This is a genomic window from Rhodopseudomonas pentothenatexigens, assembly GCF_900218015.1.
Lineage (GTDB): Bacteria > Pseudomonadota > Alphaproteobacteria > Rhizobiales > Xanthobacteraceae > Rhodopseudomonas > Rhodopseudomonas pentothenatexigens.
In genome coordinates this window covers 1-92330 of sequence record NZ_UFQQ01000018.1, presented here as the reverse complement: position 1 = coordinate 92330, position 92330 = coordinate 1, and the positions used below count along the sequence as shown (strand labels likewise).

At 65.9% G+C, this 92330-nt stretch carries 84 protein-coding genes, 1 tRNA gene and 3 pseudogenes; 47 read left to right on the top strand and 41 right to left on the bottom strand.

Going from position 1 to position 92330, the window contains the following annotated elements:
* The 4 genes and pseudogenes from DWA33_RS25490 to DWA33_RS17345 form a co-directional block, all read left to right on the top strand.
* Positions 1-135: pseudogene (locus DWA33_RS25490) on the top strand (chemotaxis protein CheW); the annotation flags it as partial.
* 53 nt (positions 136-188) lie between these two features.
* Complete coding sequence (locus DWA33_RS17355) at positions 189-1067, top strand: CheR family methyltransferase (protein ID WP_114359586.1); 879 nt, start codon at positions 189-191, stop codon at positions 1065-1067.
* 10 nt (positions 1068-1077) lie between these two features.
* Positions 1078-1392, top strand: a complete 315-nt coding sequence (locus DWA33_RS17350; RefSeq protein ID WP_114359584.1) for a PilZ domain-containing protein — start codon at positions 1078-1080, stop codon at positions 1390-1392.
* A 256-nt stretch (positions 1393-1648) separates the two neighbouring features.
* Positions 1649-2902: an EAL domain-containing response regulator gene (locus tag DWA33_RS17345; protein ID WP_114359581.1), complete on the top strand. Its 1254-nt coding sequence runs from the start codon at positions 1649-1651 to the stop codon at positions 2900-2902.
* 17 nt (positions 2903-2919) lie between these two features.
* On the opposite strand, the gene DWA33_RS17340 is transcribed toward DWA33_RS17345, so the two are convergent.
* Positions 2920-5523, bottom strand: a complete 2604-nt coding sequence (locus DWA33_RS17340; RefSeq protein WP_114359579.1) for a hybrid sensor histidine kinase/response regulator — start codon at positions 5521-5523, stop codon at positions 2920-2922.
* Between the two features lie 430 nt (positions 5524-5953).
* On the opposite strand from DWA33_RS17340, the gene DWA33_RS17335 reads away from it, so the two are divergent.
* The gene (locus tag DWA33_RS17335) at positions 5954-6577 is read left to right on the top strand and encodes a response regulator transcription factor (RefSeq protein WP_114359577.1); all 624 of its coding nucleotides are present in this window, start codon (positions 5954-5956) and stop codon (positions 6575-6577) included.
* Between the two features lie 53 nt (positions 6578-6630).
* Here DWA33_RS17335 and DWA33_RS17330 read toward each other — a convergent pair whose 3' ends face one another.
* Positions 6631-7413, bottom strand: a complete 783-nt coding sequence (locus tag DWA33_RS17330) for an SDR family oxidoreductase (protein ID WP_114359575.1) — start codon at positions 7411-7413, stop codon at positions 6631-6633.
* A 108-nt stretch (positions 7414-7521) separates the two neighbouring features.
* Between DWA33_RS17330 and DWA33_RS17325 the strand changes: the two genes are divergently transcribed.
* Entirely contained in the window at positions 7522-8283 is a 762-nt protein-coding gene (locus tag DWA33_RS17325) for an SDR family NAD(P)-dependent oxidoreductase (RefSeq protein WP_114359573.1), read from the top strand.
* Between the two features lie 324 nt (positions 8284-8607).
* On the opposite strand, the gene DWA33_RS17320 is transcribed toward DWA33_RS17325, so the two are convergent.
* A complete protein-coding gene (locus DWA33_RS17320) occupies positions 8608-10218 on the bottom strand; it encodes a GMC family oxidoreductase (RefSeq protein WP_114359571.1) in 1611 nt (536 codons plus the stop codon).
* A 70-nt stretch (positions 10219-10288) separates the two neighbouring features.
* Positions 10289-11722 carry a coniferyl aldehyde dehydrogenase gene (locus DWA33_RS17315; RefSeq protein WP_114359569.1) on the bottom strand — a complete coding sequence of 478 codons (1434 nt, stop codon included), beginning with the start codon at positions 11720-11722 and terminating at the stop codon, positions 10289-10291.
* Positions 11723-12010: 288 nt separating this feature from the next.
* Between DWA33_RS17315 and DWA33_RS17310 the strand changes: the two genes are divergently transcribed.
* From DWA33_RS17310 to DWA33_RS17300, 4 genes are all read left to right on the top strand, one after another.
* Positions 12011-12087: transfer RNA gene (locus DWA33_RS17310), tRNA-Met, on the top strand.
* 290 nt (positions 12088-12377) lie between these two features.
* Positions 12378-12677: a GNAT family N-acetyltransferase gene (locus DWA33_RS17305; RefSeq protein WP_244601330.1), complete on the top strand. Its 300-nt coding sequence runs from the start codon at positions 12378-12380 to the stop codon at positions 12675-12677.
* Positions 12678-12799: 122 nt separating this feature from the next.
* Positions 12800-12934 (top strand): hypothetical protein, encoded by a 135-nt coding sequence (locus tag DWA33_RS25615; protein WP_283808612.1) that lies wholly within the window; start codon positions 12800-12802, stop codon positions 12932-12934.
* 73 nt (positions 12935-13007) lie between these two features.
* A complete protein-coding gene (locus DWA33_RS17300; RefSeq protein WP_114359567.1) occupies positions 13008-14186 on the top strand; it encodes a DUF3095 domain-containing protein in 1179 nt (392 codons plus the stop codon).
* Here DWA33_RS17300 and DWA33_RS17295 read toward each other — a convergent pair.
* The gene (locus DWA33_RS17295; protein ID WP_114359565.1) at positions 14176-14619 is read right to left on the bottom strand and encodes a DUF2147 domain-containing protein; all 444 of its coding nucleotides are present in this window, start codon (positions 14617-14619) and stop codon (positions 14176-14178) included. The two genes, DWA33_RS17300 and DWA33_RS17295, sit on opposite strands and share 11 nt — an antisense overlap.
* Before the next feature lie 132 nt (positions 14620-14751).
* Positions 14752-16125: an MATE family efflux transporter gene (locus DWA33_RS17290; RefSeq protein ID WP_114359563.1), complete on the bottom strand. Its 1374-nt coding sequence runs from the start codon at positions 16123-16125 to the stop codon at positions 14752-14754.
* A 276-nt stretch (positions 16126-16401) separates the two neighbouring features.
* Between DWA33_RS17290 and DWA33_RS17285 the strand changes: the two genes are divergently transcribed.
* From DWA33_RS17285 to crcB, 3 genes are all read left to right on the top strand, one after another.
* On the top strand, positions 16402-17637 hold the full coding sequence (locus DWA33_RS17285) for an MFS transporter (protein WP_114359561.1): 1236 nt from the start codon (positions 16402-16404) through the stop codon (positions 17635-17637).
* A 200-nt stretch (positions 17638-17837) separates the two neighbouring features.
* A complete protein-coding gene (locus tag DWA33_RS17280; protein WP_114359559.1) occupies positions 17838-18434 on the top strand; it encodes a superoxide dismutase in 597 nt (198 codons plus the stop codon).
* A gap of 151 nt (positions 18435-18585) precedes the next feature.
* Complete coding sequence (gene crcB / locus DWA33_RS17275) at positions 18586-18960, top strand: fluoride efflux transporter CrcB (RefSeq protein ID WP_114359557.1); 375 nt, start codon at positions 18586-18588, stop codon at positions 18958-18960.
* Positions 18961-19106: 146 nt separating this feature from the next.
* On the opposite strand, the gene DWA33_RS17270 is transcribed toward crcB, so the two are convergent.
* Positions 19107-19595 (bottom strand): CinA family protein, encoded by a 489-nt coding sequence (locus tag DWA33_RS17270; protein ID WP_114359606.1) that lies wholly within the window; start codon positions 19593-19595, stop codon positions 19107-19109.
* Between the two features lie 299 nt (positions 19596-19894).
* Between DWA33_RS17270 and DWA33_RS17265 the strand changes: the two genes are divergently transcribed.
* Positions 19895-20050, top strand: coding sequence for a DUF1127 domain-containing protein (locus DWA33_RS17265; protein ID WP_244601329.1), 156 nt, complete (start codon positions 19895-19897; stop codon positions 20048-20050).
* A 12-nt stretch (positions 20051-20062) separates the two neighbouring features.
* Here DWA33_RS17265 and DWA33_RS17260 read toward each other — a convergent pair whose 3' ends face one another.
* Positions 20063-20806, bottom strand: coding sequence for a sulfite exporter TauE/SafE family protein (locus DWA33_RS17260; RefSeq protein ID WP_114359555.1), 744 nt, complete (start codon positions 20804-20806; stop codon positions 20063-20065).
* A 143-nt stretch (positions 20807-20949) separates the two neighbouring features.
* Between DWA33_RS17260 and DWA33_RS17255 the strand changes: the two genes are divergently transcribed.
* Positions 20950-22737, top strand: a complete 1788-nt coding sequence (locus tag DWA33_RS17255; protein WP_114359553.1) for an acyl-CoA dehydrogenase family protein — start codon at positions 20950-20952, stop codon at positions 22735-22737.
* 134 nt (positions 22738-22871) lie between these two features.
* On the opposite strand, the gene DWA33_RS17250 is transcribed toward DWA33_RS17255, so the two are convergent.
* The 6 genes from DWA33_RS17250 to DWA33_RS17225 all read right to left on the bottom strand — a co-directional run bounded on the left by DWA33_RS17250 (position 22872) and on the right by DWA33_RS17225 (position 29566).
* Positions 22872-24344, bottom strand: a complete 1473-nt coding sequence (locus DWA33_RS17250) for an amidase (protein WP_114359601.1) — start codon at positions 24342-24344, stop codon at positions 22872-22874.
* A gap of 440 nt (positions 24345-24784) precedes the next feature.
* On the bottom strand, positions 24785-25609 hold the full coding sequence (locus DWA33_RS17245) for a hypothetical protein (protein WP_114359550.1): 825 nt from the start codon (positions 25607-25609) through the stop codon (positions 24785-24787).
* 111 nt (positions 25610-25720) lie between these two features.
* Positions 25721-25894, bottom strand: a complete 174-nt coding sequence (locus DWA33_RS17240) for a DUF1328 domain-containing protein (RefSeq protein ID WP_114359549.1) — start codon at positions 25892-25894, stop codon at positions 25721-25723.
* 108 nt (positions 25895-26002) lie between these two features.
* Complete coding sequence (locus tag DWA33_RS17235; RefSeq protein ID WP_244601328.1) at positions 26003-26539, bottom strand: PRC-barrel domain-containing protein; 537 nt, start codon at positions 26537-26539, stop codon at positions 26003-26005.
* Between the two features lie 122 nt (positions 26540-26661).
* Complete coding sequence (locus tag DWA33_RS17230) at positions 26662-28203, bottom strand: acyl-CoA synthetase (protein ID WP_114359547.1); 1542 nt, start codon at positions 28201-28203, stop codon at positions 26662-26664.
* Positions 28204-28390: 187 nt separating this feature from the next.
* Positions 28391-29566 (bottom strand): acetyl-CoA C-acetyltransferase, encoded by a 1176-nt coding sequence (locus DWA33_RS17225; RefSeq protein ID WP_114359546.1) that lies wholly within the window; start codon positions 29564-29566, stop codon positions 28391-28393.
* 131 nt (positions 29567-29697) lie between these two features.
* On the opposite strand from DWA33_RS17225, the gene DWA33_RS17220 reads away from it, so the two are divergent.
* The 8 genes from DWA33_RS17220 (at position 29698) to DWA33_RS17185 (ending at position 39486) form a co-directional block, all read left to right on the top strand.
* Positions 29698-30375: a TetR family transcriptional regulator gene (locus DWA33_RS17220; RefSeq protein WP_114359545.1), complete on the top strand. Its 678-nt coding sequence runs from the start codon at positions 29698-29700 to the stop codon at positions 30373-30375.
* A 456-nt stretch (positions 30376-30831) separates the two neighbouring features.
* Positions 30832-31590 (top strand): SDR family NAD(P)-dependent oxidoreductase, encoded by a 759-nt coding sequence (locus DWA33_RS17215; protein WP_013503496.1) that lies wholly within the window; start codon positions 30832-30834, stop codon positions 31588-31590.
* A 222-nt stretch (positions 31591-31812) separates the two neighbouring features.
* Positions 31813-32619, top strand: a complete 807-nt coding sequence (locus DWA33_RS17210; protein ID WP_114359544.1) for an enoyl-CoA hydratase/isomerase family protein — start codon at positions 31813-31815, stop codon at positions 32617-32619.
* A gap of 49 nt (positions 32620-32668) precedes the next feature.
* On the top strand, positions 32669-34543 hold the full coding sequence (locus tag DWA33_RS17205) for an AMP-binding protein (RefSeq protein WP_114359597.1): 1875 nt from the start codon (positions 32669-32671) through the stop codon (positions 34541-34543).
* Between the two features lie 171 nt (positions 34544-34714).
* The gene (locus DWA33_RS17200; RefSeq protein WP_114359543.1) at positions 34715-35839 is read left to right on the top strand and encodes an acyl-CoA dehydrogenase family protein; all 1125 of its coding nucleotides are present in this window, start codon (positions 34715-34717) and stop codon (positions 35837-35839) included.
* Between the two features lie 115 nt (positions 35840-35954).
* The gene (locus DWA33_RS17195; RefSeq protein ID WP_114359595.1) at positions 35955-37202 is read left to right on the top strand and encodes an acyl-CoA dehydrogenase; all 1248 of its coding nucleotides are present in this window, start codon (positions 35955-35957) and stop codon (positions 37200-37202) included.
* Positions 37203-37382: 180 nt separating this feature from the next.
* Positions 37383-38627: an acyl-CoA dehydrogenase gene (locus DWA33_RS17190; RefSeq protein ID WP_114359542.1), complete on the top strand. Its 1245-nt coding sequence runs from the start codon at positions 37383-37385 to the stop codon at positions 38625-38627.
* Positions 38628-38790: 163 nt separating this feature from the next.
* A complete protein-coding gene (locus DWA33_RS17185) occupies positions 38791-39486 on the top strand; it encodes a nitroreductase (RefSeq protein ID WP_114359541.1) in 696 nt (231 codons plus the stop codon).
* A 421-nt stretch (positions 39487-39907) separates the two neighbouring features.
* On the opposite strand, the gene DWA33_RS17180 is transcribed toward DWA33_RS17185, so the two are convergent.
* Positions 39908-40690, bottom strand: a complete 783-nt coding sequence (locus DWA33_RS17180; protein ID WP_114359540.1) for an enoyl-CoA hydratase/isomerase family protein — start codon at positions 40688-40690, stop codon at positions 39908-39910.
* A 304-nt stretch (positions 40691-40994) separates the two neighbouring features.
* Between DWA33_RS17180 and DWA33_RS17175 the strand changes: the two genes are divergently transcribed.
* The 4 genes from DWA33_RS17175 to DWA33_RS17155 all read left to right on the top strand — a co-directional run bounded on the left by DWA33_RS17175 (position 40995) and on the right by DWA33_RS17155 (position 45856).
* Complete coding sequence (locus DWA33_RS17175) at positions 40995-41669, top strand: Crp/Fnr family transcriptional regulator (protein ID WP_114359539.1); 675 nt, start codon at positions 40995-40997, stop codon at positions 41667-41669.
* A gap of 10 nt (positions 41670-41679) precedes the next feature.
* The gene (locus DWA33_RS17170; protein WP_114359538.1) at positions 41680-42564 is read left to right on the top strand and encodes a DUF6537 domain-containing protein; all 885 of its coding nucleotides are present in this window, start codon (positions 41680-41682) and stop codon (positions 42562-42564) included.
* Positions 42565-42809: 245 nt separating this feature from the next.
* Positions 42810-43217, top strand: a complete 408-nt coding sequence (locus tag DWA33_RS17160; protein WP_114359536.1) for a DUF3307 domain-containing protein — start codon at positions 42810-42812, stop codon at positions 43215-43217.
* Between the two features lie 422 nt (positions 43218-43639).
* Positions 43640-45856, top strand: coding sequence for a sensor domain-containing diguanylate cyclase (locus DWA33_RS17155; RefSeq protein WP_114359535.1), 2217 nt, complete (start codon positions 43640-43642; stop codon positions 45854-45856).
* 65 nt (positions 45857-45921) lie between these two features.
* On the opposite strand, the gene DWA33_RS17150 is transcribed toward DWA33_RS17155, so the two are convergent.
* Positions 45922-46305: a hypothetical protein gene (locus DWA33_RS17150; RefSeq protein WP_114359593.1), complete on the bottom strand. Its 384-nt coding sequence runs from the start codon at positions 46303-46305 to the stop codon at positions 45922-45924.
* 316 nt (positions 46306-46621) lie between these two features.
* Between DWA33_RS17150 and DWA33_RS17145 the strand changes: the two genes are divergently transcribed.
* On the top strand, positions 46622-47029 hold the full coding sequence (locus DWA33_RS17145; RefSeq protein WP_114359534.1) for a hypothetical protein: 408 nt from the start codon (positions 46622-46624) through the stop codon (positions 47027-47029).
* Here DWA33_RS17145 and DWA33_RS17140 read toward each other — a convergent pair.
* Both DWA33_RS17140 and DWA33_RS17135 read right to left on the bottom strand, forming a co-directional pair.
* Positions 46975-47361, bottom strand: coding sequence for a YkgJ family cysteine cluster protein (locus DWA33_RS17140; protein ID WP_114359533.1), 387 nt, complete (start codon positions 47359-47361; stop codon positions 46975-46977). The genes DWA33_RS17145 and DWA33_RS17140 overlap by 55 nt on opposite strands.
* Positions 47362-47429: 68 nt before the next feature.
* Positions 47430-48050 (bottom strand): pyridoxamine 5'-phosphate oxidase family protein, encoded by a 621-nt coding sequence (locus DWA33_RS17135; RefSeq protein ID WP_114359532.1) that lies wholly within the window; start codon positions 48048-48050, stop codon positions 47430-47432.
* Between the two features lie 101 nt (positions 48051-48151).
* Between DWA33_RS17135 and DWA33_RS17130 the strand changes: the two genes are divergently transcribed.
* Genes DWA33_RS17130 through DWA33_RS17120 form a run of 3 tightly spaced genes read left to right on the top strand, consistent with a single transcriptional unit; the run spans position 48152 to position 50987 of the window.
* On the top strand, positions 48152-49069 hold the full coding sequence (locus DWA33_RS17130) for a LysR family transcriptional regulator (protein ID WP_114359531.1): 918 nt from the start codon (positions 48152-48154) through the stop codon (positions 49067-49069).
* Entirely contained in the window at positions 49069-49719 is a 651-nt protein-coding gene (alkB, locus tag DWA33_RS17125; protein WP_114359530.1) for a DNA oxidative demethylase AlkB, read from the top strand. Before DWA33_RS17130 ends, alkB begins: the two co-directional genes overlap by 1 nt.
* 38 nt (positions 49720-49757) lie before the next feature.
* A complete protein-coding gene (locus DWA33_RS17120; RefSeq protein ID WP_114359529.1) occupies positions 49758-50987 on the top strand; it encodes an MFS transporter in 1230 nt (409 codons plus the stop codon).
* A gap of 143 nt (positions 50988-51130) precedes the next feature.
* On the opposite strand, the gene paaK is transcribed toward DWA33_RS17120, so the two are convergent.
* The 3 genes from paaK to paaG are packed head-to-tail and all read right to left on the bottom strand — an operon-like array spanning position 51131 to position 53720.
* Positions 51131-52462, bottom strand: a complete 1332-nt coding sequence (paaK, locus tag DWA33_RS17115; protein WP_114359528.1) for a phenylacetate--CoA ligase PaaK — start codon at positions 52460-52462, stop codon at positions 51131-51133.
* 14 nt (positions 52463-52476) lie between these two features.
* A complete protein-coding gene (paaI, locus tag DWA33_RS17110; protein ID WP_430707902.1) occupies positions 52477-52881 on the bottom strand; it encodes a hydroxyphenylacetyl-CoA thioesterase PaaI in 405 nt (134 codons plus the stop codon).
* Positions 52882-52934: 53 nt separating this feature from the next.
* Entirely contained in the window at positions 52935-53720 is a 786-nt protein-coding gene (gene paaG, locus DWA33_RS17105; RefSeq protein ID WP_114359526.1) for a 2-(1,2-epoxy-1,2-dihydrophenyl)acetyl-CoA isomerase PaaG, read from the bottom strand.
* Between the two features lie 151 nt (positions 53721-53871).
* On the opposite strand from paaG, the gene paaZ reads away from it, so the two are divergent.
* On the top strand, positions 53872-55911 hold the full coding sequence (paaZ, locus tag DWA33_RS17100; protein ID WP_114359525.1) for a phenylacetic acid degradation bifunctional protein PaaZ: 2040 nt from the start codon (positions 53872-53874) through the stop codon (positions 55909-55911).
* Positions 55912-56019: 108 nt separating this feature from the next.
* On the opposite strand, the gene DWA33_RS17095 is transcribed toward paaZ, so the two are convergent.
* Both DWA33_RS17095 and DWA33_RS17090 read right to left on the bottom strand, forming a co-directional pair.
* Positions 56020-56427, bottom strand: a complete 408-nt coding sequence (locus DWA33_RS17095) for a type II toxin-antitoxin system MqsA family antitoxin (RefSeq protein ID WP_114359523.1) — start codon at positions 56425-56427, stop codon at positions 56020-56022.
* A 4-nt stretch (positions 56428-56431) separates the two neighbouring features.
* Positions 56432-56740, bottom strand: coding sequence for a type II toxin-antitoxin system MqsR family toxin (locus tag DWA33_RS17090; protein ID WP_114359591.1), 309 nt, complete (start codon positions 56738-56740; stop codon positions 56432-56434).
* Positions 56741-57086: 346 nt separating this feature from the next.
* On the opposite strand from DWA33_RS17090, the gene DWA33_RS17085 reads away from it, so the two are divergent.
* The gene (locus tag DWA33_RS17085) at positions 57087-57830 is read left to right on the top strand and encodes a hypothetical protein (RefSeq protein ID WP_244601327.1); all 744 of its coding nucleotides are present in this window, start codon (positions 57087-57089) and stop codon (positions 57828-57830) included.
* Positions 57831-58222: 392 nt separating this feature from the next.
* Positions 58223-59692 carry a metal-dependent hydrolase family protein gene (locus DWA33_RS17080; RefSeq protein WP_114359521.1) on the top strand — a complete coding sequence of 490 codons (1470 nt, stop codon included), beginning with the start codon at positions 58223-58225 and terminating at the stop codon, positions 59690-59692.
* A 545-nt stretch (positions 59693-60237) separates the two neighbouring features.
* On the opposite strand, the gene DWA33_RS17075 is transcribed toward DWA33_RS17080, so the two are convergent.
* The 6 genes from DWA33_RS17075 to DWA33_RS17050 form a co-directional block, all read right to left on the bottom strand.
* Positions 60238-61200: a fatty acid desaturase family protein gene (locus DWA33_RS17075; protein ID WP_114359520.1), complete on the bottom strand. Its 963-nt coding sequence runs from the start codon at positions 61198-61200 to the stop codon at positions 60238-60240.
* A gap of 53 nt (positions 61201-61253) precedes the next feature.
* Positions 61254-62477, bottom strand: coding sequence for a bifunctional alpha/beta hydrolase/OsmC family protein (locus DWA33_RS17070; RefSeq protein WP_114359518.1), 1224 nt, complete (start codon positions 62475-62477; stop codon positions 61254-61256).
* A 188-nt stretch (positions 62478-62665) separates the two neighbouring features.
* On the bottom strand, positions 62666-63331 hold the full coding sequence (locus DWA33_RS17065) for a sulfite oxidase-like oxidoreductase (RefSeq protein WP_114359516.1): 666 nt from the start codon (positions 63329-63331) through the stop codon (positions 62666-62668).
* Positions 63332-63352: 21 nt separating this feature from the next.
* Positions 63353-64552: a cytochrome P450 gene (locus tag DWA33_RS17060; protein WP_114359514.1), complete on the bottom strand. Its 1200-nt coding sequence runs from the start codon at positions 64550-64552 to the stop codon at positions 63353-63355.
* Between the two features lie 69 nt (positions 64553-64621).
* Positions 64622-64849 carry a ferredoxin gene (locus tag DWA33_RS17055; protein ID WP_114359512.1) on the bottom strand — a complete coding sequence of 76 codons (228 nt, stop codon included), beginning with the start codon at positions 64847-64849 and terminating at the stop codon, positions 64622-64624.
* A gap of 99 nt (positions 64850-64948) precedes the next feature.
* Positions 64949-66382, bottom strand: a complete 1434-nt coding sequence (locus tag DWA33_RS17050) for an amidase (protein ID WP_114359510.1) — start codon at positions 66380-66382, stop codon at positions 64949-64951.
* 137 nt (positions 66383-66519) lie between these two features.
* On the opposite strand from DWA33_RS17050, the gene DWA33_RS17045 reads away from it, so the two are divergent.
* Positions 66520-67632 (top strand): SbmA/BacA-like family transporter, encoded by a 1113-nt coding sequence (locus DWA33_RS17045; protein WP_114359508.1) that lies wholly within the window; start codon positions 66520-66522, stop codon positions 67630-67632.
* 13 nt (positions 67633-67645) lie between these two features.
* Here the strand turns inward: DWA33_RS17045 and DWA33_RS17040 are convergent, their stop codons facing one another.
* The 6 genes from DWA33_RS17040 to DWA33_RS17015 all read right to left on the bottom strand — a co-directional run bounded on the left by DWA33_RS17040 (position 67646) and on the right by DWA33_RS17015 (position 74729).
* Positions 67646-69022, bottom strand: a complete 1377-nt coding sequence (locus DWA33_RS17040; RefSeq protein ID WP_114359506.1) for a GH1 family beta-glucosidase — start codon at positions 69020-69022, stop codon at positions 67646-67648.
* Positions 69023-69215: 193 nt separating this feature from the next.
* On the bottom strand, positions 69216-69995 hold the full coding sequence (locus DWA33_RS17035) for an SDR family oxidoreductase (protein ID WP_114359504.1): 780 nt from the start codon (positions 69993-69995) through the stop codon (positions 69216-69218).
* 42 nt (positions 69996-70037) lie between these two features.
* Positions 70038-71522, bottom strand: coding sequence for an ATP-binding cassette domain-containing protein (locus DWA33_RS17030; RefSeq protein ID WP_167443228.1), 1485 nt, complete (start codon positions 71520-71522; stop codon positions 70038-70040).
* Positions 71522-72445 (bottom strand): branched-chain amino acid ABC transporter permease, encoded by a 924-nt coding sequence (locus DWA33_RS17025; RefSeq protein ID WP_114359500.1) that lies wholly within the window; start codon positions 72443-72445, stop codon positions 71522-71524. Before DWA33_RS17025 ends, DWA33_RS17030 begins: the two co-directional genes overlap by 1 nt.
* A 1-nt stretch (position 72446) precedes the next feature.
* On the bottom strand, positions 72447-73322 hold the full coding sequence (locus DWA33_RS17020; protein WP_114359498.1) for a branched-chain amino acid ABC transporter permease: 876 nt from the start codon (positions 73320-73322) through the stop codon (positions 72447-72449).
* A 192-nt stretch (positions 73323-73514) separates the two neighbouring features.
* Entirely contained in the window at positions 73515-74729 is a 1215-nt protein-coding gene (locus DWA33_RS17015; protein WP_244601333.1) for an ABC transporter substrate-binding protein, read from the bottom strand.
* A 306-nt stretch (positions 74730-75035) separates the two neighbouring features.
* On the opposite strand from DWA33_RS17015, the gene DWA33_RS17010 reads away from it, so the two are divergent.
* Positions 75036-76049, top strand: coding sequence for a tartrate dehydrogenase (locus DWA33_RS17010; protein WP_244601332.1), 1014 nt, complete (start codon positions 75036-75038; stop codon positions 76047-76049).
* A gap of 32 nt (positions 76050-76081) precedes the next feature.
* Here the strand turns inward: DWA33_RS17010 and DWA33_RS17005 are convergent, their stop codons facing one another.
* From DWA33_RS17005 to DWA33_RS16990, 4 genes are all read right to left on the bottom strand, one after another.
* The gene (locus DWA33_RS17005; RefSeq protein WP_244601326.1) at positions 76082-77107 is read right to left on the bottom strand and encodes a hypothetical protein; all 1026 of its coding nucleotides are present in this window, start codon (positions 77105-77107) and stop codon (positions 76082-76084) included.
* Positions 77080-77994 (bottom strand): NAD(P)-dependent oxidoreductase, encoded by a 915-nt coding sequence (locus DWA33_RS17000; protein WP_114359490.1) that lies wholly within the window; start codon positions 77992-77994, stop codon positions 77080-77082. Before DWA33_RS17000 ends, DWA33_RS17005 begins: the two co-directional genes overlap by 28 nt.
* A 40-nt stretch (positions 77995-78034) precedes the next feature.
* Entirely contained in the window at positions 78035-79285 is a 1251-nt protein-coding gene (locus tag DWA33_RS16995) for a Zn-dependent hydrolase (protein WP_114359488.1), read from the bottom strand.
* Positions 79286-79355: 70 nt separating this feature from the next.
* Positions 79356-80306 (bottom strand): LysR family transcriptional regulator, encoded by a 951-nt coding sequence (locus tag DWA33_RS16990; protein ID WP_114359485.1) that lies wholly within the window; start codon positions 80304-80306, stop codon positions 79356-79358.
* A 115-nt stretch (positions 80307-80421) separates the two neighbouring features.
* On the opposite strand from DWA33_RS16990, the gene DWA33_RS16985 reads away from it, so the two are divergent.
* The 11 genes from DWA33_RS16985 (at position 80422) to DWA33_RS16935 (ending at position 91927) form a co-directional block, all read left to right on the top strand.
* On the top strand, positions 80422-81240 hold the full coding sequence (locus DWA33_RS16985) for a putative hydro-lyase (protein ID WP_114359483.1): 819 nt from the start codon (positions 80422-80424) through the stop codon (positions 81238-81240).
* A gap of 57 nt (positions 81241-81297) precedes the next feature.
* Positions 81298-82545, top strand: a complete 1248-nt coding sequence (locus DWA33_RS16980) for an ABC transporter substrate-binding protein (protein WP_114359481.1) — start codon at positions 81298-81300, stop codon at positions 82543-82545.
* 170 nt (positions 82546-82715) lie between these two features.
* Positions 82716-83594, top strand: a complete 879-nt coding sequence (locus DWA33_RS16975) for a branched-chain amino acid ABC transporter permease (protein WP_114359479.1) — start codon at positions 82716-82718, stop codon at positions 83592-83594.
* Complete coding sequence (locus DWA33_RS16970; RefSeq protein ID WP_114359476.1) at positions 83594-84580, top strand: branched-chain amino acid ABC transporter permease; 987 nt, start codon at positions 83594-83596, stop codon at positions 84578-84580. The genes DWA33_RS16975 and DWA33_RS16970 overlap by 1 nt, the downstream gene beginning before the upstream one ends.
* Positions 84577-85311 (top strand): ABC transporter ATP-binding protein, encoded by a 735-nt coding sequence (locus DWA33_RS16965; protein WP_114359474.1) that lies wholly within the window; start codon positions 84577-84579, stop codon positions 85309-85311. Before DWA33_RS16970 ends, DWA33_RS16965 begins: the two co-directional genes overlap by 4 nt.
* Positions 85295-85999 carry an ABC transporter ATP-binding protein gene (locus DWA33_RS16960; RefSeq protein ID WP_114359472.1) on the top strand — a complete coding sequence of 235 codons (705 nt, stop codon included), beginning with the start codon at positions 85295-85297 and terminating at the stop codon, positions 85997-85999. Before DWA33_RS16965 ends, DWA33_RS16960 begins: the two co-directional genes overlap by 17 nt.
* A 42-nt stretch (positions 86000-86041) precedes the next feature.
* Complete coding sequence (locus DWA33_RS16955; protein ID WP_114359470.1) at positions 86042-86239, top strand: hypothetical protein; 198 nt, start codon at positions 86042-86044, stop codon at positions 86237-86239.
* Positions 86240-86325: 86 nt separating this feature from the next.
* A complete protein-coding gene (locus DWA33_RS25850; RefSeq protein WP_434006979.1) occupies positions 86326-86490 on the top strand; it encodes a hypothetical protein in 165 nt (54 codons plus the stop codon).
* A gap of 61 nt (positions 86491-86551) precedes the next feature.
* Positions 86552-87331, top strand: coding sequence for a 2-oxo-tetronate isomerase (gene otnI / locus DWA33_RS16945; RefSeq protein ID WP_114359467.1), 780 nt, complete (start codon positions 86552-86554; stop codon positions 87329-87331).
* 209 nt (positions 87332-87540) lie between these two features.
* Positions 87541-90735, top strand: a complete 3195-nt coding sequence (locus tag DWA33_RS16940) for an efflux RND transporter permease subunit (protein ID WP_114359465.1) — start codon at positions 87541-87543, stop codon at positions 90733-90735.
* Positions 90725-91927, top strand: coding sequence for an efflux RND transporter periplasmic adaptor subunit (locus DWA33_RS16935; RefSeq protein WP_114359588.1), 1203 nt, complete (start codon positions 90725-90727; stop codon positions 91925-91927). The genes DWA33_RS16940 and DWA33_RS16935 overlap by 11 nt, the downstream gene beginning before the upstream one ends.
* A 142-nt stretch (positions 91928-92069) precedes the next feature.
* On the opposite strand, the pseudogene DWA33_RS16930 reads toward DWA33_RS16935, so the two are convergent.
* Positions 92070-92249: pseudogene (locus tag DWA33_RS16930) on the bottom strand (integrase core domain-containing protein); the annotation flags it as partial.
* A pseudogene (locus DWA33_RS25745) lies at positions 92228-92330 on the bottom strand (integrase core domain-containing protein); the annotation flags it as partial. The pseudogenes DWA33_RS25745 and DWA33_RS16930, both read right to left, overlap by 22 nt.

Genomic DNA, 92330 nt, shown 5'->3' with positions numbered 1-92330 from the left:
GAGACCAACCCGGTCAACCTCGATCCCCGCATGGCCTCCTTCGCCAACGGCGTCCACCGCCTCGACGGACAGCTCATGGTCGTCCTCGACGTCGATAAAGTCCTCGAAATCGCAACCCAACGTATGGCTGCATGACGTAGCGCGCCGAACCAAGCTCATCGCCCTCGAATTCTCCCGGGAAGGACCGCATGACACCGCTCGATTACGAGTACCTGCAGAAGCTGCTCAAGGACCGTTCCGGCCTGGTGTTGTCGGCTGACAAGAAGTATCTGCTCGAGAGCCGCTTGCTGCCGCTCGCCCGCAAGGCGGGCGTGCCCGGCATCACCGACCTGGTGCAGAAGATGAAGGCGGGATCCGAGGCGTTGATCCACGACGTCGTCGAAGCGATGACCACCAACGAGACGTTCTTCTTCCGCGACAAGACGCCGTTCGATCATTTCAAGGACAGCGTGATCCCGGACCTCATCAAGGCCCGCGCTGGACGCAAGTCGCTGCGGATCTGGTGCGCGGCGTCGTCCACCGGCCAGGAGCCGTATTCGCTGGCGATGCTGCTCAAGGAGAAGTCCGCCGAGCTCGCCGGCTGGCGGATCGAGATCATCGCCACCGACCTGTCGCCGGAAGTGCTGGAGAAGTCCAAGGCCGGCCTCTACACTCAGTTCGAGGTGCAGCGCGGGCTGCCGATCCAGCTTCTGGTGAAGTACTTCAAGCAGGTCGGCACGATGTGGCAGCTCAACGCCGACGTCCGCTCGATGGTGCAGTACCGGCAGTTCAACCTGCTGCAGGACTTCACCGCGCTCGGCAAGTTCGACGTGATCTTCTGCCGCAATGTGCTGATCTATTTCGATCAGGCGACCAAGTCCGACATCTTCAACCGGCTGATGCGGGTCACAGAGCCGGACGGCTATCTGTTCCTGGGCGCGGCCGAGACCGTGGTCGGACTCACCGACGCCTACCGCATCTGTCCGAAACGCCGCGGCGTCTACCTGCCGAACAACCCGGCTGCGTCGACGGCGCCGGGACTGGCCGCTGGCGGCGGATTCAAAGTCAATGCCCTGACCGGGCGATAGGGAGAACACCGTGGCGTCCGAAACCGGCGGACCGGAACGGGTGTCATTCGGACGCGGTTATCACGTCTGGATCATGGGCATCGACGGCACTTGGCGGCGCAACTGCGTGCTCAAGGCGGTGTCCGCCGTCGACGCCGAGCTCGAACTCGAGGGCTCGATCGAAGGGTTGAACCTGAAGGAGTTCTTTCTTCTGCTGTCGTCGACGGGTCTCGCCTATCGCCGCTGCGAGCTGATCCGCGTCAACGGCTCGGAGATCGACGTCCGCTTCCTCAGCACCCGCAACAAGAGCGTCAAGGCTTCCGGCCGCGACGATCGCGTCGCGTGAACTATCCGCACAAATTTCCGCGAAATCGCAGGGGATTGCTAACGACATTCACGCAGGCGGCGCAGGTCCGAGAACTGCGGAAGCTTCTTTCAACAGTCGAGTGCTAGTATCTTTTCGCGCGATGGTTGGTGTTGGTTTGGTGGCTGCTTACCACATGCCCTTGCCGACGCGCCAGAAACCCGATGATGACGGGCGACCGGTCCGAAACCGACGGCGGATCGTTAGCCACCGAGGAGCCTGAACAGCGAGCGCGGCGATGCCAAATCCAATCACCCCCGAAACGGCGGTCGATGTTCTCGTGGTTGACGACGATCCGGTGCAAGGCGCGATCGTCAGCGGGGTCTGCACCAAGCTCGGCTACCGCCCACGTTTCGCCTCGTCCTATCACCAAGCGGCGGAGCATCTCGCGAACGGCCGGTTCGACTACATCACGATCGATCTGTCGCTCGGCGATCACGACGGCATCGAGCTGTTGCGGCTGATCGCGCAGACCGAGGCCAAGCCGCGCCGCATCATCATCATCAGCGGATGTGAAGAACGCATCCTCAATGCCACGGTGAGGATGGCTCACGCGGTCGGCATGCTCGACACCATTTCGCTGCCGAAGCCGATTGATCTCGCTCTGCTCCGCGTTGCACTGTCGCCGTTCCAGGAAGCAGCGGCGTCGCGGCGCGGCGTCGATGCGCGCCTGTCCGAGATCACCGTCGATGACCTTCGTCGCGGTCTCGACAGCGGGGAAGTCTATGCTGCGTTTCAGCCGAAGATTGATCTCGCCACCGGCAAGGTGACCGGCTGCGAGGCGCTCGCGCGCTGGGACAGCGCGAGGTTCGGTCCGGTCGGTCCGGACGTCTTCATTCCGCTCGCCGAGCAGGGCGGCTTGATCAAGGCGATGACGCTGCGGATGCTGCGGGACTCGATGACGTTCGCGGCCTCGTTCCTGCCGACCGAGCCGAAATTCGTCGTCGCGGTCAATCTGTCGGCCTCGCTGCTGTCCGACACCTCGCTGCCGGAAGAGGTCGAACGCCTGCTCGCCGAGATCGGCGTGCCGGCGCGGTCGCTGATGATCGAAGTGACCGAGACCACCGCGATGGCCGACGTCGGCCGCGCCATGGACGTGCTGCTGCGGCTTCGCCTGAAGGGCATCGGCATCTCGATGGACGATTTCGGAACCGGCTATTCGTCGCTCTCGGCGCTGGCGCGGATGCCGTTCAGCGAGCTGAAGATCGATCGGTCCTTCGTCAAGGATTGCCTCACCGACGCCGACATGTGGAAGATCGTGTCGTCGTCGGTCGCGATCGCGCATCAGTACAATATGAAAGTCGTGGCCGAAGGCATCGAAGACGCCGCGACCTGGCACGCCCTCGATGCGCTCGGCTGTGATATCGGCCAGGGCTTCGAGTTTTCGCGCGCGCTGCGCAGCGACGCCTTCGTCGATTGGTACCGGACCTGGACGGCGCGCGGCCCCGCGGTCCGTGGCGACGCGGCGATCCCGCTGCGGCGCGAGGCCTGAGCGGCGCCGCCGCGCGCTCAGCCGGCCAGTTCGACCAATCGATCGTCGTCGGACGGTGCCCGGCCGGCCGCGGCGAAAGCGTCTTTGAGACGGCCGGTCAGCGCCAGATAGTCGCTCTGCGACAGGTGCGGCGCGGTCTGCTCGAGCTGGCGCGCCAGCGCCGACAGCTGTCCGAGACCGAAGGTGGCGGCCGCACTCTTCAGCGAATGCGCCTCGCGCTCGATCCGGCGGTGGTCGGCGGTCACATCCAGCGTTTCGAACAGCGCGATGCGCTGCTCGGTATCGCGGACGAACACCGAGAGCACCGCCAAGGTGGCGTCCTCGCCGATCTCGTCGACGAGGTGGCCGAATGCTTTGCGGCCGACATAGAGCTGCCGCGCCCGCACCGCATCGACAGGTGGTGCTTCCGCAGCAACGGCGGCGACTTGCACTGCGGGGTGCTGGACCGCTTTGGCCACGGTCGAATGCCCGATGGCGACGGGCGCGGTTGACGGCAAGGGCGGCAGCGCACGCAGGATCGCTTCGACGAGCGCCTTCTTCCGCACCGGCTTGGCGACGTGGTCGTTCATGCCGGCGGACCGACAGGCGGCGGCGTCCTCGGCGAAGGCGTTGGCGGTGAAAGCGATGATCGGCACGGTGGCGAGCGGCCCTCCCTGCGCGCGGATCGCGCGGGTTGCGTCGAGCCCGTCCATCTCCGGCATCCGCACATCCATCAGGATGACGTCGTAACCGAACCGCGTCGCCGCGGTGACCGCCTCGGTGCCGTCGCAGGCGGTGTTGGTCTGGACGCGGAATTCGCCGAGCATCTGCGCCGCGATCGCGCGGTTGGTCGGATTGTCGTCGACCACCAGGATTCGGAGCGGCCGTCCAGCGGCCTCGATCCGGGCGCGGAATTGCGCATAGACGTCCTGGTCTTCCTGCTCGGGCGGTGCGACTTCGTCGGCGATCGGCAGCGTCAGCGAGAAGTGGAATTCCGAGCCGCGGCCGGGCGCCGAGGTGACGCCGATCTGGCCGCCCATCTGCTCGATCAGTCGCTTGCTGATCGCCAGGCCCAGACCCGAGCCGCCGAACCGGCGGCTGATCGAACTGTCTGCCTGGACGAAATCCTGGAACAGGGAATCGATCTTGTCGGCGGCGATGCCGATGCCGGTATCGGTCACCGTCCATCGCATTCGCGCGGTGGCCGCATCGCGTTCGACGCATTCGGTGGTCACAACGATCTCGCCGGCCGCCGTGAACTTCACCGCGTTGGACAGCAGGTTGAGCAGCACCTGGCGGATGCGTCCGGCATCGCCGGTCAGCGTCTCCGGAATCTCCCCGCGAGTCTCCTGGCGGATCACCAGCCCCTTGGCGACCGCACGCGGACCGATCACGCTGAGAGTGTTCTCGACGATGCTGCGCGGCGCGAACGGAATCGGCTCGAGGCTGAGCCGGCCGGCTTCGAGCTTGGAGAAGTCGAGGATGTCGTCGAGGATCTGCAGCAGATTGTCGCCTGCGTCGTGGATGCCGGCGACCGCCTGACGCTGGTCTGGATCGAGGCGGGTCTCGAGCAGGTTGGTGGCGAGACCGATCACCGCGTTCATCGGGGTGCGGATCTCGTGGCTCATCATCGCCACGAAGCTGGACTTGGCGGCGCTCGCCGCCTCGGCGGCTTCGGCATAAAGGTTCTGCTTGCCCCACCAGCGGGCGATCGCCACGCTGCCGGTGATGATCACCAGGGCGCTGATCAACGACATCGCGATCATCAGTGCGGCCATGTCCTGCCAGGTCCGCAGTGCGCTTTCCTCGGATTGCGTCGCCTGGACCACGATCGGGTAATTCGGGAGCATGCGCGCGCCGCGCAGCTGCGTCTTCGGACCGGACGTATCGCGCGGCCGGCCTCCCGCCGGCGCGACAAGCCGATCCGCGTCGGGAACCGGCAAGCCGATCCTGTCGGATCTGGGATAGCTGACCAGCGGCATGCCGTCGGACCGCACCAGCGAGATGTGCGTGTCGGCTCCTGGCGACGTCGCTGCGAAGAAGTTCTCGAAGTAGGACAGTGAAATCGCGCCGAGCAGGAGGCCGACGAATGCGCCGTCGGGGTCGTTCAGGCGATGCGCCAGATAGAGGTTCCAAGTGCCCGAACCGCGGTTCCTGACCGGTTCGCTGACGAAGCTGGAGCGGGTCCCGTCGCTGCTGAGTATCTTGAAATAATCGCGGTCGGAGACGTCGACGTCTGGAATCGGCCAGTAGCGGGAGAAGTTGATCAGCTTTCCGGTCTGATCGATCATGGTGACGGCTTCGACCTGCGGCAGGCCGGTGATCTTCTCGCTCAGCAGCACATGGGCGCTCTGCTGCGACATCAGCTTCCGATAGGAGGAGCTGTCGGTCACCCCGGCGCGGGCGACGTAGTCGCGGATGCTGGTCAGAAGCAGATCGACCGATTTGAACGAGCGGTCGGCTTCTTCCGCCAGGGTCAGCGTATAGCGCTCCAGATTGGTTTCGGCGGTCCGCAGCGTGGTTTCGCGCAGGTTGCGGAGAAACAACAGGTTGGTGCCTACGATCGTGACGACCAGTACCACCGTCGTCAGCCGCAACGTCACCAACGAACGCTTCAGGTTGGGGCGGGTCGACGGTAACACCGATGGCGCCCTTCGGTCAGCAGCGAAGGGCGGAAGCGGGGTGGGGTGGCTGGTCGCCGCAACGCCCAGCGATCTCGCCGCGGCGCGAGCGGACGTTGCGCAATGCCGGGTTATCCACCTGGCCGTAGCCGGAAGTGTATGGTTCGCTTGCTCGAATCCGGCTCATAATGATATTCGGGCGATTATGGGTTTCAGCGGCTTCATGAAACATCCGGGACAGTTGATCGTAACTGGCGGCAGTTGCCTGCGACGTTGCAGGAGATTTTTCACTTAGTTCGGGCAGGCAGATAGCACCGGCGGATCGGTCGATTTCTGGGGTCACTATAACGGTTTGGTGCTGTCTTCGAGTTAACTTGGTTCCTCGTAGGACTACGGGTTCAAGCCAAGCGGTGCGTTCCATCAAGGTTTTTATTTACCGGGAGGTCGTGCAATGAACGAACAATCATCGGGAGAGGTCTTCGTCGTCGACGACGATCCGGCGGTTCGCGAAACCCTGTCGATCGTGCTGTCGGCCGCGGGCTATCAGGTGATCTGCTTCGCCGATGGTGAATCGCTGCTTGCGGTGGCGCGCAACCGCAGCCCGGCCTGCATCCTGCTCGACGTTCATATTCCCGGCCGGTCCGGACTCGATATTCTCGCCGAGCTCCACGCCGAAGACTATCCGGCGCCGATTTTCATGATCTCCGGCAAGGGCGACATCGCGATGGCGGTCAACGCCATCAAGAACGGCGCCCTCGACTTCATCGAGAAGCCGTTCCGCGGCAAGGAGATCGTCGCGCGGGTCGAAGAGGCGATCGAGGCGTTCTCGCGGCGGCGCGATTCCGGTCAGGGCAGCAAGGCGCCGAGCTACAATTTCCCCGGCAAGGAGCCGCTGACGCTGCGCGAGCGTGAGGTGCTGGAGCTGTTCTCCTCCGGCAACACCAACAAGGAAGCCGGTCGCCAGCTCGGCATCAGCCCGCGTACCATCGAATATCACCGCGCCAACATCATGAAGAAGCTCGGGGCGCGCAACGCCACCGATCTGGTGCGGATCGTGATGACGGCCCAGAAGTAGGCGAGGGGCAGGCCGGCAGCGTCGACGCTGCCGGCGCGACGTCCGGGCGGATGCTACATCGTGCCGGGGAAGGCGCCGCCGTCGAGCAGCAGGTTCTGGCCGGTGATGTAGCCGGCGTGGACGCTGCACAGGAAGGCGCAGGCCGCGCCGAACTCTTCCGCGGTGCCGAACCGTCCCGCCGGATTTTCGTTCTTCCGTGCTTCCAGGATCTGCTCGGCCGGCTTGCCGGACGCTTTGGCCTGACCGGCCGCGACGCCGCGCAGCCGGTCGGTGTCGAACGGCCCCGGCAGCAGCGCGTTGATGGTCACGTTGTGGCGGACCGTCTTGCGCGACAGGCCGGCGACGAAGCCGGTGAGGCCGGAGCGCGCGCCGTTCGACAGGCCGAGCACGTCGATCGGCGCCTTGACGGCAGCCGAGGTGATGTTGACGATGCGGCCGAACTTGCGCTCGATCATCTTGTCGACGGTCGCCTTGATCAGCTCGATCGGCGTCAGCATGTTGGCGTCGAGCGCCTTGATCCAGTCGTCGCGGCCCCAGTCGCGGAAATCGCCGGGCGGCGGACCGCCGGCGTTGTTGACGAGGATGTCGGGCTCCGGGCACGCCTTCAGCGCGGCGGCGCGGCCTTCCGGCGTGGTGATGTCGCCGGCGACCTCGATGATCTCGACGTCCGGATAGGCCTTGCGCAGCTCCGCTGCAGCCTGCGCCAGCGCCTCGGCGCCGCGTGCGGTCATCGTCACATGCACGCCTTCGGCGGCGAGCGCCGCAGCGCAGCCACGTCCCAATCCTTTGCTCGATGCGCACACCAGCGCGCGGCGGCCTTTGATTCCAAGATCCACGGTTCACTCCAGCATGGATGACGATGTCGGTGAGGGCGGCACTCTAGCCAAGCGGCTTCGGCATGGTAAGGGGAGGGCAACGCATAACGCATCAACGGGAAACGCGGCATGGATCCACTGTTCGACGTCAGCAACGAAGTCATCCTGGTCACCGGCGCCTCGCAGGGGCTGGGCCGGCAATTCGCCCGCGTGCTCGCCGCGCGCGGCGCCGCGATCGTGCTGGCGGCGCGGCAGATCGACAAGCTGAAAGCGCTCGAACAGGAGATCAAGGACGGCAGCGGCCGCGCCGTGGCGGTGCAGATGGATGTCACCGATCTCGGCTCGATGGCGAACGCGCTCGATCAGGCCGAAGCCGCGCTCGGCCCGATCACCGTGCTGATCAACAACGCCGGCGTCGCCACCGAGAAACTCGCGGTCGACACCAGCGAGACCGATTGGGACAAGGTGATCGGCGCCAATCTGAAGGGCGCTTACTTCCTCGCCACCGAGGTCGCGCGCCGGATGATCGCGCGGCAGCAGGGCGGCAACATCGTCAACATCGCCTCGGTGCTCGGCCAGAGTGTGCTGAAATTCGTCTCGCCCTACGCGATCTCCAAGGCCGGCATCATCCAGGCCACCAAGGCGATGGCGCTCGAACTCGCGAGCTCGCGCATCCGCGTGAACGCGCTGGCGCCCGGCTATATCGACACCGACATCAATCGCGAATTGTGGTCGACGCCGGCCGGCGAGAAGCTGGTCAAAAGCATCCCTCAGCGCCGCGTCGGCCACGAGTCCGACCTCGACGGCGCCATCCTGCTGCTCGCCTCGAGCGCCTCGCGCTACATGACGGGGAGCGTTGTGACGGTGGATGGCGGGTTCTTGCTGGGGTAGCAATCGGCTTCACCTTTCGATCTTCGTTCTGGGACGCGGGTGCCGCTCGCGCACCGGACATTCCTACGCGCTGCGGCGCGATACGAAGCATGAGTGTTTCTCACTCATGCTCGACTGCGGGCGCAGCCGGGAATGACTGAGCCGGACGTTCTGTGCGCTCGGCAGGCAGGCACTACCCGTCGTCATTCCGGGGCGCTCACGAAGTGAGCGAACCCGGAATCTCGACGAGTTCATCCGCGGCGGGCGCCGCGAGGACTGAACTTCTGGATTCCGGGTTCGCGCTGCGCGCGCCCCGGAATGACGGAGCCGCGGAGATACGCGACGTCAGTTCGCCCGCATCTCCTCGCGGATCATATCCGCCGCTTTCTCGCCGATCATGATGGTCGGCGCGTTGGTGTTGCCGCCGATCAAAGTCGGCATCACCGAGGCGTCGACGATGCGCAAGGATCCGACGCCCTTCACCCGCAGCCTTGAATCCACCACGGCCTCCGGATCATTGTCCGCGCCCATCTTGCAGGTGCCGACCGGGTGATACACGGTGTCGACGCGCTCCCGCAGGATGGCGCGGATGTCGTCGTCGGTGCGGACGTTGGCGGTGAACAGATCCTTCTGCTGCAGCGCGCGCAGCGCCGGTGTCTGCATCAGCCGCTGCGTGGTCTTGTAGCCCGCCACCATGGTTTCGAGATCGGACGGATCGCTGAGGAAATTCGGATCGATCCGTGGCGGTGCGAAAGGGTCGGCGCTGCTCAGCCCGACGCTGCCGCGGCTGTTCGGCCGCAGCAGGCAGAAGTGGCAGGAGAACCCTGTGCCCCAGTGCCGCTTGCGGCCGTGATCGTCGACCATCGCCATGCCGAAATGCAGCTGGATATCGGGCACATCGAGGTCGGGCCGGGTCTTCAGGAAGCCGCCGCATTCGGCGAAGTTGGTGGTCAGCGGTCCGCGGCCCTCGCGGCGATATTGACCGATGGTCGAGAGGATGCGCGCGATGCCGGTGAAGCTGGTGCCGGTGAAGTACGGCGCGTCGGACTGATAGGCGAAGATGAAGTCGGGATGGTCCTGCAGATTCTGGCCGACGCCCGGCAGATGGTGCACCACGTCGATTCCGTGCGTTTTCAGTGCGGCGGCGTCGCCAATGCCCGACAGCATCAAGAGCTGCGGCGATTGAAACGCTCCGGAGGCGAGGATCACTTCGCGGCGGGCGCGGACCTCGCGGATCTGGTCGTTGTGCCGATACGCGACGCCGACCGCGCGGCCGCCTTCGATCAGAATCCGGGTCGCCTGCGCGTCGGTTTCGACCCGCAAATTCGGCCGCGTGCCAATGTAGGGATGCACATAGGCGCGCGCCGCGCTCCAGCGCTCGCCATTGTGCTGGGTGAGCTGGTACGGGCCGAGGCCTTCCTGCTCCTCGCCGTTGAAGTCGTCGCGGATGCGGAACTGCGCCTCGCGCGCCGCCTGCAGGAAGATCTCGTGCACCGGATTGTCGGTGCGCAGCCGGTCGACATGCAGCGGCCCGCTCTGGCCGTGATACGCGCCGTTGAATTCGGTGTTGTTCTCCGAACGCTTGAAATAGGGCAGCACGTCGGCATAGGACCAGCCGGCATTGCCGAGCTCGGCCCAGTGGTCGTAGTCCCATTTGTGGCCGCGGATGTAGACCATCGCGTTGATCGCCGAGGAGCCGCCGAGGCCCTTGCCGCGCGGCTGATAGCCGATCCGGCCGTTGAGGCCGGGCTGCGGCACGGTCTCGAAATGCCAGTTGTTGAGCTTGCTCGGCACCATCAGCGACAGCGCGTAGGGCGTCTTCACCACCCAATTGTCGGCGGTGCCGCCGGCTTCGAGCAGCACCACCGATGTGCTGGCATCTTCCGACAGCCGTCCAGCGACGGCGCAGCCGCCTGAACCGCCGCCGACCACGACGAAATCCACTGTTTCGCTCATGTGCGTTTCCCTCCGCGATGTTATTTTGTTTGTTGCCGCCGGCTTCTTCGGCCGTGCGGGACGTCTCTTGCTACGACATCAGGCGCAGCATCTTCGACAGCCGCGCGATCTTTCCGCCATAGGGCGGATACAGATCGGCGAACCGGTTGTAGGGCGAGCGATAGAATACCGGCTTCATCTTGGTGAAGGTATTGAAGCCCCATTCGCCGTGATACGCGCCGGTGCCCGAGGCGCCGACGCCGCCCATCGGCTGGTTCACTTGGGCGAAATGCACCAGGCAGTCGTTGACGGTGACGCCGCCCGACACAGTGCGCGCCAGCACCTGATCGCGCGCGGCTTCATCAGTGCCGAACCAATACAGCGCCAGCGGCCGATCGCGGCGGTTGATGAAGTCGATCGGCTCGGTCGGCTCACTGTAGCCGAGGATCGGCAGCAGCGGACCGAAGATCTCCTCCTGCATGATCTTCATCTCGGGCGTGGCGCCGAGCACGAGGGTCGGCGGGAATTTGCGCTTGCCGGCCCACGCCGCGTCGCTCGCGGAGGCCGGCTGCAGCAGCCGCGCGCCGTGCGCGACCGCGTCGTCGACCAGGCCCTTCAGCCGCGCATAGTGATGCTCGGCGATGATCGAGGTGTAGTCCGGATTGGCCGGATCGGTGCCCCACATCTGCTGCATCGCGCCCCAGATCTTGCCGGCTAGGGCTTCGACCCGGTCCTGCGGCGCCAGCACGTAGTCGGGCGCGATGCAGGTCTGTCCGGCGTTCATCAGCTTGGCGTAGGCGATCCGCGGCGCCACCTCGTCGAGATCGGCGGAGCGGTCGACGATGGTCGGCGATTTGCCGCCGAGTTCGAGTGTGACCGGGGTGAGGTTCTTGCCCGCCTCCGCCGCGACGATGCGGCCGACCCGGGTCGAGCCGGTGAACATCAGGTGATCGAATGGCAGCCGGGCGAACGCCTCGGCGACGCCGGGCTCGATTCCCGTCACCATCATCTCGCTGGCATCGAACTTGGCCGCGACGGTCTCCTGCAGGAGCGTTGTGAAGTGAGGCGACAATTCGCTCGGCTTGATCATCACCCGGTTGCCGGCGGCGATCGCGCCGATCGCCGGCGCGATGGTGAGCTGCAGCGGATAATTCCACGGCGCGATCACCCCGACCACGCCGAGCGGCTGCGGCAGCAGCCGGTTCTTGCCCGGCAGGAACTGAAGCTGGGTCGACACCTTGCGCGGCGCCATCCAGCGCTTGAGATGCCGCGAGGTGTGCTTGATGTCGCCGAGCAGGCTGAGCGTTTCGGCGATCAGCGTCTCGGTCGCGCAGCGATGGCCGAAATCGGCGGAGATCGCCTGCTCGAATCGTTTTTCGTTGTCCTTGATCAGCGCGCGCAGCCGGGCGAGCCGGTCCTGGCGCTGCTCCAGCGTCGGCGGTGGTTCAGCCCGTGAGATCTCGAACATGCGATGAAAGCTGTCGTGGAGCGCATTGCCCCCGAAACCGCCGACCGGCTGGTCCATCTTTCGCTCCCTGCGCTGCCCGTTTTGTTGCCGAATGGGCCGATTTTGCCGAAGTGTCGCAGGGGAAAGACGATCCGGCAACCACACCCGGTTCCGTCCGTCATATAATCTTGAAAATCTTCGCCCAAATCCTCCCTTGGGGCTTTGCAAATCCCCCCGGTGTTGGTAGACACCCCTCGCGCCCCGGGCATTCGCCCCGGGCACCTTCTCAGGAAGCCTCCGGGAGGATCGATCAGCGCTTCAAGGCGTTGATGGTCGTCGGTTTTCTGAAAGCCGCGCAAGGTTTAACGCGGGGTGGAGCAGCCCGGTAGCTCGTCAGGCTCATAACCTGAAGGTCATAGGTTCAAATCCTATCCCCGCAACCAAATCTCGATCGTCAGATCAATGATTTAGCCCGCCGCGTGCGGGCTTTTTCATGTCTTGAAGCTAAGGCGATGGGTCGAGACCGATTGGGTGGCGCCTGCGGCACTTGACGATCTTGCAGCCTGCGCGACAGCTAAACTGAAGATCGGCCAAGAGATCGGCCAAAGTCGCTCGAAGATCGAATTTTTATAATTCGTATCAATATATTATCTGAATTCAGGATCGGCCAAAGGGACGGTGTCGCCTGCCGTGGATTACGTAATTCCAACGGATAGGCAGTCTGCTTGGGCTGGTGGCACAGCAGCAGCGCAACCAGCCGGATCCGGTGCCGGTCTTGCTGCTGGGCCAGCTTGCAGTGGACAAGGCTTATCAAGGTCAGGGGCACGCCGCTTCCTTGCTGCAGTTCGCGTTGAAGTCGGCGCTGCGTGCCGCGGAGATCGTGGGATGTGTCGGCGTGGTCACTCATCCGCTCGACGACGGCGTCCGCGGGTTCTACGCGAGCTGGGGATTCAAGGATCTGCCGTTTGATCGTCGACGTGCGATGATCATTCGGATGTCGGAACTGGAGCAACAGTTCGGCGCCGCGATCTGATGGACGCTTGCTTGATCGCCCCCCGGCTTGATCCTTCCGCTCCCGATCTGATCTAACGGACACGACCTCGGCCGCCAGCGGGCGCTGCGCTTGCACCACTGGTGGCGAACCGGACATCGGACGTGAAATCGCTTGGCATCATCTTCCTACTGGCCCTGGCCGTGTTCGCCTACGGGCTGTATTCCGATATCACGCTGACACGATGCGGGCGTGGCACGATCGCCGCCGCACTCGGCCTGTGCTCGGGCAGCGACTGACGCGCGGCCGTTCGCAACCGATCAGGCTTGCGGACGGACCTCATCGCGATCCAATCGAGGAGAGCCGGGCGGTATGAGCGCAGGCGACAGTGGTGATTTCTACGACGGCGTCGCGGTGTTTCGAGGCTTTGGCAGCCTGATGGACCCGTCGCTCTATGTGCCGCTGCCGGACGATTGGATCATCGGCGTCGCCGATATCGTCGACTCCACCCGCGCGATCGCCGAGCAGCGCTACAAATCCGTCAATATGGCCGGGGCGGCGGTGATCGCGGCGGTGACCAACGCACTCGAGGGCCGCGAATTCCCGTTCGTGTTCGGCGGCGACGGCGCCGGCTTCGCGGTGGCGCCGGCTGACGTGGCTGCGGCCCGTGACGCGCTGGCGGCGACGGCGGCCTGGGTGCGCGACGAGCTCGACCTGACGATGCGGATCGCGCTGGTCCCGGTCACGGCGATCCGCGCCAACGAGCTGGAAGTCCGCGTCGCCCGCTTCGCGCCGTCGCCGCACGTCAGCTACGCGATGTTCGCCGGCGGCGGATTGGGCTGGGCCGAAGCGGCGATGAAGCGCGGCGAATTCTCGATCCCGCCGTCGCCGCGCGGCACGATGCCGGACCTCTCCGGCCTGTCGTGCCGGTTCGAGGAAGTGCCGGCGCGGCGCGGCGTCATCCTGTCGGTCCTGATCGTACCGACCGCGCAGGCCGATGACACGGCCTATCGCTCGCTGATCGAAGACATTGTGGCCCTGGTCGAACGCAGCCCGGAGGCGGGACGGCCGGTGCCGAGCGAAGGACCCGGCTTGCGCTGGCCGCCGCGGGGCTTCGACCTCGAGGCGCGCACCGGGCGCGGCGGATCGCTGGCGATGCGCCGCGCCGGCCTGCTGGTCCGGACGCTGTTCAGTTATCTGATCATCCGCCTCGGCATCACGGTCAGCGGCTTCGTGCCGCGACGCTATCTGGCCGAACTGGCGGACAACTCCGACTTCCGCAAATACGACGACGGCCTGCGCATGGTGGTCGACTGCGCGCCGGAGCTCGCCGCCGCGCTCGAACACAAGCTGGCAGCGGCGCAGGCCGCGGGGGTCGCGCGCTACGGCGTGTCGCGGCAGCAATCGGCGATGGTGACGTGCTTCACGCCGTCGGTGGCGCGCAGCGATCACGTGCATTTCATCGACGGCGCCGGCGGAGGCTATGCGTCCGCAGCGCTGGCCCTGAAGGCGTTGCCCGGCGAGCGCCGCGGCGCGCCGCTCAGCGCGTGAGCGTCCAGGTCTCGCCGCCGCACAGCGTGCCGACGCAGCCTTCGACCAGCAGCGTGGTTGGGCCGGTGTGCGAGATGCTGCTCTCGTAGGTCTTGCCGTCGTCGGCGTTGTAGATGTGGCCGCTCCATTTGCCCTGCGACACCGGGCGCATGTCGCCGAAGATCTGCAGGCCGACGATCGGCCGCGAGGCGAGCTGCGGATTGGCGTTCTTGTCGTCGACCTGCGGCTGGCCGGTGTTCGGATCGGTCGGCTGCTTCAGCCAGACGATGGTGCCGCACAGCGCATTGCCGCAGCTCTTGATCCGCACTTTGGCGTCGCCGGCCTGAGTCAGCCAGGTTCCCTGCGGGCCGGCCGATTGGGCGGTCGTCCCTGTGGGCGACAGCGACACCAGGGCAGCCAGGGCAGCAACGACGAAACCAGACCGAACGGCCATTCCATACCTCCAAACGATACGCGCGGGGAGCCGCGACCAGCATTCAGAAGCAGTGCGGCGGGCGGTTGGATAACAGAGCGCCCGATTCGTGCAATCGTGTGACCCCCGCTGCGCGTCGTGGATAAATCCGATTCACTTGACCCAGCGTGTCAGGTGGATCGCGGCGGCGCTGCCGAGGCCATAAACCACCATGGCGACCGCCACCATCGCGAACATCGCCGACGCCGGCGCCCCGAAGGCGACCAGCGCGGCGCCGCCGACGGCCACCAGCACCAACCTCGCGGTCGCGGCCAGCACCGGGCCGCCGACCTTGGCGGCGCCCTGGCTGGCGAAGTACAGCGTCACACCGAGGCCGAAGAATCCGAAGCCGGGGCCGGCGAGGTGGAAGTAGGCATGCGCCGCCGCAGTGACGGCCGGGTCGGTGGTGAACAGCGACACCCATAGCGACGGCCAGATCGCCAGCACGCCACCGACCGCTCCGACGATCAATGCGGAGACCGCGCCGGCGGTCCAGGCCACGCGCCGCGCCCGTACGATGTCGCCGGCGCCGACCGCCATTCCGACCATCGGGATCGAGGCGACGCCGACCGCGAACGCGATCGGGATCAGCAGGAATTCCAGCCGCGAGCCGATGCCGTAGCCGGCCAGCGTCGCGGTGCCGTAGCTCGCCAGCACCTTGGTGAAGATCAGGATCGTCAGCACTGATTGCAGCGGCGCAAGGCAGGCGAGCGCACCGACCTTGAGGATGTCGGTGAGAATCGGGCGCTGCAGACGAAACGACCGCAGGTGCAGCCGCAGCCGGCTGCGGCCGCTGATCAGATAGATCAGCAGAAACACTGCGCCGACCGTAAAGGCGATCGTCTGGCCCGAGGCCACGCCGGGCATGCCGAGCCGCGGCATGCCGAACAGGCCGAGGCCCAACGCGCCGCCGATCACCACCTGCAGAGCCGCGACGCCGAGCAGCACCGCGGACGGCAGGATCATGTCGCCGGTGCCGCGCAGGATCGAGGCGAGCGTGTTCACCAGCCAGATCGAAACCGCGCCGGAGAACAGCACGACCGAATAGCTGCAGGCCTGCTCCAGCACTTCGCCGCGGCCGCCGAGCAGTGCGAACAGCGAGCGGCCGAACGTCAGCATCACCAGCGTGAACAGCAGGCCGCCGCCGATCCCGATCAGGATCGCATGCAGCGCCAAGACGCCGGCGCGGAGCGGATCGCCGGCACCGAGCGCACGGCTGACCGCAGACGACACGCCGCCGCCCATCGCGCCGGCCGACATCATCTGCGTCAGCATCGCGAACGGAAACACCAGCGCGATCGCCGCCAGCGGTTCGGTGCCGAGCCGGCCAATGTACGAAGTCTCGGCCACCGCCACCAAAGCGGTGCCGAGCATCGCGATGGCATTGGGCGTCGCCAGCCGCAGCAGTGTCGGCAGGATCGGCGCGGTCAGCAGCCGGTTCGGCGGCGGTGCGGGCAGCGGCGCGTCGGCGGGTGCTTCGATGGTCATGCGGTCGCTCCCCGGATCCCGCCTCGCGTCGGCGAGGCGGTCTTTTTGTATTATGATCAACATACAATAAACGGGAGCGCCCGCCGTGCACAAGCGCCGGGGCGTTGCGCCGCGCGCGGGCGTGACGGCGTCCGGCGCAGGGCTCGATCCGGCGATGGTTCGGCCCCGTCACCCCTGCATCTTGCGCAGAACCAGGATACCGCCGGCACGGATGGTCAAATCTCCCAAACCAGGGCATGAAGACGAATAAATATTCTCCGGGGAAGGAATTGGCTCATGAAGGCTGCTCAGCTCAGTCCGTTTCAGCGCTGGTCGATCCTGATCGGCGCCTCGGTGCTGCTCAGCCTCGCGATGGGCATGCGCCAGAGCTTCGGGCTGTTTCAGCCCTCGGTGATCCGCGACGTCGGTATCACCAGCGCCGACTTCTCCTTCGCCACAGCGCTGCAGAATATCATCTGGGGCGTCACCCAGCCGATGGTCGGCCTGCTCGCCGATCGCTACGGCACCCGCTGGGTGATGCTGGGCGGCGTCGTGGTCTATGCGGCCGGACTCGTCCTCATGATGGTGGCCGACTCGGCCTTGATGTTCACGCTCGGCTGCGGCGTCTGTGTCGGCATTGCGCTGTCGTGCACCGCCTCCAGCATGACCATGACGGTGACGTCACGTACCGTGTCGCCGGCCAAGCGCAGCGTGGCGATGGGCGCGGTCTCGGCTGCCGGCTCGCTCGGCCTGGTGCTGGCCTCGCCGCTGGCGCAGACGCTGATCTCGACCGCCGGCTGGCAGATGGCGCTGATCGGCTTTCTCGGCCTCGCAGCGGCGATGCTGCCGTCGGCGCTGTTCGCCGGCCGTGCCGACAAGCTGGAGATCGAAAAGGCCGACGACGTCAAGCAGTCGGCCGGCGAGGTGGTGCAGGCCGCGCTCGGCCATTCCGGCTTCGTGGTGATGGCGATCGCGTTCTTCGTCTGCGGCCTGCAGCTGGTGTTCATCACCACGCATTTGCCGAACTATCTGGCGATCTGCGGCCTCGATCCGTCGCTCGGCGCCTCGGCGCTGGCGGTGATCGGCCTGTTCAACGTGTTCGGCTCCTACGCGTTCGGCTGGCTCGGCGGCAAATTCCCCAAACAGTATCTGCTCGGCGGCATCTACATCGTGCGTTCGCTGACGGTCGCGGCGTATTTCTATTTCCCGGCGTCGGCGGGCTCGACCCTTGTGTTCGCCGCCATCATGGGGTCGCTGTGGCTCGGGGTAATCCCGCTGGTCAACGGCCTGGTCGCGCAGCTGTTCGGGCTGCGCTACATGGCGACCCTGACCGGCATCGCCTTCCTCAGCCATCAGGTCGGCTCGTTCCTCGGCGCCTGGGGCGGCGGGGTGATCTACGACCATCTCGGCAATTACGATCGGGCCTGGCAGGCGGCGGTGCTGATCGGGCTGATCGCCGGCTGCGCCCAGATGCTGATGAACGTCCAGCCGCCGCGCAAGCGCGACGAGCTGGTGGTGCCGGCGACGGCCTGATCCGGGCCGCGGGCGCCGGTCGTACCTCGACGGTACGGTCGCCCGCAAGCGGTAAGCCATTCATGCCGCAGCGGTATTGGCTGCGGCGCTGGCGCTGCGTCACGCTGTTGCAAGTTAGAATAGATATTGGGTCCAGGACGGGAACCTTTTATAAGAGTTCCCGTTAAGACGACGTCCCCCACCCATCGTGGAAATGCATCATGACCTTCACGCTTCCCGAATTGCCGTATGCCTACGACGCGCTGCAGCCGTACATGTCGAAGGAGACACTCGAATATCACCACGACAAGCATCATCAGGCGTATGTCACCAACGGCAACAACCTGCTGAAGGGCACCGAATTCGAGGGCAAGTCGCTCGAGGAGGTGGTCAAGGGCTCGTTCAATAAGAACGCCCCGCTGTTCAACAACGCCGCCCAGCACTACAACCACATCCACTTCTGGAAGTGGATGAAGCCGAACGGCGGCGGCACCAAGCTGCCCGGCGCGCTGGCCAAGAAGATCGACGAGGATCTCGGCGGCTTCGAGAAGTTCAAGACCGATTTCGCCGCCGCCGGCGCCGGCCAGTTCGGCTCGGGCTGGGCTTGGCTCGCGGTCAAGAACGGCAAGCTCGAAATCTCCAAGACCCCGAACGGCGAGAATCCGCTGGTGCACGGCGCCGTCCCGATCCTTGGCGTCGACGTCTGGGAGCACTCCTACTACATCGACTATCGCAACCGCCGCCCGGACTACCTGAAGGCGTTCGTCGAGAATCTGATCAACTGGGAGTACGTCGAGGAGATGTACTCGAAGGCCTGATCACGGCGCCGCGAGCGCTGGTCGGAAGCGGCGGTCGCGGTGCGGCCGCCGTTTCTTTTGGCAGCGGCGCCCGGCGATGCGGCTTGCGGTCGCACCCCGGCTGCTGCAAGAACGAATTCACGGCGACGATCGGATACGGAGCAATTCTCGGATGGCCTATCTCGTGGTGTTCGTAGGCGGCGGCCTCGGCGCAATGCTGCGCCACTTCATCAACACCTTCAGCGGCCGGCTGCTCGGCACCGCGTTTCCCTACCACACCTTCTTGATCAACGTGACCGGCTCGATCGTGATGGGGCTGATCGCCGGCTACTTCGCGTTCAAGGGCGGCTCGTCGCAGCACTTCCGGCTGTTCCTGATGACCGGCATCCTCGGCGGCTACACCACGTTCTCGGCATTCTCGCTCGACGCGGCGCTGCTGTACGAACGCGGCGCGATCGGGCTGGCGGCGCTGTACGTGCTCGGCTCGGTGGTGCTGGCGATCGCCGGGCTGTTCGCTGGGCTGGCGCTGGTCCGCGCGATCACCTGATGCTGCGCGTCATTGCGAGCGGAGCGAAGCAATCCAGGAGCTGCGGGCGCTGACCCCTGGATTGCTTGGTCGCTACGCTCCTCGCAATGACGCGGAGAATCTTTGACCTCAGTTGCCGACTTTCGTGCGAGGGTGCCGAGCCGCGCTCAGCTCGACATCGTGTGCAGCAGGAACGTGAGCGCGGTGGCGGCGAACACCTGCATGTTGTCGACGCGGTCGGCGCTCGCCGTCTCCAGCGTCATCACCGCCTGCTGCGGCCCGGCCACGGCGATGCAGGTGTGGCCGGCGGCATCGCCGTAGCGATTGCCTGAGGGGCCTGCGGCGCCGGTCTCCGACAGCGCCCAGTCGGCGCCGAGCCGGGAGCGGATCTGTTTCGCCAAAAGCTCGGCATAAGGCTCCGACGACGACCGCATGCCCTCCACCTTCATGTCGGCATCGGGAATGTCCATCAGCACGCGCCGCGCCTGCCGGGTATAGACCACCGCCGAGCCCAGGAAGTACGCCGAGGCGCCGGGCACGGCGAGCAGCGCCGCGGCGATCAAGCCGCCGGTCGACGACTCGGCCACCGCGATGGTCTGCTTCTGCGCGATCAGCCTGAGCGCGACCTTTTCCGCCAGCGGCAGCAGCTCGTTCATCATTGGATCGCCCCGTGTTGGCGGTCGCCGGCAGTCTGCGCGTGACCGTTCGGATCATCGGCGAATCGGCGCTCGCCTCGCGCTTACGAGACAGAACTGCCGGGGCTCCGGCAAGCTGATCTTGCGCCGTCGGCAGGCCGGCGGAGGCCATGAGATTATCTCAGCGATCCCGGCGGAAATGTCGTTTGTGGCCGGACCCTGCCGGGGCGGATACTTCGCGCCGGTACGACATGTCCGGGAAGGCTGCGATGTCGACGTGCTCAGACTGCGCGACCATCGATCGGCGCCGGAGCAGAGGTGTGTGGGCTCGGCTCGGCGCGACACTCGCGCTGTGGCGCAGGCGGCGGAGCGGGCGCACCGACCTCGCCGGTTTCTCCGCGCGCGAATTGCGCGACCTCGGCCTGTCGCGCGGTGACATGATCCACGAGACCGCCAAGCCGTTCTGGCGCGCCTGATCGCTCGGCAGCTCAATGCAGCGCGGCGAGGCTGCTCCATACCAGGCTGACGCCGGAGAGAAACAGCAGCGCCAGCACCACGTTGCGGAACGAGCGGTCGCTCAGCGCGTGATAGGTCCGGGCGCCGAGCCAGGCGCCGATCAGGATCGCGGGCAGCGCGAACAGCGCCGCCTGCAGCACCTCGCGCGTCACCAGCCCGTGTGCGGTCTGCAGGATCAGCGCGGCGATCAGCACCGTGGAGTTGAACGCCTGAAACACGCCGCGGCGCTGATGCTTGTCCCAGCCACGGATGCTCGCCCACAGGATCGGCGGCGGGCCGGACAGTCCGGCGAAGCCGCCCATCACGCCACCGATCCAGCCGATTACGCCGTCCATCCAGCGACCGCCGAACGTCAGCGCCATCGGCGGGGTGAAATACAGCGCCGGCGGGAAGATCAGCAGGAACAGGCCGACGAACAGCTTGAAGCCCCACGGGTCGGCATAGGCCACCAGGATGCTGCCCGGGATCACCCCGGCGAGACCGCCGACCAGGAACGGCGTCACCAGCTTGAAATCGATGTGCTGCCACACCATCCGCATCGTCGACGCCTGCGAGGCCATCGAGCACAGCAGCACCAGCGGCACCGACAGCGTCGGCGGGAAGACGTACAGCCAGAACCCCAGCGACACCAGCGCCATGCCGAAGCCGGACAGGCCGGAGACGAAGCCGCCGCACAGCGCGCCGGCGATCAGGACAATGAGGGTAGTTAGTTCCATCGGCGTCGATGCGGCTGCGCAATTCCGCCGGGCGGAACCCGTCGCGCGTCCTTGGATGATTGTGGTGGCGGGCAGCTTTGTGCAGGCTGCGGTTCGGGCTTATAGCATCTGACAGGCCCCGAAGAGCAAAATAAGAGTTGCACATGTTGGCAGGAAACAAACAAGCCGCCGCGCCCGCGGCCAAGCCCGGCAACGCCGCGAATCTGATCGCGCCCGATACCACCGGACTGAATTTCTATCGCGCCGATCCGTCGCTCGCCGATCTGCTCCGCATCCATCTGCCGACAGCGCTGGTCGATCACATCGAGCCGCATCTCGATGCGCTCGGTGCGCTGGCCGGCGGCCGGCTCGACGACTGCGCGCGGCTCGCCGATCGTCACACGCCGATTCTGCATCAGCGCGACCGGTTCGGCCGCGACGCGCAATCCGTCGAGTACCACCCGGCGTATCGCGAGCTCGAGAACGCCGCGTTCGGCACCTTCGGGATCCACGCGCTGTCGCACCGCAAGGGCATCATGGGCTGGCCGGAAGTTTATCCGGTGACCGCGAAGCACGCATTCACGCTTTTATTCAACGAGACCGAATTCGGCATGGGCTGCCCGATCAACGTCACCGACGGCTGCGCCAAGCTGCTGTCGAAATTCGGTAGCGCCGAATTGAAGGCGAAATATCTCGACGGCCTGACCCAGACCGACATGACGCTGCTGACGCAAGGCGGTCAGTTCATGACCGAGAAGGAAGGCGGCTCCGACGTCGGCACGCTGACTTCGGTGGCGGTGCCGGAAGGCGATCACTGGCGCCTGTACGGCGAGAAGTGGTTCTGCTCCAACGCCGACGCCAAGGTGGTGATGCTGCTGGCGCGGCCCGAGGGTGCCGGGCCCGGCACCCGCGGGGTCGGCCTGTTCCTGATGCCGCGCTTTCTCGACGACGGTTCGCAAAATCACTACCGGATCGTGCGTCTGAAGGACAAGCTCGGCACCCGCTCGATGGCGTCGGGCGAGATCAAGCTCGAAGGCGCGATCGCCTACGCGGTCGGCAAGCTCGACCGCGGCTTCGTGCAGATGGCCGAGATGGTGAACTCGTCGCGGCTGTCGAACGGCGTCAAGTCGACCGCCTTGATGCGGCGTGCCTGGCACGATGCGATCACCGTGGCGAACAACCGCGTGGTGTTCGGCAGCCGGATCGTCGATTTGCCGCTGGCGCGGCGGCAATTGATGAAGATCCTGCTGCCGACCGAGCAGGGAATGTCGATCAGCTTCCTCACCGCCGACGCGCTCGACCGCGCCGAGGGCGGCAGCCAGGACGCTGCGGCGCTGCTGCGTATTCTCACGCCCACGCTGAAATTCCGTGCCACCCGCGATGCGCGCAAAGTCTGCGGCGACGCGCTCGAGATGCGCGGCGGCATCGGCTATGTCGAGGAATTCGCCACCGCCCGGCTGCTCCGCGACGCGCATCTCGGCTCGATCTGGGAAGGCACCGGCAACATCGTGGCGATCGATGCGCTGAAGCGCGCGATCGGCCGCCACGGCGCAGAGTCGGCGCTCGCCGCCGATCTGCACGCCCGGCTCGACGACGCGGCACGCGTGCCGCAGGCGTGGCGCGACCGGCTGCGCGGGCTGATCGACCGCTCGATCGGCTTCGCCCGCGATGTGGCGCGCAGCAGCGAGAACGAGGCCGACGCCCGCCGCGCAACTAGCGCGCTGTATCATGTCGCCAGCGCGGTGGCGTTCGCCTGGGAAGGCGCGCGGATCGGAGCGATGCGCGGCGACGCCCGCCGCGTGCTGCTGTCACGGCTCGCAATCCAGCATCGGCTGTATCAGCCCGATCCGTTCGCCCATCAGGACGGCAGGCTCGAACTCGCGATCGCCGATCACCTGCTCGGCGACCGCGCCGCCACCATGGAGGAGATCGCGCCGCTGCTGACGGCGTAGTGTACGAGGTCTGAAATCTCTTCCCGTCATTGCGAGGAAGCGAAGCCGACGAAGCAATCTAGCGCTGTGCTCGGGCTCTGGATTGCTTCGCTTCGCTCGCAATGACGACGGATTGTGGTGACCTTCGTCGCGAACTAATCGACAAATGCCTTCGGCGGCGTGAAGCCGCCGAACTCGCGTTCGATCAGTTCGGCCAGCTTCAGCGGCGTGCGGTCTTCCAGCCACGGGCCGACGATCTGCACGCCTACCGGCAGGCCGTCGTCCGACATCCCCACCGGGATCGCGGTCGACGGCAGGCCGGGCAGGGTGGCGATGCCGGGCCACACCAGCTGATCGACATAGGGATAGGCCTTGCCGTCGATGTCGATGCGGCGGTCTTCCTGCGGCTCGGAGTGATCCTGGGTGTAGGCCGGCGTCGGCATTACCGGGCAGATCACCGCGTCGAACGATTTGAACAGCGCGTGCCATTGCGCCCGCAGCCCGGTGCGGCGCGAATCCGCACTCACCCAGTCGCGGTGGCTGAGCACGACGCCACGCAGCCGCTCGGCGGCAAGGCTGTCGTCCTTGGCGTCGAGCTGCGCGGCCATCGCCTGCGCACCGGCGTAGTCCGCCGGCGCCCAGCCGGCGGCGAGGAACGACAGCAGCATCCGCATGTACAGCCGCGAGGTCTCGGCGAGATCCGGCAGCAACGGCGAGGAGCGGGCGACGCTGACGCCGGCCTTGGTCAGGCCGCCCGCCAGCGTCTGCAGGGCGCCGTGCACCGCTGCGCCGGTCGGCAGCAGCGGATGGGTATCCAGCAGCAGAACCCGGAAATCCTTCAGTGCGGTATGCCGGGCGGCCGGCAGGTCGAGCCGGTAGGCGATGCCGTCGAAAATCGGATCGGGGCCGGCGATGACGTCGAGCAGCAGCGCCAGATCTGCGGCCGAACGTGCCATCGGCCCGATCACCGACAGGTCGCGATTGGACGGCAGCGGCGGAAACGGCGGCGGGGTGTGGCCGCGCGCCGGGCACAGCGCGAAGGTCGGCTTATGGGCGTAGACACCGCAATGAAACGCCGGCACCCGCAGCGAGCCGCCGATGTCGGAGCCGAGCGACAGCGCGCCGTAACCGGCCGCGAGCGCGGCCGAGGACCCGCCGGACGAGCCGCCGGGCGTGCGCGACAGATCGAACGGATTGTTGGTGGTGCCGTAGATCTCATTGTAGCTCTGCCAGTCGGCGAGCGCGACCGGCACGTTGGTCTTGCCGAGGATCACGCCCCCGGCGGCCTTGACGCGCTCGATCGCCAGCGCGTCGTGCTCCGCCACGAAGTCTTTCTGCTCGACGAAGCCCCAGGTGGTCGCCAGCCCGGCGACGTTGAAGCTCTCCTTCACCGTCATCGGAATCCCGAGCAGCGGCTCGCGACCGCCGCGCGACAGCGCCAGGTCGGCGGCGCGAGCGCTCTGCAGCGCGCGGTCGAAGTCGCGGACGCACACCGCGTTGATCTTGTCGTCGTGGCGCTCGATTCGCCCGATCGCGTCCTGCGCGAGTTCGACGGCGGAAACTTGCTTCGCCTTCAGGGCGGCGGTGAGGTCGGTGACGGTCGCGAAGCTCCAGGGCGAGGCGGGCAAGGTGGCTTTCTCCGGGTTCGAGGCGAGCAATGAGCGGCGCGGAGCTTAATCGGTTCTCGGTTCACCGGTAGTGGCTTGCGACGCTGCCCCCCGTGCATTGCGGTATCTCTGCGACAATTTCCGCCCAACGAGATATTCTTGACCTGCGTCAAAGATCGTTGCACGAATAGCTTGTTCGATACCCGTAGTGGTAGTGTTGGCCGAGACGAGGCATTCCGCGATTGATGATTTGCGGACGCGATCGGTTGGCCGAGACCAATGCAGTGATCGCTGCCGGTGAGATCGAGCGGTCGCGACAGGATGAATTCCCGCCAGCCGACGAGCGTCGGCGCTGCGGCGGGCCGAGTCTCCCTTGACTAAAAGCTCCGGCGGTACCGGAGCTTTCTTTGTCTCTGGGGATGAGCTTCTGCCAGTCGAATGCAAACCGCCGCGGCACGGCGTCAGCCGCGGAAATCCTGCGGAGTAAAGCCGATATCGAGCACCCGCCATTCGCGGTACTTGTCGGCCGGCAGCATGGTATAGGGCTGGCACGCTTCCAGCGCGGCGATTGCCCCCTTCATCAGCGCCGGGCCTTTGGCCGAGGCGCTGGCCTCGATCAGGAACGGCTCCTGGGCGAGCCGGCCGTCCGGCGTCAGTCCGACCCGGATCACGATCTTGACGTTGTCGGAAGGCGACAGCCCCGCCGGCAGCGCGGCGCAGGCTCTCAGCCGCTTGCGCAAGGCCGCCACCGCTTCGGCGCTGATATTGGCAACGGTCTCGGCCGGCGCGTCGAAGCCGCCGCCCTCTGCGGGCAGGCCGAGCGCTACCGAATATTTCACGGTGATGTCCGGCTCCTGCGGAATCGCCGGCGGGAACGCGGCCGCGGCTTGCGGCGCCGGCTGAGGCTGAGGCGCGGGCTGGGCCTGCTGCGGCGGAGGCGTTTGCGCCTGTGCGCTCTGCGGCGGCTGCTGCGGCGCGGGTGGCGGTGGCTTAGTCTCGGCCGGCTGCTGCTGGGCGGCGGGTGCCTGCTGCTGCGGCTTGGGCTCTTCAGCCGGCGTCTGCGACACCTCGAAATTCGGCGTCGGCTGTTCGACCGGTTTCGGCTCCGGCTGAGCCTCCGGCACCGGCGGGGCCTCGTCCGCGGTCACCACCTCGACCTCGATCCGCTGCTCCGGCACTTCGGCGAACGGGTGCACCTCGGCGAGGAGCAGCACCGCGCCGACCAGCACGACATGGGCCAACACGGAAACGGCGACGTCGGCACGAAGCGGAATACGGAGCGTCATGAGCACCGGACACGGACAATGGAGCCGCCACCATACCGTGCCCGGCGGGTTCGCGGGACTCCTGATGTCGCGGCGGCGTTGCGTCCGGTCGCAGGCCTGCGGACCGGCGCGTCAGAACACCACTTCGCCGGCCAGCAGGGCCATCACCAGAAACAGCACGAAGATCGCGACGGCGATGAAGAACAGCCATTTGGCGATCCTGGCCGAGCCCGCGGCGATCCCGGTGAAACCGAAGAAGCCGGCGACCAGCGACACCACGAAGAAAATCAAAGCCCATTTCAGCATACGAAGGTCTCCACCCGATTGGCTTCTCGAACCACTCGCGGCGGCGCGCTCTCGGAGCGCCGGCCGCTCGGCGGCGCGAGCGACCACCGAGGTCGCTCCACCGCCGCGCTACTTGTTCGCCCGGTAGGTGAATTTCGGCGCGTTCTTGAGATTGTCCTTGGAGGTGTCGACGAACGCCCGCCAGGTGCCGTTGCGGTCGTTGAGCACGATCGTCGACGGATCGACCGCGACGTAGCTCTCGCCGAGGCCGAGGAAGCCGCCGACGCTCACCACCACGGCCGAAATCGTCCGGCCGCCGTCGATCACCAGGTCCTGGATCTCGCCGAGCTGCTCGTTCTGATTGTTGTAGACGTTGATGCCGATCAGCTTGGAGCTGGTCAGATCGGCGGGTTTGACGGTCGCGTATCGGATCGCGAGCGTCGCCGAGTCGGCAACGCGGATGCCCTGGCTCGACGACGTCACCGCGCCGGTCGTGGTCCGCGAGGCGTCGCCGGCCGCGCCGGTGTCGGTCTGCGCCTGCGCGCCCGCGGGCCGCGGTGCGGTGGCGCCGGGCGGATTGTTGGACGCCGCCGGTGGGGTCTGGGCGTAGGACGCACCGGTCATAGTCGCCAGGGCAACGGCGCCGATGCACAGCTTCTTGATCATCTGCTTCTCCTCCACGAATGAGCGGTGCAAATGCCGGCTGCAGTCTCCGGCATTCGTGGAGGCAAACAGGCTGCGCAGTGGACGGTTCCTGTCGGAAGTTCTCCGCGCCGATCGTGCGGCGGCTACGCCGCCGAAGCCTTGGTCCAGTAGCGATCCTTCAGATGTCGTTTGACCAGCTTGCCGGTCGGGGTGCGCGGCAGTTCGGCCTCGAAATCGACCGAGCGCGGGCACTTGATCGGCGACAGCCGTTCGCGGCAGAACGCGATCAGCTCGGCCGCGCGTTCGCTGCTGGCTGCGACACCTTCGCGCAGCTGCACCACCGCTTTCACCTCTTCGCCCATCTCGGCGTTCGGCACGCCGAACACCGCGACGTCGGCGACGTCGGGATGGGTCAACAGAACGTCCTCGGTCTCCTGCGGATAGATGTTCACCCCGCCGGAGATGATCATGTAGCTCTTGCGGTCGGTGAGATACAGGAAGCCCTCGGCATCGAGATAGCCGACGTCGCCGAGCGTCGACCAGCCCTTGTCGTTGTACGCCTTCTTGGTCTTGTCCGGATCGTTGTGATAGCTGAACGCCGGCGCGTCGGCGAAATACACCGTGCCGATGTCGCCGGTCGGCAGCTCGTTGCCGTCGTCGTCGAGGATCTTGATCACGCCGACCACCGCCTTGCCGACCGTGCCGCGATGCGTCAACCATTGCTGCGACGTCGACACCGTGACGCCGTTGCCTTCGGAGCCGGCGTAGTACTCGATCAGGATCGGTCCCCACCACTCGATCATCTTGGCCTTGACGTCGACCGGGCAGGGCGCGGCGGCGTGGATCGCGCCCTTCAGCGACGACACGTCGTAGCGGCTGCGGACCTCCTCGGGCAGCTTCAGCATGCGCACGAACATCGTCGGCACCAGCTGCGACTGCGTCACCTTGTACTTCTCGACCAGCGCCAGGAACTGCTCGGCGTCGAAATGCTCCATGATGATCGAGGTGCCGCCGAGCGTGGTCGCCATCATGTTGAAGCGCAGCGGAGCGGCGTGATACAGCGGCGCCGGCGACAGATAGATGCTGCCGTCGTTCATGCCGCACATCTTCTCGCACAGCAGGCGCAGGAACGGGCTCGGCACGTCGATGGCATTGCCTTCGAATTCGCGCTTGATGCCCTTCGGCCGCCCGGTGGTGCCGGACGAATACAGCATGTCGTAGCCGGCGACCTCGTCGGCGATCGGCGTGGTCGGCTGTGCGGCGATTTCCTGCTCCCAGGAGCGGAAGCCGGTGGTCGGCGGATCGACCATGTAATACAGCGGCGCGCCCGGCGCGTCCGACAGCAGCGACTTCATCGTCTCGCTGCCCTGCGCGGAGGTGATCACCACCTTGGCGCCGCAGTCCTGCACGATGTAGCCGATCTCGTCCTTGGTCAGATAGCGGCTGATCGCGGTGTAGTACAGGCCCGAGCGCTGCGCCGCCCAGCAGATCTCCATGAACTCCAGCCGGTTTTCCATCAGCAGCGCGATGTGATCGCCGGCCTTCAGCCCCAGCGAGCGGAACAGCTGCGCACCCTGGTTGGAGCGCTCGTCGAGCTGCCGATAGGTCATGGCCTGACCGGTCGAGGCCATCCGGTAGGCGACCTTGTCGGGATTGGTCTTGGCGTGAATCGACGGATGGGTCATGGGAATTCCCTCTCGGTGATGCGGCGGATTGTTTCCGCTCTGTCTGGCACTGAACCTCAGGGTGAGGAGCGCGCCGTCAGGCGCGCGTCTCGAACCATGAGGGTATTGGGCTCATCCTTCGAGACGCCCGGCTCAGCCCTTCGGGCCGTGCCGGGCTCCTCAGGATGAGGTCTGCTGCTTGTTGTCTTTACAGCCGTTCGACGATGGTGACGTTGGCCATGCCGCCGCCTTCGCACATCGTCTGCAGGCCGTAGCGCTTGTTGTTCTGCTTCAGCGCGTGGATCAGCGTGGTCATCAGCTTGGTGCCGGAGCCGCCGAGCGGGTGGCCGAGCGCGATCGCGCCGCCGTTGACGTTGAGCCGCGCCGGATCGGCACCGGTCGCCTTCAGCCACGCGGTCGGGATCGACGCGAACGCTTCGTTGACCTCGAACAGGTCGATGTCGTCGATCTTCATCCCGGCCTTCTTCAGCGCGTATTCGGTGGCGGGCAGCGGAGCTTCCAGCATGATCACCGGATCGCCGCCGCGCATCGTCATGTGGTGGATTCGCGCCAGCGGCTGCACGCCGAGCTGCTTCAGGCCCTTCTCGTTGACCACCACGACGCCGGAGGCGCCGTCGCAGATCTGGCTGGCGGTCGCCGCGGTCAGCTTGCCGCCGTTCTCGTTGATCAGCTTGACGCCCTTGATGCCGTCCAGCGTCGCGTCGAAGCGGATGCCTTCGTCGATGTGGTGGATGTCGGTCGAGCCGTCGGCACGGGTGATCTCGAGCGGGATGATCTCGTCCTTGAACTTGCCGGCTTGCGTCGCGGCGATCGCGCGCTGGTGGCTGTTGAACGCGAATTCGTCGAGCTCGTCCTTCGACAGATTGTACTTGTTCGCCACCATCTCGGCGCCGGTGAACTGGCTGAACTGGATGTTCGGGTAGCGCTCTTCCATCTTCGGGCTCTTGTAGTTGCCGAGCCCGGCCTTGGCGGCGAGGATGCTCGGCGAGCCCATCGGCACGCGGGTCATCGACTCGACGCCGGCGGCGATCACGATGTCCATGGTGCCGGCCATCACCGCCTGTGCGGCGAAATGCAGCGCCTGCTGCGACGAGCCGCACTGCCGGTCGACCGAAGTGCCCGGCACGCTTTCCGGCAGCTTCGAGGCCAGCACCGCGTTGCGGCCGACATTGACGGCCTGCTCGCCGCCTTGGCCGACGCAGCCCATGATCACGTCTTCGATCTGATCCGGCGCGGCGCCCGAGCGGTCGACCAGCGCATTGATGACGGAGGCGGCGAGATCGACCGGATGCCAGCCGGCGAGGCGGCCTCCCTTGCGGCCGCCGGCGGTGCGGGCGGCGGCGACGATATAGGCCTCGGCCATGAGTTTTCTCCCTGAAGCTGATTGTTGGGTGCGGGTTTCGGACCGCGGCGATTTAAGTGGCGGGGCCGGATTTAGTCAATCGATCAATTAACGCTTGAGCCATGTCAAACGATGCTGTAAGTCCGACGGCAATGGCAGCGCATCTCCACCATTCTGTAGCTACCAAGGTACCGGCGGTGAAGAATTCCACCGCCGAGAAGCTGTTGGTTGCGGCGGGCGAACTGATGATCGAGCGCAACTCGGTCGAGATCTCGCTGGCCGATATCGCGCAGAAGTCCGGCGTCAACGCCGCGCTGGTGAAGTATCACTTCGGCAACAAGGACGGTCTGCTGCTCGCGTTGCTCGAGCGCGACGCCGCCAACGAGATGACACATCTCGATTTCCTGCTGACGCAGCCGCTGTCGCCGACCACCAAGATGAAGCTGCACATCGCCGGCATCATCAAGGCCTATCACCAGTTTCCGTATCTGAACCGGCTGATCCACTATCTGCTGCACGGTTCGAACCGCGAAGCCGCCGACGAGGTCACCAAGTTCTTCGTCGGTCCGCTGCTCGACTTCCATCGCCGGCTGCTCGCCGAGGGCGTCGCCAGCGGCGATTTCCGCGAGGTCGATCCGGTGCTGTTCTACACCACGCTGATCGGCGCCTGCGATCACCTGTTCTTCGGCCGGCAGACCATGATGCGCGCTGCCGGCGTCGGACCGGTGACCGAAGAAGTCTGCCGTGCCTATGTGGTGCACATCGAAAAGATCGTCCTCGGCGGGTTGCTGACGAACAAAGCGCGTCAGCCCTCCGCCGACGGCTCCTGAGCTAACAACAAGAAGAAACGACCCCACCCAACTTCAGAGACCTTCCAATCCAGACCCGGGACAAGCCAAGGAAATCCGAACAACAACAATAACGCCCAAGGACCAGTTCACGGAACCTGCCCGTCAGAAGGCAGGCGGAATGGAGCTTCAGGCACCCCCGGGACATTGTTCGTGTCTCTATAAGAAGAAAACGCCAGGAAACGCCCAAGCAATCTGTCGGAACGCGAGCTCAACGAAACGCCACCCAGGGAGAGACCTCGAACCGGATCGGGAGCGGCCTACGTCGCGCCTTTTGCCGGCCACAACCATCGGGGAAACGCCCAAGGGGCTGTTGAAGGCCCGGACCAACAGCGCAATAACCACACGGGACGCATCGGCCCGACCGCTCGTAAAAGGCGGCGAGCGGTGTCGTCCGAGACCAGGCTTCAAGAAAGCGCCCAAGGAAAGGGATATCCAATGCAGTTGAAAGACGTCTCCGTTCTCATCACCGGCGGTGGTTCGGGGCTCGGCGCCGCGACCGCGCGGGCGATGGCCGCCAAGGGCGCCAAGGTCGCCGTGCTCGACATGAACAAGGACAACGCCGAGAAGGTCGCGGCCGAGATCGGCGGCGTCGCCTGTGTCGGCGACGTGTCGCAGGAAGCTCCGGTCAAGGAAGCGATCGCCAAGGCCGAAGCCGCGCACGGCATCGTCCGCGTGCTGGTGAACTGCGCCGGCATCGGCGGCGCGGTGAAGACCGTCAGCAAGAACGGCGCCTATCCGCTCGACCACTTCTCGCGCATCATCAACGTCAACCTGATCGGCAGCTTCAACTGCATCCGGCTCGTCGCCGAGCGCATGCAGAGCGCGCCGACCATCGGCGAAGAGCGCGGCGTCTGCATCAACACCGCCTCGGTCGCGGCGTTCGACGGTCAGATCGGCCAGGCCGCTTACTCCGCCTCGAAGGGCGGCATCGTCGGCATGACCCTGCCGGTGGCGCGCGACCTCGCGTCGATGAACATCCGCGTCATGACCATCGCGCCGGGCCTGTTCCTCACCCCGCTGCTGATGGGCCTGTCGGAAGACGCCCGCAAGAGCCTCGGCGCCCAGGTGCCGCATCCGGCCCGCCTCGGCGATCCGTCGGAATACGCCTCGCTCGCGGTGCAGATCGTCGAGAACCCGATGCTGAACGGCGAGACCATCCGTCTCGACGGCGCCATCCGCATGGCGCCGCGCTAAACGCGCACTTCTCACCCTTTCGATTTCGGGAGAGGGTGAGTCTTCGATCTCCGCCGCGTGTAGTTCGTGATAGATTGACGATCTCTCGCGCGGCGGAATTCGAAGCGCGCAGGACTGTTTCTTTCCCTGTATTTGGGAGGGGAGCGACTATCGCCGGAACGGCGATCCGACTAAACGTCGCAGCAGCGGCGTATAAGAACAAGAATTGACGGGAGTGACGGCGTGACCGAGGCCTTGCTGGTCGATCATCGTGACGGGGTCGATTGGGTGACGCTCAATCGGCCGGACAGCCTCAATGCTCTCGATCCCAGCCTGATCGATGCGCTCAACGATTATTTCGGCCGGCTGCAGCGCGACCGCAAGACCCGCGTCGTGGTGCTGAAGGGCGCGGGCGCCAATTTCTGCGCCGGCCTCGATCTCAAACACGCGATGGCGCGTCGCGCCGGCGAGAACGCCACGCCCGGCGTCACCGAGTCGCTGGATTCGCAGCGCCGGATCGCCGACATCGTGATGCTGATGCGGCGCTGCCCGCAGCCGATCATCGCGCTGATCCGCGGCGCCGCGGCCGGCGGCGGCTTCGCGCTGGCGCTGGCTTCCGACGTCCGGATCGCAGGCCGCAGCGCACGAATGAACTGTGCGTTCATCAAGCTCGGCCTCGGCGGCTGCGACATCGGCACCAGCTACTTTTTGCCGCGCCTGGTCGGCGTCTCGGTGGCGTCCGAGCTGATCCTCACCGGCCGCTTCATCGGCGCCGAGCGCGCGCTGATGACCGGGCTCGTGTCCGAACTGGTGGAAGACGATCAGCTCGAAGCCGCGGCGCAGCCGTTCGTCGATGCGATGATGGCGGCGTCGCCGGTCGGTTTGCGGCTGTCGAAGGAGTGCCTCAACATGGCGGTTGATGCCGGCTCGATCGAGCAGGTGATCGCGATGGAAGATCGCAATCAGGTACTGTGTTCGCGCTCGGAGGATTTCAAGGAAGGCGTCGCCGCGTTCCTCGAGAAGCGCAAGCCGGTCTACGGCAATCGCTGACCAATCAACGTTGGCCCGGCAAGAGGCCGAAACGACGGGAGACGAAAACATGACTGCCAGCGCAGCCGCGGTGCTGACCAAGCCGCCCTTCCGCAAGGTGAACTGGCTGCCGCGCGAGATCGAGGTCGATCGCCGCGAGGGCGGCGTCATCGTGATGAAGTCGCGTTTTCCGCTGATGGACCACGATCCCGACCTGCCGATGGCGCTGGCGAAGTGGGCGAAGCAGCGTCCCGATCACGTCTGGCTGGCGCAGCGCAAGGGACAAGACCGGCAGTGGCGCAAGGTAAGTTATGGCGCGGCCAAGCGCATCGTCGACTCGCTGACCCAGGCGCTGCTCGACCTGAAGCTGCCGGAAGGCCGGCCGCTGACGGTGCTGTCCGGCAATTCGATCGAATTCGCGCTGATGATGATGGCGGCGATGCAGGCGCGGATTCCGACCGCGCCGGTGTCGCCTGCGTATTCGCTGATGAGCCACGATCACCTCAAGCTGAAATATCTGTTCGACCTGGTGAAGCCGGCGGCGGTGATGGTGCAGAACGGCGCGCCCTTCACCAAGGCACTGCACGCGCTGGATCTGACCGGCGTCACGGTGATTCACGTCGAGGGGACGGCCGACGGCATCCCCAGCCTGTCGTTCGACGAGATGGCGGCCACCAAGGTGACGCCCGACGTCGAAGCCTCGATCGCGAAGATCACGCCGGACACCGTCGCCAAGTTCCTGTTCACCTCCGGCTCGACCGGGATGCCGAAGGCGGTGATCAACACCCAGCGCATGATGTGCGCCAACGCCGCGATGATGATGCAGGTGCGGCCGCGTGATCCCAACGGTCCGCCGCCGGTGCAGCTCGACTGGATGCCGTGGAATCACACCATGGGCGGCAACGCGGCGTTCAATCCGCTCTTGATCGAGGGCGGCACGCTGTACATCGACGACGGTCGGCCGGTGCCGGGCCAGATCGAAGAGACGCTGCGTAATTTGCGTGAGATCTCCCCGACCTACTACGCCAACGTGCCGGCCGGCTACGCGGCGCTCGCCAGCGCGATGGAGAAAGACGACGCGCTGTGCCGGTCGTTCTTCAAGGACATGCAGCTGATGGCCTATGGCGGCGCGCGATTGCCCGACGATCTTTACGAACGGATGCAGGCGCTGGCGGTGCGTGCGACCGGGCATCGGCTGGTGTTCTACACCGGCTGGGGCTCGACCGAGACCTCGCCGACTTCGACCGGCACCTATTGGGACACCGAGCGTGTCGGCCTGATCGGACTGCCGTTCCCCGGCGTCGAATTGAAGATGCTGCCGGTCGGCGACAAGTACGAATTGCGGCTGCGCGGTGTCAATGTGATGCCGGGCTATCATGGCCAGCCGGACCTCACCGAGAAGGCGTTCGACGAAGAAGGCTTCTACAAGATCGGCGACGCCGGGGTGTTCGTCGATCCGAACGATCCGGTGAAGGGCATCATCTTCGCCGGCCGCGTCGCCGAAGACTTCAAGCTGATGACCGGCACCTTCGTTCACGTCAGCACGGTGCGCACCGACTCGATCGCTGCCGCAAGCCCGGTGATCCAGGACGCGCTGGTGGCCGGACAGGACCGCGCTTACATCGCGCTGCTGGCGTGGCCCAATCTCAACGCCTGCCGGGTGATGATCGGCGATCCGAATGCCAGCTTCGAGGACGTGGTCAAGCATCCGGCGGTGCTCGCCGCGCTGCGCGCCGGCCTCGAGAAGCACAACCGCGAGGTCGAGGGCGCCAGCTCGATGCGGATCGCGCGCGCGATGCTGATGGTCGAGCCGCCGTCGATCGACGGCAACGAACTCACCGACAAGGGCTACATCAACCAGCGCGCCGGCCTCGAACGCCGCGCCGCATTGGTCGAGCGGCTGTATGCCGAACATCCGGACCAGGATGTGATGGTGCTGCAGTGAGACATTTGAACAACCCATCGTTCGTCATTCCGGGATGCGCCGCGCAGCGGCGCAGGCCCGGAATCCATACTCCCTGCGGTGGTTATGGATTCCGGGCTCGCGCTCCGCGCGCCCCGGAATGACGAACTCTGAAGAAATCAGTCAACACCTAACAACCAACGAGACACGCCCATGAATTTCGATTTCTCCGACGATCAGAAGCAACTGCGCGATCAGGCGCGGCGGTTTCTTGCCGAGAAGTGCTCGCCGAAGGCGGTGCGTGCCGTGCTCGAAGGCAAGGCGGACTACGACCGCGACCTGTGGAAGGGCCTCGCCGAGATGGGCTTCCTCGGCGTCGCGATTCCGGAGGAATACGGCGGGACCGGTGCGGGCCACCTCGAGCTCTGCGTGATTGCCGAGGAGCTCGGCCGCGTGCTGGCGCCGGTGCCGTTCTCGTCGACCGTGTATCTGGCCGCCGAAGCGCTGCTGCTCGCCGGTTCGGAAGAGCAGAAGCAGAAGTGGCTGCCGAAGATCTCGTCTGGCGAGGCGATCGGCACGCTGGCGCTGTTCGAAGGCACCGGCAATCCGTCGCCGGCCGCCGTCAAGCTCGCGGTGTCGAACGGCACGCTCACCGGCACCAAGAAGCCGGTCGCCGACGGCGCGATCGCCGACTTCGCGATCGTCGCGGCGCGCACCGGTACCAGCGGCCGCGAGACCGACGTGTCGCTGTTCCTGGTCGACCTGAAGGCCGGCGTCACCGCCAAGGCGTTGCAAAATGTCGATCCGTCGCGGCAGCAGGCCGAACTGACCTTCGCGGGCGCCAAGGCCGAGCCGCTCGGCGCGGCCAATGAAGGCTGGAGCATCCTGTCGCGTGTGATGGACCGCGCCGCGGTGCTGATCGCGTTCGAACAGGTCGGCGGCGCCGACCGTGCGCTGGAGATGGGCCGCGACTACGCGCTCGACCGCATCGCCTTCGGCCGGCAGATCGGCTCGTTCCAGGCGATCAAGCACATCCTCGCCGACATGTACGTCTCGGCGACGCTGGCGCGTTCGAACTCCTATTACGGCGCCTGGGCGCTCTCGACCGATGCGGCCGAGCTGCCCGAGGCCGCGGCCTCGGCGCGGATCAGCGCCACCCAGGCGTTCCAGCACTGCGCCAAGCAGAACATCCAGGTGCACGGCGGCATGGGCTTCACCTGGGAATTCGACTGCCATCTGTACTATCGCCGCGCCAACGCGCTGGCGCTCAGCCTCGGCAGCCAGTCGTATTGGGAAGATCAACTGATCGACCGGATGCGCCAGAAGAACGCGGCGTAACGACGGCTCTGTAGGATGGGTTGAGCGTCAGCGAAACCCATCTTTCGCCTTCACTTCGTCGATGGGTTTCGCTTCGCTCAACCCATCCTACGAGGACGCTTTCGAGGATGACCCGATGAACTTCGACGATACCCCGCAGGAAGCCGAATTCCGCGCTCAGGCGCGTGCCTGGATCGACGCCAACGCGCCGAAGCAATACGAGGACGAGCTGCGCAAGGCGTCGCTCGGCCGCGTCGTGCTGAAGGGCGCCAATATTCTCGAGGTCGCCAAGGCCTGGCAGAAGAAGAAGGCGGATGCCGGCTGGGCCGTGCCGCATTGGCCGAAGGAATATGGCGGCCGCGGCGCCTCGCCGATCGAGCGCGTGATCTGGCAGCAGGAAGAGGGCGTGTTCGGCAAGCTGACGGCGATGTTCATCATCGGCCAGGGCATGTGCGGACCGACCATGATGGCCTACGCGTCGGAAGAGCAGAAGCGGCACTACCTGCCGCCGCTCGGTTCCGGCGAGAAGGTGTGGTGCCAGTTGTTCTCCGAACCCGCCGGCGGCTCCGACGTCGCGGGTCTGCGCACGCGCGCCGAGAAGGACGGCGACGACTGGGTCATCAACGGCCAGAAGATCTGGACCTCCGGCGCGCACTATTCAGACTACGGCATCCTGATCACCCGCACCGACCCGACCGTGCCCAAGCACAAGGGTCTGACGATGTTCTTCCTCGACATGAAGAGCGAAGGCGTCGAGGTGCGGCCGATCAAGCAGGCCAACGGCAATTCCGACTTCAACGAGGTGTACTTCACCAACGTGCGGATTCCGGACAGCCAGCGGCTCGGCGAAGTCGGCGACGGCTGGAACGTGTCGCTGACGACGCTGATGAACGAGCGGATGTCGATCGGCGCCAATGTCGCGACCGGCTTCCCCGAGCTGTTCGACTACTGCTCGTCGCTGACGCTCGACGGCGCGCCCGCGCTCGACGACCGCGCGGTGCGTTCGAAGCTCGCGAACTGGGCGGTGAAGGCCAGCGGCCTGCGCTACACCTCGTTCCGCTCGATCTCGGCGCTGTCGAAGGGCCAGCGTCCGGGCCCGGAAAACTCGATCGGCAAGCTGGTCGCCGGTTCGATGATCCAGGAAGTCGCGATGTACGCGCTCGACCTGCAGGGCGCGGCGGGGGTGCTCAGCGGGCCTGAAGACGCGGAGGTTGCCGGCAAGTTTCAGGCGATGCTGCTGCGTTCGCCGGCGACCCGCGTCGAAGGCGGGACCGACGAGATTCTGCGCAACATCATCGCCGAGCGCGTGCTCGGCCTGCCGGGCGACATCCGGGTCGACAAGGACGTGCCGTTCAACCAGATCCCGACCAAAGGGCGGGCGTAGCAACATTGTAGGATGGGTTGAGCGCAGCGAAACCCATCGACCCGCAGCGCGAGTTTTGGATGGGTTTCGCAACAGCTCAACCCATCCTACCGACGAGACCAGTCTCATGGTTCGCGACGCGCGCGATGCGCGCTCCTCACCGTGAGGGCCTAGACAAGAACAAAGTGACGAGAGGCTGAGATGAATTTCGACGATACCCCGCAGGAAGCCGAGTTCCGCGCTCACGCTCGCGCGTGGATCGATGCCAACGCGCCGAAGCAGTACGAACAGGAACTGACGAAGTCCGGCCTCGGCCGCATCAGCCTGAAGAACGCCGACATCGTCGAGGTCGGCAAGGCGTGGCAGAAGAAGAAGGCCGAAGGGGGCTGGGCCTGTCTGACCTGGCCGAGCGAATACGGCGGCCGCGGCGCGACGCCGATCGAGAAGGTGATCTGGCAGCAGGAAGAGGGCGTTTACGGCAAGCTGACCCAGCCGTTCCAGATCGGCGAGGGCATGTGCGGCCCGACCGTGATGGCTTACGGTGCCGAGGAGCACAAGCGCCGTTACTTGCCGAAGCTCGCCTCTGGCGAAGAGATCTGGTGCCAGCTGTTCTCCGAGCCGGCCGGCGGCTCCGATGTCGCGGGTCTGCGCACCCGCGCCGAGAAGGACGGCGACGACTGGATCATCAACGGCCAGAAGATCTGGACATCGGGCGCGCACTACTCGGATTACGGCCTGCTGATCACCCGCACCGACCCGAATGTGCCCAAGCACAAGGGACTCACCATGTTCTTCCTGGACATGAAGAGCCCCGGCGTCGAGGTGAAGCCGATCAAGCAGGCCAACGGCATGCAGGAATTCAACGAGGTGTTCTTCACCAACGTGCGGATTCCGGACAGCCAGCGGCTCGGCGAAGTCGGCGACGGCTGGAACGTGTCGCTGACCACGCTGATGAACGAGCGCATGTCGATCGGCGCGCGGCTCGCCACCGGCTTCCCGGAAATTTTTGCGTTCTGCAACGATCTGGTCACCGAGAACGGCCCGGCGATCGACGATCCGGCGGTGCGCAGCAAGCTTGCGAACTGGGCGGTCAAGGCCAGCGGCCTGAAATACACCTCGTATCGCTCGATCTCGGCGCTGTCGAAGGGCCAGCGGCCCGGCCCCGAGAACTCGATCGGCAAGTTGGTGGCCGGCCCGATGCTGCAGGACATCGCGGCGTTCGCGATGGATCTGGAAGGCGCGGCGGGCGTGTTCACCGATCCGGCCGAGGCCGAAGCCGGCGGCAGCTTCCAGGCGATGCTGCTCGGCTCGCCGTCGATGCGGATCGCCGGCGGCACCGACGAGATCCTGCGCAACATCATCGCCGAACGCGTTCTCGGCCTTCCCGGCGATATCCGGGTCGACAAGGACGTGCCGTTCAACAAGATCCCGACCAAGGGGCGGTGACGCGATCATCAACCACGGGCCGTCATTCCGGGGCGCGAGCGAAAGCTCGAGAACCCGGAATTCCGAAGTTGTTCGATTGCCGGCGCCACAGTGCGTTTCAAATTCCGGGTTCGCTCACTTCGTGAGCGCCCCGGAATGACGACCATCAAGCAATGAGGCCATCATGACCGACGCCGCTGCAACTGCCGCTCCGATCGACGTCCTCGAACAGCTGATGGCCGCGCGCTATTCGTGCCGCGGGTTCAAGCCCGATCCGGTGCCGCGCGAGGTGATCGAACGCATTCTCGGCGCGGCGCAGAAGACCGCGTCGTGGTGCAACAGCCAGCCGTGGCAGGTGGTGATCACCTCGGGCGAGGCCACGGCGAAGTTTCGCGAGGTGATTTATCCGGCTGCCGCCGGCGGCGCGCCGATGTCGGGCGATTTCGAGTTTCCGCGCGAGTATCGCGGGGTCTATCTCGATCGCCGCCGCGAGAGCGGCTTCCAGCTCTACAACGCGGTCGGCATCGCCCGCGGCGACAAGGCCGCCGCCGCCCAGCAGGCGCTGCAGAACTTCAGCTTCTTCGGCGCCCCCCACGTCGCCATCATCACCACCGACGAGGCGCTCGGCGTTTACGGCGCGGTCGATTGCGGCGGCTACGTCACCTCGTTCATGCTGGCCGCGCAGGCGCTCGGCGTCGCCACCGTGCCGCAGGCCGCGCTGGCGTTCCATGCCGCCGTGGTCCGCAAACATTTCGGCCTGTCCGACGACCGCCGCGTCGTCTGCGGCATCTCGTTCGGCTACGCCGATCCAGACCACAAGGCGAACTCCTATCGCACCAACCGCGCCGCACTCGGCGAGGTCGCGACGTTCGTGGAGTAGTTGCTGAACGGCCGCGTTCGAACCTCTCCCCGCGCGCGGGGAGAGGTCGGATCAGCGCGCAGCGCTGAGCCGGATGAGGGGGCGTTTCCGTTTCGTCGAGAGTACGCGACTCGCGTCGCCCCTCACCCCAACCCTCTCCCCGCAAGAGCGGGGCGAGGGAGCTCGCTGTCGTTGGGGCGCTGCATCTCCTCCTGATTATTGAATGCCGAGCACCGCCTCTCCCCCGTCGTTCCGGGGCGCGCGCAGCGCGAGCCCGGAATCCATAATCACCGACGTTGCTATTTTGCGCGAGCGTTGCCGGCGCTTGGCCTCATCGATACCGCAGGGCGTATGGATTCCGGGTTCGCGAGCTTTCGCTCGCGCCCCGGAATGACACCCGAAAGGTGGCTGCGCTGGTGCGAACTGCAGCTTATCAGTCCGCTCAAAATCGCGGCGCGCGTTTCTCCGTGAACGCCGCGATGCCTTCCTTGATTTCGTCGCTGCGCATCGAAGCGCGGGCGCGGGAGTCGGCGGCCTGTTCGTCGAAGGCGGCGCGGGCGAATTCGTTGATGGCGCGCTTCATGCCGGCGACCGCGTTCGGCGCGTTGCCGGCCAGCGTCGTCGCCAACGCGTCGACCTCGCGGTCGAGCCGGTCCATCGGCACCATCTGGGTCAAGTATCCGATCCGCAGCATCTCGGCGGCGTCGATCCGCTGTGCGGTCAGGAACAGCCGCTTGGCGTTGTCGATGCCGAGACGCGAGACGTAGCGTTTGATGCCGCCCGGATAGTAATGCAGTCCGAGCCGTGCGGCCGGCATGAACATCTCGGCGGTGTCGACGCCGATGCGGAAATCGCAGGCCAGCGCCAGATCGGTCGAGCCGCCATAGACCCCGCCGTTGAGCCGGCAGATCGTCAGCACCCGCAGATCCTCCAGCCGGTTGGCCACGACTTCGAATGCCGAGCCGGGGGATTCGGCCTCGACTTCGGCAGTCGCACGCTCGGCGACCTCGCCGAGATCGAAGCCGGCCGAGAATGCCCGCCCGGTGCCGGTGAGCACCAGCACCCGGATCGCAGGCTCGGCGTCGATCCGGGCGAACTGATCGAGCAGGACGGCGAGGTCGTCCGGCTGCAGCCGGTTGAGGTGCTTCGGGCGGTTCAGCCGGATGGTGGCGCGCGGCCCGTCGACGGTCAGCACCGGCGGGCCGGCGGATTGGCTGTCGGTCATCGGCAAAATCTCCTGAAATCGAAGCGGGCGGCTGCCGGAGCGGGCGCCGGCCCTGCAATGGCCGCGGGAGGGCCGCGGCGGATGGTGAAAGCGGCGGCGCAAACTGCCCGGCGGCCAGGTGGCCGTCAACTCGCCGGCAGCCCGGCCGGGACCGCACCGCTCGCGCAACCCGCTGCGGCTGGTTTATAATTCCGTCCGCACCAGCGTGTAAGGCTTCGCGGCGCCCCGGCGACGGTTCGCCGCGAAGCCTTGATCGTGTCCGCTGGAATCGTCGCGTTCGATCGCAAGCAACGGTGGGTCCCACATGGATATGTCTCTCATCGCCCAGAATGCCGGCATGGCGAGCAGCGTGTTCGCGACCATCTTTGTGCTCGCCACCGCCACGATGCGGACGATGATTCCGCTGCGGGTGTTCGGCATCCTCACCAACGCCCTGCTGATCGCGGTGTCGATCCCGACCCATAATTACGCGACGCTGGCGCTGCACGCGGTGCTGCTGCCGCTGAACGCCTGGCGGCTGCACCAGATGCTGCAGCTGGTGCGCGACGTGAGGAAGTCGGTGAGCAGCGACCTGTCGATGGACTGGCTGAAGCCGTTCATGACCAAGCGCAAATGCGTCGCCGGCGAGGAGTTGTTCTACAAGGACGAGCGGGCCGAGGAGATGTTCTACATCGTCAGCGGACGGTTTCGCCTGGTCGAGTCCGGGATCGAACTGCCGGTCGGCGCGATCGTCGGCGAGCTCGGCATGCTGTCGCCGACCCACACCAGGACGCAGACGCTGGAATGCGTCGAATCAGGGATGGTGCTCAGCGTGAGCTATCGCCAGGTCGAAGAGCTGTACGTGCAGAATCCGGAATTCGGCTTCTACTTCCTGCGGCTCGCCAGTGCCCGGCTGTTCGAGAACATCGAGTCGCTGCAGGCGAGGCTGGCCGAGACGACGCAGCCGCCGCGGGCCGACGCCGTCGGCCGCACCGGCTGAGGACGCCGACTTGGCCGGGTACATCGACGCATTGCGCTTCACGCTCGCCGAAATGCTCGGCGAGAACGATCGCGTGGTGGTGCTGAATGCGCCTGCCGCCGCGTCGCCGGCGGTCGCGAGAGCACTCGAAGACGCGGCGGAGCGGCTGGTGATCTATCAGGGCCGCCGCTACGCACGGCTGTATCTCGATCGGCTGCTGCGCTTCACCGGTCGTCGCGACGTCGACGATGCGATGCTGCTGCGGATCGCCGAGCTGCTCGCGATTCGGATGGCCTATGAAGATCCGATCCGGATCGCACAGCTCACGCTGCAGGAGGCGGCGAGCGCGCCGGCCCGCCGGCCGATGCCGCGGATCGATCACAGATGCCGGTTTCGGATCGACGAGGTGGTGGCGGCGCTGCCGGTGGTGGTGGCCACTCCGACGCTCAGAGTGCTGGACTATCTCGGCTGGCAGCACATGCCGGTGAAGATGCGCTTCAACGCCGCCGGATGGCTCGGCACCCGCAAGCTGCGGATCATCTCCTGGCTGCGGCGCTGGCGGCTGCTGTCGATCCGCTACGCCCACGAGCGCCGATGGGTCGAGCGCTGGCTGCACATGATCGACCGCAGCCTGGCGGTCCGCCCGGAGGCCGCGGTCGCGGTGATCGAAAGCGCCACCATGGTCCGCGGCTATGGTGACGCCTATCGCTACGGCATGGCGAATTGGACGCTGATCATCGACGCCCTGGTGAAGCCGGCGCTCAACGGCGGCCTTCCGTTGCCCGATCTGGCCCAGGCGATCGCCGATGCGCGCGCGGCCGCTCTGCCGGAGCGCAAGCAGACCAGCCTGAAACGCGCGATCGAAGCCATCAGGGCACGGTCCGGCACCGTGTCGATCCAGGCCGCTGCGTCGTGACAGCGCCCTCATGGGCATTCACGTACCGGTCGTGGCGGCTCGGCGCAGCGCGCGATTTTCGCGGGGACGACGACGCGGTTCGTCGGCAGCCGCGTGCATTCGGTCGCCGGAAATGTCATAAATCTGCGCTGGTCGATCCCGACCGGCTGCGATGCGAAGCCTCCGTGCAGGAGGCGGACGATCGGACGGCTGAGCGCCGCCGTGGCCGCCTTCACCGCCTGCCGAGCCCAAGCGAAGGTGCGAGCTTGATCCTTCCCGATTTGTCGTCGTCGATTGCCTTGGGAGCGCTGCTGTATTGGATGCTGCTCCTCACCGTCAAACACGTGTTCGCGGACTTCATCTTCCAGAACAGGTGGATGGCGATGGGCAAGGACGCCAAGACCGGATGGGCGCTGCCGCTGTTGGCGCATTGCAGCGTGCATCTGGCGATGACGACGCTGCTGATGCTGATCCTTGCGCCGAGGTTCTGGTACGTCGGCGTGATCGATTTCCTGATTCACCTGGCGATTGATCGGCTCAAGGGCTTCATCGTCGCCAGCTACGACGTCACCAATCAGGACACCGTGTTCTGGTGGCTGATCGGCACCGACCAGGCGCTGCATCATCTGACCGGCTTCGGCCTCGCGATCCTGCTCGCCGCGAACAACGCTTAGGACGGGCCGTTCCGCGCACGCCGCAACACAGGCGGGGAAGGCTGGGACAAGCGGGCCGTGGGGCGCGCAGACGAGGACGTGGTCCGCTTCGATCAATCGACTGCCGAAGGGCCCGCGAGTTCCGCCTCGGATTCGATCAGAACGGGAAATGTCGCGCGCAGGCACGGACGCGCCAGACGTGCCGAAGCGAGTGTGTCGAACGACGGTGCAACCTGGGATGAAGGTGACGCTCGTTTTGCGCAGCGCCGTGAACCAAAAACTCACGACGACTTGGCTCCGGTGTGCTGTGACCCCAATCCACGTAGTTGTACGGGGCGTGGTATTAACCGCTGCATGACTTGAGATCGATTAGCGTCGCCGCGATCAGCATGAGGTGCTGACCGCGCGCGAGGTCGTGGCGGGCAACATCAAGTTCGAGTGCCATGGCCCGCTATTTGGAAACGCAGCTCGACTTCATCTTCTTCTTCTACGGCCTGTCGTTCCTGCTGCTCGGGGCGCTGTGCCTGGTGCTCGCCCGCCGCCAGCACGACGATAACAGCACGATGATCCGTCTCACCGGGCTGTTCAGTTGCGTTCATGGCATCAGCGAATGGCTGGACATGACCGCGCTGATTGCCGGCGATGCGAGCGAGTTCGTGCTCGCGCGTGCAGCAGTGTCGGTCGCGTCCTTCGTTGTTCTGGCGGAGGCCGGCCGGCAGGGCGCGCTGGCACGCGGAATCCCGATGCCGGGACCGTGGATCTTGGTCGCGATCCTGATCGTGATCGGCCTCGTCGGGGCCGTCGACGGCTTGTCGTCGGCCAAGGCGACATCGCGTTATCTGCTCGCCGCGCCGGGGGCGGTGCTGGTTGGTGTCGCGGTGTATTTGAGCCGCGGCGACTACGCCGGATCGGCGCGGCCGCTGATGGTCGCGATCGCTGCGGCGTTCGTCGGCTACGCGGCGGCGGCGGGGATCGTCGTCGAGCCGGCGCCGTTTTGGCCGGCCGACATCGTCAACCAGACGACCTTCGAGCAGATCGCCGGAGTTCCGATCCAGCTCGTGCGCGGACTGATCGCAGTGACGCTGGCGGCGCTGACCTGGGCGGCCTGGGGCCGCCGGCTGATGGAAACCTTCGACTATCCGGACTATTCGAACCATCTGAAGCGGCAGTTCGTCGGCGTGCTGATCACGTTGTTCGCCATTCTGCTGCTGGGCTGGGCGCTCACCAATTATTTCGGCAAGATCTGCCGCGAGGGGATCGAAGCCGAAGCCCGCGGCGACTCGGCGCTGCTGGTCAACGGTCTGGAGCGCGAGATCGCGGTCGCCGACGCGATGGTGAGAGCCCTCGCCGCGTCGCCGGCGATCGTGCCGCTGCTCGGCGACGGGCAGGGCGCCGGCGCCGGCATCGCTCGGTCGGTGCTCGAGCTGGACGCCGGCGCCGTCGAGGCGATCCGCAGCTTCGTCGTCGACCGCGCCGGCATGATCGTCGGCTCGTCCGACGCCTCCGACCGGAGCTGGCTCGGCCTGCCGAGCCTGCGGGCAGTCGGCTGGTTCGAGCAGGCGATCGCCGGCAGGGTGGTGCGCGAGTTCCGGCTCGATCCGCCGCAGCGTCTCAGAACCTATCTGACGGCATCGCCGATCCGCGGCGCCGGCGGCCAGATCCAGGGCGTTGCCGTGCTGGAGATTTCGCTCGAGAAGCTGGCGGCGGTGATGAGCCGTTTCGATCCGGCGTTCTTCGTGGTCGATGGGCGCGGCGTGGTGATCATCACCAACCGCGGCGACGAATTCCTGCGGACGCTGTGGCCGCGGCCGGATCTGCCGCGGATGCAACTCGACGAGCAGTTCGGCGCGCCCGCGCGGCAGCCGCTGTTCGACCGCGAACTGTTCGGCGCCGGCTGGACCGACTTCGGCGGGCGGCGCAGCTATGTGATCCGCCAACCGATCGAGGACACCGAGGTGTCGCTGGTGCTGGCGATCCCGGTGAAGGGAATCCTCGCCAGCCGGCTGCTCGGCATCGTCATCACCCTGCAGGTCGCGATCGCCGCACTGTTCTATTTCTTCGGGCTCGATCGCGGCGTGCGGGACCGGTTGCAGCGCCAGCTCCGCGAGGAGCTGCAGTCGCGGACCCAGGCCCTCGCGCTGCAGGCCGTGACCGATGCGCTGACCGGCCTGTTCAACCGCATGAAGTTCAACGAGCGGCTTGAAGAGGAGCTGGAGCGCTACAAGCGCAGCCGTGTGCCGTTCTCCCTGATCATTTTCGACATCGATCACTTCAAGGAGGTCAACGACATCTTCGGCCACCCGATGGGCGATCAGGTGCTGATCCGATTGTCGCAGACGGTCGCGGCCAGTGTCCGCCGCGCCGACCTGCTGGCGCGCTGGGGCGGCGAGGAATTCGCGCTGCTGCTCGCCGACACCGACGCTGCCTCGGCCTACGAGACGGCCAAGAAGCTGCGCCTGCTGGTGGCACACACGCTGTTCGAACAGGTCGGCACGGTGACGGCGAGTTTCGGCGTTGCCCAGGTGCTGCCGGGCGATAACGCCGAAATGCTCGTGGCGCGCGCCGACAACGCGCTGTACCGGGCCAAGCTCAACGGCCGTAACCGGGTCGAACTCAGCCTGCCGGTGGTCGACATGGTGGAACTGTCACCAACCGGATGATCTGCGCAAATATGCGAACTCGGCGTCCCGCCGTTTGCGCGGTCAGCAGCGTCGAGCCCGGAGGGCTAAGCGCTCATCCGCGTCTCTGGCGACGGCGCTGCGTCGGTCGGCTCGTCCTGACGCGGCATGTGCGGCGCCAGCTTGGCGTTGGCCTTCATGAATTGCTGCTGCCACGCCATGCCGTCTTCGAGCATGCGGGCCATCGCGCCGCCGAGCCAGTCCTGATATTCGCGAAACGCATCGAGCGGCGTGGTCGCTTCCCCCATCCGCCGTGCGGTTTCCAGCGCGGCGCGGGTTCCAATGCGCCGCCGTTCGAACCAACCGTCGGCGAATTCCTTCATGCTGTCGAGGACGGTCGCCTCGCTCTCCCAGAACTTGATCCCCATCGGGGCGTAGGTCTTGGCTGCAGGTTGCATCAGATTGGGGAACAACGTGACCGGATCAGTCATGGTACGCTCCATCGTGCCAACTGAACGTGCCGAATGGATCTCGCCGAGCCTGGATGTCGTGAATGTGAGTCGCGGCTCGATCGTTCCGGCACCACGCTGCTCGCTGCTCGGAACTCGCCGGGCAAGCGGCACGCGGATAGTTAATCCTTGCCGGCTCGCCGTCACGTGCAAAATTGTCGCTGTATCAAATCGTGATCCGTGTTTAGTTCCATGCACACGGCGCAAGGGCAGGTGCTGGTATTAGGTTGTGTAGTTAAGAGCCCATTAACAGAATGGGTCGCATCCTCACGACCGTCACCTGTTCGGGAGAACGCCGATGTGGTCCAGCCGTGAAGCTTTCGAGAACGACGCTTGCCCGGTCCGCGAGGAACTGCTGGGCCAGATGTATCGCGCCAACGAGCATGGATTGTCACAGTTAGTTGACAGCGTGTCGGGCGACGTTCGCGCGATGTTGGCGCTGTTCTGCTATCGCCGGGCGCATTTGCAGCCGCTGGCGCTCGCCGTGGCGGCGAGCTGCGACGAGCGCGACCTGATCCAGGTCGGTGGCCGTGCCGGTTCCGTGCTGTACGCGCTGGCGCACGAAAGGCGGGCTCCGGCGGTCAGCAGCTACTCACAGCGCAAGGCGATCACGCTGTCGACCGCGCCGCTGGCCAGCTTCGCGCCCCTCGATCAGGACTCCGAGCTGGAATCCGACGACGCACCGGCCCCTGACGTCGCCAACTGATCGGTCTCGGCGAGCGCGCTCGGCAGCGGCGGCAGCCGGAATTTGCGCCGCGCCATGTTGCATTCCGGATCGCCGGGGAGGCAGTCGCGGCACACCTCGGGACGCAGCGGGTAGATCGTGCAGGCCGTGGCTTGCCCGATGGTGCCGCTCAGCGCGGCACAGCGATCGGCGTCGCAGCGCATTCCCGACAGTCGCGCGTTGACCAGCGCCGCCGGAATGGCGTCGAGCGCGGCGTCGTCCTCGATCGTGAAGCGCGGCCAGTTCTCCGAATAGCCGCAGCAGGCGCCGCAGCTTTGGCAGGTGTTGGCGTTGATCGGGGCGAGGGCGGTCATCGGCCCTGTTTATCCCGGCCCGGCCGCGCGCGAAACGGTCGGACGCGGGCAAATCGTCCGGTGCGTCGTTATTCCTTCGCCTGGGTGGCGGCGGCGAGCAGCGCTTCCAGCTCGGCGATCCGGATGTCCCGGGTGGTGATCGCCGCGGCGACATCGGCCGCATCGAACTTCTGCGGGATGTGCTGCGGGCAGTTGCTGTCCCAAGCCGCGACCTCGAACAGGATCGCCTGTTCGGGGCGGGCCTTGTAGCCCTTCGGCATCAGCCGGGCGATCAGCTCCGGATCGTCCTCGATCACACGGGCGCGGCCCCAGATCTTGATGCGCCGGCGGTGCGCGTAATCGATCACGAACAGATAGGCCTTCGGGTTCTCGGCGAGATTGCCCTGGGTGATGAACTGCTGATTGCCCTTGAAGTCGGCGAACCCGATGGTCTGCGGGTCGAGCACATGCAGGAAGCCGGCCGGCCCGCCGCGATGCTGGATGTAGGGCTGCCCGTCGGCGCTCGCGGTGGCGAGCAGCACGCTGGTCTGGGCGCCGAGGAAAGCGGCGAGGTTGTCGTCGATCGTGGTTGCCCAGCCGCCGTTGCGTTCGACCCGGGCATAGGACTCGCGCGAGCCCTTGCGGGTCTGGATTGCCTTGACGGCGGGGGTGAAGGCGATGTCGCTGGAGACGTGCAGCGCTTCGGTCATGAGACCCTCCTGCTCGAATGTGTCGGACAGATCGTCCTTTCTCTTCCGCCAAACAATCAGTTGATTTGACACTTTATTGTTGCGCAGGACGAAATAGTGCCATGGACCGTCTCGACACCATGAGCGCGTTCGTCGCCGTCGCCGAGCTGCAGGGCTTTGCGCCGGCGGCGCGTAAACTCGGGATATCGCCCTCTGCGGTGACGCGGCTGGTTGCGACGCTGGAACAGCGTCTCGGCACCCGGCTGCTGCAGCGGACGACGCGCTCGGTCGCGCTCACCGACACCGGCGCGCGCTATCTGGAGCGGGTGCGGCGGATTCTCGCCGATCTCGAAGAGGCCGACGCCTCGGCCGCGGCCGAGCACGTCACGCCGTCGGGCCGGTTGGTGGTGTCGGCGCCGGTCGGCTTCGGCCGGCGCTATGTCGCACCGCTGCTGTCGGACTATCTGCGGCGCTATCCGCAGGTGACCGGCGAATTGCGGCTGTCGGACCTGATGATCAATCTGGTCGAGGACGGCGTCGATTGCGCGGTCCGGATCGGGCATCTGTCGGATTCCAGTCTGGTGGCCCGGCAGCTCGGCGCGATGCGGCGGATCGTGGTGGCGTCGCCGGACTATCTGGCGGCGCGCGGCGTGCCAGCGACCCCGGCCGAGATCGCGGCTCACGACATCGTGCATTTCGGCCAGACCGGCGCGCCGGTGGAATGGCGCTTCGTGCTCGATGGCCGTGACGTCCGGGTGCCGTGCGTGCCGCGCCTCGTCAGCAACGTCGCCGATGTCGCGATCCTCGATGCCGAGCGGGGCGGCGGGTTCGCACGCGTGCTTGCCTATCAGGCCGCCGACGCGATCGCGGCGGGGCGGCTACAGATCGTGCTCGCCGATTACGAGGTGCCGCCGCTGCCGATCACGATGGTGTATCCGACCGCGCGGCTGCTCTCCGCCAAGGTGCGCGCCTTCATCGATCTTGCGGTGGAGACGGCGGACTGGCAGTTCGGCGGCAATGTGAAGGGGAGCAGCGCGTAATGGCGGATCTGTTCGACAGTCTCGACGCGCCGCTGCCGCGCCGCCAAGACATCGCGCCCGGCGCTGCGCTGCTGCGCGGCTTTGCCCGCGACAACGAGCATGACGTGCTCGCGGCGATCGACGCCGTCGTCGCCCGCGCGTCGTTCCGCCACATGATGACGCCGGGCGGCCACACCATGAGCGTGGCGATGACGAGCTGCGGCACCGCCGGCTGGGTCACCGACCGCCGCGGCTATCGCTATTCTCCGACCGATCCGGACAGCGCGGCGCCGTGGCCGGAGATGCCCGCGGTGCTGCGCGATCTGGCGCAGCGCGCCGCCACCGAGGCCGGCTTTGCCGGCTTCGATCCGGATGCCTGCCTGATCAACCGCTACGTCCCCGGCGCCAGGATGGCGCTGCATCAGGACAAGGACGAAGCCGACTTCTCGGCGCCAATCGTCTCGCTGTCGCTCGGCCTGCCGGCGACCTTCCAGTTCGGCGGAATGAACCGCAGCGACAAGCCGATCAACTACCAATTGCGCCACGGCGACGTGCTGGTGTGGGGCGGGCCGTCGCGGCTGGTGTATCATGGCGTGCTGACGCTGAAGGACGGTGAGCATCCGCTGCTCGGCCGGCAACGGATCAATCTCACCTTCCGCAAGGCGCTGTAGCGGCGCGCGGCACAGAGGCACGACCCAAAAGGGGGCTCATGACCGATCTGGCGAACGACGGGGTCGAGGCGAAGCCGGCGAGCGGCGTCACCCGCGCCGGAGTCTATGTGGCGCTGCTGCAATTGCTGTTCACGCTGCTCTGGACCACCTACGTGATCTATCTGCCGAAGCTCGCCGCCGAGGTCGGGATCGCGCCCGCCGCGGTGATCCTGATCCTGATGCTCGACCAGGCCATCTTCACCCTCACCGACACCGCGATGGGGATCGCCGCCGACCGGGTGTCGGCGCTGGTCGGCCGGCTCGGCATCTTCGTTGCGATCGTCGCGGCGCTGTCCTGCGCCGCCTTCGTCGCCATGCCGCTGGTGGCCGGGCAGGGGCCCGGCGCCCAAACGGCGTTGATCGCGCTGATCGTGCTGTGGGCCGCGAGCTCCTCGGTGCTGCGTGCGCCGCCGCTCACGCTGTTCGGCAAATACGGTGCGCGACCGTCGCTGCCATTCCTGTCGGCGTTGACCATGCTCGGCTACGGCCTCGCCGGCGCGGTGTCGCCGTATCTCGGCGTGGTGCTGAGAGGCGTCGATCCGCTGCTGCCGTTCATGATCTCCAGCGTGGTGTTGGTGCTCACCACGCTGGTGCTGATCAAGGTCGAACGTCACCTCGCCGGGCAGCGCACGCCCGCGCCGCCGCGCGCAGTCGCCAAACCGCTCGGCAAGGTGCCGGCGCTGTTCGTCGCGGCGATGCTGATCCTCGCGCTCGGCTATCAGCTTCATTTCAGCATCAACAGCGCCAACCTGTTTTCGCGTTTCGCCGCGCCGGGCGATCTGCAATGGCTGATGCCGGTGTTCTGGATCGGCTTCAACCTCGCGCTGTTTCCGGCCAGCCTCGTGGTCAAACATCGCGGCGGACTGATCGTGATGGGCGTCGCCGGCTTGATCGGCGCGATAGCTGTCGGCATCGCCGAACTGGCCGGCTCGCTCACCGTGCTGATCGCCGCGCAGTTTGTCGCCGGCGCGGCGTGGGGCTGCATGCTGATGAGCGCGGTGTCGGCCGCGCTCGCGATCGGCCGCACCGGCGCCGAGGGCAAGCTCGCGGGCTTGGTGTTCTCCGCGCTGGCGCTGGCGACCTTCGCGCGAATGGCGGCGGTGGCCGGCGGGATGCAGAAGCTGCCGGACTACGCGCCGCTGCTGCAATGGGCGCCGGTGGCGTGCTGGTCGGTCGCCGGTGCCGGCCTGGTGCTGCTGGCGGCCTCGCGACTGCGCGGCGCGGAGTAGCTTAGAGAGAGGCTGGTCATTCCGGGGCGTGCAGCAAAGCTGCACGAACCCGGAGTCCGCAACGGGCAGAGCGGGGCAACGTCCTATTCCCAAGCGGGCGAGAGTCCGGGTTCGCGCTGCGCGCCCCGGAATGACCGCGTTGGCTAGCCCTTCGGCCGCTTGTCGAACACCCGCCGGGCCTTGCCGAGCGATCGCTCCAGCGTGTCGGGCGGCACCACTTTGATCGTGGTCGAAATCCCGATGGTGTTCTTGATGTAGGCGGCGGCCCGCTCGGCGTGCGGCACCAGGCCGGCGCCGTCCCAGCTCTCGGCGCGCGCTTCGGCCAGCACCGTCATCTCGTCCATCCGGCCTTCGCGGGTGAGTTCGATGATGAAATGGCCGCCGCACCAGTCGGTGCCGAGCAGCACTTCCTCGATCTGGGTCGGAAACACGTTGACGCCGCGCAGGATGATCATGTCGTCGGAGCGGCCGGTGATCTTCTCCATCCGTCGCATCCCCGGGCGCGCGGTGCCCGGCAGCAGCCGCGTCAAATCGCGGGTGCGATAGCGGACGACGGGGAAGGCTTCCTTGGTCAGCGAGGTGAACACCAGTTCGCCCTTCTCGCCGTCCGGCAGCACCTCGCCGGTCTCCGGGTCGATCACTTCGGGATAGAAGTGATCCTCCCAGATGTGCAGGCCGTCCTTGGTCTCGACGCATTCCTGGGCGACGCCGGGGCCGATCACTTCCGACAGGCCGTAGATGTCGGTGGCGTCCATGTCGAACGCCTGCTCGATCTCGGCGCGCATCGCGTTGGTCCACGGCTCGGCGCCGAACACGCCGTATTTCAGCGACGACGCCCGCGGGTCGAGGCCCTGGCGCTTGAACTCGTCGAGGATCGCCAGCATGTAGCTCGGCGTCACGGTGATGACGTCCGGCTTGAAGTCGTTGATTAGCTGCACCTGCCGTTCGGTCATGCCGCCGGAGACCGGAACCACGGTGCAGCCGAGTTTCTCGCCGCCGTAGTGAGCGCCGAGCCCGCCGGTGAACAGGCCGTAGCCGTAGGAGTTATGGATGATCATGCCGCGCCGCGCGCCGGCGGCGCGCAGCGAGCGCGCCATCACCGTCGCCCAGGTGTCGATGTCGTCCGCGGTGTAGCCGACCACGATCGGCTTGCCGGTGGTGCCCGACGAGGCGTGCACCCGCACAAGATGTTCGCGCGGCACCGCGAACATCTTGAACGGATAGTTGTCGCGTAGATCGGTCTTCACCGTGAACGGGAATTTCGCCAGGTCGGAGAGCTGGCGGAAGTCCGACGGATGCACGCCCTTGGCGTCGAACGCGGCCTTGTAATGCGCGACGTTGTCGTAGGCGTGCTTCAGCGACCACGCCAGCCGCTTGGTCTGCAGCGCCGTGATCTCGTCGCGCGAGGCGCGCTCGACATCGTCGAGTTCGGGATTGTAGGTGCCGAGCTTGATCTGATGCACGGTCGCGGCCATCGCCGTCTCCTCCCTCAACATTGGTCTTGTTGTTGTTGTTGCGGCACCAGCGCGCCGCCGATCGCGCGCGAATGGCCGCGGAATTCGGCGATCACCATCGATCCGGACGTGACGCGGACGTCGTAGATGCCGCTGCGGCCGGATCGTGAGACTTCGCGCGCGCTCGCCACCAGCCGGGCGCCGAGCTTGCCGGGGCGGATGAAGCTGATCGCGCCCTGCGCCGCGACGGTCGAGTCGTTGTAGGAATTGCATGCATAGGCGAAGGCGCTGTCGGCCAGGGTGAAGATGAAGCCGCCATGGGCGATGCCGTGGCCATTGACCATCTCGGTGGTGACCGTCATCGCCAGGGTGGCGAAGCCGGCGCCGATCTCGACGATCTCCATGCCGAGCCCCTTGCTGGCGTGATCGTTGGCCCACATCGCATCGGCGCAGGCCCGCGCCAGTTCGTCGGGCGACAGCTCGTCCTGCACGGTCACGACGCCCTCCCGGTGAAGTTCGGCGTGCGCTTGGCGATGAAGGCGTCGACGCCTTCGGCATAGTCCGGCGTCCGCCCGGCCTTCCGTTGCAGGTCGCGTTCGAGATCGAGCTGGGCGTCGAGCGTGTTGGTGGCCGCCGCCGCGAGCGCCTGCTTGATCAGCGCCAGCCCCTGCGTCGGCTGGGTGGCGAGATGCGCGGTGAGCTTTTCGGCTTCGGTGCGGAGCTGATCGTCGTCGACCGCCCGCCAGATCAGGCCCCAGCCTGCCGCGGTCTCGGCGCCGATCGGTTCGGCCAGCATCGCCAGCGCTTTGGCGCGGGCGTCGCCGATCAGCCGCGGCAGCAGCCAGGTGCCGCCGGAATCCGGCACCAGCCCGATTTTGGCGAACGACTGGATGAACTTCGCCGAGCGCGCCGCCAGCACGATGTCGCAGCTAAGCGCGATGTTGGCGCCGGCGCCGGCCGCGGTGCCGTTGACCGCACATACCACGGGCTTGTCCAGCGCACGGATGCGCCGCACCAGCGGATTGTAGAACTCGTCGATGGTGACGCCGAGATCGGGCGCAGCGCCGTCCGTCACCGCGACGTCGGCGAGATCCTGCCCGGCGCAGAAGCCGCGCCCGGCGCCGGTCAGCAGCACCGCGCGGCAGGCCGGATCGCGAGCCGCGTCGAGCGCTGTAGCCAGCGCACGGTGCATCGCCGCGTTGAACGAATTCAGCCGGTCCGGCCGGTTCAGCGTGATCACGCGCCACGCTCCCCGATCGTCGATCAGGACCTCGTCCACGTCTCTCTCCCTCACCGTATCGGGGCTTTTGAAAAGCCTCTTGAATTGAACGATCGGTCAGTCAATTATTAGCCCAAGCCAACATCGTGTCAACGGCCGGCGTGGACGTCAAACCGCGCCGCGAACCGCGGGCCGCTATCGGGAGGACGCCATGACCATCACCCTGCAAAGCCTCGCCTGCGACCGCTGGGTGACCCCGGAGAGCGGCCTGGTCGAGATCGCCAGTGCGATCGACGGCCGCGTCGTGGCGCGCACCTCCAGCGCCGGGCTGGACGTCAAGGCGATGGTCGATCACGCCCGCAACGTCGGCGGGCCGAATCTGCGCAAGCTGTCGTTTCATCAGCGCGCCGACATGTTGAAAGCGCTCGGTGCTTACCTGACCGAGCGCAAGGAACAGCTTTACGCGCTCGCCGCCGACACCGGAGCCAACCGCCGCGACAACGCCATCGACATCGACGGCGGTCTCGTCACGCTGGCGGCGTTCGCCTCGCGTGGCCGCCGCGAGCTACCGGATACGCCGTTCATCACCGAAGGCGAGGTCGAATCCTTATCGAAGCGCGGCAGCTTCGTCGGCCAGCACATCCTCACGCCGCGCCGCGGCGTCGCGGTGCACATCAACGCCTTCAATTTCCCGTGCTGGGGCCTCCTCGAAAAGCTCGCGCCGGCGCTGCTGGCCGGGGTGCCGGTGATCGCCAAGCCGGCGACCGCGACCGCCTACGTCGCCGAGGCGCTGGTGAAGCTGATCGACGAGTCCAAGCTGCTGCCGCAAGGCGCGCTGCAACTGATCTGCGGCGGCACCGGCGATCTGTTCGATCACCTGAGCGGTCAGGACGTGATCGCTTTCACCGGCTCGCTGGAAACTTCCGAGAAGCTGCAGGCGCATCCGAACGTCGCCCGCCACGCTATCCGCTTCATCGCCGAACGCGACTCGCTGAACGCCGCGATCCTCGGGGCGGACGTGACGCCGGACGCGCCGGAGTTCGATCTGTTCGTGCGCGAGATCGTGCGCGAGATGACGTCGAAGGCCGGGCAGAAATGCACCGCGATCCGCCGCGTGCTGGTGCCGCGCGCAATCGAGGCCGCGGTGATCGAGGCGCTGAAGGCCAAGCTCGCCGAGGTCAGGCTCGGCGATCCGCGCCGTGACGACAAGGCGATGGGGCCGCTGGTCAGTCGCGGCCAGCGCGAGGCGGTGCGCGCCGCGATCACGACGCTGCAGGGCGAAGCCGAGATCGTGTTCGGCGATCCGAACGTTTGCGAAGGCGAGGGCATCGATACCCAGGCAGGTGCCTACATGGCGCCGGTGCTGCTCCGCGCGCGCGATCCGATACAGGCCAGGCACGTTCACGCCACCGAGGCGTTCGGACCGGTCGCCACCGTGCTGGCCTATGACGATGTCGACCAGGCGATCGAGCTGGTGGCGCGCGGCGAGGGGAGTCTGGTGGCGTCGCTGTTTACTTATGACGACGCGGTCGCCGAGCAGATGATCCTCGGCCTCGCCCCGTTCCACGGCCGGCTACTGATCGTCGACCGCGACGACGCGGCGGAATCCACTGGCCACGGCTCGCCGCTGCCGGCGCTGCTGCACGGCGGTCCGGGCCGCGCCGGTGGCGGCGAAGAACTCGGCGGCCTGCGCAGCGTGTATCACTACATGCAGCGCACCGCGATCCAGGCGTCGCCGCGGCGGCTGGCGGCGCTCACCGGCACTTGGAGCCGCGGCGCGCCGGCGCCGGCGGCCGAGGTGCATCCGTTCAAGCTGAATTTCAACGAGCTCGCGATCGGCCAGAGCATCGAGACCGCGAGCCGGCCGATCACGCTGGACGACATCGAGCACTTCGCGCACTTCACCGGCGACACCTTCTACGCCCACATGGACGAAGCCGCCGCCAAGGCGAACCCGTTCTTCCCCGGCCGCGTCGCCCACGGCTATCTGATCCTGGCGTTCGCTGCCGGCCTGTTCGTCGATCCGGCGCCGGGCCCGCTGCTCGCCAATTACGGCCTCGACAATCTGCGCTTCCTGAAACCCGTCTCGCCCGACGACACCATCAAGGTGAAGCTGACCGTGAAGCAGAAATCGCCGGCGCGGCGGCCGGAATATGGCGAGGTGCGCTGGGACGTCGAGGTCGTCAACCAGAACGGCGAGCCGGTTGCACGCTACGACCTCTTGACGATGAGCGCGCGGCCCGCTGCATAGCCCGGCGCGGCGGAATCTGGCACAACGCGGCGGCTTCGTCCGCGACCAATTCGCGCGGTTGCCGTGGCACCCGGAATGTCGGCTGGGCCGATCGATGCGAAGTCGCCGTCATCCCTGCTTTCTGAGCCGTTCGATCTCCTCTGGGTGTCTCTCCAGGATGCGCAGCAGGTTGCTCATCGGCTTGCTCACCGTCACCGCGTCCTGCTCGTATTTCTGGAACGCGTTGGGACCGCCGCCTAGCAGCGTTCCGGCTTCTCGCTGCGTGAGGCCGATCTTCACGCGGATGCGTTTGATGTCCTGCGGGGACAGCAGATTTTCCACCTGCAGCCGCAGCTCCTTCAACGCGGCGTCGGAAACTTTCAAATCCTCCGCCGTGTGAAGGCTTTCGCCCGACTCGTCACAGTACCACCCGGGCATGTCGATCGTCGCCGACTGCCCCTTGTAGGAGACTTCCATCGGGCGGGTGCCGCGAAACATCGGCTTCCCGGTCTCAGGGCAAACCGGCGGTTTCGACATCCGTTTACTTCTCCTTGAAGGACAGCAGAGTGAATTGAACCAACGTCCCGTTGTCGGTGAGTTTTACGTACAAGGTCCGCCCCCCTTCGGGAACGTGGTAGACGTCCTGCCAAACGGTGCTGTCGTAGATCGACGTCATCGACTTGTAGAAGTGGCAGGCTTCGATCGTGCGGATGACATTCGTCATGCCGTCTCGGTCGTATCCCAACGCGATTGCATCTCGCGTGGCGGTGCCGGTGAAGAGGCCGCGCCCCTCGGAAAAAGCAGCCTTGATCCGTTCGAGATCATGACGCTGCACTCTTTTGTCGATCATAATCCAATACACCATAATGGTGGATCGTCAAGCCGGTTCCATCCTGCACGATCCGCGGGTGTTGTGCCAGTCATCGACCGGGGGTTGCGGCTTCGCAGGGTGCGATAACTTCCGGTGCTCGTGCCCGCGCCGAGCTCAGGCGCTTAGTCCGCGGGACGGGTATCCTCGCCGGCGCAATTACTAACGGCGGCCCGCTTATTATACCGGTTTCCAAACAGGAACCTTGCACCGGCGGCGGCGGTTGAAGTTCCGCCGGTTGCCCCGATCGATTGACGACCGGCCACCACGGCTGACGGATAGAGCGGTCCGCCGACGAGGCGTGACGTTCGCTCATGACCGGAGAACCATGCCGATGCTGGACAAGGTGAACGGCGCCGATCTCGCGATGCTGAGCACGCAGGCGCTCAAGACCCGGCTGCTGCAGCTGGTCGAGGGCCAGGACGACAAACGGCTGAGCGAAAAGCTCGCACTGCTGGACGGCGCGCTCGCGCCCTATATCGACGAGCTGACGCGGCGCAATCCGCATCCGCGCGCCGAGGATCAGGTCGCGACGGTGATCGGGGTGTGGACGCCGGTGTGGTCGACTATTCCGTTTCACCATGCGCTGCCGGGCCGGATACCCTCGCAGTCCTACCAGATCTTCCGTGAACGGGGCTTCTACGCCAACGTCGCGCACCACGCGCCGGGGCACCAGAACGCGCTGCTGCACAGGCTGACGCCGCTCGGGCTCGCCTGCAATCTGATGCTGGTGCAACGCTTCGAGGTCTCCGGCGGGCGCTGGCTGATCGAGAATATCGGCATCGAGCTGGCGCGCGGCCGCCGCGACAAGGGCCTCGGCATCGACGACGCCGAAGCCTGGTTCGATGCCGTGCTGGCAAAGAAACTCGATTGCACCGACACCGCGAATGCCACCCTGGGCGCTCCCGACCTCAGCGGTCTCGACGCAGCGTCAGCGAAGCGGCTGGCGAAGTCGTTCCAGGCCAAGCCGATGATGGAAAACATCTACCTCGACGACGATCTGCGCCTGATCCGAAGCCAGCGCGAAGCCACGCAGCGGCCGTCCTACACCATCGGCCTCCGCCTGCGCTGAAGCGTCGGCCGGCGGCCCGCGCGCCTCGTTACGCGACCAAGCGATCATCCGTCCGAACCGGCAGCATCGCCACGTCGTCAGTTACGACTTCTCCCCGTGGTAGCTCGGTCTCGGTCGAGAGCCGACATTGGCTCGCCGGTATCACTGCTGAGGCGACCGGAAATGACCCTTGGCGGTCCTTGAGATGGTGAGATCTGAAGCCGGTTCGCTCAGCCGATAACAATAGCGGGCCCGATCCGTTGGAATCGGATGAAAATACTCGAATGTTATATAGTTCTATATTGCCGCCGCGTCGTATGTACCTGTGAGATACGGGCTATCTGCAAATCGCAATCACCATTTCGCGTATTGTGTTTGACTGGTACGGTTCCTCAAAATCGGAGGAGGCCCAAATGGCGATGCGCGTTGGAAGCAAGTATCAGCATTTGATCCAAGGTGAGATCTGTCAGTGCTGTGATCCGAAGCTTCGTGATCTGACGTTGCGAATGAATGCGGACCTGTCCCGGCGAGGCTTCTTTCTCGGCGCCGCGGCGGCGGCCGCGGGCCTCGGGCTGAATAGCCTCGCCTTGCCTGCGCGGGCGCAGGGCGCGCGACCGAAGGCCACGCTTTTCGAGAACGTCAGGATTTTCGACGGCGTGGCCGACAAGCTGTCGGGGCCGATGAACGTCTTGGTCATCGGCAATCTGATCAAGTCGATCTCGGCGGCGCCGATCACGGTCACGCCCGATCTGGAGTTGACCCGCATTCAGGGCAGCGGGAGAACGTTGATGCCGGGCTTGGTCGACGCCCATGCTCACATCATGTTCGCGACCGTGCCACAGGTAGCGGTGCTGACCTCAGACATCGGCTTCGTCAACGTCGCAGCGGTCAAGGCTGCGGGTGACATGCTGCTGCGCGGCTTCACTTCAATTCGCGATCTCGGAGGACCGGCCTTCGGGCTGAAGCGAGGCATCGACAGCGGTCTGGTCCCCGGACCGCGGATCTGGCCATCGGGCGCCTTCATTTCGCAAACCGGTGGGCACGGTGACTTCCGCTTGCCGAACGATTTTCCTGCGCGTCCCGCCGACTACACGTTCAGTGAGCGGGTCGGCGGCGCTGCGATTGCCGACGATCCCGACACCGTTCGCAAACGCGTTCGCGAACAACTGACGTTGGGAGCATCACAGGTCAAGCTGATGGCCGGCGGCGGCGTCTCTTCGGTCTATGATCCGCTCGACGTGACGCAATATACGGTGCCGGAGCTGCGCGCCGCGGTCGAGGCCGCCGAAAACTGGGGAACCTACGTCGCCGTTCATGCATATACCCCGCGCGCGGTACGACAGTCGCTCGAAGCCGGCGTGATATGCATCGATCACGGCCAGTTGCTGGATGAGCCGACCGCAGCACTGATAGCCGAGAAAGGCGCCTGGTGGAGCTTGCAGCCGTTTCTGGACGACGAAGACGTAACACCATTCCCGGAAGGGTCGCCCAATCGCAAGAAGCAGCTGCAGATGACGGCTGGCACGGACAATGCCTACAAGCTGGCCAAGCAGTACAAGATCAAGACCGCGTGGGGCACCGACGTGCTGTTCGACGCCAAGGTCGCCGCTCGACAAGGCGCGCAACTGACCAAGCTGACCCGCTGGTACACGCCCGTTGAAATCCTGAGGCAGGCGACCTCGGTCAATGCCGACCTGCTGGCGCTGTCCGGCCTGCGCAGCCCCTACGAGGGCAAGCTCGGCGTGGTAAAGGAAGGGGCGCTCGCCGACCTGCTGCTAGTCGGCGGCGACCCGATCGCGGACATCAGGCTGGTCGAGGATCCCGCTAAAAACTTCGTGCTGATCATGAAAGACGGCGCGATCCACAAGAACGCCGTCGCGTAGTCGGCAGCGTCTGGCAATGCGATTTGGCAGCAATCGACATTTGAATGACACCGGATGTCCGCAAGTGGCCCATCGCGATATCCGTCACAGCAGGCAGCCCCGGCCGCTTTGGGCACAAGGCGGCCATATCCTGACCCAGCTAGCTGGGGGCTTGGGAAGAGGGCTCGGCTTCGGCGCGCCCCGCCCCTCGCTTGCCGAAGCGACGATCGCACAACTCGGACGCCGCCGGCGCCGCGAGGCCGCGGAGGCATGGCTGTTTGGGATTTGAATCGATGGTCGCTGCAGGGCAGGAGGGCAGCGCAGAGCGGAGCGCTCGTTCCAAGCATAACCGTCATCGTCCGGCTTGTCCGGACGACCCAGTCTCCCAGAGCGCTCGTTGCTCCGTGCGGAATTTGCGCCGCAGGCGCTCTGGAATACTGGATCCCCCGCATGCGCGGGGGACGACGACGGAAAATGGGGATGACGATGGAGGAAGGGGGATGAAGGAGGCGAGGAATGACGACGAAGAGACGTCCGGCGTAGCTCCGGGGAGCAGCCGCGCGCAGCTACTCCGCTGCCACCGTGCGCGGCCGCATCGTCGCCAGTTTCAGCACGTCGCGATAGGACGGCGCCACGGTGACGCGGTCGATCAGGCCCTTCTGCTGTAGCAGCCGGTGCGCTTCCGGCAGATTGTAGCAGGGCAGGTACATGAACAGATGATGTTCGGCGTGGTAGTTGACCCAATATGGCGCGATCAGCGCGCGCTCCAGGGGATTCGCCAGCGTGGTGCGGGCCTGGCTGAACGGATCAGTGCCGGTCGAGGTGCAGGCATGTTCGGCGATGTTGCGCACCCGCGTCACCAGCGGCAGCCAAGTCGCCATCGCCACCAGCCAGACGCCGACGAACCAGATGCCGGCGCCAGCCAGCCAGAACAGCGCCAACAGCACGGCGTTGGCCGCGAGGAAGCGCTGGGTGCGCGCCTTGCCGCTGGCGACGAAGCTATCGTGTTTGGGCGCGCCGGTGTCCGCCGGCGCGAACAGCGCCTTCAGCGCCGGAAGCCGCTGCTTGACGAAGGTCTGCCCGGTGAGATCGCGGATCGCCTTGCGGGCGAAGCTCTCCTTGCTGATCGGGAACGGCGCCGACAGCACCAGATCGGGATCTTCGGGCTGCTGGGTGTATTTGTGATGCTGCAGATGATAGCGCCGATACGCCGGCAGATCGGCGCCGACCGGCACCGCGCACAGCCATTGCCCGATCGCCTCGTTGAGCTTCGGATTGCGGTGCAGCCCGCCATGCGCCGCCTCGTGCATCAGGATGGCGAGGCCGAGCTGCCGCGTGCCGACGATCATCACCGCGATCAGCCAGGTCAGCGGGTTCGGCCAGATCGTCACCAATGCGACGGCGAGGGCGATCGTGCCCCAGGCATGCGCCACCAGCCACAGGCCGCGGGCCGAGCTGCGATGCGTCAGCCGCGCCCATTCGTCGGGCGTGAAGATGGTCTTCGGGTCGATCCGCGCCACGGCCGGCATCGCCGCCTCCCTGATGTTGTTTTTCGGCAGTGTCGGGGAAGCGGCCGAAGCCGTCAATCGGCGCTGCGCGTGATGATGCTGACTTCCGAGGTGAGGGTGCGGTGCACTGGACATTTGTCGGCGATCTCGATCAGCTTGGCACGTTGCTCCGCCGAGAGGTCACCTTCGATGCCGATCACCCGCTCGATGCGGTCGAGCAGGCCGATCTTGGTCTCGCATTCGGCGCAATCCTCGGCGTGGATCTTGGCGTGGCTCAGCGTCACCGTGACGCGATCGAGCGGCAGCGCCTTGCGTTCGGCATAGAGCCGCATCGTCATCGAAGTGCAGGCGCCGAGCGCGGACAGCAAGAGATCGTAGGGACCCGGCCCGCTGTCGCGGCCGCCGACGCTGGCCGGCTCGTCGGCCAGCAGCCGATGCGGGCCGATGCTGATCTGCTGCTGGAACTTGCCGTCGCCGGTTTCCTGCACGGTGACGAGGCGCGGCACCTCGGGGGCGCCGGCTGTCGGAGCCGGCGGGTCGGCATCGATGTAGCGCTGCGCCCAGGCGGCGATCACGCCGGCCGCGTAGTTCGCGTCACGACGATCGCTCAGCAGATGGTCGGCATGATCGAGCGAGACGAAGCTCTTCGGATGCTTCGCAGCGAGAAAGATCTTGGTGGCGTTGTCGATGCCGACGGTGTCGTCGGTCGGCGCGTGCAGGATCAGCAGCGCTTTGTGCAGCCTGGCGATCTCGGCCATCAGATTGTGTTCGGCGATATCGTCGAGAAACGCACGCCGAATCGTGAACGGCCGGCCGGCGAGCGAGACATCGACGCTGCCTTTATCGCGGATGGTGTCGACATGATCGGCGAACAGTCCGGTGACGTGCGACGGATCGGACGGCGCCGCGATGGTGGCGATCGCCTTTGCTTCAGGGATTTGTGCTGCGGCTGCCAGCACGGCCGCGCCGCCGAGGCTGTGGCCGATCAGCAGCGACGGCGCGCGGTGCGACGACCGCAGATGGTCGGCCGCCAAAACCAGATCGGCGACGTTGGACGAGAACGTCGCGTTGGCGAATTCGCCTTCGCTGGCGCCGAGCCCGGTGAAGTCGAACCGCAGCACCGCGATGCCGCGCGCCGCCAGCGCCGCCGAAATCCGCCGCGCCGCGAGGTTGTCCTTGCTGCAGGTGAAGCAATGCGCGAACAGCGCATAGGCCAGCGGCTGCGCATCCGGCAGATCGAGCGCCGCCGCGAGTTGATGCCCGCCGCTGCCTGGAAATTGGAAACGTTCGGTGGGCATCGGCAGGCCTCCATGTTGTTGTCATTCCGGATTGCGAGCGAAGCTCGCAAGTCCGGAATCCATACTCTCTGTCCTTGCAGTAAGGCACGGTGGAGCAACGCCGTGATCAAATCTCCGGGTGCAGGGAGTATGGATTCCGGGTTCGCCGCTGCGCGTCGCCCCCGAATGACAATTTCGTTCGGGCCGTATCAATCGCCCGAATAACGCTGCTCTTGCCATGGGTCGCCGCGGTTGTGATAACCGCGGACTTCCCAATAGCCGGGCGCATCGTCGTTGCGGAATTCGATTCCCTGCAGCCACTTCGCGCTCTTCCAGAAATACAGATGCGGCACGACGAGACGCACCGGGCCGCCGTGCTCCTGATCGAGCGGCGCGCCGGACCAGCTGTGCGCGATCAGCGCATCCGCCGCCGCAAAATCCTCGATCGACAGATTCGTCGTATAGCCGTCGGAGCTGTGCAGCACGACGAAGCGGGCCTGATCGGTCGGCTGGCAGGCGTCGAGCAACGTTCGTGTCGAGAGCCCCTGCCAGCGATTGTCGTAGCGCGACCAGCTGGTCACGCAGTGGATATCGGAGACGATATCGGCCTGCGGCTGGGCCATGAACTGCGCCCAATCCCAAAACACCGGCTGCGCCACCGCGCCATAGACGTCGAGCCGCCAGCGGTCGTGGCCGATCTGCGGCGTCAGGCCGAGATCGAGCACCGGCCAGTCCTTCACCAGATGCTGGCCCGGCGGCAGCCGTTGCTCGTCCGGCCGGACATGCCGGCCGGTGAGGAATTTGCCTTCTGCCGCCCAGCGCTGCTTGCTGCGGGTGAGTTTGGACTCCGGCGGCAGTTCGGCATCGTCGGACATCGGCGACCTTTCGGGCGTGGCTCAGCTCGGCTTGCCGAACAGCAGCGGCAGACTGCGCGGGCCCCGGACTGTGCCCTCCGACCAGCGCACTTTTTGTGACGGGTCGAGCCTAAACGAACGAATCCGCTTCAGCCACTCCTCGATCGCAACCGTCATCTCCATCCGCGCCAGGTTGGAACCGACGCAGCGATGGATGCCGAGCCCGAACGCGACGTGCGGATTCTCCTTGCGGTCGATCATCACCTTGTCGGCGTCGGGAAACACCGACGGATCGCGGTTGGCGGCGGGGAACGACAGCAGCACCATGTTGCCCGGCTTCACCGGGCAGCCGGCGATCGCGGTCTCCTTCATTACCTCGCGCGCCATCGTCACCGGCGAGTAGGCGCGCAGGAATTCCTCGATCGCGGTCGGCATCAGCTCCGGCTCCGCGAGCAGCCGCTCGCGGTCGGCCGGATGAGTGGCGAGATGCCACAGCGCCGCGCCGATCGCGCTCCAGGTGGTGTCGATGCCGGCAATCAGCAGCAATCGCAACGAGCCGAGCACATGGGCATCCGACAGCGGCTGGCCGTTGTCGTCGCGGGCGTTCATCAGCGTGGTGATCAGATCGTCGGTCGGTTTCTGCTTGCGGCTGGCGATGTGGCCGGCGAAGTAGGTGCTCATCTCGAACACCGCCTTCATCAGGATCGCGTCGTCGTTGATGCCGAGTTCGAGGACCTCGTGAATCCAGCGGATGAAGATGTCGCTGTCGTCCTCCGGAATGCCGAGCATGTGGCAGATGGTCTTGACCGGAATGTGCTTGGTGTAGGCGGTGGCGGCGTCGCAGCCGTCGTCCTCGATGAAGGCGTCGATCAGCTCGTTGCAGATCGCTCGCACCCGCGGCTCCAGCTTGGCGACCGCATCGGGCGTGAACGGCGGCAGCAGCAGCCGCTTCGCAGGTTTGTGCTCGGGGGGATCGGAGGTGATCGGGGGCGCCGGCGGCGGCGATGCCGAGCGGACGTTGCGGACGATGATCCGCCGCGATGAGAAATGCTCGGTGTCGTAGGAGATTTCCTTCACCGCCGCGAAGGTGGTCGGCATGTAGCAGCCGAGAAAGCGCTCGGTGTGGACCAGCGGACTGGCTGCGCGCAGCTCGTCCCAGATCGGATAGGGGTTCTCAGTCCAGCGCGGATCGGTGTGGTCGAAATCATGGACCCAGTCGGTGACGGGTGCTCGTTCGCTCATGTCTGGCGTTTCCTCTGCGAGAAGTCGTTGCGGTCTTGGCGCCGCTCGAACGGGGAGAAGGCGGAGTGATCAAGCTTCGTCGATGACGATCGCGTTCTCAGGGCAGTTGGACTTGGCCAGCCATGCCTGGTCGATCAGCGCGGTAGGCACCGTGCCGTCGCCGATTTCGTGGGCATTTCCGTAGTCATCGAGTTCGAACAATTCAGGAGCCAGCGCTTTGCAGCGCGCATGGCCCTGACACTTGTCCTGGTCGACGTGGATTTTCAGCGTCTCGGACGCTTTCAGGTGATCGGACATTGGCGTTTCCCCATCGTCCGCCTTTGTCGGCGGATCTATCGGTGTTGCAACACGCCGGAGAGTAGCACAGCGTGTTGCAACCGCCAGTCCCGTCGGCGCCTACAGACTTTCGGGCGCCGGACGCGGATCGATCGGGGTGGTGCCCTTCAGGCCGAGAATGTCCTCGAGCAGCGCGGCGCCGGCGAGCAGGCCGGCTTCGTTGCGCGGCTTTGCCACCATCTGCAGGCCGACCGGCAGGCCGGTCGCGGTGAAGCCGCAAGGCAGCGACAGCGCCGGGCAGCACACCAGCGTGATCGCATAGACGATGCCCAGCCATTCGACGTAGTTGCCGAAGGTGTGGCCGTTGCATTCGGCGAGGTAGCGCTGCTCGACCGGGAACGGCGCGGTGATCGTCGCCGGGCACAGCAACAGGTCGTAGGTCTGGAAGAACTCGATGGTTCGCGCCGCCATCGCGACGCGCTGCGCTTCGGCCTTGGCGAGATCATCGACCGTCAGCTTCAGGCCCTGCTCGATATTCCAGATCACTTCCGGCTTGAGCAGGTCTCGCTTGGTGCGCAGCAGTTCGGCCTTGCTGATCGCGAAGTCGAAGGCGCGCAGCGCCTGGAAGCACTCGTGCGCCTCGGACAGATCCGGCTGCGCCTGTTCGACGATCACGCCGGCCTCGGCGAAGCGTTCGGCCGCCTTGGCGGTGATCGCGGCGACCTCCGGATCGACCGGGGTGATGCCGAGATCGGGCGAGTAGGCGACGCGCAGCGGCTTCCGCCGCGACCGGGCCGCGGCGAGGAACGAGGTCGCGGGCGAGGGGATCGACAAGGGATCGGCGGCGTATTCGCCGCTCATCGCATCGAGCAGCAGCGCGACGTCCTCAACGTTGCGGGCCATCGGGCCGTTGACGCCGAGATTGCGGTCGATCTTGGCCGCCGGCGTGTGCGCGACCCGGCCGAAGCTCGGGCGCAGGCCGACGATGCCGCAGAAGCTGGCCGGGTTGCGCAGCGAGCCGCCCATGTCGGAGCCTTGGGCCAGCCATGCGGTGCCGGATGCCAGCGCCGCCGCGGCGCCGCCGGACGAGCCGGCCGCCGAGCGCGACAGGTCCCACGGGTTGCGCGTGGCCCCGAACACCTCGTTGAAGGTGTTGGCGCCGGCGCCGAATTCCGGGGTGTTGGACTTGGCGTAGACCACGGCGCCGTTGGCTTCGAGATGCTCGACCATCAGGTCGGAACGGGCCGGCACGACGTTCTTGAAGATCGGCGAGCCCTGGGTGGTGAGCACGCCGGCGACCGCGGTGAGGTCCTTGATCGGCAGCGGTAGCCCGGCCAGCAGGCCGCGCTCGGCCGGCGGCTTCTTCATCAGCTCGGCGGCGTGGCCGCGGGCGCGGTCGAAGCACAGCGTCGGCAGGGCATTGACGGCGCCGTCGACCTCGGCGATCCGCGCTTCCAGCACGTCGAGCAGCTCGATCGGCGTCACCTCGCCGGACTTGAGCTTGCCCACCACCGCACAAGCGGTTTCCTTTACCAGCGCCTGATCTGCCGCCACCCTGTAACTCCCCTAAGTTGATCGCGCCGACGGTATCACCACATCGCCGTCCGCGCTTTGGACCGGATACCAAGACTAGACGCAAGGGCTACCCCGGACCGCTTCACAACCTGATGCTCCGGGCCTTATATCGCGTCATGGGACTCTTCTCACATAACGACTCCAACGGCCACAACCTGACCGGGTTCTGGCTGCTGTCGCGCAGATTTTGGCTGAGCGGCAAGCCGCGGGTCACCGGCCTGATCGCGGTGCTGATCGGCGTGGTGCTGGCGCAGCTGCTGGTTCAGTTCTATCTCAACTTGTGGAATCGACATTTCTTCGATGCGCTCGAACGGCGTGATGCCGACGCGTTGTGGATGCAGACCGGGATGTTCGTGCTGCTCGCCGCCACCAGCGTGATGGTCGCTGCGACCTCGGTGTGGGGGCGCATGACCGGCCAGCGCAAATGGCGGGAGTCGATGACATGTGAAATCCTCGAGCGCTGGTCGCGTAAGGACCACAACGTCCCAATCGATGGTACAGATCACGGCGCGGAGAACCCGGAATATCGCCTCGCCGAGGACGTCCGGATCGCCACCGACTCGCCGGTCGATCTGATCCTGGCGTTCCTGTCCTCGGTGCTGACGGCGCTGACCTTCTTCAGCGTGCTGTGGAGCGTCGGCGGCAGCATCAATGTCGGGCTGTTCGGCTACAATGCCGAAATCCCGGGCTATCTGGTGGTCGGCGTGATCGGCTACTCGACGGTCATGACCGCGATGATGCTGTGGTTCGGCCGCCGCATGACCAGCATCAGCGAACGGCGCAATCAGAACGAGGCGGAATTCCGCGCTGCCGCCGAGGTGCTGCGCGGCGGCCGTCCCGCCAGCGAGGCCGACGAGAGGGCGTGGATGGCGAAGCTGGCGCGGCGGCTGCAGGAGGTGCTGCGTTCGTGGCGCGAGCTGTGCTGGCAGCTCGTCGACATGACGCTGGTGTCGCACAGCAACTTCCTGTTCGCGCCGGTCGCAGCCTACTTCCTGTGCTTTCCGAAATATCTGTCGGGCGCGATGACGCTCGGCGAGGTGACGCAGAGCGCGGCGGCGTTCGTCACCGTGCAGGGTGCGGTGAACTGGCTGGTCGACAATTATCAGCGGCTGGCGGATTGGCGCTCCTCGGCCAACCGCGTCGCCGCGCTGCTGGCGGCGATCGACCAGATGCCGGACCGCAATCCGGCGGCGCCCGCCGAGCCGTCGCGCGAGCTGGCGCCGTCGTAACGTCGCCGCCCGATCAGGCGGCCGTGCCGCGGGCGTGGCGGATCACCTCGGCGAACCATTGGAACGACGCCTTCGGAATCCGCCGCAGCGTGGCATAGTCGATGTAGATCAGGCCGAACCGCACCCTGTAGCCCTGTTCCCACTCGAAATTGTCGAGCAGCGACCAGACCATGTAGCCGCGCACGTCGGCACCCGCAGCGATCGCCTGGTCGAGGGCGGTGATGTAGTCGCGCAGGAACGCGATGCGGCCGGGATCGATCACGTCGCCGTTGTCGTCCGGCTTTTCGATATTGCTGCCGTAGCCGTTCTCGGTGACGTAGACCGGCTTGCCGTAGCGACGGCTGACCTCGATCAGCGTGTCGCGGAACGCATCCGGTTCGATCGTCCAGTCGATCGGCGAACGCGGAATGCCCTCGGGTTTCGGACCCCAGCCGAGCCCGACGATCGCGTTCGGATCGGCGTTGATGTACACCGGGCTGTAGTGGTTCAGCCCGAACCAGTCGAGCGGCCGGTGGATGCGCGCCATGTCGCCGGGCTGGATATGCGGCTTGATCGCGTCGCGGATCAGATCGGGATATTCGCCGCGATATTGCGGATCGGCGAAAGCGCGGTTCCAATAATCGCCGATCAGCTTGGCTTCGGCGACGTCTTCCGGCTTGTCGCTCGACGGATACACCGGCTGATAGTTGGTCACCAAGCCGATCTGCGCATCCGGCACGGTCTCACGCAGCGCATCGACGGCGGCGCCGTGCGCCAGATTGACGTGGTGGATCCAGCGGTGCAGCTTGTCGTCGGCGCTGCGGTCGCGGGCGCCGAACGAGCGGCTGAACAGGCTGAAGATGCCGGGCTCGTTGAAGGTGGCGAACCGCTTCACGCGCTTGCCGTAACGCTGGCCGATGACGCGGGCGTAGTCGGCGAACCAGCCGACGATGTCGCGGTTGAGCCAGCCGCCGCGCTCTTCCAGCGCCAACGGCAGGTCCCAGTGATACAGGCAGATCCACGGCTCGATGCCGGCGGCCTCGAGTGCATCGATCAGGCGGTCGTAGAAGGCGAGGCCGGGCTCGTTGATCGCGCCGGTACCTTGCGGAAACACTCGCGGCCAGGCGATCGAAAACCGGTAAGCTTGGATCCCGAGCGCCTTCATCAGCGCGACATCTTCCTGGTAGCGATGATAGTGGTCGCAGGCGACATCGCCGGTGTCGTTGTCGGCGACGTAGCCGGAGCGGCAATACACGTCCCAGATGCTCTGGCCGCGTCCGTCTTCGCCGGTGGCCCCTTCGATCTGGAAGCTCGCCGTCGACACGCCCCAGATGAAATCCTTGCGGATGTGCGCCAGCGTCGGCAGCGCGGAGATCGGCGCGGAGGCGGGAGGGGTGAGCGACGAGGCCATGGCGGGTTCTCCAATTGCAGCTGTCATTTGATACGCCGCGGCGCTGACGGCGCCGCTTGCGTTGAATCAAACAGCGGCGTTGTGACGCCCGTGCGGCTGACGATCCGTTGCGGCGGCGCCGCCGCAAAAGGGGCGCGACGCCGTATCGTCATGGCTGCATTGCGGCGGGCGCGGCCGCTTCTTGCGCCGACGCTCAGCCCGGCCAGCCGGCGCTGAGGCCGCCGTCGACCGTGAAGATCGCACCGGTGGTATAGCCGGAGCGGTCAGAGGCGAGATAGGTCATCAGGTCGGCGATCTCGCGCGGCTCCGCGGGTCGGCCGAGCGGAAGATTCTTCTGCAATTCGAGGTAGCGGCTTTCGTCGCCGAGCTCGGCCTTGGCCCGGCCTTTCATGCGGCCGAGATAGCGGTCGGTGCCGACCGGCCCCGGATTGATGCCGACCACGCGGATATGGTCGGCAAGGCTCCGGCCGCCGAGCGCGCGGGTGAACGCCATCAGCGCGGCGTTGCCGGCGGAGCCGCAGATGTAGCCGGCGTCGAGCCGTTCGCCGGCCGCGCCGATGTCGTTGATGATGACGCCACCGCCGCGCGCCTTCATCTGCGCGTACACCAGCCGGGTCAGATCGATGAAGCCGAACACTTTCAGATCCCAGGCGTGACGCCACGCGGCGTCGTCGATTGCGTCGATCGTGCCGCGCGGAATGTCGCCGGCATTGTTGATCAGGATGTCGATATCCATCGCCTGCGCGGCGAGCTGCGTCAGGTCGGTCTTGTTGCGCAGGTCGGCGACATGCATCGCGACGCCGACGCCGTACTGGTCGCGGAGCCGCGCGGCGAGGTCTTCCAGCGCATCCTTGTTGCGGGCGGCGAGCCGCAGATGGCAGCCTTCTTCGGCGAAGGCTTGGGCTGCGGCGGCGCCGATGCCTTTCGACGCGCCGGTGATGAGGACGCGCTTGCCGCGCAGATGCAGGTCCATCGAGTGCCCTTCGGTGAAGTCCGGTTCGGCCGGACGCCGCCGCTACAGATAGCCCTCTCCGGCTTCGGCGGCAAAGCGTGCCGGATCGCCTTCCCACACGATCCGGGCGTGCTCGAGCACATAGACGCGGTCCGCGTGCGGCAGCGCGAAGGTGACGTTCTGTTCGCCGAGCAGCACGGTGATCGACGAGGTCTGGCGCAGCTTCTCCAGCGCCTTCGACAGCTGCTCCAGGATCACCGGCGCCAGCCCGAGCGTCGGCTCGTCGAGGATCAGGATCTTCGGCCGCATCATCAGCGCGCGGCCGATCGCCAGCATCTGCTGCTCGCCGCCGGACAGCGTCTGGGCGAGCTGGCTTTGGCGCTCGCGCAGGATCGGAAACAGCTCGAACAGCCAGTCGATCTGCTTGTCGCGGACGTCGTCGGCAAGATGATAGCCGCCGAGGTCGAGATTTTCCCGCACCGTCATCTCGCCGAACAATTCGCGCGACTCCGGACACTGCACGATGCCGTCGCGCGCGATCTTGGCCGCCGAAGTCCCGCGCAGCGGCTCGCCGCCGCGCTTGATCGCGCCGGTGTAGGGCAGGAGGCCGGAGATGGCGTTGAACAGCGTGGTCTTGCCGGCGCCGTTGAGGCCGACCACCGAGACGAACTCGCCCTCGTGGACGTGGATCGAGACGTTCTCCAGCGCCTGGGCCTTGCCGTAGAACACGCCGACGTTCTCGACCTGCAGCAGCGGCACCTTGTCGTGGAAGCTGGTCTCCGGCCGCGCCGAGCTCTCGATCGCGCCGCCGAGATACACCCGCCGCACCGTCTCGTTCTTCATCACCTCGCTTGCGGCGCCGGTGCAGATTTCTTCGCCGAGATACATCGCCAGCACGCGGTCGACCAGCGCAGCGACGCTCTTGACGTTGTGATCGACCAGCAGCACCGCGCGGCCCTCGTCGCGGAAGCCGGCGATCAGCTCGGAGAAGGTGCCGACCTCCGCCAGCGTCAAGCCGGCGAACGGCTCGTCGACCAGCACCACTTTGGGATCGCGCGCGATCGCCTTGGCGAGTTCGAGGCGGCGCAGATCAGCGAACGGCAGTGTCGGCGGCTTGCGCCGCATCACCGCGCCGAGGCCGACCCGTTCGGCGATCGCCTCGGCGCGTTCGACCAGCGCACGATCGTGAAACAGCGCCAGCAGGCTGTCGGGCAGCAGCGCCACCATGATGTTTTCCAGCACGGTCTGCCGGTTCAGCGGCCGGGAATGCTGAAACACCATGCCGAAGCCCTTGCGGGCGATCTTGTGCGCCGGCAGGCCGGCGACGTTTTCGCCCTGGAACACGACTTCGCCGGCGGTCGGGCGTTCGATCCCCATGATCGATTTCATCGCGGTGGATTTGCCCGAGCCGTTCGGCCCGATCAGGCCGAAGATCTCGCCGGGCCGCAGATCGAACGACAGGTTCTTCACCGCGGTGAGACCACCGAACCGCTTGGTCAGGCCGCGGACTTCGAGCGCGGGAGCGAAGTTGCTGGAAGCTGCGTCCATCAGGTCCGGGCCTCGCGCGACAAGGCCGCTCCGAGAAAGCCGCCGGGGAAAAACAGCACGACGAGCAGCGCGATCGCCGAGACGATGAAGGTGGCGAGTTCGCCGGTCGGACGCAGGAACTCGCCGGCGACGATCAGGAATACGGCGCCGAGCGCGGCGCCGATCACGGTGCGCCGCCCGCCCAGCACGGCCGCGACGATCACGTTCACGCCGACCGCGACATTGACCACGGTGCCGACCGAGGCGGTGCCGAAGTAGAACACCATCAGCGCGCCCGACAGGCCGGAGAAGAAGGCGCTGACCACGAAGGCGAACAGCTTGTGCTTGACGATGTTGAAGCCGAGCGCGCCGGCCTGCACCGGGTCCTGGCCCGAGGCCTGCAGCACCAGGCCGATCGGCGATTGCGCCAGGCCGTACAGGATCGCGCCGCTGACGGTCATGAAGCCGAGCGCGATCCAGTAGTTGGCGCCGGCGTCGATGGTGATGACGTCCGGAATGGTGAGGCCGATCTCGCCGCCGGTGAGGTCGGCGAACACCACGATGAAGTTCTGCAGCATCAGCACCGCGACCAGCGTGGTCAGGCCGAAATACGGCCCGCGCACCCGCAGCGCCGGCAGTGCCAGGACGAAGCCGGCGACCACCGCGGCCATCGCGCCGATGAAGATGCAGAAATAAGGCGACACCCCGTAGAGATTGTTGATGATGCCGGCGGTGTAGGCGCCGGTGCCGATCAGGAAGGTCGGACCGAAATTGACCTCGCCGGCGAATCCGAACAGCAGGTCCCAGGACATCGCGAACACGCCGAAATAGAACGCCACCGTCAGCAGCCCGAGGATATAGCCGGAGACGTAGAGCGGCAGCGTCGCGGCGACCGCGACGACGAGAAGCGAGATCCAGAACAGTCGTGACGTGAACACACCCATCTCAGCGTCTCCCGAGCAGGCCCTGCGGCCGCAGATACATCACCGCCACCAGCAGCAGCAGCGCCGGAATGGTGCGATACGCCGGCGAGACCATGTAGGCGGTGAAGGTCTCCAGATAGCCGACCACGAAGGCGGCGATCAGCGAACCGGACACGCTGCCGAGCCCGCCGAGCACCACGATCGAGAACGCGCTCGCGGTCAGCGGCCCGACGCTGTAGGACGACACGCCGAGGAACATGCCGAGCAGCACCCCGGCGATGCCGGCGAGCACGCCGTAGATGATCCAGACCACGACATAGATGTTGGTGAGTTCGAGCCCGAGCAGGGTGACGCCGCGCGGGTTCATCGAGGCCGCCAGCACCGCCTTGCCGATCTTGGTGCGGTTGACCAGCAGCCACAGCAGGGCGATCACCAGGCAGCACACCAGCGCGGTGAAGATCTGGTTGCGCGGGGTGCGGACGCCGAGGATCTCGACGACGCCGGTGACGATCGGCAGTACCGTCTTGGCGTTGTTGGTGAAGAAGTAGGCGATCGCTTCCTGGATCATGATGCCCCACAGCAGCGTGCCGGTGAGGACGAAGATTTCCTTCTCTTCGTTGGCGATCCGCCGCGAGCGCTGGATCGGCTGCACCACCGCGAAATAGGTCAGCAGCGCGATCACCAGCGCGGTGGCGATGCCGATCAGTGCACCGGCGTAGCTGCCGATGCCGAATGTGCTCGACGCCGCCCAGGCCGCAACCGCGGCGGCGACCATGATGGCGCCGTGCGACAGATTGAGGACGCCGGAGACGCCGAAGATCAGCGTGAACCCGGTGGCGCCCAGCGCATACAGCGCGCTGATGGCGAAACCGTCGATCAGGATTTGCAGGGCGAGCATTCGGGACTTTCAATTGCCAAATCCGGGACGTCATTCCGGATGCGCGCCGCGGGCGCGCAGACCCGGAATCCCGAGCTGATCTGAGATTCCGGGGTCGCGGGCGTTGCCCGCGCCCCGGAATGACGAAGTGGAGAAGCTTGCGGTCGACGAAAATGCTCCCGGCGTTTCCGTCCGGGAGCATTGGGCTCATCGTCAGTTCGCGGCGGCCTTGATGAAGGCCGGGAACTTGATCTTGGCTTTGGCCACTTCCGGCGGCCACACCGCGACCTGCTTGCCGTCCTGCCATTGCAGCATCAGGCCGGTGAGCAGGCCCTTGCCGTATTTCAGGCCGTGGGTGAACTGATCGTCCTTGCCGTAGAACTGGACACGGCCGATCGTGCCTTCGTAGTCGGTTTTCTCGAGCGCTTCGACCAGCTTGTCGCCGTCGGTGGAGCCGGCGCGCTTCACCGCTTCGGCAATGTAGTAGACCTCGTCATAGGCGGTGTATCCGGCATAGGACGGATAGTTGCCGTACTTCTTCTTGAAATTCTCGGCAAACGGCACCGACTTCGGCGTCACCGCGACGCCGGGCCCCGACACGCCCTGATACAGCACGCCGTCGGAGGCGTTGTTGGTATCCTTGCCGAAGGTCTCGTTGGTGGCCTGCGAGGCGATGCCGAACATCGGGATCGGCACCTGCTGGTTCTTCCACTGCACCGTCGGCTGGACGCCGACATGCGAGATGCCGGTGATGATCACGTCCGGCTTGGAGCCCTCGATCTTGTTGAAGATCGGGGTGAAATCGGTGGTGTCGGGCGAGAACCGGATGTGGTCCAGCACCTTGAGGCCGATCTTCGGCAGGCACTCCTGGTAGCCGACGTCGAGCGGCTTGGTCCAGGCGGCGTCCTCGCTCATGATCACCGCGCTCTTCATCTGCCGGGCGTCGACCAGCAGATCCTTGGCGGCGTCGCACACCGATTGGGCGAGCTCGCCCGAGGTCAGATAGCCGTGGAAGGTGTACTTGTTCTTCTCGTAATCCTTGTGCACCGCCTTGGTGATCTCGTTGGAGGCCGCGCCGGGCGTGACGAACGGTGTCTTCAGCCGCGACGCCCACGGCATCAGCGCCAGTACCACTTCCGAAATATAGCTGGCGATCACCGCATGGACCTTGTCCTCGTTGACCGCGCGCTGGAACGCGCGGACTGAATCGGCCGAGGAGGAGTGGTTGTCGTAGCTGACGATTTCGATCTTGCGGCCGTCGATGCCGCCTTTGGCGTTGATCTCGTCGGCGGCGAGCTGGGCCGCCTGCGGAATCGAAGCGCCGGCGATCGCCTGCGCTTCGGCGATCACGCCGATCTTGATCGGATCGGCCGCGAGCGCGGACGAGACGCCGAATCCGAGCGCGGTCGCAGCGACCACAGCACGCATCGACCAAGAACGGACATTCGAGGGAGCTGAAGACATGGCGTTTCCTCTTTATTGTCTTTGTTGGCGGCGCGTTGGCCGGCGGCTTGTTGATCAGCCGCGAAAAGTGTAACGCGCATTTTGTCGCAGGCAAGCGCAATACCTGGGCAATACGCGGTTCCGCTATGTGCGGCGCAGCGTTGAACGCTGGCGTACTTTGGGCCAGATGAAAGCGCGCGACGCGCGAGACAAAGGGGAACCGAGTTGAGTGAGAGCAAAGACCAGTATCGCATCGCGGTGATCGCAGGCGACGGCATCGGCAAGGAAGTGATGCCGGAAGGACTTCGGGTGTTGGAGGCGGCCGCCAAGAAGCATCGCGTCAAGCTGAGCTTCGATCACTTCGATTTCGCCAGCTACGATTACTACGAAAAGCACGGCCAGATGATGCCGGACGACTGGAAGGAGAAGATCGGCGGTCACGACGCGATCTTCTTCGGCGCGGTCGGCTGGCCGGCGAAGATCCCGGATCACGTGTCGCTGTGGGGCTCGCTGATCAAGTTCCGCCGCGAGTTCGATCAATACGTCAATCTCCGTCCCGTCCGGCTGATGCCCGGGGTGCCGTCGCCGCTTGCCGGCCGCAAGCCGGGAGACATCGACTTCTGGGTGGTGCGCGAGAACACCGAGGGTGAATACTCCTCGGTCGGCGGCCGGATGTTTCCTGACACCGAGCGCGAATTCGTCACCCAGCAGACGGTGATGACCCGCACCGGCGTCGACCGCATTCTGAAGTTCGCGTTCGAGCTCGCCCAGTCGCGGCCGAAGCGGCATCTCACCTCGGCGACCAAATCGAACGGCATCTCCATCACCATGCCGTATTGGGACGAGCGCGTCGAAGCGATGGCGAAGGCCTATCCCGAGGTGAAGTGGGACAAGTACCACATCGACATCCTCACCGCGCATTTCGTGCTGCATCCGGACTGGTTCGACGTCGTGGTCGGCTCCAATCTGTTCGGCGACATCCTGTCCGACCTCGGCCCGGCCTGCACCGGCACGATCGGCATTGCGCCGTCAGGCAACATCAATCCGGAAGGCGATTTCCCGAGCGTGTTCGAGCCGGTGCACGGCTCGGCGCCGGACATCGCCGGCCAGGGCATCGCCAATCCGATCGGGATGATCTGGTCGGGCGCGATGATGCTGGAACATCTCGGTGAGAAGCAGGCGGCGGATTCGATCGTCAAGGCGATCGAACGCACGCTCGCCGAGCGCACGCTGCGCACCCGCGATCTCGGCGGTCAGGCCGATACCTCGGCCTGCGGCAAGGGCGTCGCCGAGATGGTCGAGTAAGCGGCGGACCGCGGATCGCGCCGCGCCAGATATCAGCGGCCCGATGACAGGTCCGCTACGCTGGCGCGGATCACCAGGGTCATCGGCTTGCGTACCCGCCGCCGCTGCCGCAGCGGCGGCGGTTGGCGCAGCGGTCGTCGCGGCTTGAGCGCGATCGCATAGCCGGGCTTGCGGCTCGGCAGCGGCGCAGGCGGCCGGACCGGGACGCGCCCCGGTTTGCGCGGGGCGCGCTTGCCGGCGGCCTTGCGGACGGCGCCGCGGGCGAGCGGGCGCAGGTTCTGAGACGGCCGCGGCTTGGCGATCTCGCGCGGCTTGGGCGGCACGATGCGGGTGACCGGTCGTAGCAGGAGCGGGGCCGCCTGCACCGCTGGCGGAGCGGGCGTTTCGTCCGGAGCCAGAACCGCCGAGTTCGTCGGCGCCTTGTTCGGCGGCGGAACGGAAGCGCTTCGGTTCGCGTGCGCGGAGACATCTGCGCCGGCATCGTGGATCCGCACCACACGTCGTGGCGGAGTAGGCCCTTCGCGATGAATGCTGAAAGCCAGATAGGCGGCGATCAGCGCAGCCACGAGCAAGGTGATCGATGTGCCGACCATCAGCGTGCTGGCCATCACCAGCATCGCAGCCGCCGCCGCCTTCAACAGCTTGTCGCGATCGTCGAACAGTCGCTCCAGCCACAGCCAGTTGCTGCGCGTCCAGATCGGCGGATCGAACCGAACACCGAACGCGGCGCGCGCCTGCGCGAAGCCGAGTTCGCGGGCGGAGAGCAAGTACCACGTGACGAAGAACGTCAGCAGGAAGGCCAGTGTGCCGACGAGACCGGTGGCAGAGCCGATAATGATCACCAGCGCGAGGGCGAAGACCGCGTACCAATCCTTCATGGGAATGTCTCCGTGCGATTCGCGAAGTATCGCACAGGCTGGGTTCACGCGTTGTTGATTCGGATCAGGCGGGATTGGTCGGGCGCCCGATGATTGCGGCGGCTGCCCGGTGGCGATGGTAATTAATTGCCGCCTGCGAGCGGGGCTGCGGATCAGCCGCTGGCCGCGATCCGCCGGCAATGTGCACGGGCGGCCGTGATCAGGTTCTCGCTCGCTTCCGGAGTGCGGAACGCCGAGTGTGCCGACAGCGTCACATTGGCCAGCGTAGTGAGGGGATGACCGATCGGCAAAGGCTCGATGTCGAACACGTCGAGCGCGGCGTGGCGCAGATGGCCTGAGCGCAGCGCGTCGATCATCGCCGCCTCGTCCACCAGCGCGCCGCGCGCGGTGTTGACCAGGATCGCGCCCGGCCGCATCGCGGCGATCCGCTGCCGTGACAGGAATCCGCGGGTCTGGTCGTTGAGCAACAGATGCATCGAGACGACGTGGCTGTCGCGTAGCAGGGTGTCCAGATCGACGAAGCTGACGCCGTCGATCTGCTTCGTGCTCCTGTTCCAGGCGATCACCTTCATGCCGGAGCCGTGCGCGATCCGCGCCACTTCGGCGCCGATGCCGCCGAAACCGATCAGGCCGAGCGTCTTGCCGGTGAGCTGCATGCCGTCTTCGCGCAGCCACTGCCCTTGCCGCATCTCGCGGTCCATCACCGCGAGATTGCGCGCCGCCGCCCACATCAGCGCGATCGTGGCTTCGGCCACCGCGGTGTCGCCATAGCCGCGGATCAGGTGAACTTCGATACCCAGCTCGGCGAGCTCTTCGACGTTCATGTAGCTGCGCGCGCCGGTGCCGAGAAAAACGACGTGCTTCAGCCCGGCGCATTGCCGTGCGATCTCGGTCGGCAGATAGGTGTGGTCGATCAGCGCGATCGCGGCGCCGGCCAGCACCTCGGGCAACTGCTCCGGCGTCACGTCCGGATCGCGGTGAATCGTCACCGGCGGATCGTCCGGCGCCGCCAGCCGCTCCATCAGTTCGGCGAGCGTATCGCTGGCGTCGACGAACACCGCGTGCATCGTGATCTCCCCCAGAAATAGAGTGGCCGTCGTCCGGCGATTACTTGGCGACGCCGGCGAGCGACAGCACGGTGTGCAGCAGCACGTTGGCGCCGGCGGCGCAGTCGGGCTGGGTGGCGTCTTCCAGCTCGTTGTGGCTGATGCCGTCCTTGCACGGTACGAAGATCATCGCGGTCGGAATTCTGGCGTTCAGGTTGCAGGCGTCGTGACCGGCCCCGGAGGTGATCCGGCGGTTCGAATAGCCGAGCGCGCCGGCTGCGGTCTCGACCGCCCCGACCAGCTTCTGATCGAAATGCGTCGGCTCCTTGCGCCAGACCAGATCGAGCGTGACTTCGACCTTGCGGCGCGGCGCGATCTCCGCGACCGCGGCGCGCAGCCGCTGGTCGAGCTGCTGGAGGATCGCGGCATCGGCGCTGCGCATGTCGATGTTGAAGGCGATCTCGCCGGGGATGACGTTGCGCGACGGCGAGGCGATCACCGCTTCGCCGACGGTGCCGACCGCATTGGGGCCGAGTTCGGTCGCGATCTTCTCGACCGCCAGCACGATCTCGGACAGCGTCGCCAACGCGTCGCGGCGCAGATGCATCGGGGTCGACCCGGCGTGGCTCTCGAAGCCGGTGATCTTGCCGTCGTACCACAGCACGCCCTGGCCGTGCTCGACCACGCCGATGGTCTTGCCTTCGGCCTCCAGGATCGGGCCCTGTTCGATGTGCAGCTCGATGAATCCGCTGAACGGCTGGGCGCCGACCGGCTTGTCGCCGCGATAGCCGATGCCGTCGAGCGCTTCGGCGACGCTGATGCCGGCAGCATCCTTGCGCGACAGCACGTCGTCGACCGTGAAGTCGCCGACGAACGCCGCCGAGCCCATCATTGCGGGTGCGAAGCGCGAGCCTTCCTCGTTGGTCCAGTTGGTGATGCACAGCGGCAGCTCGGTCTCGATGCCGGCGTCGTTAAGGGTGCGGACCACTTCGAGCGCGGCCAGGGTGCCGAGAATGCCGTCGAACTTGCCGCCGGTCGGCTGGGTATCGAGATGCGAGCCGAGCCCGATCGGCGGCTTGGTCATGTCGCGGCCCTTGCGCAGCGCGAACATGTTGCCGAGCGTATCGATGCCGACCTCGAGCCCGGCGTCCTCGCACGCGGCACGAAACCAGTCGCGCACCTGCTTGTCCTCCGCCGACAGCGTCAGCCGCCTGACGCCGCCCTTCGGCGTGCCGCCGAACTGCGCGGTGGTGTGGATGGTGTCCCACAGCCGCGAGGAATCGATCTGCAGGTTCGAGGCAGTCTTGGTCATAGTCACTCCGGAAAATCAGCGTGAACGGCGCGAGGTCGGGCGGGAGTTTGTCAAGGCGGTCGCGCGGGCGTCAACCAATCGCCGGTTCAACCACGTGGGCAATATCGCGGAGCTGCATTGCGGGATCGGGCATGAAGCCGCCGGTATGCGCGATCTCGGCGGCGAGTTCGGCGACGCGCTCGATCGCCACGGTGTCGGGCGAGGCGAGCCAACTCGCGGAGAACCGCAGCGGCGAAATCTTGAGGTTGGTCTGCAGCAGCTGCAGCCGCCCTTCGGCGAGCTCATCCTCGACGATCGCGGTCGGGATCACCGCGATGCCGAGGCCTTCGATCGCCATGTGGATCACCGTGCCCAGCGAGGCCGAAGCGTGCAGCCGGATCGGGGGCAGCTCCGGCTTGTTGAACAGCGAGCGCACGATCTCGTAGGGCTGCGTCTTGCGCGGGAAGGTGATGATCGGGAATTTGGCCAGATCCGCCACCGTCAGCGGGCCGCTGCCGAGCCCGAGCGTCGGGCTGGCAAGGAAGCCGATCGGATACTCGCACAGCACCCGGCTGCGCACCGTCGAGGCCGTCATCGGGCCGAGCAGGAACGCCAGCTCGATCTCCTGCGCCAGCAGCCGCGCGCGCAGGTTCGGCGTGATGTCGACTTCGATCTCCAGCGACAGGTTTGGATAAGCGCGGTTCACCTGTTCGATCAGCCGCGGCAGCCAGGTGTGGACGATGGTTTCGGCGACGCCGAGCCGCAGCACGCCGCGCATGCTCGACTGGTCGCTGACCGCCGCCATCATCTCGGTGCGCAGCCGGATCAGCTTTTCGGCATACAGCATCAATTGCCGGCCGCTCGGCGTCGGCGAGGCGACGCGATGGTCGCGCTGCAGCAGCCGTACCCCGAGCTCCCGCTCCAATTGAGCGATCCGCTGCGAAATCGCCGGCTGCGTGGTGTTCAGCTTCTGAGCGGCGCCGCGGAAGCTGCCCAGCGTCACCACCCAGATGAATGTCTCTAGTGCTTTGAAGTCCACCATCGGGCGATGCCTTTGGTCGATAAGTCGGTCTTATTGTTTCCGATCAGAAACAAAGATTAGACATTATATTAGGCTTCGGCTCCACTGCTGTCGAGAGACTAGGCAGGGTAACGGAATGACTGTTTTTGCGGCAGAGCAGCAGTTCCATGACGCGGAGGCGTCGCTCCCTTCCCATCAGGCCCGGCTCGCCTGCCGCGCCGGCCTTGCTCAAACCACCGCCGGGGTCGCTCCCGGTTACATCCAGGGAAATCTGGCGATTCTGCCGGAGACATACGCCGCCGCCTTCCACCGGTTCTGCCAGCTCAATCCGAAGCCGTGCCCGATCATCGGCATGTCCGACGTCGGGGATCCGATGATTCCATCGCTCGGCACCGACCTCGACATTCGCACCGACCTGCCGCGCTACCGGGTGTGGCGCGACGGCGAGCTGGTCGAGGAGCCGACCGATATCACCGCGCACTGGCGCGACGATCTGGTCGCCTTCGTGATCGGCTGCTCGTTCTCGTTCGAAGAGGCGCTGCTCGCCGACGACATTCCGATCCGCCACATCGAGCAGAAGGTGCGGGTGCCGATGTATCGCACCAACATCTCCTGCGCAGCGGCCGGTCCGTTCGCGGGCCCGATGGTGGTGTCGATGCGGCCGCTGAAGCCGAAAGACGCGATCCGCGCGGTCCAGATCACCTCGCGGTTTCCCTCCGTGCACGGTGCGCCGGTGCATCTCGGCCTGCCGCAATCGATCGGCATCGCCGATATCGATAAGCCGGACTATGGCGACCCGGTACGAATCGAGCCCGACGAAGTACCTGTGTTCTGGGCCTGCGGTGTTACTCCCCAGGCTGTGATTGCCGCCGCTAAAGTCCCGTTCGCCATCACCCATGCGCCCGGCTTGATGCTTGTCACCGACCTGAAGAACAAGCACCTTGCCGTGCTGTAACGCCGAATAGAGCCTCTGACCGCTTCACTCCCAACGCTGGTAGCAAAGGAAGACGTCATGAAGATCAATCGCCGTAACCTCGTTCTCGGCAGCGCGGCCAGCGCCGCTTTGCTGCCGTTCGCCACGGCGCGGGCCGAGACCAAGGAAGTCGTGATCGGTGTGATCTATCCGTTATCGGGGTCGAGCGCCCAGATCGGCGTCGACGCCCAGAAGGCGTTCCAGACCGCAGCCGACATCATCAACAACAAGTACGATTTCGATCTGCCGCTGGCGCGCGGCGAGGGGCTGCCCGGCCTCGGCGGCGCCAAGGTGCGACTGGTGTTCGCCGACCATCAGGCCGACCCCCAGAAGGGCCGGGCCGAGGCCGAGCGTCTGATCACCCAGGAGAAGGTCTGCGCCATCGTCGGCACTTATCAGAGCTCGGTGGCGGTGACGGTCAGCCAGGTCTGCGAGCGCTACCAGATCCCGTTCCTGTCGGCCGACAACTCGTCGCCGAGCCTGCATCGCCGCGGCCTCAAATTCTATTTCCGCGCCGCGCCGCACGACGAGATGTTCTCCAAGGCGATGTTCGACTTCTTCGACGCCGAAAAGAAGAAGGGCAAGAAGATCGAGACGCTGGCGCTGTTCCACGAGGACACCATCTTCGGCACCGACTCCTCCAACGCCCAGCTCGCCCTCGCCAAGGAGCGCGGCTACAAGGTGGTCGCCGACATCAAGTATCGCGCCAACTCGCCGTCGCTCACCGCCGAAGTGCAGCAGCTCAAGGCCGCCGACGCCGACGTGCTGATGCCGTCGAGCTACACCACCGACGGCATCCTGCTGATCCGGACCATGGGCGAGCTTGGCTACAAGGCCAAGAACATCGTCGCCCAGGACGCCGGCTTCTCCGAGAAGGCGCTGTACGACGCGGTGGGCGACAAGATCCCGGGCGTGATCTCGCGTGGCTCGTTCTCGCTCGACCTCGCCAAGAAGCGGTCGATGGTCGGCAAGATCAACGACATGTACAAGGAGAAGTCCGGCAAGGACTTCAACGACTACTCGTCGCGGCAGTTCATGGGCTTGATCGTGATGGCCGACGCGATCAACCGCGCCAAGTCGACCGATGGCGAGAAGATCCGCGAAGCGCTCGTCGCCACCGACATGCCGGGCGATCAGACCATCATGCCGTGGAAGCGCGTCAAGTTCGACGAGAACGGCCAGAACCAGGACGCCGACCCGGTGCTGCTGCAATATGTCGGGGGCAAGTTCGTCACCATCTTCCCCGAACAGGCCGCGGTCGCCGAGGCGATCTGGCCGATGCCGTAAGTAACCTCTCCATTCGTCATGGCCGGGCTTGACCCGGCCATCCACGGACCAGAGCGATGCGCTTGCTTCGAAGACGTGGATGCCCGGGTCAAGCCCGGGCATGACGCGGTGGGCGGGGCGAAGCCGCTCCGTTCATCGAGCTCGCATAACCTGTCTGCGGAGACGCTGATTTGACCACCGCCACCATCATCCAGTCCCTCGCCAGCGGCCTGCTGATGGGACTTCTTTACGGCCTGGTCGCGGTCGGCCTGGCTCTGATCTTCGGCCTGATGGACGTCACCAACTTCGCCCACGGCGAATTTTTGATGTTGGCGATGTACATCACCTTCTTCCTGTTCGCGTTCTTCGCGATCGATCCGATCCTCGCCGCTCCGCTCGTCGGCGCGGCGATGTTCCTGTTCGGCGCGGTGATCTACTTATTGGTCGTCAGATTTGCGATGCGGGCGAAAGCCAATATCGGCATGGTGCAGATCTTCACCACCTTCGGCCTCGCCATCCTGATGCGCGGCTTGGCGCAGTATTTCTTCACCCCCGACTATCGCAGCATCAACGTCTCCTGGCTCGGCGGCAGGACGATCGAGATCGGCGGCGTTTTCCTGCCGGTGCCGCAGCTGGTCGGCGCGCTGGTGTCGATCGCGGCGTTCGGCGCGCTGTATTTCTTCATGAAGAAGACCGATTTCGGCCGCGCCCTCGAAGCGACCCGCGAGGACGCCGGCGCAGTGGCACTGGTCGGCATCGACAAGAACAAGGTGTTCGCGCTCGGCTGGGGGCTCGGCTCGGCGCTGATCGGGCTCGCCGGCGCCGTGATGGCGATCTTCTTCTACATCTATCCCGACGTCGGCGCTTCGTTCGCGCTGATCGCCTACGTCACGGTGGCGCTCGGCGGCTTCGGCAGCGTGTTCGGCGCCTTCGCCGGCGGCATCATTGTCGGCCTGGTCGAGGCGACCACCGCGATGATCCTGCCGCCGTCGCTGAAATCGATCGGCATCTATGCCGTCTATCTGCTGGTTGTGTTCATTCGGCCGCGCGGCCTGTTCGGATCGATCTGATGGACCAGGCTCACCTCAAACGCCGCCGCCGCGACCTGATCTTGGCTTTCCTGCTGGCCGCCGCCGCGGCCTGCGCGCCGCTGTTCGTCAAGGACGTCTACGTCCAGAACATCATGGTGCTGACCCTGATGTACGCGGCGCTGTCGCAGGCTTGGAACATCCTCGGCGGCTATTGCGGCCAGATCTCGCTCGGCCACGCGCTGTATTTCGGGCTCGGCGCCTACACCACCGCGCTGCTGTTCACCAAGCTCGGCGTGCTGCCGTGGTTCGGCATGATCGGTGGCGGCCTGATCTCCGCGGTGATCGCGCTGGCGCTCGGCTATCCGACGTTCCGGCTGCGCGGGCACTACTTCGTGATCGCCACCATTGTGATCGCCGAGATCGGCTTCCTGCTGTTCCACAACTGGGACTGGGCCGGGGCCGCGCTCGGCATCGACATCATGGTGCGCGGCGACAGCTGGGCCAAGTTCCAGTTCACCCGCAGTAAGCTGCCTTACTACTATTTCGCGCTCGTATTCTGCTGCCTCGCCTGGCTGATCACCTGGTGGCTGGAAGACACCAAATGGGGCTACTGGTGGCGCGCCGTGAAGGACAATCCCGAGGCGGCCGAAAGCCTCGGCGTCGTGGTGTTCAACTCCAAGATGGGCGCTGCGGCAGTGTCCGCGTTTCTCACCGCGGTCGGCGGCAGCTTCTATGCGATGTTCGTGTCCTACATCGATCCTGAGAGCGTGATGACGTTCCAGTTCTCGCTGCTGATGGCGCTGCCGGCCGTACTCGGCGGCATCGGCACCCTGTGGGGGCCGGTGCTCGGCGCCGCGATCCTGATCCCGCTCACGGAACTGACGCGGTCGTTCGTCGGCGGTTCCGGGCGTGGTGTCGATCTGATCCTGTACGGCAGCGTGATCGTGCTGATCTCGCTGGCGCGGCCCGAAGGCCTGCTCGGCCTGTTTTCGCGCAAGCCGGCCTCGAAGGGAGCGCCGCAATGACGACGCCTCTGCTCGAGACCCGCGGCGTCTGGCAGCGCTTCGGCGGCCTCGTCGCCAACTCCGACGTGTCGATCTCGGTTCAGCGCGGCGAGATCGTCGGCCTGATCGGGCCGAACGGCGCCGGCAAATCGACGCTGTTCAACCTGATCGCCGGCGTCCTGCCGCCGACGCAAGGCTCGATCATCTTCGATGGCGAGGACGTCACCAAGCTGCCGGCGACCGCGCGCTGCGCCCGCGGCATCGGCCGCACCTTCCAGGTGGTGAAAAGCTTCGAGTCGATGACGGTGATCGACAACGTCATCGTCGGGGCGCTGATCCGGACCACCGTGATGCGCGAGGCGCGGCGGAAGGCCCACGAGGTGCTCGCGTTCTGCGGTCTCGACGCGCGCGCCGACGTGCTGGCGAGCCAATTGATTCCCTCGGAGAAGCGCCGGCTGGAAGTCGCACGGGCACTCGCCACCGAGCCGAAGCTGTTGCTGCTGGACGAGGTGCTCACCGGCCTGACGCCGACCGAGGCCGAGAAGGGCGTCGAGCTGGTGCGCCGCGTCCGGGATTCCGGCGTCACCGTACTGATGGTCGAACACGTCATGGAAATCGTCATGCCGCTGGTCGACCGCGCCATCGTGCTCGATCTCGGCAAGGTGCTCACCGAAGGCCAACCCGCCGACGTGGTGCGCGATCCGAAAGTCATCACTGCCTATCTTGGGGATCGCCATGCTGTCGGTGCGTGAGGTCACCACCGCCTACAAGGGGCTGGTCGCAATCTCGAACGTCTCGATCGAGGTCGAGCAGGGCGAGATCGTCTGCGTCGCCGGTGCCAACGGCGCCGGCAAGTCGACATTGCTGAAATCGATCGCCGGCGCGGAGCGGATTCGCTCCGGACAGGTGCTGTTCGATGGCGAGCGGCTCGATGGCGTGCCGCAGCATCTGATCACCGCCCGCGGCGTCGCCTATGTGCCGGAGAACCGCCGGCTGTTTCCGCGACTGTCGGTGCACGACAATCTCCGGCTCGGCAGCTATCTGTATCGCGGCAAGCCCGATCGCGAGCAGCCGCTGGAGTTCGTGTTCAGCCTGTTTCCGCGGCTGCAGGAGCGGCTGGAGCAGCGCGCCGAGACGCTGTCGGGCGGCGAGCAGCAGATGCTGGCGATCGGCCGCGCGCTGATGACGCGGCCGCGCCTGCTGATGCTCGACGAGCCGTCGCAGGGCATCATGCCCAAGCTGGTCAGCGAGATCTTCCAGTCGGTGAAGAAAATCCGCGATGCCGGCATGACCGTGCTGATCGTCGAGCAGCGCATGGCCGAATGCCTCGAGATCGCCGACCGTGCCTACATCCTGCAGACCGGACGGGTGCAGATGCAGGGCGGAGCCGCCGAGCTGATGGACAATCCGGACGTCCGCAAGGCGTATCTGGGGTTGTAAGAGCTGGTTCTCACCTCTCGTGTGTCGTGGTACACTGTGTTCATGAGCGTTGAGGACATCGAGAAGGCAGTCGAGCAGCTTCCGGCCGACCAACTCGCGCGGTTTCGCGCGTGGTTCATGGCTTTTGATGCTGCGCGTTTCGACGAGCGGATCGCGCGAGACGCGGCTGGAGGACGGTTGGACGACTTGGCGGCAGACGCCATTGCCGAACATCGGCGTGGCGGCTCGCGAGAGCTGTGAGGCATTTTGCCAGCTCCCGATTTTGGACGGCCTATCGGGCGTTGCCTCAGTCGATACGCGCTCTCGCCGACAAGAACTTTGCTCTGTTGAAGACCGATGCCAGTCATCCATCGCTGCATTTCAAGAAAGTCGGCAATCTGTATTCGGTGAGGGTTGGCCTTGGTTACCGGGCGCTCGCTGTGCCGGTGGACGAGGGGCTGTTGTGGTTCTGGATTGGCAGCCACGCCGACTATGATGCGATGCTCCGATGACGGCAGCGCTGCATCAAGTTCGAATGCGCTAAAGTCAGGTGTCTCCCGAGGATGATCATCGATGCCGCGCTTCGCCGCCAATCTCAGCCTGATGTTCACCGAGTACGCCTTTCTCGATCGCTTCGATGCGGCGCGGGCGGCGGGGTTCGATGCGGTCGAGTTTCTGTTTCCCTATGAGGTCGAGCCTGGCGTGATCGCCGAGCGGCTGCAGCGCAATCACCTGACGCAGGCATTGTTCAACCTGCCGCCGGGCGATTGGGCCGCGGGCGAAAAGGGATTTGCCGCGCTACCCGACAAGTTCGACGAACTGCAGCGCAGCCTGCACACGGCGCTGCCCTATGCGCTCGCGACCGGGGTCAAGCGGCTGCATCTGCTGGCCGGCAATGCCGACCGCCGCGACGGTGCAGCCGCGCTGGCGTTTCGGCGGTCGCTGGCGGTTGCGGCGCACTTCTTTGCGCCGCACGGCATCGATGTGCTGATCGAACCGCTGAACCGTCGCGATGCGCCGGGCTATTTCCTCGACGATGTCGACCATGCCCACACGCTCGTCCGCGAAATGGCTATCCCCAATCTGAAGCTGCAGTTCGACATCTATCACTGCCAGATCCTGCACGGCGACGTCACCACGCGTCTGCGTGAGATGCTGCCGGTGATCGGCCATATTCAGATGGCCAGCGTGCCGTCGCGGCAGGAGCCGGACGGCGAGGAGGTGAACTATCCGTTCCTGTTCGCCGAGCTCGATCGGCTCGGCTACGCTGGATTCGTCGGCGCGGAATATCGGCCGCGTGGCAAGACCGAGGATGGCCTGGGCTGGTTTGCGTCCTACCGCGCCGGAACCTGAAGCCGTCCACCGACGCGGTTTGTTGCACCGCAATCAATCTGTCGTGAGCGCCGCGTTGAATGCGGCCAACAAACCGGGACCTTGCGGTTTGCCGCGTCTTCGCCGGCTGGGCGACGCTTGGCTAATTGCACGGCCTTCGGTAAATCAACACAGGGGCCTGTCCGGGCAGGCGGCCCTTCCGCAACAAGAAGACCGGGACGACCCGACGAATGATCGCGCTGGTCCGTATCGCACTGAGCCGGCCGTACACATTCGTGGTGCTGGCGCTGCTGCTGCTGATCGTCGGCCCGCTGGCGGCGCTGCGCACCCCGACCGATATCTTCCCTGAAATCCGTATCCCTGTGATCGGCGTCGTCTGGCAGTATACCGGCCTGCCGCCGGATCAGATGGCCGGCCGGATCACCACGCCGTTCCAGCGTGCGCTCACCACTACGGTGAACGATATCGAGCACATCGTCGCGAATTCCTACGGCGGGTTCGGTATCGTCAAGATCTTCTTCCAGCCCAATGTCGACATTCGCACCGCGAATGCGCAGGTCACCGCGATCTCGCAGACCATGATCAAGCAGATGCCGCCGGGCGCGACGCCGCCGCTGATCCTGAACTACTCGGCATCCACCGTGCCGATCCTGCAGCTCGCGCTCTCGGGCGACGGTTTGACCGAGCAGAACTTGGCGGACCTCGCCATCAATCAGCTGCGCACCCCGCTGGTCACCGTGCCTGGGGCGGCGATCCCGTGGCCGTTCGGCGGTAAGCAGCGCCAGATCCAGATCGACCTCGATCCCAGTGCGCTGCAGGCGCGGGGGCTCTCGGGCCAGGACGTCGCCAACGCGCTGGCCGCCCAGAACCTGATCACCCCGGTCGGCACCCAGAAGATCGGCGAGTTCGAATACATCATCCAGCTCAACAACTCACCGCTCAAGATTCAGGATCTCGGCAACCTGCCGATCAAGGCGGCGAACGGCGCGATGGTTTACATCCGCGACGTCGCCTCGGTACGCGACGGCAACCCGCCGCAGACCAACATCGTGCACGTCGACGGCAACCGCTCGGTGCTGATGATGGTGCTGAAGGCGGGTGCGGTATCGACGCTCGACATCATCGCCGGCATCAAACAGAAGGTGCAGGACGTCAAGGATGCGATGCCGGCAGCCCTGAAGGTCGCTTTCGTCGGCGACCAGTCGGTGTTCGTGCGTGGCGCCATCACTGGTGTCGCCGTCGAGGGCGTGATCGCCGCGCTGCTGACCAGCGTGATGGTCCTGCTGTTTCTGGGCAGCTGGCGCTCGACGATCATCATCGCGGTGTCGATTCCGCTGTCGGTGCTCGGCGCCATCATCTGCCTGTCGGCGATCGGCGAGACGCTGAACATCATGACGCTCGGCGGCCTCGCGCTGGCGGTCGGAATCCTGGTCGACGACGCAACAGTGACGATCGAGAACATCAACTGGCATCTGGAGCAGGGCAAGGAGGTCGAGCCCGCGATCCTCGACGGCGCCAACCAGATCGTGACGCCGGCCTTCGTATCGCTGTTGTGCATCTGCATCGTGTTCGTGCCGATGTTCTTCCTACAGGGAGTCGCGCGCTATCTGTTCGTGCCGATGGCCGAGGCGGTGATGTTCGCGATGGTCTGGTCGTTCCTGCTGTCGCGCACATTGGTGCCGACGATGGCCAAATATCTGCTGAAGCCGCATGTCCACCACGACAGCCTCTCGGGGCGGAAGCCGTCGCGCAACCCGCTGGTGCGCTTCCAGCAGGGGTTCGAAGGCGTGTTCGCCCGGTTTCGCCACGGCTACGGCGACCTGCTGACGCTGGCGATGGGGCATCGCCGGGTGTTCGTCGCCGGCTTCCTGGGCGTGGTCGCGGTGTCGTTCGCGCTGGTGCCGTATCTCGGCCGCAACTTTTTCCCGTCGGTGGACGCCGGGCAGATCCTGATGCACGTCCGCACCCAGGTCGGCACCCGGATCGAGGAAACTGCCAACCAGCTCGCCGAGGTGCAGAAGGCGATCCGCAAGATCATTCCGCCGGATCAGATCGAGACCCTGACCGACAACATCGGAATGCCGATCTCCGGCATCAATCTCACCTACAACAACACTGGCGTGATCGGCACCCAGGATGCCGATATCCAGATCAAGCTGAAGGGCGAACACAGGCCGACTGCCGAGTATGTGAAGATCCTGCGTGAGCACCTGCCCCGGCAGTTCCCGGGCATGACCTTCGCGTTCCTGCCCGCCGACATCGTCAGCCAGATCCTGAATTTCGGTGCGCCGGCGCCGATCGATCTGCAGATCCGCGGCGCCAATCTGCCGGCGAATTTCGACTATGCCGGCAAGCTGCTGGCCAAGATCAAGCGTATCCCCGGCGTCGCCGATGCCCGAATCCAGCAATCGCCCAACAATCCGACCTTCAACATCGATGTCGACCGCACCCGCGCCCAATATGTCGGTCTGACCGAGCGCGACGTCACCAACAGCCTCGTCGTCAATCTGGCCGGCTCGTCGCAGGTGGCGCCGACCTACTATCTCAACCCGGACAACGGCGTGTCGTATTCGATCGTGATGCAGACGCCGCAATATCACGTCGACTCGCTCAGCAAGCTCGAGACAATTCCGGTGTCCGCGGCCGGCGCAGCCGCCGCAGGCGCGCCGATCCTCGGTGGTCTCGCCGATATCAAGCGCTCGGTCGGCAATGCCGTGGTCTCGCAATACGACATCCAGACGATGGTGCAGATCTTCGCCACCACACAGGGGCGCGACCTCGGCGCGGTGTCGGCCGACATCCGCGAGGTGATCGACGAGACGAAGGCCGGGGTGCCGAAGGGTTCATCGGTCGTTCTGCTCGGTCAGGTCGAGACCATGAACAGCGCTTTTGCCGGGCTGCTGTTCGGCCTGCTCGGCGCCATCGTGCTGATCTATCTGCTGATCGTGGTGAATTTCCAATCCTGGGCCGACCCGTTCGTGATCATCACCGCGCTGCCGGCCGCGTTGGCCGGGATCGTCTGGATGCTGTTCGCCACCGGCACCACGCTGTCGGTGCCGGCGCTCACCGGCGCGATCATGTGCATGGGCGTCGCCACCGCCAACAGCGTGCTGGTGATCTCGTTTGCGCGCGAGCGCTATGCGGTGCTCGGCGATCCGGTGCAGGCGGCACTGGAGTCCGGCTTCGTCCGGTTCAGGCCTGTGCTGATGACGGCGCTGGCGATGATCATCGGCATGGCGCCGATGGCGCTGGGGCTCGGCGAAGGCGGCGAGCAGAACGCGCCGCTCGGCCGCGCCGTGATCGGCGGGCTGCTGTTCGCGACCTTCGCGACGCTGATGTTCGTGCCGGTGGTGTTCAGCATGGTTCACAACAAGCAGCCGGCGTCCGATGCCGCGCCTGCTCCGGAGACGTCGCATGTCCACTGATCAACCGCCGCGCCGATCCCGTCGCGGCCTCGGCATCGCGGGCCTCGTGATCGCCTGCGGCGCGGTCGCGATCGTGGTCACCGGAATCAACGCCCGCGAGAAGAGCGGCGCCGAGCTGCGGACCTGGACCGACGAGCAGGCGATTTCCAGTGTGGCGGTGACGCGGCCGGACGGCAAGGTGCCGACCACGACACTCGATCTGCCGGGGCGGCTGGAAGCCTATTCGCGCGCGCCGATCTACGCCCGCGTCTCCGGCTACGTGAAGAGCTGGAGCGCCGACATCGGCGCCAAGGTCAAAGCCGGCGAGGTGATCGCCGAGATCGAGGCGCCGGATCTCGATCAGCAATTGTTGCAGGCGCGCGCCGATCTCACCAGTCAGCAGGCGAGCGCGAAGCTGTCGGAAGCGACCCTGAACCGCCGCAAGACGCTGGTGGCGTCGAATTTTGTCTCGGCGCAGGAAATCGACGAGCGCACCGCCGACCTCGCCGCCAAGAAAGCGGCGGTGAATTCCGGCCAGGCCAATGTCGAACGGCTCGAAGCTCTTGCCGGCTACAAGAAGATCTCCGCGCCGTTCGACGGCGTGGTCACCGAGCGCAACACCGACGTCGGCGCGCTGATCAACGCCGGCTCGAGCTCTGGCCCAGCGATGTTCGTGGTGTCGGACATCGCCAAGCTGCGTGTCTACGTCAACGTGCCGCAGAACTACGCGCCGATGGCGCGGATCGGCGGCAAGGCGGTGATCGCGCTGCCGGAATATCCGGGGCGCACCTTCCCGGCCACGGTGGAAGCCTCATCCCAGGCGGTCGATGTCGCGACCGGCACAATGCGGATTCAGCTCGGGCTCGACAATGCCAAGGGTGAACTGATGCCCGGCGGCTTTGCCAATGTGAAGCTCGCGCTCGCCCGCGAGTCTGCGCCGCTGCATATTCCGGCCAGTGCGCTGATCTTCAACCGCAGCGGCCTGCGCGTCGCGACCGTCGGGCCCGATGATCGGGTCCAGCTCAAGCCCGTCAGCATCGCCCGCGATCTGGGGCGCGAGATCGAGCTCGCGGCCGGTCTCACCGCGGAGGACCGCATCATCATCGCGCCGCCGGACGGCATCGCCGACGGCGAGAAAGTGCGCGTGGTCGCCGACGACGCCGCCAAGGCCGGGAAGCCGACCGCGTCTGAGAAGCAGGACGTGAAGGGGTAGGGCACCGGCGCCTGCTGTCGGGGAACCGCGCACTCAAGACCTCGGCCGTCATCACGAGAAGCCGAAGGCGACGAAGCAATCCAGGGCTCCGTGCACCGAGGGCACTGGATTGCTTCGCTGAGCTCGCAATTGTGCGAGTTCACTAATTCGTTGATCGGATTTTTTTGTCGGCGGCGAAGTCCTTCGGGGTTTTGCCGCCGAGGGCCTGGTGGGGCCTGAAGTTGTTGTAATAGACCATGTATTCGAACAACTCGTTGGCGAAGTGGTCGAGGTTGTCGAAGGTGGCTCCGTCGATCACGTCGTCGTCGAGGGTCCGCCAGAAGCGCTCGATCTTGCCGTTGGTCTGGGGGCGGTAAGGCCGAGTGTAACGGTGCACGATGCCGAGCTCGCGCAGCATTGCCTC

Bases quoted from the DNA above. Each gene is read 5' to 3' on its own strand.
- DWA33_RS17355 (WP_114359586.1), top strand. From the start codon at position 189: ATGACACCGCTCGATTACGAGTACCTGCAGAAGCTGCTCAAGGACCGT.
- DWA33_RS17345 (WP_114359581.1), top strand. From the start codon at position 1,649: ATGCCAAATCCAATCACCCCCGAAACGGCGGTCGATGTTCTCGTGGTT.
- DWA33_RS17335 (WP_114359577.1), top strand. From the start codon at position 5,954: ATGAACGAACAATCATCGGGAGAGGTCTTCGTCGTCGACGACGATCCG.
- DWA33_RS17325 (WP_114359573.1), top strand. From the start codon at position 7,522: ATGGATCCACTGTTCGACGTCAGCAACGAAGTCATCCTGGTCACCGGC.
- DWA33_RS17320 (WP_114359571.1), bottom strand. From the start codon at position 10,218: ATGAGCGAAACAGTGGATTTCGTCGTGGTCGGCGGCGGTTCAGGCGGC.
- DWA33_RS17315 (WP_114359569.1), bottom strand. From the start codon at position 11,722: ATGGACCAGCCGGTCGGCGGTTTCGGGGGCAATGCGCTCCACGACAGC.
- DWA33_RS17300 (WP_114359567.1), top strand. From the start codon at position 13,008: ATGAGCGCAGGCGACAGTGGTGATTTCTACGACGGCGTCGCGGTGTTT.
- DWA33_RS17295 (WP_114359565.1), bottom strand. From the start codon at position 14,619: ATGGCCGTTCGGTCTGGTTTCGTCGTTGCTGCCCTGGCTGCCCTGGTG.
- DWA33_RS17290 (WP_114359563.1), bottom strand. From the start codon at position 16,125: ATGACCATCGAAGCACCCGCCGACGCGCCGCTGCCCGCACCGCCGCCG.
- DWA33_RS17285 (WP_114359561.1), top strand. From the start codon at position 16,402: ATGAAGGCTGCTCAGCTCAGTCCGTTTCAGCGCTGGTCGATCCTGATC.
- DWA33_RS17280 (WP_114359559.1), top strand. From the start codon at position 17,838: ATGACCTTCACGCTTCCCGAATTGCCGTATGCCTACGACGCGCTGCAG.
- crcB (WP_114359557.1), top strand. From the start codon at position 18,586: ATGGCCTATCTCGTGGTGTTCGTAGGCGGCGGCCTCGGCGCAATGCTG.
- DWA33_RS17270 (WP_114359606.1), bottom strand. From the start codon at position 19,595: ATGAACGAGCTGCTGCCGCTGGCGGAAAAGGTCGCGCTCAGGCTGATC.
- DWA33_RS17260 (WP_114359555.1), bottom strand. From the start codon at position 20,806: ATGGAACTAACTACCCTCATTGTCCTGATCGCCGGCGCGCTGTGCGGC.
- DWA33_RS17255 (WP_114359553.1), top strand. From the start codon at position 20,950: ATGTTGGCAGGAAACAAACAAGCCGCCGCGCCCGCGGCCAAGCCCGGC.
- DWA33_RS17245 (WP_114359550.1), bottom strand. From the start codon at position 25,609: ATGACGCTCCGTATTCCGCTTCGTGCCGACGTCGCCGTTTCCGTGTTG.
- DWA33_RS17240 (WP_114359549.1), bottom strand. From the start codon at position 25,894: ATGCTGAAATGGGCTTTGATTTTCTTCGTGGTGTCGCTGGTCGCCGGC.
- DWA33_RS17235 (WP_244601328.1), bottom strand. From the start codon at position 26,539: ATGATCAAGAAGCTGTGCATCGGCGCCGTTGCCCTGGCGACTATGACC.
- DWA33_RS17230 (WP_114359547.1), bottom strand. From the start codon at position 28,203: ATGACCCATCCGTCGATTCACGCCAAGACCAATCCCGACAAGGTCGCC.
- DWA33_RS17225 (WP_114359546.1), bottom strand. From the start codon at position 29,566: ATGGCCGAGGCCTATATCGTCGCCGCCGCCCGCACCGCCGGCGGCCGC.
- DWA33_RS17220 (WP_114359545.1), top strand. From the start codon at position 29,698: ATGGCAGCGCATCTCCACCATTCTGTAGCTACCAAGGTACCGGCGGTG.
- DWA33_RS17215 (WP_013503496.1), top strand. From the start codon at position 30,832: ATGCAGTTGAAAGACGTCTCCGTTCTCATCACCGGCGGTGGTTCGGGG.
- DWA33_RS17205 (WP_114359597.1), top strand. From the start codon at position 32,669: ATGACTGCCAGCGCAGCCGCGGTGCTGACCAAGCCGCCCTTCCGCAAG.
- DWA33_RS17200 (WP_114359543.1), top strand. From the start codon at position 34,715: ATGAATTTCGATTTCTCCGACGATCAGAAGCAACTGCGCGATCAGGCG.
- DWA33_RS17195 (WP_114359595.1), top strand. From the start codon at position 35,955: ATGAACTTCGACGATACCCCGCAGGAAGCCGAATTCCGCGCTCAGGCG.
- DWA33_RS17190 (WP_114359542.1), top strand. From the start codon at position 37,383: ATGAATTTCGACGATACCCCGCAGGAAGCCGAGTTCCGCGCTCACGCT.
- DWA33_RS17185 (WP_114359541.1), top strand. From the start codon at position 38,791: ATGACCGACGCCGCTGCAACTGCCGCTCCGATCGACGTCCTCGAACAG.
- DWA33_RS17180 (WP_114359540.1), bottom strand. From the start codon at position 40,690: ATGACCGACAGCCAATCCGCCGGCCCGCCGGTGCTGACCGTCGACGGG.
- DWA33_RS17175 (WP_114359539.1), top strand. From the start codon at position 40,995: ATGGATATGTCTCTCATCGCCCAGAATGCCGGCATGGCGAGCAGCGTG.
- DWA33_RS17155 (WP_114359535.1), top strand. From the start codon at position 43,640: ATGGCCCGCTATTTGGAAACGCAGCTCGACTTCATCTTCTTCTTCTAC.
- DWA33_RS17150 (WP_114359593.1), bottom strand. From the start codon at position 46,305: ATGACTGATCCGGTCACGTTGTTCCCCAATCTGATGCAACCTGCAGCC.
- DWA33_RS17145 (WP_114359534.1), top strand. From the start codon at position 46,622: ATGTGGTCCAGCCGTGAAGCTTTCGAGAACGACGCTTGCCCGGTCCGC.
- DWA33_RS17140 (WP_114359533.1), bottom strand. From the start codon at position 47,361: ATGACCGCCCTCGCCCCGATCAACGCCAACACCTGCCAAAGCTGCGGC.
- DWA33_RS17135 (WP_114359532.1), bottom strand. From the start codon at position 48,050: ATGACCGAAGCGCTGCACGTCTCCAGCGACATCGCCTTCACCCCCGCC.
- DWA33_RS17130 (WP_114359531.1), top strand. From the start codon at position 48,152: ATGGACCGTCTCGACACCATGAGCGCGTTCGTCGCCGTCGCCGAGCTG.
- alkB (WP_114359530.1), top strand. From the start codon at position 49,069: ATGGCGGATCTGTTCGACAGTCTCGACGCGCCGCTGCCGCGCCGCCAA.
- DWA33_RS17120 (WP_114359529.1), top strand. From the start codon at position 49,758: ATGACCGATCTGGCGAACGACGGGGTCGAGGCGAAGCCGGCGAGCGGC.
- paaK (WP_114359528.1), bottom strand. From the start codon at position 52,462: ATGGCCGCGACCGTGCATCAGATCAAGCTCGGCACCTACAATCCCGAA.
- paaI (WP_430707902.1), bottom strand. From the start codon at position 52,881: ATGTGGGCCAACGATCACGCCAGCAAGGGGCTCGGCATGGAGATCGTC.
- paaZ (WP_114359525.1), top strand. From the start codon at position 53,872: ATGACCATCACCCTGCAAAGCCTCGCCTGCGACCGCTGGGTGACCCCG.
- DWA33_RS17095 (WP_114359523.1), bottom strand. From the start codon at position 56,427: ATGTCGAAACCGCCGGTTTGCCCTGAGACCGGGAAGCCGATGTTTCGC.
- DWA33_RS17090 (WP_114359591.1), bottom strand. From the start codon at position 56,740: ATGATCGACAAAAGAGTGCAGCGTCATGATCTCGAACGGATCAAGGCT.
- DWA33_RS17085 (WP_244601327.1), top strand. From the start codon at position 57,087: ATGCCGATGCTGGACAAGGTGAACGGCGCCGATCTCGCGATGCTGAGC.
- DWA33_RS17080 (WP_114359521.1), top strand. From the start codon at position 58,223: ATGGCGATGCGCGTTGGAAGCAAGTATCAGCATTTGATCCAAGGTGAG.
- DWA33_RS17075 (WP_114359520.1), bottom strand. From the start codon at position 61,200: ATGCCGGCCGTGGCGCGGATCGACCCGAAGACCATCTTCACGCCCGAC.
- DWA33_RS17070 (WP_114359518.1), bottom strand. From the start codon at position 62,477: ATGCCCACCGAACGTTTCCAATTTCCAGGCAGCGGCGGGCATCAACTC.
- DWA33_RS17065 (WP_114359516.1), bottom strand. From the start codon at position 63,331: ATGTCCGACGATGCCGAACTGCCGCCGGAGTCCAAACTCACCCGCAGC.
- DWA33_RS17060 (WP_114359514.1), bottom strand. From the start codon at position 64,552: ATGAGCGAACGAGCACCCGTCACCGACTGGGTCCATGATTTCGACCAC.
- DWA33_RS17055 (WP_114359512.1), bottom strand. From the start codon at position 64,849: ATGTCCGATCACCTGAAAGCGTCCGAGACGCTGAAAATCCACGTCGAC.
- DWA33_RS17045 (WP_114359508.1), top strand. From the start codon at position 66,520: ATGGGACTCTTCTCACATAACGACTCCAACGGCCACAACCTGACCGGG.
- DWA33_RS17040 (WP_114359506.1), bottom strand. From the start codon at position 69,022: ATGGCCTCGTCGCTCACCCCTCCCGCCTCCGCGCCGATCTCCGCGCTG.
- DWA33_RS17035 (WP_114359504.1), bottom strand. From the start codon at position 69,995: ATGGACCTGCATCTGCGCGGCAAGCGCGTCCTCATCACCGGCGCGTCG.
- DWA33_RS17030 (WP_167443228.1), bottom strand. From the start codon at position 71,522: ATGGACGCAGCTTCCAGCAACTTCGCTCCCGCGCTCGAAGTCCGCGGC.
- DWA33_RS17025 (WP_114359500.1), bottom strand. From the start codon at position 72,445: ATGGGTGTGTTCACGTCACGACTGTTCTGGATCTCGCTTCTCGTCGTC.
- DWA33_RS17020 (WP_114359498.1), bottom strand. From the start codon at position 73,322: ATGCTCGCCCTGCAAATCCTGATCGACGGTTTCGCCATCAGCGCGCTG.
- DWA33_RS17015 (WP_244601333.1), bottom strand. From the start codon at position 74,729: ATGCGTGCTGTGGTCGCTGCGACCGCGCTCGGATTCGGCGTCTCGTCC.
- DWA33_RS17010 (WP_244601332.1), top strand. From the start codon at position 75,036: ATGCCGGAAGGACTTCGGGTGTTGGAGGCGGCCGCCAAGAAGCATCGC.
- DWA33_RS17000 (WP_114359490.1), bottom strand. From the start codon at position 77,994: ATGCACGCGGTGTTCGTCGACGCCAGCGATACGCTCGCCGAACTGATG.
- DWA33_RS16995 (WP_114359488.1), bottom strand. From the start codon at position 79,285: ATGACCAAGACTGCCTCGAACCTGCAGATCGATTCCTCGCGGCTGTGG.
- DWA33_RS16990 (WP_114359485.1), bottom strand. From the start codon at position 80,306: ATGGTGGACTTCAAAGCACTAGAGACATTCATCTGGGTGGTGACGCTG.
- DWA33_RS16985 (WP_114359483.1), top strand. From the start codon at position 80,422: ATGACTGTTTTTGCGGCAGAGCAGCAGTTCCATGACGCGGAGGCGTCG.
- DWA33_RS16980 (WP_114359481.1), top strand. From the start codon at position 81,298: ATGAAGATCAATCGCCGTAACCTCGTTCTCGGCAGCGCGGCCAGCGCC.
- DWA33_RS16970 (WP_114359476.1), top strand. From the start codon at position 83,594: ATGGACCAGGCTCACCTCAAACGCCGCCGCCGCGACCTGATCTTGGCT.
- DWA33_RS16965 (WP_114359474.1), top strand. From the start codon at position 84,577: ATGACGACGCCTCTGCTCGAGACCCGCGGCGTCTGGCAGCGCTTCGGC.
- DWA33_RS16960 (WP_114359472.1), top strand. From the start codon at position 85,295: ATGCTGTCGGTGCGTGAGGTCACCACCGCCTACAAGGGGCTGGTCGCA.
- DWA33_RS16955 (WP_114359470.1), top strand. From the start codon at position 86,042: ATGAGCGTTGAGGACATCGAGAAGGCAGTCGAGCAGCTTCCGGCCGAC.
- otnI (WP_114359467.1), top strand. From the start codon at position 86,552: ATGCCGCGCTTCGCCGCCAATCTCAGCCTGATGTTCACCGAGTACGCC.
- DWA33_RS16940 (WP_114359465.1), top strand. From the start codon at position 87,541: ATGATCGCGCTGGTCCGTATCGCACTGAGCCGGCCGTACACATTCGTG.
- DWA33_RS16935 (WP_114359588.1), top strand. From the start codon at position 90,725: ATGTCCACTGATCAACCGCCGCGCCGATCCCGTCGCGGCCTCGGCATC.